Origin of the sequence: Actinacidiphila paucisporea (assembly GCF_900142575.1) — a bacterium.
GTDB classification, from domain to species: domain Bacteria; phylum Actinomycetota; class Actinomycetes; order Streptomycetales; family Streptomycetaceae; genus Actinacidiphila; species Actinacidiphila paucisporea.
Genome location: NZ_FRBI01000027.1, coordinates 1 through 109,065, shown reverse-complemented (window position 1 = coordinate 109,065; position 109,065 = coordinate 1). Strand labels below are relative to the sequence as shown.

Below are 109,065 nucleotides of genomic sequence, written 5' to 3'. Positions count from 1 at the left end.
GCCTCCGGCTGCCCGCCCCGGCCCCGCATCCAGCCCGGCACCGGCAGCAGCGGCCGGACCACGACCCACTCCGCCTCCGTCATGTCCGACGGGTACCGGGCCCGGCGCGTGCCGTTGTCGGCGGCGTTTCCGAACTGGTGCGCCAGGCAGTCACACCCCGGGGTGACGGAACTGGACTGCCCTGCCATCGACACGGAACACTCCAACACCGGGGCCTCCTGACGTTGTTCGTTGATTCGACACCACCGAACTGTTCAGAAGGCCCCACCTTTATGCGCCAACCCCGCAACCACTACCTGAACGGGAACCCCGGTTCGAACCGCATCCCGCACGGTCGGAACGACAACAGCGACTCAGGCCGAGGGCGGCTGAGAGCCAGACGTGACCCGCGCACGTTCTGCGGGTTCCGACCCCTGGCGGTGTGGCCGGGGAAGCCACGCCAGACGACGGGGCTCGGTGCTCTCCAGCTCCCTCAGCCGACGGCGGTGCCGACGGCGGTCCAGGACACCCGGCGGCTTGGCCAGGGTACGCACCAAGTCGTAGTCGGGGCCGCTGCGCGGTCGCTCCGGGAGAAAACGCAAGGGCGCCATACCCTGCACCATCACGCTGTTCACGACCGCGTGCGCACGGAAGTGGGCCAGCTCCCGCTGCCGCTCCGCGGGTAGTTGCTCGATGAGGTCACCCCGCAGGAAGGCGAGCCGTCCGGGCCGAGGCTGTCCATCGCGCCTGCCTCGCCAGCCGAGTACCCGGCCCCCGAGACCCCGCATGACCACGTCTGGTAGTTGCCGGCGTTTCCGAAGTAGTAACTCTCGTAGTAGTCGTGCCGACGTGCGCCCTTCCACGATGCGACCTCGTGAATGGAGGTGTGGTTCAGCGCTCTTGACAGGTCAGTCAGCCGCGTGCGGCCCAGTCTGACGTTCGTGAACTCGCCGTTGGAAAACCAGGTCGAGCCAACGCGAATTCTCGGCTTGAAGCTGTGGCTCGTCGTCGTAAGCGAGTAAGCGTGTACCTCTGAAACGCTGCTCCAGGTGACGAGGTACCCGTCCTCCGCCAGCGGCCACACCCGCTCGGTGACCGTGAAGTCACTCCACTCCAGCTCGCTCGAAACGCCGTCGCCAGTGAGGCGCTGCGCGTCCACCAGCAGCTCGAAGGCCGGCGCGCCGAACAGCGCCTCCACGTACTCAGGCCGCACGTGGGGCGCCAGCTTGGCGAAGTCCTTGCCCCAGACGCGCCGCCTGCCCGGCCCCGTACGCCACCAACCGGTGACGGTCCTCATGACGGTCATCGCCGCCACCACCCCACCCGCGATCTTGCTGACGTCAGCAAGCGTGTCCAGCGAACTCACGGAGAGAAGTGTGTACCCGCCGCGGCTGCCAGGTGGCCAGAAGGGTCAACATTCCTATTCAAGGGAGGACGTTGAGCGCTTGAGAGACTGGGGACCCGCTGTTTCGGGGGACATCGTGTCCACACGGCAAGGCCGCCCCTGCCGGTGGGCACGGGGCGGCCTTCTGCGGTCGCGGTCGGGGAGTCAGGCGTCGGCCAACTGGTTGGACAGGTTCAGGGCGGTGGTGGCGTAGGCGAGGGCGTGGCAGAGGCCGGCGACCTCGTACAGCGTGGGGCGGATCAGGTCGGGCCAGTCGTCGGGGGCGGCGGGCCAGCGGGCGAGCAACACCTCGGTGGTGGCCAGGCCGAGGTGGGCATGGACGATCCAGCCTGCGTGGGAGGCGGGTTCCCAGTGTAGGCGGATGCGACCGAACGGAAGTCTGGTGCCGCTGGTGGGGAGCCAGACCACGTCGAGGGGTCCGTCGGGGAGGCCGGAGATACGGCGGACGAGCGCGCCGCCGGTATCGGTCGGCATCGGCTGAAGGGCGAGCGTGCGCAGCGGCAGCGTGCCGGAAGCGAGAGGTCGCGTGGGGATAGGTGTCTCCTGGGCGGTGGGTCGGGCGGGTTCAGGTCCAGGCGAGGGCGTTACGGATCCCGGGCGGGAGGTAGCCTTCCTGGCCGTCCTCTGCGAGGAACGCGACACCGTCGCTGATGACGATGCTTGTGCCGAGGAAGTGGGCGAAGGGCCAGTCCGGATTGATGGCGAGGCGGATCCGCGGGTTGGGGTCGAGGTCCTGGAGCTGCTGGATCAGGTAGCCGACGGTCAGGTCTTGGGGCACGGAAACCTCCGAGAAGCGGGATGCAGGCCGGGGCAAAGCGGTGGGGTGGAGCGTCAGCGCATGTTGAAGGGGAGGACATCGCGCAACAACGGGCCCGCAGGTATCCGGTGGGTGGCGAGGTGGCGGCGGCGGGATTCGTTGACGTAGCCCTTGCCGGGTTGCTGCATCTGCCACTGCCCGCAGGAGCAGACGGCCTGGGTGTAGGCGCGATCGGGGCAGCCGGGGTGGAGTGGCTTGCCTGAGCTGGTGTGCTTGTGCTCAGGTGGGCACAGGGTGCCGTCGGTGTGGTGGTTGGTCAGCGGGGCGCGGAAGGCCACGGAGGTCCTCTCGGGCAGGGGCTGGTCGGCCCGGTGCGGGGCCGACCAATGGCGAACGGGTTTCAGCAAGCCAGCAGGAACAGGCGTTCCGCGATCGGCGCGCTCTCGTCGGCCACCGTGACCAGGCCCGTGCGCAGCAGGCGGAGTAGTGACCGGGCGGTGTCGACGTGGCGGGTGCCCATGGCATGGCTGATCTCGGGGAGACAGGCTCCGTCGGGCAGGGCGGCGAGGAGGGCGACGATGTCGCTGTCGCGGGTGAGGGACTGCTCGTAGGCGTAGTCCCAGGTGTGCACCAGGCCGTTGACGGTGACGACGAGGCTGAGCACGAACCCGGTGCTGTGCACCGGGCTGGTGGCCGCCAGGGTGAGGCCGAAGACGGTGACGGCGGGACCGCAGAGCCGGTGGGTGGCGTGTGAGAGCAAGGGCGATTCTTTCGCGCGGGCGGCAGTGGGCAGGGGCGGCCGGGCCGGTGGCCGGACCGCCGGTGGGTCAGCGGTCGGCGTGGCCGGTCAGCGCTTCGAGGAATCCGGCTACGGCCCGGCTCGGCACGTCCGGGCCGAACTCCTGCACCCAGGGCTCGCCCTCGGTGGGGGCGGCCCGGACGGTCCAGACGATGCCGCGCCGCCAGGCGGTCCGGTCCTCCGGCAGCCAGCCGACGTAGACCCGACCGTCCGGGCTGGTGCAGTGGACGTTGGCCTCCGGGGTGTCCACGAGTGCCCAGCCGCGTTCGCCGAGCAGGCTGAGTACGGGCTCCGCGTAACCGTCGCCGGCAAGGGAGGGGCGCTGCGCGACGACGGGGCGGAAGAGGGCGGGCAGGTTGCTGCCGGTGGTGTTCAAAACGGGACGGTCCCTTCGCTGACCTGCGGCTTTCCCGACACCTGTACGTTGACATGGGGTCTGCCGAAGTGCGTAGTCCTTTCCGGAGGGATCGCGTCTGCCGTGGGCGAACTGGACCCGATCACAGGAGAACCGGCTCGGCGGGGAATGGATCGGGGCGGCCGGTTGTCGTAACGGGGTTGCGGCGCACGGCCGTACGAGGCCGGAGGGGAAGCGCATGGCGGAGCAGGGCGGCAGACACTGGGACGGCGCCGGGCTGGAGCGCAAGATCCGAGCCGCCGGGCGGCCGTGGACGGTCGGCGACATCGTGATGGTGGCCGATGGCCAGTGGGCCGTGGATCTCACCGCCCCGGCGGAGGACGCGGCGGACGCGGTGGTGGAGCGCCGGGCTGCGGACGGGCGGCGGGTGGAGATGACGGTGGAGGAGCTGGCCCGCGCGGTGGGTGCCCGGTTCGGGGACGGCCACCGCGACGACACGATCGGCTGACTGAGCCTCAGCTCTCCTTCGTGGACGTGGCGGTGGTGCGGGCCGCCGCGTTCTGGTCGGCGATGTCCGCAGCGAGTCGGAGCACTGTGCCTACGGCTGGGTGTCCGAGCGGAGCCGCGGTGATGATCTGGCGGACGAGACGGAAGGCGGCGTGCGGGCTCCATACGAGCTGGCTGTCGGGGTAGGGCAGGTGGCCGTTGTCCATTTGAACGAGGTCGCGGCGGACTCGGCGGAGCGCGGTGACGTCCGCGGTGGGGCGCGGGCTGGTGCGAGCTGCCTCGATGGCGGCGTCGAGGAGCTGGCACAGCGCGGGGTAGGCGGGGGTCCATGAGACGGGGCGTTCGGTGGGCATGGGGAAGTCCTCTCGATGGTCGTGCGTCGTCGGACAGCGCAGAGAGACACCGTGGTGTGGTGGTCAAGCGGACCGCCGGGTGTGTGATCGTCCGGCTGCGGGGTGCTCATGAGGACCTGCTCCGGAGTGAGGAGGGGCCCGCGCGCCGTCGTGAGCGGCGTGCGGGGCCGCGATCGGCGGGACGCTGGTTCTGGTTCTGGTTTTGGGTATGGCGGTCACCTGCAGCGGGCGGGGGAGGACTGGGCGGTGATAGTGGCCGGCACCCGCGGTTGCGGGGCGGGCGCGTGGCTGAACAGGCCGCTCGGCGCGGCGGAGCTGCGGCGCAGGGCCGCCGCGGTGCGTATGCCGTCCGGGCGGGCCGCGATGGCGTTCTGGGTACGGATCACGGCCGGTGTGGGAGTGGCGGCGGGCAGGACAGCGGCGGTCGGGTCGCTCCAGTGCTCGACGGCGGCGTAGACCGGACCCAGGGCGCGGCCGGCGGCGGTGAGGGTGTAAGGGTCGCCGTGCCGGAGGCCGGCGCGGGCGACCAGGCCGTCGGCCTGGAGACGGACCAGGCGCTGCCGGGTGTAGGGGTCGTCCAGCCCAACCGCCTCGCCGATGTGGACGAACCGCATGGGTCCGGCGTCCAGGCCCTGGATCACGGCGGTGGTGTGGCGCAGGTGCAGTCGGCGAACCGCATCCTCGACGCGCTCGGCACCGGCCACACCGCCCGGCGGGAAGTGAATGTGCTGGTGGGACCAGTCGGTCAGGGCCTGGTGGACCGGGGCCAGCGACGTGCCGAACCCGCTGAGCTGGTACGGCGCTCGGAAGTCTTCGCTGCGGGTCACGAGGCCGTCGGCGTGCATCTGGGCCAACCGCCTGCCGACGAGCTGCTCGCTGACGAAGGGCAGTTGGCGGGCGATCTCCCGTACCCGCATCGGCTGGCGTGCCTGGGCGAGCGTCTGCACGACCCAGTTGGTCCACTTCGGTGCGATCAGGGACAGCGCGTCCTCGACGCGCTGGGCGTGGGCGGCGCCGGTCCGCGAGGTACTGGGCTGGGCGAGGGTGGACACGGTGTACTCCAAAGGGTCGGGAGGCGTGAAGATGAGCGGAAGATTCAGCGGGTGCGCTCGGCGCGGAGCTGCTGGAGGACGGCCCCGAGGCGGCGGTTGCTGATGTGGATGCCGCGGTCGCGCAGGGCTTGGCGCAGCCCGTCGCGGGTCAGGCGCGGTAGGCAGGCGGCGGCCCGGCGGGCGGCGTCCGTCACGTCCTGGTCGTTGAGAGCACGACCGGGCTGCTGGGACAACGGGAGGCGGGCGGCAGCGGGCTGGTCGAGCAGCAGCCGGACGTCCAGCAGGTCCCACAGTGCTTCGGCCTGGGACCGCTCCTGCTGCTCCACGCGCATGAGTTCGGCGATGTAGGGGCGCAGGCGGTCGTCCCCGGCGCTGCCGTCGGCGACGGCGTCCTGCAGGGCGCTGCGCAAGGTAGCGCGGGTTGCGCGGCCTTGCTCGCTGGTCTGCTCCAGATCGGTCAGGCGGCGCAGCACGATCGGCAGGACGGGATCGGTGGAGCGGCGGCGGGCGACCTCGCCCTGCAGGTGCTCCAGCGGGCGGCCGTAGCGGTGTTCGACCAGGCGGCGGGTGTGGAAGGCGGTGGTGGGCATGGGCGTTTCCTTCGTTCAGGTCAGCGGGAGCGGGTCGGGTTCGTGGGACCGGCAGGAGGTGGCTGTGCAGGGGGCGAGGGGAGGACATTTGGGGTGCTGCGGCTGAGGGCGGCGGTGGTACGCGGGTCCTGGGCGCATCCGGCGCGGAAGGCCGCCTCCCCGGAGCTGGTAAGGGACAGCTGCTGGCCGAAGTTCAGCGACGTGCTCTCGTCCCGCTCGGTCCAGCCCCGCTCCTGCATCGCCTCCACTGTCGTGGGGGCAATCCGTGCACCCGAGCCGGTCTCCACGCGCAGCCCTGACCGGAAGGCGCGCTCTTTCAGCAGCACTGCGCCGTGCTTGATCTCCTCCAGCGCCAGCAGCTCCTCGCGCGTGGGCAGCGGATCGACAGTCAGGTCCGAACCGGCCGCCGCCTGAGCCGGGTTGGCGTCACCGCGGGCGTCGGCCTCGGGGCCGGTACCGGTTGCGGCCGCTGCGTCATCGGCAGCCCGCAGGGCTTCCCGGCCCAGCGCGGTCAATGACAGGAGTTGTCCATGGGCGGGCGTCGCGGTTGTGTCGAGGTCGAGCAGGCCGTCGGTGATCATCCGCTCGACGGTCTGCGCCCAGATCGGGATGAGGATGCCGGTGCCGTCGGAGAGGTACCGGTCCTGCTCGGACAGCGCGCTCAGCTTCAAACGCAGCCCGCCGCGCTCGACCGCCCGCAGGGCCTGAAGCTGCCGATCACCGGCGACGGCCCAGTCGTCGTCCCGGCCCGGCGCCTCTTCCGCCGTTCGCTCCAGTTCAAGGCCGAGCCTCTCGGCGGCTGCGTCGCCGGCTTCGGGAAGCAGTCGTCGGTAGGCGGACACGGCGCCGAGTAGATGCTGGTAGGCCGAGACTCGGCGGCCGGCCAGGACTTCGAGCAGCGGGCCGGTGGCGCCCAGAAGCCCGTAGGAACCGCGCCCCAGTGGGGGCTTGCCCTCGACGACGGGCTGAAGCGAGGTGATCGCGGTCTGCGCGGCGCGGGTGAGGTCGCCGTGCAGGTCGTCGACCTCGTGCGCGGAGGTGGCGACGAGCCGGCCCACCATGTCCAGGGGCGATTGCGGTTCGTGGCGTTCGCCGAGTTCCCGAGGGTCCTCGATGCCGAGTTCGGCGGCGACCAGGTGCGCGCCGGGCCGGACGGCGGGGTCGTGGGGGTTCACCGGGCCGCCTCCATCCGGGTCAGCAGGGTGCGCACCAGCGTCGGCAGGCTGTCCGGGCCTTCGCCGATCCGCAGGTGGCCGCCTGCTTCACCCAGCACGTACGCCGCGTCTTCGGCCAGGCCGCTGGCGATCTCCATGCAGGCGTCGGTGATCCGGGCCGCGGCCAGCAGCGACCGCGCCAGCACATCCACGTATTCGCTGGACGTCAGCCCGGCGGACTCGGCGGCGGCACGGATAGCCGCCAGCTCCAGCACGCTGAACCCGAATCCCGTTTCCGCCGTTTCCGCCGTGCCGTCCTCCCGGGGCAGCAGCGGGACGAGTCCGGGCGGCGCGTCGGGGATGCCGACCAGGGTGCAGATCCGGTCGACGGCGTCGGTCAGCTCGGCCAGGGATTCGGCCAGCCAGCCCAGAGCGGCAGCGTAGGAGGCGAGCGTGAACAGCCCGGCCGGGGTGGCGGGCAGCGGCTCATCCAGGAACCCTTCGAGCCGGTCGGTCAGCTCGCCGACAACGACGGGGCCGGCGGCCAGTGCACCGAGTACGGGGTGCAGATAGGAGCGGGCAGCCGGGGTGGGGTACTCGGCGGTCAGGACCCCGGAGATGCTGTGGGCGGCGCCGGTGAGCAGATCGGCCAGCTCGGCGCGGGACAGCGGGGTGCGGTCGGTGGTCATCGGACGGCCTTTCGTGCGGCGGTCGGTGTGCTGGTGCTGTACGCGACCGACGCCGTGGATGTGTCGGAGGTGATGCTCGCGGCGTGGGGGGAGCGGGCTCGTGCGGCGCGGATGCGGGCCGCGGTTGCCGGGTCCGGGGGCGGGGTCTGGGTGCGGCCGGTGCGGTGCTGGGCGGTGCGGTAGACCGCGTAGTCCGCGCGGGGGCCGGCGGCGACCAGGTACACCTCGCGCTCGTGCTTCGAGGTGGCCGGCGCGGGCCGGAAGTGCACGACCAACCGATGAGAAGCCCAGTCGGAACCCACGCCGAGGATGACCTTGTGGAACCCTTCGAGCCGGCCCTCCAGACGCTTGGCGACGAGTTCGCCGTTGACGAGGTCCTGCAGGTGCAGCAGCGCCTGGTCGCGGATGGGTTCGGGCAGAGCGCGCAGGTCGGCCAGAGCGTCGGGATGCGCTGCGAAGGCGCGGCGGGGCAAACTCACCGTGACCTCCCCGGACCCGGCTGCTGCACCGTGCTGGTGGACGGCGCGGGAAGGGTGTCCAGACCGCACGCCTCGACACGCGGAGCACCGCTCGACCTGGCGAGCGCGACGCGCTCACGCCGGGCATCGGCGGCAGGGTGGTCTTCGGGCGCCGGTGGCAGCGGGGTGCTGCGATCCTCCAGCCAGTTCCGGGCCGTGTCCTCGTCGGGGAACGCGCCCTCGCGCACGGTGTAGGTCCGGTTCGCGCCGTGGAGTTCGAGGAAGACACGGATGGGGTTGCGCTGTGCGAGCGTGTCGCGGGCGAGCGTTCCGCGTTCCCGGGCCAGCCCGCTGTCCTCGTCGTAGAAGGTCCAGATGTCCAGGACGCTGTACCGGCTGGCGGAGGCACGGATCCGGTCCCCAATGAGGGCAGTCGCCTCGTCAGCGGGCCCGATCGTGCCGTCGCTGTCGTGCTCGAACACGTCCTGGGGACAGCCACGTTCCACCAGCCACGCCTGCGCGAAGGGCAGGCTGGCGTGGTACTCGGCCCGCATCGTGTAGATGGTGCGCGCCAGGTCGCGGGTCACCAGCAGAGTCGCGATCTGCGGTGCTTCGTCTCCCGCGAGGGAAAGCGCATTGTGGTCATAGGCGGCGTAGTAGCTGACGGAATCGGTGCCCGTGGTGTGGTGGTACTCGGACAGGACGGTGATGTCGCAGTCCCAGGCGCCGCTGTGGGTCTGGCTGGACTCGGCGTCGGCTGCTGCGAAGCCTTCAAGCCGGAAGTCGAAGATCATGCGATGCTCCCGGAAGCCGAGGGAGGAAGCTCGGGCAGACGTGCACGACGGGCGAAGGTCACAGCGACCTCCCCGACCCGGGCTGCTGGACCGGTAGAGGCGAAGCGGCGGGCAGAGTGTCGAGGCCACAGGCCACCCGCGGGCCGGCGTAGCCGGCGGAGCGGGACAGGGCGGCGCGGGCACGCACAGCGGTTGCGTCGGGCTGTTCATCGGGCGCCGGCGGCAGCGGGGTGCTGCGGTTCTCCAGCCAGTGCCGGGCGGTGTCCTCGTCGGGGAACGCGCCCTCGCGCACGGTGTAGGTGAGCGCCTTCTCATCGACCACTTCGAGGAAGACCCGGACCGGGTCCACGGCCGCGCCGCTGTCCCGCACCAGGGTCCAGTTCTCGCACGGGGCGGAGTCCCTGGTCCAGGTGTCGATGACGTCCCAGCGCCGCCCGCCCTCGCGGATCATCTGCTGCACCCGCAGGGTCTGCTCGTCGGCCGCTTCCACGAAGTCGCCCTCGGCCAAGGTGATCTTCTCGGGCGGGCAGCCGCGCTCGATCAGCCAGGCTTGAGCGAACTGAACGCTGGCGTGGTACTCGGACTCCAGGGTGAAGGTGCCCAAGCTGAAGTCGCGGGCGACCTTGATCGCAACGATCTGCGGCGCCCCCGGTACACCCCAGGTGGCGGAGGTGTCGTGGGCGACGACGTAACTGTGCGAAGCGTGCGGAGCGGTGTGGTGCTCGGCCAGGACCGTCAGGTCACCCAACCACAGCACGCGCTCGGCCTGCTCGGAGGCGAGGTCGGCGGGGCCGAGGTCGTCCAGGGCGAAGTCGATTTCGGCGGTCACTGAGCACCGCCCGCGGTCACGGGTGCCGGAGTGGCCAGCACGCGGTGCGTCGGGCGGGCCGGACTGGTGGTGCATGCGGCGAACGGCCCGTCAGGAGCGCGCAACTGCAGCAGCGTGTGGTCGAGGTGGTCGCGGTGCCACGTGGAGGGACCGGACAGCCCTGCCTCGGCGTCGGTGAGCTGCTGCCAGGCCAGCCACAGGGCGTGCAGCCGGGCGACGGCCTCGGGGTGCTCGTACCACTTGGCGCACCACGGGCGGGTGGTGCTGATCTCCCGGCCGTAGATCGGCAGGAACAGGTAGTGCACCCAGCCGGCGAGCGCGGCCAGCTCGGTGGCGTACGCCTCGCCGCCCAGCGCCAGGATGAACACACTGGCCGGGCCGCTGTCCGGCGTGGGGTCGGCAGCCACGTCATCGGGTCCGGCGTTGTCGGCCGGCTCGTCAGGGGTAGGGGGCTCGGGTTCGGAGCCGAGGCGGTCGAGGATGACGCCGTGCTGGCGGACCTCGGCCATGGTCGCGGCCAGCGTGCTGGCGAGGTCGTCGAGGTTCTCGTCGGCGACGCGGAACGGCTCGGGTTCGGGTGTGGCCGTGGTGGGATCGGACATGGCGCTTCCAGGGGGATGGGGGAGCAGGTCGGAGGCGGTGCGCGCGGGGGCGGGGTTCTTCTGGAGGCCATGGCGGTGCTCCTTGGTGAGGAAGTGGGCATGGGGAAGAGGATGCGGAGAATCGGGGATTTGGCCGGTCCGGGAAAAGGCGGTAATGCGGCTACGACCGGGTGCAGCGGGGGCAGCGTGGGAACGGCGGGCGAAGCAACTTCACTGCGTGGGCCGCCTGTTGGGGGATGACGCCGTTGCCGAGCGCGGTGAGCTGGGCAGGCCGGCCGAGACCGGGCGTCGCCGTCACCCAGCCTGCGGGCAGCCCCTGCATCCACTCCACGAACTCCGCACGCAGCCGCCCGCCGTCGTCGGTGGGTGCTGGTGCGGGGCGGGTGAGGCTCTCCCATCGGGTGATGGCGGCGCCGTACGGCCCCCACCGCCCGCCCCTCCCTGCGTATCCGGACCTGTCTCCGCCCACAGCGGCAGGACCATTGCCGACAGCGGTGGCCGCCAGCCCCTGTCCGGCCACCGCCCCGGGATGCCGGTGCCGCTCTCCCTCGGGGTGGGCAGCAGAGAGGCCGCCGCCGAGGGAAGGGTGAGGTCGCCGTTGCCGTGCCGCTGGTTCGGCGAGCCCTTGATCCCGTCCGACGCCTTCGGGGTCGGCAGCAGCCACTCCACCTCGTCGGCCAGGTTGGGCCCGTGACCACCGCTCTTCCTCTTCGCCGGATGCTGGCTCCCGCCGTTCGAGGCGATGTTCGACGTCGGTGTTTTGAGCAGGGGTTCCGGCGGGCCAGGCCGCGAGGAAGGCCCGCTCGCGCCTATGTGGGGCTCCGATGTCGGAGGCGCGAAGCACGAGCCACCGTGCGTCGTACCCGAGGTCGGCCAGGGAGCCGAGTACGGCACCAAGTGCCCGCAGAGCAGGCTGGGCTGGGTCGTCTCCCAGACACCACGGACAGAATTCCACGTCGCCAGCGGGATGGGCGGCGGGTGAGGTGAGGAGTCCTCGGACATTCTCGATCACCACCAGGCAGGGGCGGAGGGCTTCGACCGCACGGGCCACGTGCAGCCACAGCCCCGAGCGGGTGTGCGCGTTGAGACCGGCGCGGCGGCCGGCGACCGAGACGTCTTTGACAGGGGAAGCCAGCGGTCAGCACGCACACCCGGGGCACGCTGGCCCAGTCGACGACGCTGATGTCGCCCAGGTTGGGCACGCCGGGCCAGTGGCGGGCCAGGACGCGGGAGGCGTCGGCGTTGATCTCGGCGTGCCAGGCCACGGTGCCGCCGAGGGCGGCCTGCACCCCCAGGTCCAGGCCGCCGTACCCGGAGCACAGGCTGCCGATCGCAGGCCCGGCCGCTGACTGGGCGGGCATGTCAGCGGCCCTTCGCGGTGCCGGGTGCCACGGCTGAGGGCGCTGGGGACGGCGGGGTTGCAGGTCCCGGGGCGCTCTGTCCGGCCCGGGAGGCGTGGGGCGAGCGGGCGGTGGCCTGTGCGTGTGCGTGTGCGTTTGCGTGCGCGGGGGACGCTGCCAGGCGGCCTGCTGAGGTGCGGAGATCGTCGGCCACGGACTTGAGAATCTCGTCGGCCGCCTCGAAACAGCCGGTAATGATCTCGCCTGCCTGCAGGCGGGAGTGTTTAAGGACCGACGAATTGTTCAAGTGGGCTGGGCGGGTGGTGAAGTTGAAGTGCGCGATCTCGGCTTGCGCGCGTCCGAGTTCGGTCACGGCCTCGCCCAGCGGAGGGAGGGCGGCGCTGTACGCCTCGACGGCCTTCTTCCCGTCTGCGGCGAACCTCCCATCGGTCAGACGGTGTTTGACGTGGTCACTGACCGAAAGGGTGATCGTGGCCAGGGTATGGACGTACAAGGACACCTCGCTCAGGGACGGGACAACAGGGCCACGGTCCAGGGCGCGCAGGTGGAAGTTGAGCCGGTCGATCTGATTGGCCGTGTCGTACAGGGCCAGGGCCTCGGTGGTGCTGGACATGGCATGTTCCTCTGGGAGTTGATGGCGGGTGGGGCCACTTGGGCTGGGGTGACAGGTGTCCGGCCGGGGCTGTCTCGCGGATGGCCGGTGCGTCAACGCCTGCGCGCCGGGTTCGGCGGTATGGGCGTGCTGGACTCGGCGGGGGATACGGCGGCGCTGCCCATGGCGGCGCCGTCAGCCTGGCGGCTGCGGGCGCGGGCGGCGCGCAGGAGTTGTCCGGCGGTATCGGTACCCGTCAGGTGCCGCAGGTAGCCGCTGGTCTCGGTCAGGTTGTCGCGGGCGGTGGTGAGCGCGGCGGCGATCCGGGCGCGGGCGATGGCGGTGTCCGCGTCGGGGTGGCCGTACCGGTCCGCGAAGTGGCCGATGAACAGGTGGGCGTTCTGGGCTGCGGCCAGTGCGCTGACCGCCCGCCCGGCGGCGCCGACGGCGTGGCACAGCTCCGTTGCGGTGGCCGCGAGGGAGGAGCGGTCAGCGGGTGCGCATCCGGCCAGCTCAGCGTGGGCGTCGTGGAGCGTGGAACCGAGGCGGGCGGTGAGGTCGACGACGGCGGTGAGGGGCCCGGACAGGCGGTGCGCGGCGGGGTCCTGGGCCCTGAGGGAGTGCAGCACGGCATCGAACTCAGCGGCGAGGAAGTCGAGTTCGGTGTCCGGCTGGTGCGGCTGATTCATGTGTGGCTCCGGGAAGGCGGACGCACCGGCGGCACGGCAGGGGGTGTGGCGGGTGCCCCGGGTGCTGGGGCGGGCGGGGTGCTGCGGGCGCGGGCGGCACGGACCTGGGCCGGGGTCGGCCCGGCGGCGGGTTCGTTACGGACCGCGGGCGGTGCCGGCGGGCGGGTGCCGGTGGTCCAGCGCTGCCGGACCTCGGCCAGGACGCCGAGGGCGGCAAGGGCTTGGTTGATGAGCTGGCCGGGGGCCAGGGCGTCGGTGGCGGACAGGTCGCGGATGGTGCGGGCGGTGGCGGCGGCGGTCCGAAGCAGCGCCGAGCGGGCCACCTCCTCGCCGAGCCACTGGGCGCTGCCGGGCCCGACACCCTGGCAGATCGCGGTGATCTGCTCGCCGGTCACGGTGCCGTCGGCGAGCAGGCCGCGCCGCTGTGCCTCCCACAGCAGCGTGACCTGGTCGATGGGTTCGCCGCGGTGGTGCAGCGCGCCGAGGCAGCGGTAGAGCTGGCCGTGCGCGGGGTCGGCGAAGTCCTGGGGCCGCAGCCAGCCGACGACCTCGCCCATGCCGGACGGCCGCTCGGTCAGGGCCGCCAGGAGCAACTGCTCGTCGTCCGAGACCGCCTGGGCCCGGGTCGGCAGCGGGTCGGCGGAAAGGATCGGAGGCGCGGGAGTGACGGGGCGCGGTTCGGTGCCCCAGCGCCGGGCGAGGTCATCCAGCACGGCGGCCAGTACGTCCGCGTGGTGGAGGGTGTTGTCGACTTCGCCGCGGACCATGTCGGCACGGGCGATCTGATGGAGGCGCACTGCGTGCTCGGTGACCGTGCGGTGGATGGCGCCCTCCAACACCATCCGCCCGTAGACCGGGGCGTGTTCGGGGCGGGGACAGGCCGAGACCAGGGTGTGCGCGTACCCCGCGGTCATGCCGCGCGTGTGCCGCTCGGCTTCGGCGACGGCGTCGCTCACCCAGGCCAGCGGCACCGTGCCGTCGGCGGCCAGGTCCGGCTGCCCCTTCGACCGCAGGTGCCGCAGTGCGGCGAACAACGCCTGGTGGGCGGGCCGGTAGAAGTGCTCCGGCTCCAGCCAGTCGAGGTGGTCGAGTTGGCCGGGATCGAGCAGGACCGCGCCGAGTACCGCCTGCTCGGCCTGCAGCAGCGGCCTCATCACCGGCCCCCGGAACGCGGGGGCAGGGCGGCGACGGCCCGGTCGGCGGCGGCCATCGCCACCGCGAAGCGGTCCAGCTCGACGGCGAACGCCCGGTCGGCGGGAACGCTGCCGGCACTTGCAGTCAGCAGCCACCGGCCGCCGCGCCGCATGACCGGCAGATCACCGAAGGGCCAGGCGGGGGAGGAAACGGGGGAGGACATGGGCGCTCCAACAGGCAGGAAGGGGGAAGGGGTGGTCATGCGGTGGTGTCGAAGTCGTCCTGAACGGGGACGCCGGAGCGGCACGACCACGGCGAGCAGCCGTCCGGCTCACCCAGCTCCAACTCCGCCTCGGCCTCCGCCGGGGCATCGGAGAGGTTGTCCTGTGCGGCGGCCCGCTCGTGCGCGGTGACGTGGTCGATCGGGGCCTGGTCCAGCGGCACACGGCTGCGGTGCAGGAACGCGGTGCCCAGCAGCGGCTTGCCGTCGGCGTTGGCCCGTGCGTTGCCCGCGCGGATCGCGGCGTCGAACTCCACGACGTCCGCCCACTCCTCCGGGCTGGTGTCGCGCAGGGTCCTCCACTGCCGATTGCCGTGGTACGGACAACCAAGGCACGCACTTTTGGGCGTTGAGCCGAAGCCCCGCTCGCGCAGCAGGCGCTGGCAGTCGGCCCGGGACAGGCCCAGGTCGATCAGCGGGAAGCGGTTGCGCATGTACGCGACGTCGGTGTCCTTGGCCCGGTGGAACTCATCGGTGCTGATGCCGATCCACTGCTCGACGAAGGTCCCCTTGGGGATGCGCTTCGGGTAGGGGTGGCCGAGCAACTCGCGCACCTGGATCTTGATCGGCCGGATCTTGTACTGCCCTGTGCGACGTGACATGCCCATGCCGTTATCGGCATTGAGGATGTGCAAGGGCATGGAAGCGAACCGCTTGCCCGGGTCGAGCGCGTCGTCGCGGATGTTGCCGGAGGAGACCCGCAGGATGGGGATGCCCGCGGGCCGGGCGACTTCGCGCTCGATCCGGTCGAGGTGCTCGTAGACCGCGCGGGGCTCCCAGCCGGTGTCGGCGAAGATCGCCGCATCCAGCTTGGGCAGGCGGCCTTCGGCGGCCAGCAGCAGGAGGCTGGTCGACTGCCCCGCGCCCAGCGACAGGACTCGCAGCGCGGGAGTTGTGGATGCGGTGGTCACGGCGCCTCCCACAGGGTGCGGGCGATGTGGTCGGTGCCGTGTGAGGTCCTCGGGCGGGAGGGGGTGTGCCAGCCTGGCCTGGGGCGGCGGTGGGCGATCACCTTCCAGTCGGCGCCGCGCAGGCTTGCGCCGCTCTCACCGTCCTGGGTGTAGGTGATCAGCCGCCGGTATCCCAGGGACTTGGCCGCCCGCCAGCATGCCCCGTACATCAGGGAGTTGGCGTTGGGGGCGCCGTCGCTGGCGGTGCGGGTGACTTCGAGGGTTGCGCCGTCGTCGAAGTGGCGGGCCACGGGGCGGCCGGCCACAGCGACCGCCCGGAGTACACCCTCGTTGTCGGCGGCGCCGACGGCGAAGAACTGCCCGATCGTGGGGGCGTGGTGGCGGTGCCAGGCGGCGATGAAGTCGCGTGCGTCGCGGGCACGCACTGGTACGAGGTGCAGTGCGCTCATGACGCCGCCTCGAAGTCGTCGCGGCCCAGGCTGGCCTTGGCGAGTGCGCGTTCGGTGATGGCCTGGGTGGCGGCGGCCGAGGCCGGGCTGATGGCCTTGGCGGAGGGTTCGGTGTACCAGGGGCGCAGGTCGAGCATCGCGGCGCGGATGCCGGTGGCGAACAGCAGAGCCTTGCCCTTGGGCAGGGCGCGGATCGCGTCAGGGGGCAGGATCCGCTCGGTGCGCATGCTGACAGAGGTGGACTTGCCCGACTCCGAGGTGCTGACCGAGGTCGTCTGCACGTCGTGGTCGCCGATCATCCGGGACAGACGGTCGGCGAAGTCGGCGTCGTCGATGCCCGATCCGATGACCTTGATGGTCGCGGCGGACCACAGGGCGTCCATGCCGGCCTCGCCCCAGCACTTCTGGCCCTGCCGGTAGGACTGCAGGATCGTCATCGGGATGACACCCCGGCTGCCCAAGTGCGAGTACAGGTCCGGGAGATCCGAGATCCTGCACACGTTGGCCGCTTCGTCCAGGACGCACAGTGCGGGCGGGTCGAGCCTGCCGCCGGAGCGTTCGGCGACGACGACGGCCGAGCGCATCACGGCGTCGGCGGCAGCGGCGATGATCGCTGAGGCGGAGCCGCCCCCGTCCTTACTGAGCAGGTACAGCGTGTCGCGGGAGGTGGCGAACGCCGCCGGGCGGAACTGCGGCAAACCCTTGGCCGGGGTGACCCAGGCGGCGACGTCCGGATCGAGCAGGCAGCTCGCGTACTGCCTCGACGTCTCGTAGATGCCGTCACGGGTTTCGGTGGCGCCGGAGACGGTGCCCTGGAGCTGGGCGGCGACCGCGTCGTGTCCCGCGTCGGTGAGCAGATCCACCGGGGTGCGGTCGGCCGGTGAGGCGAGCCAGGCCAGGACATCGGTGATCGGCCGCCGGTGCGAGGCTGCCGCCAGGAAGAGGGCGCCCAACGTGTTGGATGCGGCGGTGGACCAGAAGTCGGAGCCGGCGGACTCGTCGACCGAGGCGGCGACGAAGTGCCCGGCGAGGCGCTTGGCTCCGGCCAGGTCGCGGGCGTCGGCGAGGATGTCCCACCACATCCGCCTCGGGTGGTGGGCGATCTGCTGCGGGTCCAGCGTCCAGATCGTGCCCACGGCCGTGCGGGCGTCCACCGTGGCGGTGAAGGCGTCGTTCGCGGCTTTGTTGGAAGTGAGCAGGACCGGGCCGGGGGCGGCGAGGATCGCGGGGATGGCCAGGCCGGAGGTCTTCCCGGAGCGGGGGGCCATGATGGCGACCAGGACGTCCTCCCAGCTCGCGCGGACCTCCGCCCGGCCGGGGGAAAGCGTGCCGAGGAGGATGCCGCGGTCAGCGGGCGCGACCTCTTTTACCCTCCAGGTCGGCGAGGCTCGGCCGCAGGCCCTGCGCCTTGGCGGTGATCTCCTTGGTCAGCAGGGGGGCGAGATCCGCTTTGCGCGCCAGGCCGTTGGTGGCGCCACCGTGTATGCGCAGCCACAGGACGCAGGCGCTGATGACGAGGGCGACGGTGAGCAATCCGGGGACGATCCGGGCGCCGATCAGCACGGCGGTACCGCTGAGGTGTGGCCAGAGCGCATCGGGGTGGACCAGGGCGTCGGCGGCGTGGAACGGTGCCCAAGGGCCGCCAACAGCGGTATTGGTGAGGTTGCCGGTAAGCCAGGCCAGGGAGCCGAAGGCGAGGGCGGCACCGAGGATGCCGAACAGCAGGTAGAGGAGTGCGTCGGTGCCGGTGGTGGTCGAGGGGGCGCGTGTGCGCGGAGTGGGCATGGCGGAGTCCAGGTGGAGGTGGTGGGCAGGACGGACCGGTGGCGGCGGGAGGGTCTTCTGGTGCGGATCACAGGGGGCCTGCTCCTCAGCGGGTGCGGTGGATGGGGGACGTGGCGGTCGGGGGGACTGGTGTCGCGGACTGCTCTGTGTGGGCTGTGTCGCGGCCTGCTGCGGCAGGTGAGGTGAGGGCGGCGGCGTCCGGGAGCGAGGGCCGGTAGCGGGCGATGACGTCGGGAACCTGCAGGTCGGTATCGAGGTCCGGGTCGAGGATCACCGTGAAGCCGGCGGAGGCCAGCGCGCCTGCAGCTGCCGTGCAGTGGGCCTGGTGCACGGGCCAGGGTCCGTCTGCGGTGAGTTCGTGGCTGGTCAGGCCGGGGGCGCTGACTTCGACGAAGCCCAGCTCTTCGAAGACCTCACAGGCGGCTTCGTTGATGCCGGTGCGGGTATCGGCCCGGATGCTCTGCCGTTCCCAGTGGAAGATCACGACGTCGACGCCGTAGTGATCAGCCCGGTTGATGTCGGAATCCAGCGTCGGGAGGCGCCCTTCATGGAGCGCTCCGCGGTCCGGGCCAGAGCTGGTGGCATGAGCTGGCGCATCGACGCTCGCTGTGGGCAGGCTGCGGTGGGCGAGGCGGATGTTGTGGGCCATCGCAGTACCGATCGCTTCGCCGATGCTGCTGTAGTACTCGGTCACGATGTCCTCCGGCTCACGTGGTGTGGGGCTGGACGACGGTCAACGTGAGACGCCCGGTGAGGTCGGCGACACGGCTGTGGGCACGGGCCGGGCTGTCCGCGGTGACGATGAAGAACCCGACGCGGGCGGTGCTCGCGTCCCCGATCGGGGGGAGCGCGACGTGGTCGCCGGCGTCGTGCAGCCAGGACACCTGCCGCAGCCACGGCGGCTGGACGCCGGCCTTGACCGGCAGATGCCGGGTGGTCAGCGTGCCCGTCGCGGGCGCGTAGAGGATCTTGACTGCGGCTGTACGGGTCTTCGTGGGAGTAAGAGAGGGAACGTTCCCGCAGGCGATGTCCGCGGCGATACGGGGCAGGTCAAGGCCGGTCGCGAGACGAACCAGCTTGCCGATGAGGTCGCCGCCGATACGGGAGTTGACCTCGATGATCCGCGGACCGGTCGAGGTCAGGCGCATCTCAACGTGCTGCACCCCGTCGGAGATGCCGAGCGCACGCACCGCCTGGACCGCCACGGGTCCGACCTCGGCCAGCAGCGGGTCGTCGGCGGTGACGGTGTGCCCGGTCTCCTCGAAGTACGGCGCGAAGCCGACCTCTTTGCGGGTCACGGCCAACGGCGTGGTGATCCCGCCGACGGTGGCGCACTCCACGGATATCTCCGGCCCCGAAAGGTACTCCTCGACCAGCACGCCGTAGCCCTCGGCGCCCTGGCCGCCGGCCCCGGCGGAGGCGAACACCCACGCGGCCGGCAGCTCGTCGGGGCGGTTCACGCGGACCACTCCGATGCTGGCCGCGTGGGAGGCGGGCTTGAGGACGACGGGGAAACCGGTGCGGTGCGCCACCGCTGTCGCATGCGCGAGGGTGTCCACGCAGGTCGACATGGCGGAGGGCACGTCGTGCTCGGCGAACCGGGCGCGGCTGGCGGCCTTGTTCCGCGCTGCGTTCATCGACGCGACGGTGTTGCCGGGAAGGCCGAGGCGGGCCGCGAGCGCAGCGGTGGGTGCCAGGGAGTATTCGTCCCAGGTGACGACCCCGGCGATGGCGTGCCGTTCGGCCAGCGCGAGGCCCGCGGCGACGACGGCCTCAGAGTCGCGGGTGTCGGCGACCTCGTGGTCGACGACCAGGTGCTGCTGCCAGGTCGGCGGCTTGCTGTCGATCAGCGCGACGTCGTAACCGGCGACGACGCTCTCCAGGCAGTAGCCGCGATAGACCGGGTCGGTACCGGCAACGGTGATCAGCAGCGGGCGGGTCGATCGGGACATGGGAAATCCTCCAGAAGGCGGGAGTTGGACAAAGACAAGGCACAGGGCAACGGGGCTTGGATTCGGGACGGTGGTGGTCACGAGGCGTCCGCCGGCTGGACCGCGTCAGTGCGGTGCGCTGCGAGTACCTGTGGGGGCGGTGCTTCGCAGGCGGTGCGGTGGCGCCGCAGGCCGGCGAAGCACGCGGCGAGTACCAGGCCTTGGAGCAGGGCGCAGGCCAGCAGCAGGTGCGGAAGACCCGTGGCTGGCACTGCCGCGACCAGGGCGCCGGCGACTGGCAGTGGCAGCAGCACCAAGATGATCGTCACCGCAAGGGTGGAGCCGAACGCGGTGGGTGGGATGAGGCGGGCGCGCAGGGTGCGCAGGACGACGGTGAGTGCGCCTTCGGCGGCCATCAGCACCGCGACAGCGGCGGTGTAGGCGGGGAAGCCGGGTGCGAGGGCGACGCCGAGGCAGGCTGCGGTGGATACGGCGGCGGACACGGCGCCGATCGGCCACACTGACCAGCGGTCGATGGCCCTCCGGGCAGCGATCACGGTGAGCAGGGAGGCGACGGCTGCGGCGCTCCACACCGCGCCGACGTCGGCGGTGGAGTAATGGAAGCGGTGGATGACGGTGATCGGGGCTGCTGCCTGGAGCACTCCGCTGGCCAGATTGGAGGCGGCGAGTCCGCCGATCAGCCAGGCCAGTGCCGGAGTCCGGCGCAGGGTCCGCCATCCGGTGACCAGGCTGCTCGGCGCACGGTGTCCCTCCTCCGGGACGCTGTCGTCCTGCGTGGCGGCGGCTGCGGTCATCGCCAACAGCGCGACCACGGCCAGCAGGACGCTCGGGCCGGCCAGCAGCAGGAGACCGCCCAGCAGCGGGCCGACGAGTACGGCGCCTTGGTCGATGCCGGTTTGCGCGGCCTGCAGACGATGTACCTCGACGTCCAGACGGCGGCCGGCTTCGGCGGCGAGGGTCTCCACCGCGACGAAGGAGACTTCCGCCAGCAGCCCGGACACGGCTCCGAACACCAGGACAACCGTTGTTGTCGCGGCTCCGGCACTGGGCAGGGCGGTCAGCAGTGCGGCAGCCAGGGCGACCAGGATGGCACGGGCGAAGTTCGTGATGCGGAAGGCGCGGGCGGCGCCGAAGCGGTCGGCCAGGGCACCGGCGAAGGTGAAGGCTGCCAGGCGCGGTGTCCATTCCAGCAGGAAGGCGATGCCGGTCAGGGCGGTGGAGCCGGTGGTGATCAGCACCAGCAGCGGGATGGCATAGGTGGCGGTGGTGCTGGCCAGGGCGTCGGCGGCCCGCATGAGGTACAGCAGCGTCAGGCTGCCGGAGCGGCGGAGGTCGGGCATGGAGCGCATCCCCGGTCACCGGGTCCGGGGAGCGGAGTCGCGCACCGGGCCGGCGGGCGGCGCCACGGCCGACACCGAGGGGATAGAGTTCCCCGCCGACGCCTGGGCTGCTGCGGGCGAGGTCGCCAGCGCGGCGCTGCGAGCGTCGTACACCGCAGCCGACCGCGCCGCTGCGTGCTCGTGCGCGGGGACAGCGATCCGGCGCAGTTCCTCATCCGCGCCGAGGAGTTCGCCCTGCGCTGCGGTGATGAACTCGGAGGCGAACCCGAACCGGTCGGCGAGCTGGTGCGCCTCGTCGTCCAGGTTGATCTGCTCCCCGGCCGCCTCCAGCGCCTCCCGCACCCGCTCCACCACGCCGTACTCGCCGTGAAGGAGCGGGTCGAGCGCGCCTGCCAGCTCGGCACCGCTCTGGGCGCCCCGGATCCGGTCGATGATGGCCAGGATCTGGCCGCCGAGGGACTGCGGGTCGGCAGGAGCGGTGTCGAGAGCGGGGTCGAGGTCGACGGCGTACCGGGCGGCGCGGAGCATCTGCGCGGCGTGGGAGGCGACGGCCGCCTGCTGCTCCCGTCCCATGGAGGTCGGCAGGCGGTGGCGGGGGCCGTGCCAGTCGTTGGCGTAGGCGAATCCGGCGTGGTTGAGGAGAGATTTGGCGAGGCTGTCGCCACCACGGGCGACGACGCTGCCGCTCGGCTCGGCGGCGATGGTGACGGTGATGGGCATCGACTTCTCCGGTACGGGGGTCGTGGGCTGGGGAGTGGTCGGCAGGTGGCCGAGTTCGGCGGCGATGCGCCGGCACTCGGTCTGCAGGCGGAAGGCGTCGCGGTAGGCGTTGTGGAGACGGCCGTCCTCGCGGGCGAGGGTCGCCACCACGTGCACCTGGCGGGGCTGGTTGCGCAGGGCGATCCAGCGGCAGGCGTCTGGATCGCCGCCGGGCGCGACGGTGACCGCTGCGACCCGGCGGGCGACCTTGGCCCACTGGGCGTCGGACAGATCGCGTTGGCGAGGATCGGAGCGGACCGAGCAGACCCACACCGGCCGCTCCGGTGCGCGGGTGCCGAGGCGCTCGACGGGCGCGTCCAGGGCGTGGGACAGGTAGGGCAGGGTGTCGGCGTGGGTGAGCAGGCCGATCGGAGCGCCGTGGCAGTCACCGCCCACCACGCGGGGGTTGCTCTGGTCGCCGCGCTCGCCCGGCCCGTAGAGGTAGGCGAGCAGACCGGCGGTGTTGCTGGCGCGCTGAAGGTGGGCGATCACGGCGTTGACCTCTCCGGGCGAAGCGAAAGAACGAGCCCGTGGATGGGCTACCGGGAGAGAGAATCCGCGCGATCCGCGATTTGGCCCGTCCGGAAACCGGTGATAGAAGCCAGCGCCCTGTCCTCCGCTGTCAGTGGTGCCCGCTACGGTTTCTGGGAGCAGGGGGAGGGCTGTTGAGCCGCAAGAAGCAGGAAATGTGGATCAGGCTGATGGTGTTGATCGCCAATATGGGGCGCTGTGTCTACTGCGATCACGCCGAGTCGCAAGTGGTTGACCATGTTGTGCCGTTCAAGGGCCGCGGGTCGGAGCACTGGCTCAATCTCGTGCCGGCCTGTGAGCCCTGTAACGTCAATAAGAGCGCCAAAGGGGTACTTGCGTGGGTGGCGGAGCTTGCATATCTGCGCCATGCTGCGGAGGCGAGTCCGTACCCCCATGGAGACAAGGGCATCTGGTGGATGCGTGAAAGACTCGACAACGACTTCGACGAAGTGATAGCGCGCATCGAAGGGGTCAAGGCTGAGCTTGAGGATGAAGCGCGTCGCGACTGGTTCTTCGAGCACTTCTGGAGGCTCAAGAAGAACGATCCGGCGTACCTATGGCGTGGCTGGGCGCAGAGGTGGGCGGACAAGGCCCGAGAGGAGGGCTGGCCCAAACCGCCTCCCAAGCGCATGAGGATCACGCGCAAGTATTTCGGACGGCTCTTCGAAGAGATTCCTGCCGACGAGACCGTGTGAAAGCGCCGACCGGGGCTCGCGGCCGGACACCGAATGTCCTCGCTGGCGTTGCTGGAGAGGCCGGAAGGCCCCACCGGATACAGCCGTGATCACGAGCGTCGGCGGCGCCTGGCGCCCCGCCCCGAGGCGGGGCACCAGAGCGGGTCAGAAATACGGGTTCTCGGTCGGGCGGTCGGCGTCGGTTGCCGCGTCGAGCAGCTCGGCGAGATCACCCGGCTCGGAGGAGCGCTGGTCGATCCACCAACCTGCGCGGGTGACGGTACGCGCCTTGTCCTCCGTGGCCTCCCATTCCGCCTCGATGATGTCGCCCTCGATGACGAGGGCGGCGTAGGCGGCGGCCAGGATCTGATGCCGGCAGCGGACACCCCAGGCGACCGCGCGCTCGGTGCCCTCCAGCGGTGGCATCCGGTACCGCGCTGACCAGGCTTCGGACTCGGCCTGTTCCTCGGCGCGCTTGGTCTCCAGCCACTCCCGCGTGCTTGCGGCGTCGCTCTGGTGGGCGTCCTTCCAGCATTCGGTGCACGGGCGCTCGGTCAGCCAGCGTGCGAACCCTGCGCGCTCGTCGGCCCGCCGGCCGCCGAGGTCCCGCTCGGCCATATGTCCGCAGGAATGCGTGATCTGGTAAATCGTTTTGACCCCCGGGGAATTCCGTTTGATGGGGTTTACATTCGAGGTCGGGCTGCTGGTCTGGGGCTTCATATCGAGTGCCTTTCGTTGGCGGTTGGGGTGGTGGCCTGCGTCGTTGCGGAGGGTCGTGCATCAGATGCACGATTCATGCGGCGGACGGAGGTGGTCTGGAGTGCTTTGCGGTGGTCTCGGGGACGCTTCCGCCCTCTGCGCCGTCTCAGCGGGTCCTGCGAATAGCGTCTGTGGCCGCCGTGGCGATGGCGGCGGGAGCGCTGGAGGGCTGGGTCAGGTGCAGCAGGGTGGTCCCCGGCAGGTGACGGGACTCCGCGGTGAGGGTGAGCTGGAGTACGGCGCAGCCGGCGGTCGTGAGCTGCTTGACGCGGGTGACGGCTTGAGCGGTTTCGTCGCTGCCGTACCGGGCGTCAGTGACGATCACGAGGAGGCGGCCGGCGCCGGGGCGGCTGAGTTCGAGGCCGTGGTCGAGTGCGTCGATGGCGTCGCCGAGGTTGTGGTGGCCGCCGTTGGCATCGAACGTCGTCACGCGCTCCGGTGCCCGGTGGGTGGGCCGAGTCAATGCGGTCAGGTGCTGGTCGTAGGCGATGGTGGCGGTGAGGGAGTCGGGGTCGGTCAGGGCTGCTGCGCGTGCCACGATCCAGGCAGCGGACGCGACGGGCGCGCAGGCGGCACGCATGGAGCCGGAGACGTCGACGGCGATCCCCACACGCAGGGGTGGGGTGGGGGTATTCCGGCGGCGGGTGTGGGTGAAGGGTTCCGCGGTGGGGACCGACCCGGCCGCGCGCTGAGCGTCGCGGGCGAGGGCCGCGCGCATGTTGAGGCGGCCGGGCGGGGTGGGGCTGGTGGTCCGCTCCTCGGTCCGCTCGCGGTAGGCGGCGGCACGCAGGGCGCGGCTCAGGCGCGCGGCGGCGCTCTGCTCGGCGGCGGTGGGCCTGCGGGTGCCGGTGACCGGGTTGCCGTAGGGCGCCGGTGTGCCGTCGGGGTTGACGGTGGTGCCACGGGTGTTGAAGACGCTCTTGGCGGTGGCTGCGGCTTTGCGTCGCTGGCCGGCCCGCTGGGCGCGGTCCTGAGCCTGCGCCTTGGACTGCGCGGCCGTGGCGTTGGCCGCTGCGGCCTGTGCCGCGAGGTCGGCGGCGTCGGTGGCGGCCGCACTGTCCATGACGACCCCCACGGCGCCGGACAGCAGATCGGTGAGGTTCTCCGGCACGGGCAGGGCGGGGGCCGCGGCGTCCAGAGCGTCGCACCATTGTTGAGCGTGCGCGAGCATGGTCGTGGCGTCGTGGTCGGCGCACTGGTGGGCTGCGCTCCAGATGCGGGTGAGGGTGGCCAGCAGGTCTGAGCCCAGCACCTTTTCGCACAGATCGGCGACGGCCCGGGTCTCGCCGGCCTCCAGGATGCCGACGCCACGGCGGCCGAGGATCAGGGCCGCCACGCCGGCGGCGTGCTCGATGCCCTGGAGGGTGGGGTGGGCGATGTCGGGCATGACCAGGGTCCGGGCACTGGTGCGCAGGTACGTGCGGTCCGTGGGCCGCGTGATCAGGTGTGCGCCTTCGACACGGCTCTCCTCCAGCAGGAGCGCGGCCTCGACGACACGGGGGTCCGCTCCGGCAGGCGGTGTCCACACGGAGTGGGCCGCATGCGCGGCCTCGTGGACGAACACCCCCCAGGCGGCCGGATAGTGCTCCTCGTCCCCCACGATCCGCGGATGGATCTCGTGGGGTTGGAGCGGGGCGAACAGGCCGGCGTCGAGCTCGACCTCGCCGAGGGTGGGGAAGAACGCGGCCGGTGCGCCGCTGCGCGTGCCGGGACGGCAGGTGACGAGGAGGTCCTGGCGGCCGGAGAGCGCGACCAGCCGATCGCCGAGTTCGGCTCCCACACGCAGCCACGCGGCCGGGGAGGAACGGGGCTGCGCGGGCGGGGCGCCGTCGTCCTCCCAGCGCGCGAGATCGACGTCGTCGTCCCGGGCGGTGGCGGGGGACTGGACGTGGTGGTGGGCGCTCATCGCGAGCGGCCCTGGTGCGCGGAGACGGTGCTGCCCGGGGGCTGCCGGACGGCCGAGGCGGGGAGCTGCTTGCCGAGGGTGAGAGGCGCGATCTTCTTGACGCCGGCAGTCTTCGTGACGGCGTCGGCGACGGCGTCGCGATCCTCCGCAGGAGCGATGCCGACCAGGTTCGCGAGCGCGGCCTGGGTGCCCAGGACGGCCTCGGTCTTCTGATAGCTGAGCAGCTCTCGCAGCTGGGGGGCCCAGCCTAGCTCGCCGAGTTCGACCTGGTGGGCGAGGTGTCGGGCGACCCTGACCACCCGGGCATCGATCTTCAGCGCCAGGGCGAGGTCATAGTCGGTGCCGATCTGGATCTGCACGCTGAACCGGCTCGCGAGCGCCTCCGTCAACACCGCGCCGTGGACGCCGGGATTGTGGCCCGCCACCACGTAGAAGCCCGGCTCGGCCTTGATGGTCTCGCCCTTGTGGGCCTTGACCTGGATCTGCCTGCGCCCGTCCATCGCGGGATACAGCGCCGCCAACACCTTCGGTGAGATCAAGGTGGCATCGTCGATCAGCAGGGCGCGGCCCTCGGTCATCGCGGTGACCAGCGGACCGTACTGGAAGACGTAGCCGCCGCTGTCTCCTTGCGTGTACTCGCCGATCAGGTCGCCGACCGTGGTGTCGCCGTCCCCGGCGACGGTGAGCAGGTCCGGGAACGCGGCCTCGACCAGACTCGTCTTGCCGGTGCCCGGAGGGCCGTAGAGCAACACCGGCACGTCGGCATCGCGCAGGCGGTTCAACGCCTCGACGTCGGGCAGATCGGCCAGCTCCCGGGGGTGGTAGAGCTGACCCCCCGCGCGACGGATCGGGCCGGTCTGCTTCGGCGTGGCTGCTGCGGGAATGGTCGTGCGGGCCGTGGCCGCCTGAGCGCGGGAAGAGTGGGTGCCCGGCGGGCTGATCACAGCGGTCTGCGCGGCTGCGGCTGTCTTCGCATTCGCACGGAACTCCGGCTGTCCGCTTCCGCCCTGGTCGGCCTCGCCGCGTCGCACCAGGGTGAGGGCGGCGTTGCGGACGGCGCCGTGGGAGTGGCCCAGCTGCCGGGCCATGCCCCCGATGGTGAGCGCATCTGCCGGCCGGTCGGCCAGCAGTCGGGCCACCTTGGCCCGTAGTTCGCCGCCCTTGGTGCGCGCTGGACTGGTAGGCGGTCCGGGTGTGGTCACAACGAGGCTCCTTCAACAGGCACGGGGACGGGCGGGGTTGGCGTGGGCTGGAGAGGCTGGCCGGTCGCGGAGCGGATCACGGACTGTGCCGACATCGGCGACCGGGCCAACCGGGGCGTACCGTCGGCGCTCACCGGCCGACCCTCGGCTCGGTCCAGGGGCAGGGGATGGCCGGCGACGAGCAGCTCGCTGGCTGTCGAGCAGGCCCGTGCGTCCGCTCCGTACCGGGTTCCGTCGCTCGGCAGGCGCAGCCTGGAGCCTCTTCGAAGCCGTCCTGGAGCAGGATCCGCCGGGCGGCGGCGTTGTAGCCGGTGGTGGTGATCTCCCCGGTGATGGCGTGCCGGATCGTCATGAACGGCTCTGCTGGTGCGTCGGGCACGGCGGATCTCCTATCGGTGGTGGCGGGAAGTGGTGGGGTGTTGGGCGAAGGCGAGGAGGGCCCGGAGTTTTTAGCGCATCAACGGTGCGTGGCTGGACCACGAACGATGGGCAATGACTGCCGACGTGCTCCGGGGCGGGCCTCACCGCCCCGCAGCTACCTGACTCGCCTTTCCGCACGTTCTGATAGCCGGGAGTACCGACAACGGCCATGAGAGCTGTTCCTTCGCGGTAGTCGTCAGCGGGTGCGGGAGAACGCCACGCGCGTGTCCACCGGCCGGGGGCCCGGGGCGGGGGCGGCGGGTTCGGGGACCGGGGGTGTGCCGGGCAGGTCGGCGCGGACGGGACTGGCGGCCAGCGCGGCAGCACTCAGGGAGGGCAACCGGCGCTCGGCGGCGTCCGGGCTGCGTTCCCGGGGCGCCGGCCTGGTCGGCGCGGGCGGACGCCGCGCGGTGACATCCCGGGCGAGGGCCGGCTGCACGGCCACGTGGAGGTCGGCACGGTGCATCGCGACGGTGGCCTGGGCGACCTGGTCGAGCGCCTGGTAGCGCCCGGTGGCGGGTGGCAGCACGTAGATGTCCAGGCTGGGGTGGCGCCGCCAGCCGTGCTCTTCGAGGAGCTGCCCGCCGGCGACTGCGCCGTCGGTGGTGGCGGCGATGACGCCGAGCCGGGGATGGTCGGCGAACGCGACGTCGGGCTCGACACGCTGGGACACGGTGGCGGCGGGAACCGGTCCCGGGGCTGCGGGGAAGGTGTCGAACTCGGCGTCGACCTCGACGCGGTAGTTGGCCCGGCGCAGGAGGGCGAGGGCGCGGATGGCACGGCCCGGTCCGTCGCGCTCCTGATCGGCCAGCGCGTACAGGTGGGGGTGGCCGGGGACGGGGTGGAAGTCGAGGCCGCGGAGCATCCAGGCGCTCGCGGCGAGGCGTTTGGGGTTGGTGGCAACGATGCCGAAGTCGGGGTGGCGGCCGACCGCGATATCGGGGAGCGGGTTTTCGGAAGGAGGCATGGCGGATCCGTTCAGGGCGGGCAGCGACGGCGGGGCGAGCGAGGGCGGATGGTCTGCGGGTGCGGATCATGAGGGGGTGTCTCTCCAGGTCAGGGGCGGTGGTGGCGACAGGTGGGTGAGGCGGTTCAGCGAGTGCGCTCGGGCCGGGCAGCAGGCGGGGCGGCCGTGGCGGCAGGAATGGCGGGGGTTGGAGCTGGACGGCTTCGCCGCGCGAACGGCGAGAACGCCAGCGCGGCAGCGACGCGGGGCTCCTGCGCGGGTACCGGGTCGGGCTGGGCGTGCCCGGGGTGCGCGGTGTGGCGGTCGGCCAGGGTGTTGCGCAGATTCTGGATTTCCAGCACGGAGACGCTGATGTGCTGGTTGATGCGGCGAAGGCGCGCGGCGTAGAGGGGATCGGTTTCCTCGCCGAGTCCTTCCCACCAGTCGGCTGTGGCGTCGAGGGCTTCGGTGAGGCGGTCCAGGACGCCGTCGCCGGGGGCGGTCAGCTCGCTGAGCACCGCGACGGCTTGGCTGGTGTGGCCGGCTCGGGAGATGGCCTGGGTGAGGTGGCCGAGCTGGTCGCCGAGGCTCATCTCGTGATGAGTGCCGACCGGCTGGCTGTTGTCGAGCAGGTCGGCCTCGACGGCGTAGGCGAAGCCCTCGGCGCCCAGCATGTCCACGGCCCTGGTCACCGCGCGGCGCTGCTCGACCGGGTCGGTCATGCCGGCGGGCAGGTGGTGGAAGCGCCCGTGGTGGGTCACTTCGGAGACGAAGCCCGCGCGGTGGAGGACGGCGTCGGCGGCGTTGAGGGGTTCAAGGGCGGAAGACGGCGCTGCTGAGGGTAGGCCGAGCTGGTCCAGGAGGACATCGATGGCGGCCAGGAGCGGGGCGGCGCTGCCGCCGTTCTCGGCGTGCGGCCCGCCAGGCTCGGAGTTGTAGAGCACTTCGTGCACCGCGGTGTTGTATGGGCTGCTCCGGGTGACCAGCCAGCTTCCCGGGTGGCCCGGCGGGTGGTCGGCGGGCGGTTCCTGAGGCGGGGAGATGGTCAGGGCGCTGCCGTCGGGGAGTTCGGCGTGGACGATGTAGTCGCTGAGGCCGTACTCGACGGTGCACACCAGGCCGCGCTGCCGCAGCGGGGCGGTGAGGTGGGCGTAGCCGTGCTCCGGGCCGAAGGCGCCTGCGGCGTCTTCCTGGGCGGGCGGGCCGCTGGTGCGGGCGGTGACCCGGGTGCCCTGCCGGGTGATGGTGACCGCGATCTGATCGGGCTGCATATCGGGGCCTCCTTTCTGGTCGGTCGCCCCAGGCGCCACGGTGCGATGCCGCGCCGAGTGGAAAGCCTGGGAGACGGTGCGGAGTCGAGGATCCGGCGTATCGACGGTTTGGCCCGTCCGGGACTCGGTGATAAGGCCGTCAGCGAGTGCGGCGTCCAGGGCGAGATCGAGGACCCGCATGTCCCGTCCCGGCAGCCGCGCCGCCATCGCTGCGGCGAAGTCCTGGAGACCAACGTCCGTCGGCCTGCGCGCATCGGGCTGCTGACGGGCTGGTTCAGGGTTTTGGTACATGGCGGTTCGGCCCTCGTGGCGAAGGGAGCCGACGCAGGGGGAAGTCAGCGGCCAGGGGTGTGCGGCCGTGCCGGAGGCCCGGGGGGCGACGAGGGTGTCTCGGGCGTCGGCGGTCGGCGACCGGGCCTGGACGCGGGCATTGCGGCGGTGGACCGTGCCCGCGCGGCGGCGACCCGGACAGCGGCGAACTCGGCGCGCTCCCGTTCGGCGTTGTCGATGGCGTGCAGTACGGGGCCGTGGTCGATGAAGACGGTCATCGCGTGCCAGCCCTCGGCGTTGCGCTCGTCGAGGCCGTCGTTGAAGGCGACCCAGCGGTCCGGGCCGACCTGCTGGTTGAGCACGGCGGCCAGGCGGGACTCCCAGTCGTCGCGGATGCGGATGCCCTCGGTCAGGGCGCCGGTCAGTGCCCGCAACTGGTAGCTCCACCGGTCGGCGGTGGAGGCAGGCAGCGCAAGCGCGGTCAGAGCGGCTTTCGCGTGGCCGATCGCGGCAGGGCCGTGGAAGAGGAACGTCTCGAAGGGCTGCCAGGCTTCGGCGTCGCGCTGTGCTTGCCGGATGCCGTAGGCGTCTTCGTCCAGAGGCATGCCCGCGGCGTCGCAGCGGGAGTCCGAGATCGCGTCCCAGTCGGCGAGGGCCTCCTGTGCGAGACGGTTCGCTTCGCGCAGCGCGGGGACGCGCACCGCTTCGACGGCTTGCTGATAGCGGGGCAGCAGGCGGCGTTCGATGTCAGCCGCCGCCCGGACCGGGTCGCCGGGTACGGCGATGCCGTTGGGCGTGTGGTCGGTGCGCAGCGAGCCGTCGATTCCGGGCGGCGCGAGGGCGGCCACCACGAACTGCCCGCGGTGCTGCGGGTGTGCGAGGACGACGAAGAGTTCACCGCTGGGGCCGTCCAGCAGAGCGGCCTCCTCGTGGAGGACGTCCTGCAGTGCCCACTCGGCATGGCCGTGGTCCCACAGCCTGTCCATCACGTGGACGTGGGTCGGGCTGTAGGCGAAGTAGTCGTCGGTTGCCGCGGACCATGAGCCGGAGAGCCGGCGGGCGAGGGCGTCGCTGAAGTCCCGCAGCCGGCCACGGGCCTGGTCCTGGCGGGGCGGCGCCGGGTGGAGGAGGGGCGCGTTCGGATCGGGTGCGGGCATGGCGGGTCCAATGGGGATTCGAGGGGGCGGATGAGCGGGCGCGGGCGGCCCGGTGTCTGCGGGTGTAGGGCATGGCGGATCCATCCTGATCTGCGGTTCAGCGGCGGTGGGGGTGATCCGGGCGGGGCAGCGGCAGGGGCGCCGCGGGCTCGTAGTTCGAGGGCGGAGCAGCGGTGGTGGCTCGAGCGCCGACGGCGGGAGAGGCGCTGGTGGCGGTGGTGGCGCGGCTTTGCGCGGTGTTGATGTCCTCCCAGGCGTCCACCGCCGTGTCGTAGAGGTCCTGGTCGAGTTCGCCCAGGCGGGTGACGATGCCGGTCAACTGAGTAGCAGCTTCGCTGGCGCCCGCCTGCTGGAGCTTGTCGGCGGCGGCTTCGAGGAACTCGTGGAGCCGGGGGAGCACGCCGTTCGGGTCAGTCGTGGCGAGGAGGAGCAGTTGGGCGACCTCGCTGTGCTCGGCGGCGTGCAGGCGATCGGTCCAGGCGGTGATGGCGGGCCCGACCGGGTCGGGTACGGAGCCCTCCTTAACCGACCAGTGGCGCAGGTCGTCGCATGTGGGAGCGTCGGTGTTGGCGGCGTTGATCTGCTCGGTGGTGCGTCCGGTGTTGTCGTAGAGGTCGAAGTCGGGATGGGGGAACACGGGTCGGCTCCTTCTGCTGCGGTGCCGGGTTGTCTGTAGGCCGCCGAGTTCGTTCAGGGCCGGGGCAGTGGGAGTGGGCTGCGGGCCAGGTGGCGCGGGATGCCTGTTCTGGGTGGCGGAGTTTGATGGTTCGTCGGAAATCCTGAAGGTCTGCCGGAAATCTCGACTCAGTCGTTGTCTCGCTGAACTGATGGCACTGGCAGTCATCCGGAACATCTCGCCGGCTCGTACGCTGCCGACGCAGCGCGACGTCAAGGATTTCGAGCAACGGATCGTTAATCTGGTCGCCCTGTTCGTGGCTGCGGCGAACCTGACCGACAGCCACATCGGTAATGCGCGGGCGGCCATCTTTGAGTTCACGCGGATTTCGAGCGGCCCACTGTGGACTGCGTCGTGCGACGACGCTGATCTCAGCCGTCGCTGATCCCATCAGCCCGGTCCCTGATTGCAGGTTGGCGGACGTCATCTGCGACGCGAGCCCCGACATGATCACGATTACTCCTAGTAACTGATTCAATGCTTCTCGTGGTCAGTCGTGATGTGCACGACGCCCGTGAACGAGGAGAGAACCCACATGCGACGCGTGTTCACCAAGGCGGCCGGCCTGGCCGCTGTCGGCCTGCTGGCTTTCGCTACGGCGCAGCCCTCTCAGGCCGACAGCCCCGACAACCAGTCCGTGCGCGCCGCCGCCGAGGGCCCCGCGTACTTCGTGATGACGGACATCACGCGCGAGCAGTTCGTCGTCAAGCTGACCAAGCCCGGGGACATCGAGCATGCCCGGGAACTCGTCAGCGGGGAGACCGCCGACCGCCCCCACCTGTTCACGCGGATCGTCAAGCGGACAGCCACCTACAACCCGCGCTGGAGCTTCCACGCCAACCCCGACACCACGGAGTTCTTCGACCAGGCATTCGAAGTCTGCGATGCGACCATCCCGTACGTCGAAGACCACCTCGACGAAGCTGGCGGCGCCTTCCTGCCCGGTGCGGCCTGGTGCGACTGGACCTCGCGCCTCATCAGGGAGGTTCCCGCCCCGTAGCTGACCGACCGGACCGGCCGACGCCGAACCCACCTCGGAGGCCCAACCCACCCGGGATTCCTCGGGCCGGCTGCCGCCAGCCCGCCCGAGGAGACCGCACCATTGCCGGAGCCGGCCGGCAAAGGCATTCCGCAGGTTCCGATAACCGGGTCCGCCGACGAACCCTCGGGAATTGCATCAGACGGGCGAGAAGTCGCAGGTCGCCTGGTCGCGACGGGAATCGGAAGGAGTTCGTGGAGCCTACAAACTGGCCTTCTGAGCAGGGGTGTTGCCGAATAGATCCCTTCTGATGCATGATTTGCCCTCCAGAAGGGATGGTCTGGAGTGGTGCATCAGCGCAAGGTGGCCCTGGCCGGGGCGGCCCATATGGAGCTCGTCTCCGGGCTGGTCCAGCTGCGTCCCGAGGACGCGATGTTCGACGCGATGCTGCGGGGCTGGCGTGCTCAGCAGAAGTTGCGGGGGCTGAAGGACGAGACGATCGACCCGAGGGAACGGCTGATCCGCCGGTTCCTGGACTTCACGAACGAGTACCCGTGGCGATGGACGCCGGCCCACCTGGACGAATGGTCGGCGTCGCTGACGAGCGAGAAGCACTTGGCGCCGTCCACGGTTCGCAGTTACCAGGGCACTGTCCGGCTGTTCACCGAGCTCCTCATTGACGCCCGCTACGGCTGGGGTCCGGCATGCGAGGAAGCCTTCGAAACCTTCCCGGTGGCGATCTGTCACGAGTGGAATACCCTGCCTCACCTGCAGGATTACGAGGGCGACCCGGAGGCGAGGCCCTTCACGCGGGAAGAGCTGCAGCTCTTCCTCGACTACGCCGACGACCAGGTCGATCGCGCGGTTCGGGCGAAACGCAAGGGCGCCCTGGCGGCCTACCGTGACGCCACCCTCTTCAAGGTGATCTACGGGTGGGGGCTGCGCCGGACCGAGACGTCCAAGCTCGATGTGGTCGACTTCGGCCGCAATCCGCAGGCTGGGCAGTTCGGCCGGTACGGCACGCTCAACGTCCGCTACGGCAAGGCGAAGAAGGGGCAGCCGCCGCGGCGGCGGAACATGTTGTCGGTGATGGACTGGGCCGTCGAGGCGGTCGCCGACTACGTCGAGAACGTCCGCCCGCGCTTCGGATTCCCGGATCATCCGGCTCTGTGGATCACCGAGCGCGGGGGCCGCCTGCAGCCCGGCTCGATCAACGACCGGTTCGAGGCATACCGGGACGCCCTGCAGCTGCCCAAAGCGTTGACCCCGCACGGACTTCGCCACTCATACGCCACGCATCTGACCGAGGACGGGGTGGACCGGCGCTTCATCCAGCAGCAGGTCGGCCACGAGTGCGACAGCTCCCTGGCCATCTACACGCACGTCAGCGACGACTTCATGAACACTTCCCTGCACAAGGCACTGGCCCCGGCGTTCGCCGGGGCCTGACAGGAGGGATCCGGCGATGGCCGCCAAGCTCGACTACCACTGGCACCTGCGCAAAGTCATGGCCGACCGCGGGATGTTCTCCACCACCGACCTCCTCGCTCCGCTCGCCGAACGCGGCATCGCCCTGTCCTCCAGTCAGGTCTACCGGCTCGTCGTCGAGCGACCCGAGCGACTGAGCCTGAAGATCCTCATGGCCCTGCTCGACATCCTCGACTGCACCATGGACGACCTCATCGAGCCCATCGCGGCGGCCGGGACCGTGAAGAAGCCGAAGAAGGCAGCTGCCGGCGGCTTGGCACCCGATGCGGAGGGACTCGGCGGACTGCGGCCAAAGCGGGCTCGGATCAGAGGTGTTGACCGGTCATGACCATGGCTGGCCAGCCCGATCGCGCCGTCACCGACCCGGTCGGCTTGATCACGGACCTCGTCTCCGACGTCGAGAAGCAACTCAGCGCCGAGACGATTCGGGCCGTGGTCACCGCGGTCGCGGGCGGCCGCGCGAAGTCACGGCAGCTGGCCAAGGCCCTGGAGACACGGCCCGCAGTCCTGAGCGACGGCCGGTCCCCGGCGCCCCGGGCCATCGGCGATCTGCTCATCGAGCTCCGCAAGGCCGGCGCCTCGGCGACCGTGTCGCCGGTCTGCGCGGAGTGCGGCAAGAAGCTGCGGACTCTCCAACGCAAAGGCAGGGACTGGTACTGCGGGGTCTGCGGGCAGGAGACCGCCGAGTGCACCGCCTGCGGAAACGTCCGACGCGTCGGCTTCCGAGACCGCAAGGGCCTGCCACGCTGCAAGATGTGTCCCGACACCGACGACCGGGATCCCGTCACGGTCGTCCACGAGCTGATCGCCACGATTGCTCCGGGCGCCAACCGTGACGTGGTCGCCGAGGCCCTCCGCCGGACGGCACCGCACCGTCCCCACTATCGTCAGCGAGTGGTCTGGGCCCTGGAGGAGAACCCTCGCCTGCTGACCCGAGAGGGCTATCGAGCGCCGCATCGCGCCATCTTGAAGTTCGTCGACCTGCTGCACGAGGCCGGTGTCGCGGGGATCGTCCGGCCCGCCTGCCCTCGCTGCCAGCGCGTGGTCCGCATCGACAAGCCGCTCGACGGACAGCGAGTCTGCCGCAACTGCATCGCCAAGTCCCGCATCGAACAATGCGTACGCTGCGGAGCCCGGCGCGAGCCGGCCACCCGCGACGACCAGGGGCGACCGCTGTGTCCGAACTGCCTGATCACCGACCCCGCGAATGCCGAAGTCTGCATCAGCTGCCGCGAGCGACGGCGAGTGCAAACCCGCACCCCCGAGGGTCCTCAGCGCCCCAACTGCTGCCCCCTGCCTATCGTGGTCTGCTCCATCTGCGGCCGCACCGCACCCGGCATGCTCTCGAAGCTCACCGGCCTGCCCCGTTGTCGCGGCTGCTTCCAACGCCAAGCCCGCTGCACCGCCTGCGGACGTGTCCGCGGCGTCCACTCCGGCACCGCCGATGCCCCCGTCTGCGGGCCCTGCACCGAACCGGATACCGAGCTCTGGCACCCCTGCCCCACCTGCGGGCAGGCCGAACGACTCCGTGCTCCGGGGCCCTGTCGTCGCTGCACGCTCAGACAGCGGCTGCACGAACTCCTCGCCGATGGCACCGGCGCCATACCGCCGAAGCTGCAGCCTCTTCACGACGCTCTGGCCAGCACTGAACGCACGGCCACCGCCATGCGCTGGCTGGCAGGCGGCATCGTCGCCACCGTCCTGTCCGATCTCGGCTCCGGCCGCCGCCCCCTGACCCACAGGGCCCTGGACGAACTCCCCGAGGGCAAGGTCGTCGAGCACATCCGCAGCGTCCTCGTCGCTACCGACGTCCTGCCCGCCCGGGACGAGCAGATGGTCCGCCTCGAACGGCACGTGAAGGACCTCGTCGCCTCGCATGTGACCATCGAGGGCCGGAAAATTCTGCACCGGTACGCAACCTGGCACCTCCTGCGCCGGCTCCGCCGACGCAGCCGCGGCAAAGAGATCACCCACTACCAGCTCACCGTCGCGCGACAGCACCTGCGGGCGGCCGTCTATCTCCTGGACTGGCTGGAAGGGCAGAACCTGACCCTGGTCACTTGCCGACAGTCCCACCTTGAACGCTGGATGACCAGCGACGACATCCGCCTGCGCCGGGAGGCAGGCCACTTCGTGCGCTGGACCCTCGCCCAGAAGATCACTCGCGACCTCAGCTTCCCCGCCGAACGATGGAACGGCCCCACCCAGCCGATGGACGACGAAGCCCGCTGGGCCACCGCCCGACGCTTGTTGCACGACCACACCCTCAAGCCCGAAGACCGCCTCGCCGGCCTGCTGTTGCTCCTTTATGCCCAGTGGCCCGCCGCGATCTCCCGGCTCACCGTCAAGGACGTCGAGGAGAGGGACGGAACCGTCCGCATCCGCCTCGGCGCCGTCCCGGTCGAGCTACCAGAGCCCGTCGCCCAACTGGCCCTGCAGCAAGTCGAAGTCCGACGCAGCCATGCCGTCCTCGGCCGCACAGACTCTCCCTGGCTCTTTCCCGGCGGCCAGCCCGGCCGCCCGATCAGTGCCTGGGCCATGGGCGAACGGCTCCGCAACCTCGGCATTCGGCTCGCCGAAGCCCGCTCGACCGCCCTGTTCCAGCTCGCCACCGAGCTGCCCGCAGCAGTCCTCGCCCGCACCCTCGGCCTCGACATCACTGTCGCCGTCAAATGGCAGCGAGCCGCCGCCGGCGACTGGGCCGCCTACGCCGCCGAGGTCAGCGACCGAACCAGCACCCAGGAGTGACATGCCTCTTCTGCCCTACGACGCCGTGCTCTGCGACATCGACGGCGTGATTCGCCATTGGCCGGCCGCGGACGAGCTGGAGCAAGAACACGGACTTCCCATCGGCGCACTCGCAGCCGCAGCGTTTGCACCAGCCCGCCTGCACCCGGCCATCACCGGGCAGATCACCGACGAGCAGTGGCGAACGCTGGTCGCCGCCGACCTCGCCGCCCACCACGGATCAAAGGAACGAGCGGATGCGTCGGTGGGGGCCTGGTCCGCCCTCCAGCCCATCGTCGATCAAGAAGTCGTCGCGCTGCTCGAGAAAGTACGCGAGGTCGCGTCCGTCGCCCTGGTCTCCAACGCAACCACCCGGTTGGAGTGGGACCTGGAACGCCAAGGACTCGCCGACCTCGCCGATGCCGTCGTGAACACCGCGCGCATCGGCGTCGCGAAACCCGATCTTCGTGTCTACCGCACCGCTGCCGAGCGTCTCGACGCGGCGATCGACCGCTGCTTGTTCATCGACGACACCGAAGCCAATGTCACAGCGGCCCGCGAAGCCGGGATGACCGCCCTCCACTACCGCCAGCTCGAAGATCTACACGAGGCTCTATCGCCGCTTCTCAACGGATCGAATTGAAGGGCATTCCGGGAGTTTCAATACCCGACGTCACCATTACACGTCCGCAGCGATCACATCGAGCGTGCCTGGACGCATGCCAACCGGCGGCTGGAAGCCCGCTTCGAGGAGGAATGACGACATGCAGTGGAACCTGCGGATGAAGGCGGCCGAGCGCGGCATCTGGAAGTCGACCGAGATGCGGCGACTGCTCGCCGAAGCAGGCGTGGAGATCAGCGCGGGCAAGATGTCCCAGCTGTGGACCGGCACCCCCAACGTCGTCCGCCTCGACGAACTGGACGTGATCTGCGCCATCTTGGACTGTGACCCCTCCGCGCTGCTGATCCGCGAACCGGACAAGGTGGCGGCGAAACGACCGACTGAGCAGCAGGCCGCGACGGCGCACTCGATCGCACCCGTCGCTCCCCGCTTCGGGCCCAACCGTTCAGCGCCCCCGCTATGAGCACCCCTCCTCCGTCCAAGTGCGCTGCGTGCCAGGTCAACCGCGTGGCCTGGACCAAACCGCGCGTCGACCTGTGCTATGCGTGCCTGCCCGGGGGGCCGTTCGACGCCCCGCCGTGCCGGGCCTGCGGATCGCCGGCCTACTTCAGCCAGGGCCTGTGCGAGCGGTGTCATCCCGGGGCGCCGTTGTATCCGGGCTCGTGCGTCGGATGCCTGGCCTTCGGCGTCTACCGGGGCAACAGCTGGCTGTGCTGGACCTGCCGCTGGTGGCGTCAGCACTACCCCGTGGGCGGATGCCTCTACTGCGACCGCACCAGCGCGATCAACGGCGAGGGGGCGTGCCGCCTGTGCTGGGAAAACGCTCGCCGCGTCCAGGAGATCGGCCGCGCTGTCGACCTCGGCCAGGCCAACCGCCACGGGCAGCAGCTCTACCTGGCCAACAACCAGTACGACGTGACAGGCGCCAAACGCCGGCGCATAGCCAAGGAGCGACAGCAACGCCGGCTCCAGACGCCCGCGCCTGCGCTGACCATCGTCGGCTGGCGCCAGCTCTTGCTGTTCCGCATGCCGCCCCACCAGGGAGCGGTGAAGAAACGGGCGCTGACCCAGGACTCGCCACTGCTGCGCTACTGCAACCAGGCCCTGCGCGAGCATTCCGCCCGGCACAGCTGGAGCAAGCGCCTGATCAACGGCGTCGCCCACACCATCAAGCTCCTGGAGGTGCTCCAGGAGACCCCCGGTGCGAAGATCCGTGCCAGTGATGTCCTGGCCAGCGCCCGCTACGGCGCCACCGTGGTGTCGACCCTGGAGATCCTCGACGCCGCCGGAGTCCTGGAAGACGACCGCATCCTGGCGGTCGAGCGGTACTTCGCCCGGCACACGGCCGGCCTGCCCACCGGTATGGCCGATCAGCTGCAGCTCTGGTTCGACACCATGCTCCAAGGCAGTGACCAGGTCCCCAGGCGACGGCCCCGACACGTGCAGACCATCCACATGCACATCCTCGGCATGGCCCCCATCTGGCAAGCATGGGCTGCCCAGGGGCACGAGTCCTTCGCCGAGATCACCACGCACGACGTGCGCAAGGCCCTGCCTGTCAGGGGCGCGACGCGGCTCTTCGCCGAGCAGGGCCTGCGCTCGCTGTTCACCGTGCTCAAGGCCAACAAGCGCATCTTCACCAACCCGACCCGCGCGATGAGTCCCACCCCGACCAACACGACTATCCCGCTGCCCCTGGACACCCAGAAGATCCGCGACGGCCTCAACTCGCCCGACGCCGCGTCCGCACTGGCCGTCGCCCTGGTGGCCTTCCACGCTCTGACCGGCCCACAGATCCAGGCCCTCACCCTCACCGACATCACCGACGGCAAGCTCACCCTCGCGCACCGAACCATCCCGCTCGCCGGTCCCGTCAAGAGCCGCCTGACCGCCTATCTCGACCACCGCGCACGGACCTGGCCGAACACGCTCAACCCGCACCTGTTCATCAGCCGGAAAACCGCGCCGCGCACCAGACCCGTCGGCACACAGTTCCCCTGGACGACCCTGGACGTCACACCCCGGGCCCTCCGCGACGACCGGATCCTCCAGGAGATCCACGCCACCGGCGGAGACGTCCGCCGGCTCTGCGACTTCTTCGGCCTCGGCATCGACGCCGCCCTGCGCTACACCACAGCCCCCGAACGCCCCCTCCCCACCCGGTAGATTGACGCCGGCGGACAGCAGGAACGGATACCTCGTGAGGGCGGGCACATGACAGGCAGCACAAGACTCGAACGGCGCATCCGACGCGACTTTCCCGAACCCGGCTCCGCGCCGGAGATCCTGCGCATCCTCAACGCACTCCCGGACGCTGCTGGCTACGCCAACGAGGAATTGCGCAGCGAGCGCATCCGCGCCGCGATCGTCCTGTTCGCCCGGGGCGACATCACAAAATTCCGCCAGGCCGTCGAGCTCGCGAAGCTGGACTGGCGCGACGTCCTTGTCGCGGGAGAACTCGCAGATGCCGATTGGGCCATCCGCCTTGACGCCGAGCTCGGCCCTGAGGGCCAAGGTCCCCGAACCCACGACTCCACATAGACTCATCGACGCACCTCAAAAGGACGAAGCGGCAGTGACAATGCTTCAGTTGGAGTGAACTCACGTGGGATTCAGCGCATCCGGGCGTCGGTGTCGAACAACTGCCGCTCTGCTGGGTGGAGCAGGTGCTGGGTAATGAAGCTCCGGCCTGCGACTTTCCACAGGCCCCGGCCCTTGGTCAGGGCGGAGACGGCCTGGGTTTCGACGCCGGTCAGGCCGAGCAGGCTGGCTGCGGCGGTGAGCTGGTCGGGTTCCTGGCGGTAGATGATGCGGGTGGAGCAGTCGGCGAGCAGGCCCTCGGCGAGCACCCGGCCGCGTGAGCCGGCGTCGCCCGCGGACAGCAGGTCGCTGAGGCGGTGGATGACCATCAGGTTGGCGATGCCCAGACCGCGGGAGAGTTTCCACTGCGACTGCATGCGCTCCAGCAGGCCGACGTGCCGCATCACGCGCCAGGCTTCGTCGTAGATGACCCAGCGCCTGCCGCCGTCGGGGTCGGCGAGGGCGGCTTCCATCCACGCCGACGCGCAGGTCATGGCGAGGACCAGGGCGGTGTCGTCGCCGGAGCCGCCGAGGCGGGACAGGTCGATGGACAGCATCGGCGCCGCAGGGTCGAAGGCCACGGTCGACGGCGCGTCGAACATGCCGCTGAGGTCTCCGTGGACGAGGCGGCGCAGGGCGTGGGCGAGGTCCTGAGCTGCGGTGCCCATGTGTCCGGCGTGGTCGCCGAGCGCGTGGTCGAGGCGTGCGGGTGAGCCGAGGACGTGGGCGATCTCGCCGAGCAGCGGCACGGTGCCGGACGCCTCGGCCTGGGCCACGACCACGTCGAGGGCGAGGTCGAGCGCGGTGTGCTCCATTGGCAGCAGGTCGCGTGCCAGGACGGTGCGGGCCAGGCCCGCCAGCAGGAGCAGTCGGCGTTTGCGGGTCTCGGTGGCCCAGTCGGTCTCGCTGACCGCCTCGGGTTTGGCGGGTGCGTCCAGGGGGTTCAGCCGGCCGGGCAGGCCGGGGCCGAGGGCGATGGTGTAGCCGCCCAACGCCTCGGCGACGCCGGTCCATTCGCCCTTCGGGTCACAGGGGACGTACACCTTGTATCCGTGGGCCACAGCCCGGGTGGCAATGGACTTGGCCAGCGCGGACTTGCCCATGCCGATAATCCCGGCCAACACGACGTTCGGGTTGGTGAAGCCCTCGATCCTACCGCTGGAGTACAGCGAGAAAGGGTCGTAGCAGAACGCCGCCTCGGCATGGACGTCCCGGCCGATGAAGATCCCCTCGGCACCGAGGCCGCCTTCGGCGAGGAAGGGGTAGGCCCCGGAGACGGTGGCGGTCGTCATGCGGTGGGCGGGCAAGCGGAGCTTCCCGCCGCGGGCGGAGGCCGGACCGGGGCGCCCCGGGGGCTGGTAGGTCGGCCGCAGCTCCGGGTCGAGGCCCTCCTCTCCCTCCCGCTTGGGCGGGGTTTGGGCGCGGCGGGCCTGGCGGCGGGCTTCGGCGAATCCGGCGCGGGCAGCGCGCTGCTGGGCGCGGGTTGCTTTGCGGGGAACGAACAGGGTCGTGGCGCTGGCGCGGGTGCGGGGCATGAGCGTTTCTCCAGACGAACCGATGGGGTCAGTGGCGGACGAGGCCGGTGAACGGCCCGTGCAGGTCAGCCGGGGTGCTGCGGCGGCGTACCAGCCGGGCAGCGACCTGGTGGCGGCGGCAGATGGTCAGCTCGGGTGCGCCCTCAGGGAGCCCGGCACGGCACGCCTCGCGGTCGGGAACTTCCCCGGAGTCCGGCCGGGGCGCGGAGTGGTAGGCGGCGTGAAGGTGGTCGGCGGCCTGCCAGATTCGAGTGCGCGCGGCACTCAGGCAGTCGCCCTCGATCGGCACGAGTGAGCCGGTGCGCACAGCGTGTGCGTCGAGCAGCTCGAACACGGCGACCAGGTGCTCGTGCAGCGAATCCAGTTCCGCCCGGGAGGTGACGAGAGGGCCGGCGGGGATGTTCAGGGCGCGGTGGAAGTCGAGGGCGGCGGTGGCGAAGGGCACGAAGTCCTGCGCGGTCGGCGTGCTGGCGGTGCGGGACATGGGTGCTCTTTCAGCGGGAAGGGGTGGGGCCGGCATCAGGCGGCAAGCGCGAGCGGCAGGGCGGCGGCGGTGAACGCCTCGGCCTGCTGCCAGCGCAAGGCCCGCAGATCGAGCTGCGCACCGACCGCCGCGGTCTCCACGACCGCGCACGCCGCCCGAAGTTCGTCCTCGGTGTCCGCGCTGACGGTCAGCAGTCCGGTCAGGGCGACATCGGCGTGCCCGGCGATAAGCTGGCGCTCACGGGACTTGATGTCGGCGTATTCGATCGAGTCGGCTTCGGAGTCGACCTGACCGCGACGGGACCGTTCGGCAGCGTCCGCGATCACGGAGGCTTTCTTGCGCTGGACGTCGCGCAGCGCGGCGTCCAGGCCCTTCGGCTCGTACGACAGCGACAGGGTGCGGCGCACCCCGGCGGTGAACAGGAGCTGGTGTAGAAAGCCCGCGCTGGTCTCGATGCGGGGCCAGTTCTCGATCCAGTAGGTGGTGTGGAAGGCCGTGTCGGTGGCGATGTGGTCGGCGGACTCCACCACCACGACCGGGCCGGCAGCAGCCGGGTCGGCTGCCGGGCGGCCGGAGTCCGACCAGCGGTCCAGCGCAGCCAGGGCCTTCGGGTCGTAGGCGGTCCGCACCACTGCCGCGATCTCCATGGCCGTGAGCCAGCCGGAGGGATTCAGCCCGGCGGTACGGGCGGCCTGGTCGAAGGTGGAGGTGAGTTGGGCGAGCACGGAGAAGGCGCCGGTCAGGCCGCCGCCGGCCTGATTGATCAGCCGCCGCGCTGCCTTGACGTCCAGCGACACCGCGACGTACGCCTCGTGCGGCGCGGCAGCTGGACCCGCCGAGGCGATGAGTTCGCTGTAGACCTGCCCTGCGAGCGGGGCGTTGGGGTTGCCGTGCTCCTCCCAGTACCGGCGCAGCGCGTCACCGGAGTCGGGGACGGTGCGCTCGACCACCTGGATCCGGGCCACCTGACCCGTGCGGGCAAGCGCCGCCAGCGCCCTCCCCCACCCGGCCACGTTGGCGTTCTGGGTTCCGGGGTCGAGCAGGGCGTAGGCGCGGCTGCTCACCTTGACCACCGCGGTCAGGGTGCCGGTGCCCGGGTGGTGGACGGCGCCGTACCGGCCGTCGGGCGCGGTGACCACCCGCAGCGAGGCGGCGGTGCCGGGCAGGTGCAGCAGCCCCTCGCGGACCGGGCGGCGCGACGGGCGGGCCAGCCAGAGGAGCTGGCCCTGGGTGCGGCGCAGGGCGTAGCGGACAACGATCGGTGTCCAATCGGCCAGGCTCCGCCCCTGGGAGCGGACGAAGACCAGCAGCAGGACAGCGGCCCACAGCGGGATGAGTTCCAGTGCGCCGACCACGCCCCGGGTGAGGATGACGGCCAGAAGCAGCAGCCCGGTGAGGGTGACCACGATCAGTTGCGGAGCGGTCAGGCCCAGCAGAATGCCCCGGCGGCTGCGGTGCGGGAACTTCACGGTGGCCAGGGCGCCTTCGGCGGCGCGGTTGTCAGTCATAGCGGTTCCAGAGAGTAGAAGCGGCAGGGAGGGACGCGGGGTGGGATCGTGGCCGGACTCATGAGCGGGGTGCGGGAGGGAGGGGGCGGACAGCGCACCGGGGATTGCTGCCCGCCCCCGAACGGATGGCCGGTCAGGATTCGGCGGACGGCCCCATCGCTCCTGGGCCGGAGCCGTTGGCAGGCGGAACTGCTGCGCCGGAGGTGTCAGCCTCGGAGCCGCCTGTGTCACCGGAGGCAGGACGGTTGATCAGCGGTGGGATGCCGGGGCGTCGGATGAGGGCGCGGCCCTTGTCACCGGGGGCGTTGTCGTCCTCGCCGTAGCGGAAGGTGGTCCTCGGCGCCGGGGTGCCGTCGATGCCTTCCTTGCTCAGGTGCGCCCCGGCGGGGTTGATGCCCGAGGCGACGCCGTCGGCGCCGGCACCGGGCACCTGGCTCGGCCCCTGCGGTGCGGGTGCTCCGGTGCCGGCCTGCATGGCGAGGGTGCCCGCGGTCTTGGCCGCACCGGCGGCGACCGCCATGCCGGCGATGCCCGAGCGGTGCAGGTCGTCGTGGCCGCCGCCGTCGGACGCCCAGTGCACGAACTTGTACGTCGCATAAGGGCAGAGCAAAACCAGGATCATGACGACGAGGCCGGCCATCGCATCCGACAGTGCGCCGAGACCGTCGGCAGGGTCTGACTTGCCCATCGCGGATACCCCGATCAGGAACACAACGGTCATCAGGAGTTTGGAGACCACGAGGGTGGCGGTGGCTTCGATCCAGCCCCTGCGCCAGCGCTTGGCGACTTCCCAGCCGCCGCCGGATCCGGCGAAGATCGCGAGGGCGACCAGGATGAGCACGCCGACTTTGCGGGCGACCATGACGCCCCAGTACATGAACGCCCCGATCGCCATGCCGAGCGCGACCAGTGCGGGAACGCCCCAGCCCAGGCCGAACATCGCCCCCAGCTCGTTGACTTCGACCACACGACGTATTGCATCGTCGATGGAGGTGTTTGCGGCCTGGAAGAGGCCGTCGGACAGGGCGTCCACCACCGTGATGGCGACCGAGGTGAAGGCGACGGCGCAGAAGGAGAACAGGACGCCGACCATGGTGCCGATGGCGGCTTGGGCCAGGGCGCGTTCGTCGCGTCGCCAAGCGGCGAACATCAGCTGCAGGCAGAACGTGCCGACTGTGAGGGCCAGGCCGATCGGAAGGAGCAGCTCGTAGTTGTCGCGGAACCAGGGGGCGTTCAGGTCGATGGCGGTGGTCTCGTTGACCGCGCGGGCGGCGAGGTCCGCGGCACTTGCCGCCAGGTCGCCAGCTGACTTGGCCAGCCATGACCCGATGCTGTCGGTGATGGCGCTGCCGGCACCGGAGGCGATACCGCCGACGGTGTCGCACACCGTGGATACCAGGGGAATGTCGCAGGCTCCCATGACGGAACCTCCTTTCAGGAGCGGGTGGTCAGGGGGCGATGTTGGGCAGGACGCCGGCGAGCGAGCAGGGGGCGGAGGGGCGGCACTGGACGGCGAGGGTGATCGCGCGGGCCTCGGCGCCGCCGAGGGGTGAGCCGGTCCAGGCGATGGACTGCTGGCCGGTGACCGTGACGGCGTAGACGTAAGCGGCGGTGATCGCGCCGGGGTCTGCCTGCAGGGCCTGGGTGAAGGAGGCAGGGAAGTGCGCCTCGGCAGCGGTAGCGGTGGCGAACTGGGCGTTGTCGGCCATCCGCTCCCACAGCACCGGCGAGGGCACGAGGGCGTCGACCGAGGGGCGGTCGGCGTACTTCGTCTCCGTGGTCAGCCACCGGTGCAGAGCGGACAGCAGCTCGGGCTGGGAGTACGCGCGGGCGTCGTAGGACCACAGGGCAACGGCTGCCGCCTTCCCGAAGACGATCGGGTCGTGCGTGTCCGGCGGCACGGGCAGCGCGCTCTTCACACCGTGCGGTGGTGGCGTGGTCGCTGCCGTGGAGGAGCCGGGTGTGGGGGAGGCCGAAGCCGTCTGCCGGATCGTCGGCCTAGTGGGGGAGCGGCTGTCGCGGGTGAGGTAGGCGGCAAGTCCGGCGAGCGCGACGAGCACCACCAGGACCGCGGTGCCCAGCAGCATCCGTCGGCGCATGCCGGACATGCCGTCGGTGGGTGAGGGGGTGGCAGGCATCAGTGGACCTGCGTTCCGAGCGTGGAGAAGAACGCCACGATCCCGTTGGCGGCACCCAGCAGGAGGGCCGCGCCCGCTGAGACCAGGACGCCCTTCTTGCCGTTGGCCTCGGCCTGGTGACCGCCGGAGTGGTGGCCCCAGGCCCACACCCCGGCGCTGACCGCCATCGCTCCGACCACGGCGATGATCCCGAACAGGTTGATCGAGCCCATCACCTGCTTGAGCACAGCCAGGCCCGGCAGCCCGCCCTCGTTCGGCTTGATCCCGGGGTCGTAGGCGAGCCGTATCACCTTGTCGGCGAGAAACATGGGGAACTCCAGTTCGATTTATGGGCCACAGCTCGACGGGGCGCAGCCGCGGCGCGGAGAAGAAGAGGGGGAGGGGGAAGCGCCGGTCAGACGACTCGGCGGGCCGCGACGATGAGCGGCTTCCAGTCGGCGAGGGTGTTGATGTCCACCACGGCGCCGGTGTGTGGGGCGTTGACGATCAGCCCGGAGCCGATGACCATCCCGACGTGTTCGGGGTCGGTGGCCGTGCCGCCGGTGAAGACCAGGTCGCCAGGCGCCAAAGCGTCCACGGAGACCGCGGTGCCCTCCTTGACCTGTGTGTACGTCGTCCGTGAGAGGGTGACCCCGGCGGCCCTGTACGACTGCTGCATCAGCGAGGAGCAGTCGCACTTGCCCATCGGATCCTGGCCGTGGGAGTCGGTGCAGGACCCGCCCCACTGGTAGTCGGTACCGAGCTGACCGAGCGCCCAGCGGATCGCGGTCTGCACCGCCGCGGGAGCATCAGCCGGGATCGTGTACCCGGCCGGCACCGAACCCGGCGGGATGACCCCGAAGTCGGTACCGTCCGTACCCGGCGCACAGCTGCCTCCGACACCCGAATGCACGGGGCTGGCGGTAACGGAGCCCGACGGGGTGGGAGTCGGCGTGGCACTGCCGGTCGGTGCCAGCAGCGGTTCCAGTGCTTTCCGCAGGGCGGTCGCCAGCGGATCCCACTTCGCGTAGGCGTCGGGGAGGGCCGACTTCTGCACCGCCTGGGCGGCCTGGGCGACCGACAGCGACTGCCAGCCGGAGACCTGCTCCAGCGCCTCGTAGAACTTCGTGGAGGCGTGGACCGGGTCGAGGATCTCGATCGCGGTACCCCAGCCCTCCGACGGCCGCTGCTGGAACAGTCCCAGCGAATCACGGTCACCGTAGGTGGGGTTGCGCAGGCCGCTTTCCTGGAGCGAGGTGGCCAGCGCCACGATCTGCCCGCGGGCGGGGATGCCCATGGCCATACCGGTGGCAACGATGGTCTTGGCGTTGGGCACCTGCTCGGCCGGGTTGCCCAGGCCCGAAACGGTGACGGTGCCGGTGCTGCTGCCGTCCAGAATGGCCTTCACCTGTGCGGCGACCGCTGCGTTGTCCACAGCCTGTGCACCGCCGGTGGAACACGAGGCCGCCGTGCTCCCGGCGGTGATGCCGAGCAGGGGAACGGCCAGCAGGAGCGGACCGGCAGCGGCCAGGCCGACGACGGCTCCAGCGGTCTTCTTCATCGCCGCCACCGCCCGCCAGGGCAAACGGCGCCATCAGGCAGTGGGGTTGGGGCGGGGCGTGGGCGTATCAGGGCGTGCTGCATCGCAACTGCTCCTCGGTGTAGGAGGCGCGGTGCCGGCTTCTCGTGCAAAGCCGCCGGCACCGCGCCGGTGTGAATCTGCCCCTGGGGCGGGGCCCGTGTCACGGGAGTTGGTAGCTCCAGGACGCCGGTCTCAGGTCATGCGCGGCAGCTAGCCGCGCTCGTAATCTCAGGCGATACACAACAGGCCCCCGGTAGATGTGGAAAGCGGCAAGCGAACGTGCTTTTCCGGCCGCCTACTTGGACTCGGCAACACGGATCGGCACAGGTCAACGAAGGTGAGGCGGTGCCCCGGCTCGGTGACTTGGCGAGACAGTAGACCGGAAATCCGGACGCACCAAATGACCTCCGCCTGGGCCGAGGAGAGGGCCTGGTCTCGTTAGGACGGTCCGTAATTCGCGGCTACCCTCCGGCGCAACCCCCGCTTCGAATGGCCGCCTTGGCATTCCCCGGAGCGGGCAGCTCTCGCGCCCAGAAAGGCCCCGCGCATGACCTACACGCTGCACCGAGGCGATGCCCTCACGGTGCTCAAGACGATCCCCGACGAGTCCGTCCACGCCGTCATCACCGACCCGCCGTACAACAGCGGCGGGCGCACCAGCTCCGACCGTACCGGCCGCACCGCCCGCGCCAAGTACGTCACCAGCACCAGCGCGCACGACCTGCAGACGTTCCCCGGCGAGAACCGCGACCAGCGCAGCTACCGGTCATGGCTGACCGACCTGCTCACCGAGGCGTACCGGGCCGCGGTCGAGCACGCGGTGGCCGTGGTGTTCTCCGACTGGCGCCAGGAACCCACCACCAGCGACGCCCTCCAGATGGCGGGCTGGACCTGGTCGGGCACGATCCCCTGGATCAAGCCCGCCAGCCGCCCGAGGAAGGGCGGCTTCAAGCAGGCGTCGGAGTTCATCACCTGGGGTGTCAAGGGCAGCCTCGACCGCAGCCGGGACCTGTACCTGCCCGGCTACTTCATCGCCTCCCAGCCCCGCAAGGACCGCGTCCACATCACCCAGAAGCCGATCGAGGTCATGCAGCAACTCGTACGCATCTGCCCCGAAGACGGCACGGTCCTCGACCCGTTCACCGGCAGCGGCTCCACCGGAGTCGCAGCCCTACGCGAAGGCCGCCACTTCATCGGCGTCGAACTGTCCGACCACTACGCCGCCGTCGCCGAACGCAGGCTCCAGGCAGAGATGACCCAGGACGACTTCGTCCTGGCCGGACCGGAGGAGTGAGCGTGAGAGGCACCAGACCGGGCCGACGGACCTGCAGAAATGAGAAAAGGGCGGATGGTGCATCGAAAACCCGATGCACCGTCCGCCCTTCCCCATGCCGTCAAGCCGCCTCGAACGCCCGCCGGATCAGCGGCCCCGCCTTCTCCAGGTCGGCCGCCGACGCGATCCGGACCTCCAGGTCACCCGTCCCCAGGTGCCCGATACCGCGCATATCGCGCGAGAAGCCTTCCTCCAGCACAACCGTGTCCGGGTCGAGAGAGAGGTAGGTGAGGATCACACCGTGCGACGGACGGAAGATGACCGAAGCGCGGTTTACCATCAGCCGGTAGGCGACGTAGTGCCGCAGCATCCGCACCTCGACCTCGCCCCATGCGGTGAGCGCCTCGTCCAGCTCGCCGTACAAGTCCCGCAGACAGGCCGGCGCCGGACCGGTGGTTGCCTGCGGCAGCGCCAGCTCACCCTCGTTGCCGGAGCCGAGAGGTGTTCTTCTACGCCGCGGCTGTGGCGGCACCGAGGTGGCGGATCCGGCTCCGGACTCGACCAGCAGCAGGCTCAGCAGGCCGCCGTCGAAGACGCGGTAGCGAACCAGGTCGATGGGCCTGGGGCTGTCGAGCACTGCCACCCGGTCGTGGTGGGAGAAGCCGGCAGCGATACAGATAGCCCGCGGGTTTCGCCAGTCGATCGACTCGACCGCCTCGGAGCCCAGCCTCTCCTTGACCAGGGCCTCGAACTCGAACCGCGCGGAGTGCAGCCAGGTCAGGTACGAGACGGCCTGCGGGAGGACCCCGCTGTCGGAGCCCTTCTTGAATTCGATTACCACCGGGGTGTTGTTCTCATCGAGACCCAGCGTGTCGATCCGGCCCCGGTGCCACCGGCCCGTCGGATACTCCGACGCGAGGAAACGGACGCCGAGCATCACCTCCATGCTCGTCTCAACCCGCCGCTGAAGCTCTACCTCCAACGCGACCGTGGAGCCGCCCAGCTCAACATCGTGTCCATCGGCGGTCTGCCGAAACAGTTTCAGGTCGGTCACCGTGAGTCCCCCATAGTCGGCCCTACAGGGAAGCCAATCGAAACCGGCAAGGCTGTATTCCGCACACAGCAATGATCCTGGATAGTAACTGTCCAGCGGGCGTTCCCTGCTGACCCGGGGCCCTACTTGGTTTCCTCGGAACCGTCCTCGCTCGCTCCAGCGATCTTGCCGCCGACGAACACCACGCCCAGCCCGAGGGCGGCTGCACCGGCAGCCGCCACCACCTTCATCCCCGCCCCCAGGAACTGCTTGCTCTCGCTGTCCTTCTCGTATACCCGCTGCACATTTCGTTCTAGGCGGTCGTGGAGGTTCTCCCGCTGTGCCCAGTTGAGGTCGTCCCGACCGAGGTCGGCCTGCAGGGCGTCCCGCTGGTCCTGTGAAGCCTGGTAGAAGTGGTTCTGACTGTTCTCGTTGGCTGCGAGAGTAGACCTGTGGGCCTCTGTGACTGCATCGATGTCGGCCTTGCCCAGGTCCTTGAAGGCGGGGAATTGCTCTATGAGCTTGAGGCGCACCTCGGTGGCCATCTCGGGCATCGCCGCCGCGAACTTGAGCACCTTGTCCTTCGACAAGTTCCGCCAGCTCGGGATACCCAACCTCCGCTTGACTGCTGCTTCGTTCGCGTCGCCCATTCCCTGACTCCGTTCGTCGTCCCGTGAGGCATCCCGGATAGTAGTGGTGCCCACCGACAAGCCTCACTTTTTCGTCCTCGGCCTAGCCGTATCCGGGGGCCAGGTGCACCCACTGCGCGTCAGTCAACGGCGCGCCCCGACCAACGATCGCATGCTGACCGAGATGCCGATGACGTTCGAGGCCGCCGTGGGCATGTGGATGCTCAGGCTGGAGGTCACGCGGAGTCCGACAGCCGAGAGCGTGTCCCGGAAGGTGCTGCGAGACGCCCGCGCCGAATTTCGCGTCGGGTGGACCAGAGATACCAGGACGACCGAGGCCAGCTCCAAGGCCGGGCAGGCGCCAGCGCCGGCAGGTTTGCGCTGCCAGAGGGAACCGCGGCGCAAGCCCGGGAACAGGCCGATGCCTTCACTGCAACCCTCGGCTGCACGTCAGGACTGGCAGATCCAGTCTTCGCCGAGGTCCGAGCAGCGCTGCGCCGTCGCTGAGCCACCCAACTTCTGGGCGCGGACAGCACCGCGAAGACCACGCTGTAGGAGCGCGACAACGACGCTCTGACTGCAGGAGCTCTCGTCTGGGTGACCATGTGCGGTCAGACTGCGGCCGGACGCCTTTGGACGAGGCAGCACAGGGTCTCATGGCCCAGCTGCTCATACCGGCTCTGATCAGGAAGGACACGTGTTCTCACCCTGGGCGAGCTGGACGGCGATCCGCGCAACGAGCATCGAGCCGATGAGCCTGGGCTCGCCAAGATCGTCGCGCATACGGTTCTTGCCTGGCGCGGGAACATCCCTCACGTGCCACAGCAGCCCTTTTGGGATCTCGCGGAACCACTTTTCTCGCTGGGCCGTGAGCTCTCCGGACGTGCTGTGCGACATGCTTCCCGCTGGCGGATGAGGCGAAATGCGGTGCTTCGGTTTCTTCCTGTGGCTGAGGTCGACTATTGTCCTCCGCCGGCCGTCTTGGTTGCCCCACCGTGCTTGGTCACGCGCGGGCGGCATCGGATCCGTACGGCCCCGTGAGTGAACGCCGGGTCGGTGGCCTTGCTGGCCCACACGTATGCCTCGCCCGGCTGCAACCGCGACATCTGGTCGGAACTGAGGGTCGAGAGCGCGGCATTGGCCTTCTGTAGGTGTTTGAGCCACGCAGGGGAGGTGAACTTGTGCAGGATGACGTGGTCGGAGAGTTCGATTAGGGAGATCGGCACCGAGGGCGGGTCCTGGCTGGCCACCAGGATGCTCATGCCCTTGTGTCGCATCTCTCGGACCGACTCGACCAGCCCTGCCACCAGGTCCGGGCTGTCGATGTACTTGTGCGCCTCGTCGAATACCACCAGCTTGTTGAAGTGTCCGTGGCCGCTCCGTGCTTCGGCGAAGAGCTGCATCAGGACGACGAACAGACCGAGAGCCTCGTCCTTCTCGATGTACTCGTCACGGAGATCGACGATGATCAGACGGCCGGGGCGGATGAGATCGGTGAGGCGAACGTTGTCGTCGATGTAGTCCTCGGCGAGATTGAGGCGCTCCTGTGCCAGCTGCTTGACGTGGTCGGGCATGCCGGAGTCGGCCACCCCCTGCCGGATGACTTCCAGGGTCAGGTTGGTCCGGTTCGTGCGCATGATGCGGGTCAGCTGACGGATGTAGGTCGACTGATTGCCCACCGCCCCCATGAGGAAGCGCCACTGGGCTGCCTGGAGTTCGCCGGACGAAAAGGCCAGCGGCTGGACGTCGATGCCCGGGAATTCACGTTGCCGGTCGGCTACCTGACCGGTCGGAGCGAGGAGCAGGACATCCGTAAGGGGGTGCGGTTCGGCCCCGTAACGCTCCTTGAGGACCTCCAGTTGCGCCTGGTCCTCGTTGGGCCGCGCCATTGAGGTGAACTCCGGGGCGTAGCCCATAGTCCCGCTGTAGTGGAAGACCACGGTCGCCAGCGGGTGGGGTAGCTCGTTGATGGGCGGGGCCGGAAGCGAGGCCGCCTCGATAATGCCGCCCAGGGTGTAGCTCTTGCCGCTGCCCTGCACACCGAACAGGCTGATTGTGTGCGTCTCATAGAGGTCGAGCGCAATCTTCCGGCCCGCTACTTCACCGAGTACGCCGTGCTGCGGCGAGGGACGGGTAACACCGAGGAAGACCTCCGGGGGGCATCCGGCAGTGTGGGCGGGGGCCGCCTGTGCGGGTCGCGTATCGCTGGTCGGGGCGTCTTGGACGCCACGCGGGTCGAACATCGTGACGGTCCGGGGCTTTTCTTCACGGCCATCGGGTCCGGGGTCGACCGGCGGACCTTGAGGCGGCTCTGGGGAAGCCTGAGCGGGCGGTAGAGGACCCTGTGGTACCGAATCCGGCTGTTCTGATGCCTCCTGCACGGGCGCATCCGGGTAGGGCGAGCCCGCCTGCTCGGGTGACGGGGGTGAGGTGCCGGCGTCGTCCAGGTGCGCCGCTTGCTGGCCTTCGGCTGTCACCGGAGTGACCGCTGCCTGTCCCTGGGGTGGCGGGATGTCACTTGCCTCCTGGGCGTGCTTGGCGTGGGGAGCGCGGAATTTGGCGTCGGTGATCTTCGGTACCGCCAGCTGTACCAGTGCCAGGGTGGGTGCTGTGGCCTCGCCGTCGGCCTCTGGGCCGTCCTGGGGCGGTACGCCGGCGGACTCGTCGTCAGACACGAGCAGGCCCGGCCGTACGGTCGGAATCGCGTTGATCAGCTCGGTGATCAGGTCGCTGCCGATACGGTGGAACTCGAATCCGTCTTCGGTTTCCCGGTCGGTTCCGCCACGGGCGAGGTCGAAGATCAGGCCGCTGCGGGTGAAGCGGAGGCGGTAGCCGTCGTCGAGGCTGTCGAGCAGTGCGTGCGCCGCGGCCCTTGGGGCGCGACCCATGGTGCCGTGGCGGGCTGCCCGCTCCAGGTAGAAGCGGAGCATGGAGCCGAAGGTGAGGTTCTTGATCGGCCGGTCGACACGGTCCGGAGCAGTGTGCTGTGGGTCGAAGGACTCGGTGAGGACAGCTTCGCTGCGGGCCAGCTGCTGGGTGACCTTGGTCTTGAGCCGCTGATAGGCGCTGACGTCGTCTAGTGCGGTGGAGCACTTCACCTCGACGAGACGGCAGGTGACGGTTCGCCGTTCGGCGTCGAGGTGGAAGAGCGCCAGGTCGCTGCGCTGGAAGGACAGGGAGTCGCCGAGTTCTCTGGCCTGGCGCCGTACCTCTGCGTAGAGCTCGGGATGTGCGTCTAGGGGGACGACGATCTGGTTGTGGAGGGCGTCCTGGTAGTCGAGGTAGAGGCGGGCCAGGGAGAGGCCGAGGACCTCGGTGCGCTGGTTCGGCGCGGTGGAGGCCAGTTTGAAGGCGAGGTTGCCGGAAAGTAGGCGCAGTTGGTCGAAGAAGGTGTTGAGGTGCCGTTCTTCGACGTTTAGGCCGTGCTGCTGTGCGGTGGGTCCGAGCAGGGTGCGCAGTTCCTCCACCGAGTTGGAGCTCACCAGGATCTGGTGGCCGAGGCCGTTGTCGAGGGGGGGCGCGTAGTCGATGACGTACTCGGGCCTGCCGTGCTCTCCGGCGTGGTCGAAGTACTCCAGTCCGAGGGTCCGGTCGATAGTGATGACCCAGTCGCCCAGTTGGTGTGCCTGGTAGAGGAGCGCACGGGCGTCGTTGTCGAGGGACAGGGTGGTGCACGGAACGTTCCGCGGGGCCTGTCCTGCGGTGGCGACATTGGCTGCCGCTCCGGCGAGCAGGCTGGGCAGACGGCTCAGGAGCGTCGCGAGATCGTCGGCGTCCTCGGTGGGCAGAGCGGTGCCGAAGCGTGGGAGAGTGCGCCACACGATCTGCTGTTCGCTGTCCTCGTAGAGCGAAGATGTCGTTTGGACGAGGCCGTGGACCGGCGCGTGTGCGGTGTCGCGACGTGCGACGGAGCTGTGCTGTTCGCCGCCGAAGGCGTCGATGAGGACCGTGAGGTGCGCGTCGATTCCGCCGGCTGGCCCGTTGAACTCCTCGATGGAGCGGACGGAGTAGACGAGCTTGGCCTGGCGGGCTGCGCCCACGGTGTGCAGGAACGCCTCGGCTTCGGCTGGGGCGATCTGGTTCTGGGCACTGAGGAGTTCCCCCAGTGCAGCTCCGGTCTCAGGGGCTTCCGGGTTGGTTGCGCAGAGGCGGATGTCGTAGGTGAGGTCGCGGGTGGAGGCGCGGCGCTGCAGTTCGAGGAGGGCGTCGGCGACGATCTCCCCGCGGCCGGCGTTGACGACGTTCATGACGAGGGTGTGGACGTACGGGTGGAGCCGCACGTACCGCTCGATGCGGTCGGCGAGTGGTTTTCCGGAGAGCCCGCCGACCTCGCCGGCCGCGCGCGGGCCGGCGGCGGGCAGATGCAGTGCCTCGGAGAGCTGGCCGAGCAGGCCGCGGGGATCGGCGGTCTCGCTCGGAAGGTAGGCACCCCAGTACGGGGTGAGGTTGTCGGCGGCCACCATTAGCCGTCCGTCCTGCCGCGGAACGGCAAACGGGAAGCCGAGAGGTGACAGCGCCTCCCAGAACGAGTCACGGACGGCGATGACTCGCCGCTTCTCCTCGCCAGCGAGTCGCCCCGTCCACTCCTGGCCGAGCGCGGACCAGGTCGCGAGCCAGAGGGCACGCAGCGGATGCGTGGGCGAGACGAGCAGGACGGTGTCGCGTCGTCCCAGCCCGTCGGCGAGAGTCACAGCTGCGCAATCGACCTGCTGGATCCGTGCCAGCGCGGTGAGCGCGGTGCCGCGGGAGCCGTCGTCGGCGCGCTCGGCCTGAAGTGACTGCGCGGCCACCAGCTCCGCGTATGCCTCGGCGTAACCGGCGAGGTCCTCACGTACCCGCTCGAAGTCGGTGGCCTCGCTGACCAGCAGCTGAGACGGCTCCGTCCCTTCGTCGGCATGCCCGCCGAGCACCGTGAAATAGGCGCGCCGCGCGTCGAGGAAGACGTCATACGCCTCGGCGGCCCGTCCGGACAGGGCGTTGCGCAGGTCGTCGTCGGCCCCGGCGGGCATTTCGGCCGTGCCGTCCGGGTGGAGGACGAGGCGGCGCAACGAGGTGTCCTCGGAGCGTGCCAGCAGGTCCTGCTGGATCTGCACGAGCAGCGGGGCGAGACGGATCTCGGCGCTGCCGGCGGTGTGGACCCTGGCGTTCAGGATCCGCAGCGGACTGCGCGGAGTGGCAGGCTTCCAGCGGATGTCGGTGAGAGCGACCCGACCCGGGTCTTCACCGGCCGCCAGGGCATCGAATTGCAGGGCTCGCAACGTCTGGATGACGCCGTCGTAGCGTCCGGCACTGCGCTCCGGCGGTTCCTCGCTCTCGGCGTTGGGGATGACGTAGAAGCGTTCGCTCTCGCCACCGGGCAGTCCGTGTGCGGCCGGCGCTATGTCGAGCGCTTCCTCCGATGCGTCGAGCGGCGTGACCCGGACGTAGTGCCATCCCTCTTCCCAGTCGATCTTGTTGAGGCGGCGCAGCGGAGCCTTGTACTCGGGCTTGGCCCGTGTCCCCTTGGAGACGTGGGCGATCCGCCCGACTGGATCACCGCTCTCGGAGACGATCTCCACCCGGAACCGTTCCAGCCCCTCCACCTTCAAAGGGGAGGGCTGGACGGTGAACCGGGCTGTCAGCTCGCGTACACCTTTCTCTCCCGCCAGCAGGTAGGGCTGTCCCACCATTGCCTGGAGCGCGGGGTTGGCGGCTAGTTCCTCGGGGCTGTCTCCTGCGGCGGGCAGGCCGAGTTCCGCCACGTCGACGGAGATGGTGGCACGTTGCCGTTCGTCGATGCGCCAGTTGCCAAAGGAGAGGCCCCAGTTCTCCCGGTCGACGACGATGCGACGAGTCCATGCCACTGGGTCCTCAAGGCCGCAGCGGGTGGCGAACCCGGCGAGCCGGAAGGCGAAGTCGGTGTCGCTCAGTCCGAGGTCCAGGACTCGTTGTCGCTCCGACCGGTTGGAAGCGGTCAGCTTGTCGACCAGAGCCGCGTTCCGAGCAACACGCTCCTTCACGAGAGTGGGGTCGGTGAACAGGTCGAAGTCCGGAACCAGGCCGAAGTGGAAGGCGGCAGCCCCCGCGACCTGCTCGCGGTAGGCGTTCACCTGCAGCGTCAGAAGGTACGTGGCCACGGTTCGGTCGCTCATGGGGTGGCCTGAGTGATCACGCAGGGTGGTGAGCAGTTCGTCCACCCCGGGCCGCAGACGGTCCGGCACCTGGTCCAGAAGGTGCTCGGCCAGTCGGCTGTAGGCATCGCCCAGCGGGACTTCTTCGAACGTGGCGATGCCGAAGGAGTCCTCGGCGCTGACCCGCGTCCCCGGGGGAACGAAGACGAGGAGCGGGCCGGGGAGGATACCCTCGCCTTCCGTGCGGTTGCGGAGTTCGACCAGTTTGGTACTGGTGACCGCGACGTCGTGGAAAGGGCGGTCCGTGGCCAGGTCGTCGGCCGTGCCCAGGAGGCAGACGGTGGCGTCGGGGCCGAGCGCTCCGCGCAGGCGCCGCACCAGCGGTGCCGCCAACTCCGCCTCCACTTCGGTGACCCGCATGCAGTGTCCGGCACTCCGTTCGCCGACCAACTTGGCCAGCCGGGGTACCAGCACGTCTTCCAGTGCTTCCCGGAGGTCCTTGGGCGAGATCTCCGCCAGGCCGGTCACGCTCATCGGATTACGGCTCCCGTCGTCGCCCCGCTGCCGATGGTGTACCGGGGAGTGATGGTCTGGGTCAGGTAGGCGTCGGACATGTCCTGGTAGTAGCCGATCTCGCGGAGCCGGTTGAGAAACGCCGCAGAGTTGGCACGAAGCGCGGCCTGATCGTCCAGGTGGGCACCAAAGAAGCCGTCGGAGTGCGGCAGTTGGTCGATGTGGAGCCCGTACCGCTCACGCAGCAGGGCGAGAAACTCGTCCACCCGCATGGGCGCAGTGCCCAGGTTTCCGGACCCGTCGCCGCTCTCCCGGAGCAGGGACACCTGGAGAAGGACTTCGAGCAGCCGTGCGTCCAGGACGAACCGCCGGGCGGCGTTGTCGGAGCCGGCTCCGCTCCGCCCGCCGCGCGGCTGGGCGAGCAGGGCACCGGGGCGGTGCTTGAGCAGCAGCGAGTCGAGGCAGTCGACGAAGTAGCGGCGGTAGTAACGCCCCTTGTAGTGCATCAACATCTCGATGTACTCGTCAAAGGGGGAGAGGCCGAGCTGGGTGATCTGCTTCAGCTCGGCGGGGAGGTCCTCCTCCTCGTCCCGAACGCGGTTGACCCGCTGCAGGAAGAAAGCGTCGCGTTCCTTGGCGTAGGGCTTGCCGAGCAGCCGCAGGGATTCTTCCGGGGTGAAGTAGCTCCTTCCGCCGGGGCGGCTGAGCTTGTTGGTCTTGGCCGCGAGGTGCTCGGCGAAGTCGTCGAGCTTCTTCACCTGGTACGTCGCCTGGACGAACCGCGGGATCCGCCGATACCAGATGACGGCGCTCTGTTCGGCCAACGCGGCCACCGCAGTGCCCGGAGTGCCTTCGACGTCGAGGAAGAGCCGCACCTGGTACGGGCAGCGGTCCCCCGCGTCCGGTCCCTGGTGGCCCTTGCGGCAGGACGCGTCGACGGCCCCGGCCTCGACCACCGCTGGCAGCAGCTTCATCATCCGCAGGTGGTAGAGCGAGAGGTGGAAGGCGAAGAGGATCTTCAGGTAGTCCACGAGGACGGTGCGCGGCATGTGGTCCTGGTGATACAGCAGCCGCATGACGTCCTGGCACAGCTGCCGGGCCGGCTCGGCGCACAACGGCGGGTACGGGTTGCGGGGTTTCCCGGTGTCTGGCCGGTCCTGCATTTGCTTCCCTGCCAGCTCCACCAGATGCAGCAGCGCTTGCGTCTCGACATCGGTGCCCGGCCCCGGCGTGATCGCCCCGGTGGAGCCGTCCACGTCACTGAAGAAGAACTCCCTGAGCTGGGCCAGTGCGCCCTGGTCGGTGGCGAGCATCTCGTACAGCTGCTCGTCGGCCCCGTAGGGGCGGGACTTCCGGCTGTTGCGGAACCGGTAGGTGAATCCGTGCAGCGGCCGGGGGCTGGCCACCGCCTCGGTCGCCTTGCCCCGGTTGACCAGGTCCATCAGGTGAGTGGTGGTCCAGCGGGTGGTGGCCTCCCGGTCGAACCCGTCGAAGGCCTCGGGATGCTGCAGGAACAGCTTGACGAACATCTCGACGTCGAGGGTGTTGGCACGGCTGATCTTGCTGGGCATTCCCTGGTGCCACAGCCTGGCGAGCAGCGCGGTCAGGACGCGGTCCATGTCCAGCGTCTTGTAGTCGATCCGGCTGACACCGGGGTGGTGGAAGGTACCCAAGGATCCGGTCAGCGCCATGTCGTCTCCTCCACCCTGGCGGCGTACGCGTCGGCTGCCCCGTCGTCGCTGTCGCCGTCCCCGTCCGGTGACCCCGTCAGTTCTTCCATGTGCAAGACCGAGTCCTCGGTGCGGTGGATACGGCGCAGGTCGTACCCGTGCGTGGTGAGGAGGACTTCCTGGTAGGGGACGGCGGCCAGCCGGTTCTTGAACACGGCGAGAGCCAGCTGCTGTCCCTGCAGGTCGGCGACGGACGGACGGTAGCCCTGGGCGAACCGTTGGAGCAGCTCGAACAGGTCGAGCCGGATGTCCAGTTCGGCGCTCCCGCCGTTGCTTCGTGACGGGTCACGGTAGCTGAGGCGCAGGGAGGTGCGCCCGGACTCGATGTACGGCGAGACGGGCGCGTCACCGGGTTCGAGACGGAAGCCTTCGGCGGGGAACCGCCGGTAGCTGCGGATGGTGCCACCGGGCACGTCACGCACCTTCAGCGCAAGAGCGTTGCCGATGCGCCGGGGAGCAACCAGCCCCTCACCCCGGTTGAGAGCCTGCAGGATGCTGTCCCTTTCCGCGGTGCCGATGGATGACGACCTGGAGAGCAGGTCGATGAAATGCAACACCGAGGGATAGGGGAGCATCCGTTCGGCGCGCTGCTCATCGTGGAGTTCGAAGTAGAGCAGTCGGCGGGCCGCGTCCACATAGGCCCGGTGGGCCTCGGCCTGGGTTGCCCGGGTGGTGGCCGCTCTGCCTAGTTGCTGGAACTGCTGGTCGAGCAGGACCCGGTCGCGGTCGCCGCGGCCATCGACGGTGACGAGGGCACCGTCTTCGAGGAGTCCCGCGTAGTCGAGCCGCCTGTCGAGGCGCGGCTGGGGGGCAGTCGCCACATCGGCCTCGCGCAGCAGCGTGAGTAGCCGGTCACGTTCCTGCGGAGTGCCGTCGGGGGCTGGCGGGGCGCCGAGGTGGGCGGAGAAGTAGAAGCCGTCCAGGATCTGCCTGGTTCCGCCGGTCGCGTACAGCTGGTGGATCTCGGCGCAGTCCCGGCCGGAGGCGAGGGTGTAGGCGAGCGCGGAGCGCAGGTCGCGGAGGGTGATGTGAAGCTTTCCGCGGAGCTGGGTCAGTTCGTAGACGCGCCGCAGCCGACGCTTGGCCTGTGGGCCGGCGGCTGGGTGCTGGAAGGTCTGGGCGTTGTGCCGGGCGTAGCAGACGGCTGCGAGGTCGCAGTGCTCGCAGTCCTCCCAGAACCGCTCGTGGGTCATCCGGCCGACCATGCGCTCAAGCAGCGACTCCCCGTCGAGCGGCTGCTCGTCGGGCCCGGCCGGCCGGGCGGTGACGTCGCGCCCGTTGAGGTTGACGATGGCGACGGCCTGCCCGGTGGGCCGGCCCGCGAGGCCCAGGTTCGCCAGCTTGGCCAGGTGCGGATAGCGGTCGTGGTGGTGGCTGAGGAAGTCGACCAGGCGGCCCTCGTTGACGGCGATCAGCCGGGTCTCGACCGCCACCTGCCAGCCCGCCTCGTCGGCGCCCGCGAACGGCGCGAAGAACTCCTCCAGCACATCGTCGCCAGTGGTCTCGCCTTCGTCCTGGCTGCCGTCGTGGTTGCTGCTGAACCGGTGGCCGTCCAGAGTGAAGTCGCTGCCGTTGGCCCGCTGCGGTCCGAATGTGGCACCGAGCTCGCGGGCTTGGCGCTCGAAGCGCTCAAGGAAGGCGGTCTTGCCGTCGCCCGCGTTCCCGGTAACCACGACCAGCGCGTGCCGCCCTTCCCGCAGCGCGGGCACGAGTTCCCGGTCCAGGGCCGTGTCGACGTACACCGACATGGTTTGTGGGTCCAGGCCTCGGGTGCCGCGGTTGCTGCGTCGGCTCTGGCTGTACAGCGTTTGGAGGTGCGCGACGAACGGGTTGCTGTTCGGCTCGGGCTCGGAGGCCTGCCCGCCACCGTCCGCGGCAGGTGGAACCGGTAGCTGTTGGAGGCGAGCGGGCGCGGGCGTCGCGGGGGCGACGCGCGCGGAATCCAGCGCCTCCAGCGTGCGCAGAAGCTCCTCGGCCGTGGTGAACCGCTCGCCGCGGTACGGGGAGAGGGTCCGCAGCAGAATCTCGGCGAAGCCGGGCGACAGGTCCCCGAAGCCGCTGTACGCGGTGCGCGGGTCGGTAGGTCGAACGCCGGGCGACGGCTGCCCGACGCCTTCCCACGGGTACTGGCCGCCGGTCAGCGCCTCGTAGAGCGTGACGCCGAGCCCGAACAGGTCCCGGTCGGTGTACCCGGTGCCGTCGGCGGGGACCTGGTCCAGGTCGGGCGGGGTGTAGCGCGGGCTGGTGTAGGTGTGCCCCTCGGAGGAGTCCGAGGTCTTGGAGATCCCGAAGTCGATCAGCTTGACGCCGTCATCGGTCCACAGAAGGTTGCTCGGCTTGATGTCGCAATGCCACACCCCGCGCTCGTGGATGTGGCGCAGCCCCCGGGCCGTGTCGATCCCGAGCCGCAGCACGTCCGCCGCGCCCATCCGCCCGCCCCGGATCACCTCGCCTACGTCCTTGCCGTCGATGAACTCGAAGACAAGGTACGGGTATTCGTCCGGCGGCAGCAGCCGATCCGCGTCCACCATCGCCACCACGTTGGGGTGTGGCGCGTGCTGGAGGCGCTGCAGAACGTCCGCCTCACGGCGCAGCCGCTCCAGGACGGAGTCGCGATCCCGCAGGACCAGCTTCACCGCCCGGTCGAGGCTCCGTATCGTGTCGTAGACCCGGTAGGCCACACCGAACGAACCGGGGCGGCCGAGCCGGTTACGCACCAGGTACTTCGTGCCGAGCTGGAAGTCGGGCGACAGGTCCTTGTAGAACTCCGGGCCGCGCGGCCCGTCCGCCGCCTGCTGCTGAGCGCGAGCACCAGACGCGGCTCTCGCGGAGGATCCGATACGTCTCGCGGGGGCGTTTTGGGCACCCATCACCAGATCAAGTCGGCGCAGCGCCTCGACGGCGGTCGGCCTCTGCGCCGCGTCCGCTGCGCACAGCTTCTGCAACCAGTGGGCGAGTTCGACCCCGACCCCGGCGGCCTCCAGGCCACTTGCCGGAAGCCGTCCGGCGTCGGCCTGCTCGGTCGCCGAGGTGAAGGGAACCTCGCCCGTGAGGAGCTGGTAGCCGATGACGCCGACCGCGTAGACGTCCGCCTGCATGCCCATCGCCGCGGGGTCGGCGTGGCACTCGGGCGCCAGGTAGGCCCGGTCGGCGATCTGATGCGCCTCCAGCATCACCGTGTGAGTGCGGCGCTGCGCGGTCTTCGCGTACTCGAAGCCGGTCAGCATCGCTCGCCCGTCCTGCGCAATCAGGGTCGTGGACGGGCTCACCTCGCGGTGCGCGATGTGCCGGCTGTGCGCGTGGGCCAGTCCCATCAACACCTGCCTGATCGTGCGCAGCTTCGCGTCCGCGGTGAGCGGGTCTGCGGCCCCTGTCAGGTGCAGCTTGAGGGCGTGTCCGGGCGCGTCGTCGTAGACGGTGACTAAAGCATCCTGGTCCTCCTCGGCGAAGAAGTCCCGGACCCCGACGACGTTCGGGTGCGAGGGCAGCTTGCCGAGCGCCTCGTATGCGATGCCGATCCGCTTCTGCTGCAGCAGCCGCTCCGCCTCCGGGGCGTACGGGTCGGCCTTGCGGACCGCGAGCCGGACGGTGCCCGAGCCCTGTACGGCAAGGGCGTTCTTCGCTCGGTACTCGCGGACGATGCCGTCGCCGCCCTCCTCGGGGTCCGTCTCACCGAGCCGCTCGATCACCTCCCAACTGCCGAAGCGCAACGGGCCGGAGGGTGGCCTGGAGGATCCCTGGACCGTCTGCACGATCAGTTCGTGGTGCGCGGAGATGTCTGTGTCGAACCGGTTGGCGGAAGTGGGCACCCGGCTCGCGTCGGCGAGCCGACCGATCAGGTCGGGCAGGGTGACGGTGTCAAGCGCGTCCAACTGCTGGGATGTCAGGTCGACGAACAGCGCGTCGAGCGCAGGCAGGACTACCAGAGCGTGGGTGTAGAGCCGCGACAGCGGGCGGTGCGCTGTCTCCAGGATCGTCTTCAACTGCTTGGCGTGCCCGCGCAGCTTCGGCAGTGGGGAGCGGAACGGGGCCCGCCGGGACGGGTACCACCGCTTGCTGTCGGCCTCGACGCGGCCTCGGGTGCCCTTGACGTCGATGACATACACGGCATGCCCGGTGACCACGACGAGGTCAACCTCGAACAACTCGATGCGGTGGTGCGGAATTTCGACAGTGTGCAGGACCGTCCAGTCGTCGGGGGCATGATCACGCAGGTGCGCGATCACCCTCCGCTCGGCATCGTTGACGGCCTCCCCAACAGCAACGATCCTTGCACCCATCAGCCGATAGCCTCCTCGATGGCAGCGGTGAGCATCGCGAGCGCCTTGTCTTCGAGGACGTCGGCGCGGTCGCGCTTCTGGTAGGCCGCCCTGACGGTAGCGGCGATGCGGTCGCGGTCTGCGAGGGGCGCGAGAGGGATCGGGATCTCCGCGCGCAGACCCTCGTGGATATCCTGCTGCTTGCCGCCCGAGCTCAGGGAGCGGAGAAGACGAAAGGCCGCCTCGGAGCGGAAGAAGGCGAAGAGGTAGGCGCCGGGGATCTCGGGGTCGCCGCTTACCACGCGCAAGAAATGTTGTGTGTAGGCGTACTTGAGCCAGCTCCCGGTGATAAATAGTGGGCGGCAGAAGACTTCGTTCTCCCCGAGGGTTCCCTGCGCAGCAATCATGATCGACTCATCGCGCGCGAAGATCCCTGAAGGTGCTTGAGCAGCACTGATCCATCGCCCTTCAGGACGTAGCCAGAAACCTTGCCGCTGACCGACAAGTTGCACCCCGTGCTCGGGGTCACTGTCGACCCGTTTGAACCGCACCCCAGAACCTAGCTGTCCTCCAGTACAAATCTGGCCGAGCAACTTTCCTGGAGCAGAACTCAACTTCTCCATCAGCATTTGTGCTCGGGGTGAAAAATTCAATGCCCGCAGGGAAACGTGCGCCACGCTCGGAACCTCGAACCCGAGGTCCCGCTCCTGCTGATGCCACTGAATGTCGTTCAGCTCCGGCAACCCCACACTGTCGAAGAAGTCCCTGGTCGCGGACACCAGATCCGTCTGGTATTGCGCACGAAGTCTCGCACTGCTTTCCACCAGTCGGTGGATCCGCCCCTCAACCGCCTTGTCCAACCGCGGCACAGGAAGTCCGGCGATGTGATGTGGCTCGATGTGCTTGACAGCCGACCCGTATACCGACCCACGTACCAGCGACTCGCCGAACTGGCTGAGCAGAAAGGCGTACAAATAGCCGGACTTGATCTTGTTCGGGTCTGGTTCCACCTTGACAATGTCCTCTGAAGCCCAGCAATTGCCCATGTCAGGGCGTGCATAGGCCCTCCTGCCTGCGTTGAACCCCGAACGCGAGATCAGGGTCATGCCGGGCTTGACCTTGAGGTACGACAAGGCTGCCGATTCTGCATCAGACTTCCTCAGCCGCGGCAGCCCGGTGAGGTCGGCTGCCATCATGTCCTTGGTGCCGAGGAATGGGACGCTGTGCCGGGGATCGGTGAGGAAGACCCGACGGAACATAGGGCCGCTAAAGATGCCCCCGCTGTGCCCGGAAGTCAGGTTCGCCAGCGGCTCCGTGCGCTCCAGCCGCTCCAGAATCTTCTTCGCTTCCAGTGAGCCCGAGACATACGGGGAGGCATCGAGCCGGAGCCCCTGCTCCCTAAGCCAGTCGGACGTCACCGGGTTGGAGAGACTCGCGATCTTCACTTGCCCGCTCCCGCAGCTTCGCGCAGGTTTACCCCCGGTACCGGGTACTTCGCCCGGAACTCCCTGTACTTCTCCGCGATCACCGGCAGGTCGTTGTCGATGACCGGCTTGACGCGCTTCAGCGGCCGGGTGACTTCCTTGCCCCGGATGCGGAGCCGCTCCATCTTGACTGTCGTCTCCACCACGATGTCACCGTTGGGCTCGCGCTTATACAGCTCGTTCCCACGCCGGTCGAATCCGACCTTCTCCGCGACCGCCATGAAGACTGGGTATGGCTTCTCCGTCCGCAGGTCGAAGTTCTGGACTTCCTGCCGGGTCTTCCGCTTGAGAAAGAGCAGGGACGTAAGGATGTTGACGTTGGCGTCCACGATGAACGTTTCGACCGGAAGCTCCACGCTCGCCAGTACCCAGCAGTGCCTCAGGATGTACTGCCGGATTGCCTCATCCGTCGGACCCGGATTTGAGAGGATGCCGTTGGGTAGGACGATGCCGATCCGGCCGCCGGGCTTGACCCACTCGATGGCGCGCTGGATGAACAGTTGCTCGGGGGCCATGCTCGCAGGCGTGCTGGTCAAACTCGCTTCGATCTCGCCGGTCTCCTTGTTCCGTCCCCACGACTTGGCGAGGCCGTTGCGGAACTCGCTGAGGACTGACTCGTCGCTGACGGGGATGTCCGCGCCGAACGGCGGGTTGGTAAGGAGCACGTCCACTGTCTCGCCGAGGGGGATCTTCTTATTCGCCAGCTCCACCCCGGCGAGGTGGCCGTGGGGGAAGGCAAGGGAGTCCATGTGAAACACGTTTCCCGTGGTCTGCGCGAGGGTCATGATCGCCATGGTTGTCGCACGCACCAGGAACGGGTCGAAGTCTGCGCCGATCAGGTATTCGTCCGCGTACGCCTTGAGGCGGTCACCGTAGCGGTCCTTTTCCTCCTTGGTGTCGGGGAAGCCGAAGGTGCCGGCCTCCTTCTTCCAGGTGTGGCGCAGATGCTTGAGCGTGGCCTGGAGGAAGCCGCCGGTGCCGCAGGTGGGGTCGAGGACGGTCTCGTCTTCCTGCGGGTCGAGGATCTCCACCATCAGGTTGACCGCGCCGCGGGGGGTGAAATACTGGCCGCGGTCGCCGCGCAGGTTGATTCCGACGAGTTCCTGGTACGCAATGCCTTTGGCGTCGACGTCAGTACCGGTCAGGTCGTACGGGGCGAGCTCGCTGACAATGAAGGCGAGCGCCCGGTCGGAGAGGGTGATCTCGTCGGTGGGCTTGAAGACATCCTTGTACTCGCGCTTGACGTCCTCGAAAAGCTCCCTGACCCGGGCGCTGATGGCGGCCCGCCCGTCTTCGGCGAACATGTCCTTCAAACCGGTGCGGAACCGGCCGCGACCGGTGCCGCCGGTGACCCGCTCGTCGTACATTTTGGCGAACAGTAGGTAGAGGAACTGCCAGAAGGCGGCATCCTTCGGCATGCCCTCGTTGCCGTGGATGTAGTTGTGGCAGCGACGGAAGGCGATCTTGAGCATGTCGGGGTCGGCCTGGCGCAGTCGCTGGTGTGAGGCGACGGTCCGGCTGCCGAGGGTTCCCTCGGCGATCTCCCAGTCGCTGCGGTCCTCGAAGATTGCTCCGAAGTCGCGGACCACCTTCTTGAGGAAGAAGAAGTCGACCCCGTCCGTCCACATGCCGTCCACGCACTGGGGGCGGTCCTCGTTGCCCATCAGCTCCTCGAGTTCAGCGAGGTCATTTCGGGCCTGCTTCGGCTCACGCAGTTTGACCACGTTCTTGCCACGCTTGGGCTCGGGCTTGCAGACCACGACCCGGCGGAGGTTCGCCGTGGTGTGCGGGAGGCCCGATTCGAAAATCGCGATATCGGCCTTCTTGGAGCGCTTGCGGGTCGCCCCCTCTTCGCTTACCGTGACGGCAAAGTCGCGCGCCATGTCGTGCGGGTCGATCCCGTGCTCGTGGACCAGGGCTCGAGCGACCCGCTGGCGGACCTTCTCCTTCGGGGTCTCCTTGATCGCCTTGTCGGTGATGTAGTCGACGACCTGGCCCTCTTCCAGAGCCGTGACCTGGGGCTGGGTTTCCTCCGCCGCAGGCTGCGCGGCCTCCTCGGGCTGCTGCGGGATGTCCAGGTCCAAGGTCAGTTCCTTCATCGGCGTGCTGCTGCTTTCCCTGTGCTCGGTGGCTGCGGACGGTGCGCACTGCCTCGGGCTGGCCCCAAGTGCGGTGCCTCACGCCGACATAGTCGCCGCCTGCGATCCTACGGCTACGGGAGATCGCGGCGGCGCGTTCCAGCAGGCCCCGCCCTGCTTTCTCCGGCGATGCCGCGCGAGCCTACGACGTGGTACTGACAATGCCCGTTTGGCGATCGTCAGCCCAGCAGTTGTCCGGCCGCCCCGCTGCTACGACTGGACACCCCCCCGTGGCACCGGGCTTTTCACTTTTCCGCCGGCTCGTTGCCTTCCTCCAGCCGGACCGCCAGCGCGAGCTCGTCGAGCGAGCCCTCACCCGGTACGAACCATCTGATGGTGCCCTGCGTTGAACTGTCCACCCCGGCGGCCTCATGCCGCATCTTCCGCGCCAGGCCACTCGGCGAGTACCACTGCTCGTCCGCGTGCCACTGCAGCGGGTTGCGCCCGCCCTCGTTGCTCCAGGTGGCCTGCGCCCGCCGGGGGTCCTCCGCGAGCCATTCCGTCATCTCACGGCGCTCGGGCTTGCTGTACGGGCGGTACTCCAGGACCGTGCCGTCCGGGATCCGGTCGGCCGCGACCAGGGTGGCGACTGCGTTGATCTTCCGGCCGCGGGTTTCCGCGTGAGTGACCTGGTAGTCGGTGTTGAGCGGCGGCGCCTGCTTCTCCGAGTCCAGGCCGCGCAGGGCCGCCCGCACTACCCGCTCGATCCGCTCGGTGTTCCGGACGGCCGCGATGATGTGGCTGGTGGTGCCGTACTCCTCGTCGATGGCGTTCAGTACCCAGGACAGGGTGTCACGGACCAGGTCCGGCACCTTTGCGAGCTCCGCCGGCCAGTCGGACTCCGGGTCCTCGATGGAGCGGGTGCTCAGACGGCGGTAGACGATGTGGGTGACAAGGAGGTCGCCGTAGAAGGCGGCGGCGTCCGCACGCCAGACCAAGCCCTCGCGCAGGGCATGGAGCTGAGCCTGGACCGCGCGGAGTAGCTCGACGCACCGCCAGACCCGGAAGACGTTCGGTTCGGTGCCGAAGATCTCCTGGTAGTTGCTGTCCTCCCAGAGCCCCGCCAGATTCTGGTCCCTCTTGGCGACGGCGGCGAGCTGGGCGTTCGGGCTGGCGGCGGCGAGCGCCTCGGCCGCCTCGGTGATGGAGCAGCCGTGTGCCGGGTCTGGGACTGCCTCACCGCGTTTGATGACGTAGATGCGGTTCAGCTTCAAGGCGAAGGCGTCCCGGAGGTTCAACTGGCCCTGGTCGAGGGACTTGAAGTCGCGCTCCTCGATCGGGTTCTGGGTGTTCGTCGTGGTAGTGACCTGGTCGCCGAACCCGGGTGGGCAGTTCTCCAGGGAAATGAGACGGACCAGGACCCGGCCGTCCTGGGCCGCGACGGGGTCCTCCCTGTAGGCCCGGTGGATGGCGCTCACCGTCTGTGCGCCGTTGACCACGCTGACACCGGTGAGCTGGAAGTGCCCCACTTTGCCGGGGAGTGCCCGGCCGAGCGGCTGGACGGTCTCGCACAGCATGGTGATGCCGTTGCTGAAGTACCAGAAGTGCTCAGGCTCCTCCCGCAGCGTTCTTCTGATCTTGAGGTTGACGTCGCTCTCGTCGAGAGAGTCCCGGATGTTCCGCGCGAAGAGGCCGCGTGGGTGCTCCTCGTACAGGTCTGCAAGATCGGGTACCGTCATCGTGCCGTACATGGCCTTGTACGGCGTTGACTCCTGCCCGAAACACTCCAGTTGGACCTTGGCGTCGATCTTCGGAGTGGAGGCATCGCCCAGGATGGCTCGGTGGAAGTCGCGCAAGTCCAGGACCTTGACTTCGACCATCTGTTCGACCTGGTTCTGCTCGGCCAGCTTCATCCTGATCAGCTCGCGTACACCGTCGCTGAGTGGCGCCTCGCGCATCAGGGCGAGAACGAGCGTGATCTTTGGAGTGCCTGTCTCGTAGGCTCGCTCAATGTCCGGGACGAAGGGCTGGAAGCGGCGGTTGAACCTGCCGAAGTTGCGGTCGAGCATCAGCTCAAGGCCGTGGAACATCTTGTGGACCTCGGCTTCACCGAAGGCCCCTTTGTTCTGGTCGCTCCACTTGGCCTGCACCAGGCAGATCCGCGAGCGGACGGTGCTGACCTCCACTGCGATCGAATCCAGGCCCTGGTCGTCCTGGCCGTCGAAGACCCTCGACGCGGCGATGCGGTCGCTGCACGGGTGCTCGATCTGCGCCGCAAGCGCGGCCAGGCCCCGGCTGAGGAGCGCCTGGTGCCGACTCGCCTCCGACAGTCTCGCCTGGTCCGACATGTCGATCAGGCCGCCGAACCGCTCCTCGATCGCTTCGCGAACGTACCCCACGTGCAGTTTGCTCATGTTCCCCGAGCCCCAGTTGAGTCAACGTCAGAAGTGTCAAATACCCTACCGATGCGGATCCTTGAAGGATGGCGCTCGTGAATCGTTCGGCCCCACGAAGGGGTCACGAGGGGCCGTAATCTTGCTCTTCAGGGCTGCGGCAAGGAACCCGTAAGTCTTGTTACAGGGGGAGGCGCATCATGAGCGAGCTGACCAAGATCGTCGCCGAGCTTGAAGAGCGAGTGAACCAGGCCGATGAGGCGCGCGCTGTGTCCGACCGTCTCTCGGAGGCATTTGAGGGGATGCTCGACGAGATCCGGGGCATGAGCGAATTGCTCTACAACCTCGGCGGGGAGATCGACGGCTTCGTCGCGGAGCACGACTTCATGGCCGTCGAGCGCGCCGCCGACGAGATCCGGGGCATCACCGAGGCGGACCGCCTCCTCCCTGTCCTGCGCCAGATTCTGCTGCTCGGGGCGATTCGGGACGACACTGCGGTGCCGGATGCGGCGTCGATCGAGGAGCTTCCCGAGCTGGCAGCCGTGGAGATCGCACATCCGGTCCTGAGCCGTGAAGAGCTATTGCGCGATTCCGAGCGTGAGCTGGCGAAGCGCGAGACGTATCTACGTGGTCTCTGGAACGGGGAAGATGAGGCCGACGACCTTGAAGAGGGCCTCCGGGAAGCTCGCCTGGAGGCGATCGAAGAGAGGGCGCTCCGGGCAGGACGACAGCTGATGGAGCTCTCCGAGTACATCGCGGAAGAACTCTGGCCCGAGCTTAAGCGCCAGGCGGAGTACGGTCACATCGAGGAAGCTCTTCGTGCGCTCGCCGCAGTGGACGCCGCCGGCCGGGAGGCTCCGAAGGCGTACAAGATCTATGAGACGGCCCTCTCCGAACGGTACGGACAGAGCCCCTCGTCCATGGGTGCGATGGGCGACCACCTGATGCTCTTCGAATCCTGGATCCACTCCCAGTAGCGAAGTATTGGTCCGCGGCGTCCAATTGAGTTACCGTCCGCTCTGCCGCAGTTCGACGACAGCTTCTCTCACTACGGCGTGAGGGTTACTCCTGACCGCCTTGGCCAAGGTGCCCCGCCGCGATCTGGCTGAGCCGTTGCCGAACTGGCGCAGCATGGGCGCCGCCGTCGCCTGACTCCTGGCCCACGGGCACGACGCCTCCGGTTTCCTGGCCGGCGCCGGGTTCGTTTACAGCGTGCCCGCCTGGAACGCCTTCGGCGTGGTTGACCAGGCGCCCGGCAACTGCTGAAGCGGATGACGGTCTGGGCAGAGTTCCTGCGCAAGGACCACGGCGGGGTCGTGCCCCCCGCTGTCGATCTGGGTCTCCCGCGATTGCCCCCGGGTGCCGCTCGCTGCGCACCGCCGCGCCCTTGAGCGGCGCGAGGCTGGAAGAGACATCCCCAGGCCCGTGCCGATTGCGTGCCGCGCGCTACATTGCCTAGCTCCGTTGCTTCGTAGAGATCGCCCATCGGATGACCGCCCGGCTGTAGCTATTGTCGTCGCGAGCTGTGGCGAGGAGGGTGCTGTCGGGTGAGAAGGCCACCGCTTCCACGGTCCCGGGGTGCAGGAGGGGGTTGCCGATCTGCTGTTGGGTGGCGGAGTTCCACAGTCGCACCGTCCCCTTACCCCTGGGAGTTTCTGCGCTGGCTAGCAGGGTGCTGTCGGGTGAGAACGCCAGGGCGAACACGGTTCCGGTGTCCTGGAGGGGGTTGCCGATCTGTTGTTGGGTGGCGGGGTTCCACAGTCGCACCACCCCGTTCCCGCTGTCGCCGGCGGTTGCGAGCAGGGTGCCGTCGGGTGAGAACGCCACGGCAATCGCGGGCCCGTCCAGCCAGAGGGGATTGCCAACTGATTGGCGGGTGGCGGGGTTCCACAGTCGCACCACCCCGCTCCCGCTGCCGCCGGCGGTGGCGAGCAGGGAGCTGTCGGGGGAGAACGCGACCGCGTACACGGTTCCGGAGTCCTGGAGGGGAGTGCCAACCGGTTGGCGGGTGCCGAGGTCCCACAGTTGTACCCTCCCATTCCCCCGCCCGGTGTCTGCGGTGGCGAGGACGGTGCTGTCGGGTGAGAACGCCAGGGCGAACACGGTTCCGGTGTGTTGGAGGGGTTCGCCGATCTGCTGTCGGGTGGCTGTGTCCCACAGTCGCACCACTCCGTTGGGGCTGCCGCTGACGGTGGCGAGGACGGTGCTGTCGGGTGAGAACGTCAGGGCGAAGACCTTTCTGGTGTGTTGGAGGGGTTCTCCGATCTGCTGTTGGGTGGCTGTGTCCCATAACCGCAAAACCTCGTCGTCTCCGGTGGCGAGAAGAGTCGTGTCCCTCGAGAACGCCACCGGGTCCCTCGTCTGTGCTGGGAAATCACGCAGCGGCAAAGTCGAAAGGACGCCAAAGCTGTCGAGGTCCACCTGTAGGGTGCGCTCGGTCGGGGGAGGGGTGCGCGATACCGCGATGGAGGATGGGATGTCGTCGGCTGTGCCCCACAGCCGCGCTCCGTCGCGGCTGGTGGCGAAGGGAGTGCCGTTGGGGGAAAACGGCACGTCGTTCTCTGTGCCGGGGCGGTCAGCGGATTTGGTTGTTTGGCCCAACGCCACGGGATGGTCAGGTACTGGCGGGCCGCTGACCGATAGCGTTTCCTGCGCGGCCGGGGTATCAGGCGGGGGGTTGTCTGCGAGGTCGCTGCCCCGTGGGCCGGGCGCTACTGGCTCCGGTGCCGAAAGGCCGGATGCCAAGGGTTCGGTCGACGTCTGACGCTGTAGGCGGACCAGCGTCCGCCACCGTTCCCGCCACGGCTGCAAAGCGGGGTCGTCGGTTGGCACGGTTGTGGTGAGTCGGGCGTCGTGGTCCATGGACAGCAGCACGCGGACCACAGAGAGCAGGTGTTCCTGCCGGGGCAGGCCCTTCCCTCCGAGGATCTTGCCGATCGTCGTGATACCTACTGGTTGGCCCTTGGGCGTGCTGTCGCGGATTGCCCGCAGCGAGGGGTTCCCGCGTTCGATCCGCAATGTGGTCAGATTATCGCTCAGTGCGGTCAACTGAGCGGCGAAGTCGGCTTGAGGTCCGGTCGGCTCGACCGCGCCGGTTCGGTCGTGTGTTGCCATGTGCTTCCCCCAAGGCGTGGTGACGGACAGCCAGGCTAGAGTCTCGCCGCGGTACAGACGCGGACTTCCGCGAACACCGGCGGACACGGCGGAATAACCGCGTGTGTTTGTCCACAGCCCACTGCTGTCCACACTCGTTCGTGACACATGGTGCCTGCCAACGGCGCTGATTTAACTTGTAGTTATGAAGAGCCTGCCGCCGGATCCCCCAGAACCCTGCACCACTACAACCGCCAAGTCCCCCATTCCCGGGCTGACAGTGCCGGGCCGGCCATCCCTCGCCGAGCGCGTGCTGGATCTGATCGCGTTTCTCGCGCTGCTCATCATCACCGGGCTGCTATATGGGTTGATCGGCCCGAGCGCCGGCATGGTCACCGGCACCGCGGTCGTCCTTTACTCCACCTACCGTGGCGGCAACCCCACGCCGCCATCCGGCCCACCGGGCGGTACCGGCGGCGAGACAACTCGATGAATGTAGCCGCCGATGGCGTGCCGTCAGGTGCGCCTAGCACTGCGCGGATACAACGGATGAGCGGCCGGCCGGTAGCTGCCTCGCGGACTGCCTCCCGACGCTAGGGCGTCCTCGCGGCGAGCCGGCGTACGGCGCGCTTGATCGAGTCAAGATCCTTCAACACCTGGTCCATCGCGGAGTCCATCAGCATGACCGGGTCGTCGGCCGACCAGAAGCGCACGGTCTGCGCCACCTGATGCTCCCAAAACCCAGCATCCTCGGCGGCTTCGAAGCCGAGCTGTGACGCCAGCTCGGCAAAGCCGTTCCCAGGTCGGCCGGTTGCCTTGCGAATGACAAGCGCCGACAGCAGCGGCCGACCGTGCTGATGCTCGTAGACGCTGATGTGGCCGAGCTTCGGGTACAGCCCGCGCATCTGACCCTGCGACGTGTAGGGGTCCAAGCCGTGCGGGTCAACGCGCTGAACGAATTCCTTGTAGCCGATGCAGGCGGAAAACGGGTCGACCGGGTCGCCAGCCTTCGCAAGGGAGCGCAGAAGGCGGTGCATGTCGCGTTCGATGGGCGTGAGCGTAAGCACGCGAACTCCTCGTAGGGAGAGGACCCGTAGGTCTGAATGTCCGTGGACGTGGCGCCCGTGGGCGTGTATTTGACGGTAGCTCATCTGAGCCAGCCCCGCTACGCCCCTACTCCCTGTCGCTGGGCGTGCTGGTGTGAGCCGCGCTCGTGACGCAGCCCTCAGTGTTTCCAAGGCCGTTCTCATTCCCGACCCGCAGTGATCCTGCTCGCCCTCGGAGCCAAGGCCGCCTGCCACGGCTCGCCTCAATCCCCTGACCCATGCGCTTGACTTAGTGCAGAGAAGGTGGTCCAGGCCGACCGGCGGGGTGACCGGCGGCAGCGGCAGCATCGACAGGTAGTCGGTCTCCAGCAGGTCCGCCCGTCGGCCCTGGATCGAGCGGACGGTGCGGGTGTTGGCCCGCAGCAGCCACTGGTCCAGCTGGCCGTTGAAGTCCGCCGGGGAGGCGAACTGGCGGACCGGCAGGAAGGAGGTCTCCAGGTACTGGCTGTTGCGCTCGACCAGTCCCTTGTATTCGGGGTCGCGGGGGAGAGGCCAGTTTGATCTTAGTGGCCAGCGTCCCGCGAAAGCGGCGGCCGGTACTGTCACCCGTCCGGTTCCGGCGATGGCCGCCTCGCGGTCCCAGACCAGGGTTCGGGTGACGCGGCCGATGCCGTGGATCAGCGACCACATGCCCGACAGGATGTCGCCACCCTGCCGGGTCGGGATCATCGTGGCGGCCATGAACCGGGAGAACCCGAGCGTTATCACCAGCACCGGCAGCACCCGCTCCTGCCCCGCCGCGACCTGCACCCTCGTCTCGGGGAACCACAGGTGGCACTGCGTGATCTGGCCGGGCTCGCCGCCCTATGACGGAGTACCCGCGTGCCGGGTGATTGTCGAATCTCGACAATCACGGTAGTCCGAGTGGCCGGACGGCCTTCTGTGGTGCCAGTGAGGCAGCAGGTGGTCACTACGTGGCGACCGACGAGATGTGCCGGTGGACAGCCGGTGGACAGACGCCTATGGACGGCGCAGCACGGGGCGGCACGGCTCAACCCGGTGCGCCTGTTCTGATCAGCAGAAACGTCACGAGGCGGTACCACGCAACACCGGGCAACACGATCCCTCACGGTCTCGTAATGCGTAGGTCTCGGGTTCGAATCCCGAAGGCGGCTCCACGATGAACCCCAGATCAGGCCCTGACCCTGGGGTTTCTTGTTTTGGCGGCTCGCGGGAAACGGGCAGATCGGGCGCCGGGGATCTGCGCACGTAGTGCGTTGGCCAAGGGTTTGTGCTTGATGCTGCGCTCGGTCCGTCATCCTCCTGACCTGCGGATTTATGGTGGCTCGCCCGATCGGGGGCGGTGGAGTGTCGGATCGGGTGCGCGGGGGGAGCGCATCGGGACAGCGGGAGCGCGGCGGGTCCTTCCCGTCGGCACGGGATGGTGGCTGCGGACAGCCGCCTGTCGATGACAGCCGTTCGGTCGAGCGGGCGGATCAGCGGTGGGTTCGGAAGCCCGGTGTTTACCACGCAAGGCGGAGCGGCGGCCGCGGGAGTTGTCCATATCAGACAAGGCGCATCTCCGCCGCGGAGCGTGCCGGGTGGGTGCTGATATGGGTCCGTCCAGGGCGGTTGGGCTGTGTCCTGCTGGCGCTTGTCCGGCGGAGTTGGCGGGTTTATCGAAGCGGCTTCCCGCCGGATGCCGGCACGGTCCTTGCGGCGGTGCGAGGCTGCGCCGATGGCATGTGCCAGACATAGGAGCAGGTCACTTCGTGACTCGGCACGGACGGTCGCGGCGGGCACGCTGTCTTCCGGGCTGTCAGGGCGCGTGTGCCGATGGCCCGGACGGCCGTTGCTCCCTGTTGGGGCACCCTTGACGTGTGCATTGCCTGTGCCTCAGGATCCGGCTGGGGTCCGCGTGAACGGCGGGGGCAGGGGTGGGGGTTGTGCACGTGCGTGTACTGGGGCATGCCTGGGGTCGCCTTGTGGTGGCCGGGGTTGTAGGAGCACTGCTGTGGGGGGCGTCGCCGCTGGCGGCTTCGGCTGATGATGCGGCGCCGGCGCCGGCGTTGTCGGAGGCGGAGCTGGCGCTTGAGCAGGCTCAGGGCTCTGGTCGGCAGGTCGAGGTGGTGGGGCAGCGTACGGAGAGTACGACGACGTACGCGAATCCGGACGGGTTCAGCTTCACTCTCGATCAGTCGACGACCCCGGTGCGTGTGAAGCGCTCTGACGGTGCGTGGGTGGCGCCTGACGCGACGCTGCATCAGCAGGCGGACGGCAGCGTAGCGCCGGGGGCGTCGGTGGTGGATCTGCGGTTCTCCGGTGGTGGGGCTACGCAACCGCTGGTGTCCATCGGCCGGAACGGGAGGTCGCTGGCGCTCGCATGGCCGGGAGCTTTGCCGGTGCCGACGCTGGACGGTGACAGTGCGGTGTACGCCGATGTGCTGCCGGGTGTCGATCTGCGGATGACGGCCTCGGTGGAGGGTTATCGCGAGGTGCTGGTCGTCAAGACCCCTGCTGCGGCGGCCGACCCGAAGGTGCGGCGGATCCGGTTCGGGATGAGTGCTGACGGTCTGAGTGTGCGGTCCACGGCCGGTGGCGGGTTGAGCGCGGTGGCTCCCGACGGGCAGGACGTGTTCACCTCACCGCCGGCCCTGGTGTGGGACTCCACCGGTGAGGCTGGGGAGCAAGGACCGTCCGCGACCGGCCAGGCATCACGGGCTGGAGCGGCGCGCGCCGAGACCACTGTCCCGGGTGCGGATCCGGCCGCCGAAGCAGCCGACGGTGCGTCCGGTCCTGCCCCGGGGGCGAATGTCGCGGCGGCGCCGGCTGCGGTGGACAGTGACTCCCTGACCCTCGTGCCCGACGCCGATCTGCTGTCTACCACGGACACGGCGGCCTTCCCGCTGTTCATCGATCCGGATGTTTCGCTCAGCAGTGGCGTAGCCGAGCACACGTTGCTGCGCAGCGACGGCTACGCCTCCTACAACTGGGGCAATGGGTCGGACGGCAGGGGGGAGGGCGACGGCCACTGCGGTACGTGGAACGGCTACTACTGCGGGCCGGGTTATACGCAGCGGCTGTACTTCCAGTTCGCGCCGGGCGCGTTGAAGGGGAAGACGGTTCTCGGCGCCACGTTCCGGGTGACGTCGCCGTGGGCGTTCCAGTGCGATGCGAGGTGGACGGATCTGGAGCGGACGGACAACATCTACTCCTCCACCATCTGGGATTCCCGGCCCAGAGAGATGGACATGATGGTGGACCGGGATTTCTCCGCGGGCCGTGGTTCGTCCTGTGATCCCGACTCGCCGGCGGCTCCGATCGAGTTCTCGGACAACTCGGCGGAGACGAACGAGAATCTCACTCCGACAGTGGCGAGCTTCGCCGCGGGGAAATTCGCCAAGCTGACGCTGGAGTTGCGGGCGCACGACGAGAGCGACACGTCGGCGTGGAAGCGGTTCAAGAACGACGCGGTTCTCTCGGTGACCTTCGTCGGCCAGCCTGCGCTCCCGACGGACGTCGGCATCGTGTCGGGCTCGAGCCCCGTGTGTCATACGAACTACCTCGAGCCGCAGACGGTATCCGACCCGACTCCGCTGATCGCCGGCCGCCCGCAGACCGCGGCCGGCGGCGAGTCCGGTGCCCGGCTGAGGGTGCGGTGGCGGGTGGAGAAATGGAACGGGACGGTCTGGGGTCCGGCGATCGCCGATCTGCTGCGACCGACTTCCGGATTCGTCGGGGACAACGTGCAGCAGACCGTCAGCGCGCCTGCGCTCAGCGAGGGTGTGTCGTATCGACTGCGCGCCCAAACTCTGTCGTACGAGGATAATCAGGCGTCTTTCGTGCAAACCGCTTTTTCCGGGTGGTCGTGTTACTTCACGGTCGATCCGACCGCGCCCAAGGCTCCCACGGTGGCCTTCGTCAGCACGTACACCGAGTGCCTGGCGAATTCCTGCATCCCGGGTGGCGGCCCAGGTGTGCAGGGGACGGTGAAGTTCACGGCGGCGACCGGTGATACGGACAAGGCTTTCGAGTACAAGCTGTCATCGTCGGACACCTGGCATGTGTTGGCAACAGGCGCGACCAGTACGCCGATCACGCCGCAGATTCCCGGGACGTACCACCTTGAGGTGCGAGGCGAGGACAGCCTTGGCCGGTGGGGTGCCGAGACGGTGAAGGACTTCGTTGTGGCCGCGGGTCAGGGCCCGGCCGGCCAGTGGCACTTCGACGAGGCGAGTGGTGCAGCGCTCGACTCGTCCAGCACGGTGGCGGCCGAGCAGGACAATGCCGCCGTGTCGGCGACAGGCGCCGCGCGCGACGGCTTCGGCCGCCGGGGCGATATCCCCACCGCGGGCAGCTCGGGCGGCACCACCGCTGACCGCGGTCTGCATCTGGACGGGGCGGCCGGGTTCGCCGAGACGCCCAAGCCCGTCATCGACGTCCGCGCCTCTTACACCGTCTCGGCCTGGGTCCGGCTGGACACCAGCACGGTACGCACGATGGCCATCGCCAGCCAGGACGACAGCTCGGTCAGCCCCTTCTACCTCGCCTACGCCGCGGACGGGGTCAACGACTGGAGCATGCGGATCTACTCATGCCCCACCAGCACAACGTGTACGTGGAGCAAGGCGCGTTCCACGGTCAAACCGGTGCCCGGGGCATGGACCTACGTCACGGGACGGTACGACGCGCAGGCCAAGACCCTGTCGCTGTACGTCAACGGCATCCTTCAGGCGTCCGTGCCGGCTGTCGCAGCCGCCGCGTACAACAAGCCGCTGCAGTTCGGCCGCGACAGCTGGAGCGGCAGCCAGGTCGACTACTTCGACGGCAGCATCGACGAGGCGAAGGTCTGGCAACGGGCCCTGACCGACCAGGAGATCGCCACCGAGGCCCGCATGCTGGACGACCAGGGCAACAGCCAGGTCGAACTCGTCGCCTCCTGGCAGCCCGACGGCCAGACCGGCACCACGGTGGTGGACACCACCTCCGGATACGGGCGCCCCCTGAGCCTCAGCGGTGGTGCGTCGCTGACTGGCGACGGGCTGCTATTGGACGGCACGAACGCTGCGGCCACCTCGGCGGGCCGGGTCGTGGACGAGGCAGGGTCGTTCACCGTGACGTCCAGCGTCGCGCTCGACGGCGCAGTGCTGGCGTCCAAACCGGACGGCTACAGCGCTCAGATCGTCGGCCAGCGCAGCGCAGACGGGTCTTCGTGGGGACTTTGGTACGAACTGGTGGCCCACGACGGCACCGCCCCGATCGGACTGTGGCACTTCGGTCGCCTGAACACGGACGGGACGTTCACCGGGGCGGTTTCGGAAGACGTGGCCACGCTGGACACACCTGTGCAGGTCACCGGTGTATTCGATGCGCAGAGCGCTGTGGTGCGGCTGTATGTGGGCGCGGTGCAAACCGGCGGCGACCCGGTCTTCGCGCGGGTCGCGGGGACCGGCGACCTGGCTGTCGGCGAGGCACCGTCGGGCACGGGCTGGGGCCACTACCTGCCCGGCACCGTTTCCGACGTGCGGATCTGGGCCGGCGCCATGGCAGGCGAAGAACAGATCAGCGCAACGGTCGGAGGCTGACGTGCTGAGGATGACAACGCAGTATCGGCCGGGGGGGAGGTCCGACCGGCCGCCTGGAGCGGTCGAGGACCTCCTGTTCGGCAGACCTTCCACGTCCCACCGTATGGAGGCACAGTAGTGACCGCCGGTCGCAAGAATCGCTGGATGCGTACCACCTTGCTGCACGGCGCGCTCGTCGGCCGCGCACAACGCTCTCTGACACGCATGCGGGCGCGGCGCATGCCGCTTGTGGTGGCGGTGTCGTTCGCGCTTGTGCTCCCGGCGGGCCTGGTGCAGGTCGCGCAGGCGCACCCCGCTCCCGGCGGACTCGGCCGACCGGACGCGCCGACCTACCGGGCGGGGAAGCTGTCCTCGGAGCCCGGGCGTGGCGGAGGCGTCGCCCGTGCCCATCTGAAGGCGGCACGGGACGCCCAGGTGAGCGCGGGCAAGCGCGCCGCTACCGAGCAGGAAGTCCACTGGCCTGCCGCCGGATCGGCCACCGGCGTCCTGTCGGGCGGATCGGCCGCTCGTCTGACGGCAGGTGGGATGCCGATCAGCGTGTCGCGCGGAGATGGCAAATCCGCAGCGGGCCAAGTCCGCGTGACTTCTCTCGGCCAGACAGCAGCGGACGCGGCCGGCATCAAGGGCGTGCTGTTCCAGGCAACCGCTGCGACTCCCGGCGCGGCCCGGCTGGATGTGGGCTACGGGCGGTTCGCTTCGGCCTTCGGCGGCGGCTGGGGAAGCCGACTGCGACTGGTCCAGCTTCCGGGCTGCGTACTGACCCGCCCGCGGGACGCGGGGTGCCGTACACCGGCGCCGCTCGTCTCGCACAACGACCTGGCCACGCAGACCCTCACCGCCGATGTGTCGCTGACCGCCGCACCTGGTACGACGACGGCACGGACGGCCGCTGCTCCGATGGTCTTTGCGGCCGAGGCGTCGGGTTCCGGAGGCGAGTCACCCTCCGGCTCGGGCAACTATTCGGCGACTCCGATGTCGGCGTCATCCACTTGGGCGGCGGGCGGTTCCTCCGGTTCGTTCACCTGGTCCTACCCCCTGGCGGTGCCGGCTGCCGCGGCTGGCCCCGCGCCGTCGATCGGCCTGTCGTACGACTCGGGAAGCGTGGACGGCAAGACGGCTACGACCAACAACCAGGCCACCCAACTCGGGGAGGGATTCACCCTCACGTCGGACGCATACATCACGCGCACCTACGGCAACTGCGACGACGACGGCCAGGACAGCAAGAACGACGAGTGCTGGAAATATGACAACGCTTCGCTGGTGCTGGAAGGGCACTCCTCCGAACTGGTCAAGGACGACAGCGCCCCCGATACATGGCGCCTGAAGGACGATGACGCGTCCACCGTCACCCACTCCACGGGGGCCGCCAACGGTGACGAGGGTGACAGCGGTAGTGGCATGGACGGTGCCGGTGAGTACTGGACGGTCACCACCGGCGACGGCACCAAGTACGTGTTCGGCCTCAACAAGCTGCCCGGAGCCGGCACTGAGCGCACCAACTCCGTGTGGACGGTGCCGATCTTCGGCGACGATGCGGGCGAACCCGGCTATGGCGACGGCTCCTCCTTCTCCAGCCGCTCGCTGAACCAGGCCTGGCGATGGAACCTCGACTACGTCGTTGACGTACACGGCAACGCGGCGACGTACTGGTATACGCCCGAGACGAACTACTACGGCAAGAACGGCGCCACCACCGGCACCGCCGCGTACGTGCGCGCCGGCCACCTGGACAAGATCCTCTACGGCCAGCGCAGCGACACCCTGTTCACGGCGAAGGCGTCGGACCAGGTCGTGTTCACCTACGCCGAGCGCTGCTTCGCCGACGACTGCTCCTCGCTCACCAAGGACACTGCCGACCATTGGCCGGACGTCCCTTTCGACGCCGTGTGTGCCAAGGACGCCGACTGCCGCGCGACGGCCCCCGCGTTCTTCACCCGCAAGCGGCTGACGTCGATCGAGACCTCGGCGTGGCTGGCCGCGTCGAACACCTATGACGGTGTCGACAAGTGGGACTTCGCCGAGGAGTTCCTCGACCCGGGTGACATCGGGGATACCAGCGACCAGTCCCTGGTGCTGGACTCGATCGTCCACACCGGTGAAGGCGGCAGCGACAGCATCGCGCTGAAGCCGGTGACCTTCACCTACCGGCCGCTGGCCAACCGCGTCGATGCGACCGACGACATCCTGCCGCTCAGCCGCTACCGGATCGACACGATCACCTCCGAGACCGGAGCGATCACCACCGTCACCCTGGCACCGGCCGACTGCGTACGTGGCTCGGTCATGCCGGCCGCCGAAGACAACGACGACAAGGCGTGCTTCCCGCAGTACTGGCACGTCAACGGTAGCGAGGACGCCTCCCTCGACTGGTTCCAGAAGTATCCGGTCAAGGCTGTTGTCACCACGGATTCCACGAAAGGTTTCGGCGAGGGGGTCGAGCACTCCTACAGCTATGCCCAACCGGGTTGGGCCTACAACGACGACCCGTTCACCCCGCAGGACGAACGCACCTGGTCCGACTTCCGCGGCTTCGGCACGGTCACGGAGACGACGGGCGCCGGTGGAACGACGCAGTCCAGAACCGTGAGCCTGTACATGCTCGGTCTGGACGGCGACAAGCGCAAGGACACGTCGGCCACCCGCTCCGCCACAGTCACCGGCATCGAGTTCCCCAGCCTGACCATCCCCGACCTGGTCGACAGCAGGCCGTACGCGGGGGCCAAGCGCGAGCAGATCACCTACAACGGCTCGAGCCCCGTCTCGGTGACCGTCAGCGAGCCCTGGTCGAAGAAGACCGCGACTCAGCACAAGTCGTACGCCGACATCGAGGCGTACTACGTCAGGACGGCGAAGACGTCCACCAACACCTACCTGACTGTGTCCCAGACCTGGCGCACCCGCACGGTCAGCACCACCTACGACTCCTACGGCATGGTCGCCACCACCGACGACAGCGGTGACACGGCCAAGTCCGGCGACGAAGCGTGCACCCGGAACTGGTACGCCCGCAATGCTGCTACAGCCATCACGTCACTGGTCTCCCGCACCCGTACTGTGGCGCGCCCCTGTTCCGTCGCGGATGCCGACCTGAACCTGCCGGCCACCAAGGCCACGCGCGGCGACGTGCTGTCCGACACGGCGACGGTGTTCGACGACACCGCCGCGACGACGTGGTCGCCGGACCAGAGCCCGACCAAGGGCGAAGCCACCTGGTCGGGCCGCCCCAGCGGATACCCGGCTCTCGCCTCAGGCGGGGAGCGTAACCCCAGCGGCTGGCAGACCCTGGTCCGTACTGTTTACGACGACTCCACCGCGGCGGGCCTGGGCAGGCCCGTGACGATGAAGGACGTCCAGGGGCACACGTCCACCACGTCCTACGTCCCGGTCGCGGCCGGCCCGACCACCCAGACCACTGTGACCGGCCCGCCCACGGCGGCCAGCCCCAACGGTCAGACCATCGTCACGGACTTCGACCCCGAGCGCGGCAAGACGGTCAAGACAACCGGGGTCGACGGCAAGGTCAGCGAGGCTACCTACGACGCCCTCGGCAGAATCACGGCGACCTGGCTGACCAACCGCCGACGGATCCTGCACCAGGCCGCGAACTACGTCTACGCCTACCACCCCGACAACACAGCACCCTCGTGGCAGTCCACCGGGACCCTCAAGGCCGACGGCACTACCTACAACACCGTCTATACCTTCTACGACTTCCTTCTGCGCCCGCTCCAGACGCAGTCGCCGACACCCAACGGTGGCCGGCTGGTGACCGACACCCGCTACGACACCCGGGGCCTGGCCTACGAGACGTACGCCGACATCTTCGACCCCGCCAACACACCGAGCGGTATCTACGCGCGGGCGGAATATGGCGGCGCACCCAAGCAGACGGAGACCGTCTACGACGGGGCTGGCCGTGCGACGACCAGCACTCTGCTGATCTTCGGTGTGCAGCAATGGTCGACCACCACCAGCTACACCGGCGACTCCACTGCCGTGACCGGCCTGGACGGCGGATCGGCCGTCCGCACCATCACCGACGCCCTGGGCCGGAACACCGAAGAGCGCCGCTATGCCGGAACCTCACCGGCGGACGTCCAGTACGGCAGCGGAGTCGGTACCGCCTACACCGCGACCAAGTTCACGTACACCCTGGATGGCGGACCTTCCACGGTCACCAGCCCCGACGGCGCCCAATGGTCCTACACGTACGACCTCTACGGGCGGCAGACGAAGGCGGTGGACCCCGACGCAGGCACGACCACGACGGGTTACACCGACCTCGATCAGGTGTCCTGGACGAAAGACGCGGAAGGCCGCGTCGTGATCTCGGCCTATGACGAACTCGGCCGCCTCACCGGCACGTGGACGGCCCCTGCGGGCGCGGACCTGACCTCGACCAGCGAGGAGCAGATACCGGCAAATCAGCTCACCGGCCGCACCTACGATACTCCCGTCGTCGGTCAGCCGTCCTCCTCTACCCGGTACGTCGGCGGCAGCGCCTCGGGCAAGGCTTACACCAGCAAGGTCACCGCCTACGACAGCCTGAACCGAGCAACCGCCACCGAACTGGACCTGCCGGCCGGCGACCCGCTGGTGACCTCCGGCGCGGTCACCTCCGCCCTGGCAGTCTCCACTGCCTACAACACCGACGGCACCCAGCAGTTCGTCAAAACCCCCGCAGCCGGCGGACTCCCCTCCGAGACCGTCGAGACCCGATACAACGGTTTCGGACTGCCGACAACGCTGCAAGGCACCTCCGGTTACGTCAACGGCACTAGTTACTCGCCCCTGGGGCAGGTCTCCCAGCTGGACCTGGCCACATCCGCCGCAGCGGGCATCAAGCACATGTTCGTGACCAACACCTTCCAGGACGGCACCGACCGCCTGAAGCTCTCCAAGGTCACCGACCAGACCCATCCTTACGAGATCCAAGAGCTCAACTACGACTACGACGACGCGGGCAACGTCACCCACATCTTCGACCCCACTACCCTCGGCGGTACCGGCAAAGCCGACAACCAGTGCTTCGGCTACGACGGCTACGACCGCATGACCGAAGCCTGGACCCCGGCCGCCGCCGACTGCTCCACCGCCAACCGCACCGCGACCAGCCTCGGTGGCGCAAGTCCCTACTGGACGTCCTACACCTACACGGACGGCGGCCTGCGCTCCACGCAGACCACGCACACCGCCGCCGGTAGCACCCTGGCGACCTACTGCTACAACAACGCCAGCCACCCCCACGGGCTGACGGCCGTCATCCCCTCGGCGGCCTGCGCCGGCGCCCCCACCCAGTACACCTACGACGCCACCGGCAACACCCAGACCCGTCCCAAGGGCACCTCCACCGAAACGCTCGGCTGGAACGCCGAGAACCGACTGGCCAGCGTCAAGGTCCCCAGTGGAACCACCACCGACACCACGAACTACCTCTACGACGCCGACGGCACCCTCCTCATCCGAAGCGACGACAGCGGCGAGACCGTCCTCTACCTCGACGGCGTCACCGAGGTGCACCTCAAGAAAAGCGGTACCACCACCTACTGGGCTCAACGCACCTACACCCTGTTCGGCGCGACCGTGGCGGTACGTACGAACCAGCCCGGCCAGCCGACCCTGTCCTGGACGGCAGGCGACCCGCACGGCACCGGTTCGCTCGCCGTTACCGCCACCGGCACAGACCAGGTCGTCACCAAGCGCTACACCACCCCCTTCGGTGCACCACGCACCGGCGGCACCGGCACCTGGCCGGACGACAAGGGCTTCCTCGGTAAACCTCAGGACAACACCACCGGCCTCACCTACATCGGGGCCCGCGCCTACGACACCACCACCGGCCGCTTCATCTCCGTCGACCCCCTCCTCGACACCAGCGACGGCCAATCCCTCAACGGATACGCCTACGCCGACAACAACCCCACCACCAACAGCGACCCCACCGGGCTGCTCTGCGTCCGCGGCGACTGCAACGCACCGGGAGCCGGCCTCAACGGCGGCAATGGCCCCGCTCCCGGCGACGACCTCTACGACGAAAACGTCGACTACTGCAACAAGCACGACTGCGACAGAGACGGCGATCCCAACGCCTCGAACGGCCCGACCAAAGACATCGTCGGCGACCCGCTGCCGCCGCTCCCTGCCAACAACCGCGCCACGTTCCTGCGGATGTACAACCTGCAGCTGCAAGTGTCGATCAAATACCACATGCGTCCGCACATGGAATCCCAGAAATGGGCCGCGGCGATGCAGGGGTGCATTGAAACGGACGCCTGCACAGCCGGTGAGAGCAGGGCCTACATGTGGGCCTTCCTCGTAGCTCTCGCCCACGAGGACCCAAGCATCGTCATGGCCTCCGCGCGATCGATGGGTGGAGGATTCGCGGAGTTCTCCGGTTTCTCCGTCCTCGGCTCAGAAAAAGACCTGTCCCTCTTTAAAGGTAGATTCTGCAGCCACAGTTTCGTGGCGGACACCGAGGTCGAACTCGCCGACGGGCAGACCAAGGACATCGAAGACGTTGAGGTCGGCGACAAGGTCGTCACAACCGATCCCGATACAGGGAAAACGGCTGTTCGTCCGGTGATAGCGACCATCATCACCGACCACGACAAGAACTTCACCGACCTGACGGTGAAGGCAGGCAGCACGTCAGCTTCAATCGTCGCCACGGACACCCACCCCTTCTGGGTGGTCAACGAAGGCCGATGGGTCGACGCGGGCGACCTGACCCCCGGCATGCAGCTTCGGGACGACGCGGGGCAGGCAGTCCCCGTCCTGGCTGCGCGGCACTTCGTCCAACAACAACGCACCTACGACCTCACCATCGACGACCTCCACACGTACTATGTGCTGGCGGGGCAGACCCCGGTACTCGTCCACAACGATGGTGGGGCGGGCTTTGATCTCAACAAACTTGACCGCCCTGGGTACAGCAACTATGTGCTGGTTGACCGGAATAATGTGCCCTACTACAGTGGGATGTTCGGCCCCAACGAATCGCCGGCTTCTGTTCAGCGGCGCCACAGTGGAACCTGGAATCGATACGACCCTGCGAACGGCGACAGAATGGACGTATTTCCGGGCACACGGACCTACGGTCAGTCCCGTCTGCTCGAGCAGCGGATGACAGACCATTTCGGCACGTACATCGGAGAGGATGGCACCAACTACAGGGGTAATCGCCAGAACCCTATGGATTCGAAGAAGGAGCCGGGGTATCTAGCCTACGAAAGGTACAAGAACGGAGGATGCCCGTGAGCGGCGACCGAGTGAGAGCCGAGCTGGCGGCGATCGTACAGGAATTCTCCGATAGTGCGGGAGGTCCTCCGTCGTTGAAGGAGTTCTTGCAGCTCCTGGAGTGGTCATCGGATGGCGTTTATCCCACGCCTCTCGTGTTCGAGGTGACCCTTGCGGACGGGACCGTATACTCCGGCCCGGAGGGTTCCAGGGTGTCCGAACTGAGCGACTCGATGTTTACCGACATGGCCGACATCCTTGCCGGTTCGTCCGATGTGCGAAACGGGGGCGTTATGTCCCCATCCGATTTCATGGACGTCCTGTTGTCCTTCGTCAACGACGAAGGGGCGGGGCTTCTGGATGTGTCCGGCGGAGGCGTTTCTCAGCTCTCCATCGCAGCGACGGAGAGTGTTGCCGTGCCCGAGGTCGGCGACCTCCTAGCAATTCCCGCCGACGACGGCTGGTATGGAGTGATCGTCGTGGCGCGTAATAGGTTCGGGGTTGCTCTCGGAATCTTCCGGGAAGTATTTGACTCCCTGACGTCCGTAGATCCTCAGTATTCCACCGCGTACCGATTCCCTATCTACAGTGATGACGCGCAGGTTCTCAACGGCTCGTGGGAACTGGTCGGACATGACGAAAATCTGCTTTCGGCCTTCCCTGGTGAACCCGAAATCTACCACTCGCCGATCCCGGCATGGCCAGGGCGCGATTGTGGAGAGTTTGGCGCAGCAGAGACTCCCGCGGGACACATGAGGCTGATCGACAGCGATGAAGCAAGATCCGTTGGGATTACGAGTGGCAGCTACAGGCAATCGTATACCGGTGTGTTCCTGCAGCAGTCGCTGAATGGTTTGGTGCGTCGTTGATCACTACCTCGCATACCGGTGGACTGAATTTCCGGGAGCGGGTCCGGGCAGACGGTCGCCGTCATTTAGTTAGAGTTACACCTGCCTGGGGTGCTGGGACGGTCGTCGCAACCCTGGGTGTCGCGAGCAGCGGCCTGGCAGCTTTGAGTGGCTGTAGGTCAACATGCCCATCCGGTAACGTCACGTGCTGCCCGTCGAGCCGTACACGGAATCGATCGAAGCGCCCGATTGAGACCTAGGTTCCCGTCGACCTGGTGACCCTCTTGTCCGGGTCTGATTATTCGGGAGTAGCGCGTCTCGCTCCCGGCGAAGGGTGTCCCTCAGGACCCCCGGATTTCCGACACCATGGGACGAGTAGCTGACGGGGCCCGTTCGCGGCTACACCGTCGTGCACCCGGGTCGGGGGTACTGCCGGAGCGACGGAGAAGGAGCCTCTTGTGGGGGTCCTACAATGGTTGCGGTTGCGTCCTTGAAGTACTGTAACGGGTTCGACCTGATCCAGGGGTTTGCTCGGGCGTTCGGGTTGGTGCCCGTGTAGATGAACGGCCACCGGCTGATCTTCGAAGTGTCTAAGCCTCGAAGGAGATCAGCACGATGACCGCACCTGACAGTGTGCCCCTGCAGCACTAACCGAGGAGGACCTGGCCTCGGCGAGTCCCGATCTGCTGCGCGCAATGGTCAAAGCGTCCGCCGACACAGTGATGTCCGCCGACGATCGTTTGCGCTTGTCGGTTCGCCACAACCATCGTCATAAAGGTAAATCGGTCTCCCAGGCGCGCACGCCCTCCTGAAACAAGGCATCGTCATAAAGTCCGCCAGCCTGTCTGAGGTGGAGAATGCCACGGCGTCGCCTGCCTGGCGCCGGCGCCTCGAACTGCCGCGTCCGGGGAGCGCAAGGGGAGCGCGGACGCCTTTGGACATGCCGACATCGAGTGGCACGAACGAGTCGTGCTCGTGCCCGCTGAGCAGGCAAAACGAGATTTGGCGGCACCATCTGGCATGGCGTGTCACGGTCGCTCGCGTACTCGTAATGCGTAGGTCTCGGGTTCGAATCCCGAAGGCGGCTCCACGATGAACCCCAGGTCAAGCTTCTGACCTGGGGTTTCTTCGTTTCGCTGCCCTTGGAATCTGGCTAATCGGACACGTATCTTGCACGCACCGCAATGCGTAGGTCCCCGGTTGGCTGTCAGTGGTCATTTCCTGGTGCAACGCTCTGAACTGCGACTTTGGGCGTCACCTTCCAGTCTTGGCTCTGAGGTACATGATCCGGTGGCCATCCGGTGGCCAGGCGTGCAGCTAGCGTGCAGCGGTGCTGCCGGGGCTCATGCGGCAGAGGGCTGGGATGTTGTCGGGTTCCGACACAGCGCACCTGGCGCGGTCGCGGCTCCTCTGCAAGGCGGCGAAGCTCGCTGGGGAGGCTCGGTAGGCCGTGGCCAGTTCAGCGGCGGAGGGCGTCGAGGGGTTCGGTGCGGGCGGCGCGGAGGGCGGGGTAGAGGCCGGCCAGGAGGCCGACGATGGCGCCGATTGCGGGGGCCGGGATGACGCTCGCGGGCTGGAGTATGGCGGTCCAGTTCTCCCAGAGCGCGGCGATGATGACGGCGAGTACGCCGATGCTGGTGCCGATGAGGCCGCCGAGAAGCCCCAGGGCGGTGGATTCGGTGAGGAACTGGGCGGCGATGTGGCGGGGGCGGGCGCCGAGCGAGCGGCGCAGGCCGATCTCGGGGGTGCGTTCCATGACGGCGACGAGGGTGGTGTTGGCGATTCCGACGGCTCCGACGGCCAGGCACAGTGCTGCGAGGACGAGGAAGAGGTTGGACAGGTCGGTGCCGACCTCGTCGCGCAGGTGGTGCGGGTCGGGGGGAGGGACGGCGGTGAGTAGGCGGGGCTGGTTCGGCCGGAGAGCGAGCGGGGCTTGCTTGGCGACGAGTTGGGCGGCGCCGACGCGGGTGCGGATGAGGGCGTGGGCGGGCGGGTCGGCAGGGGGGCCGTACTCCCGTAGTGCGGTGCTGGACGGGATGAGGATTCCGGTGAGGGCCTGGGTGAGCTGGCGGCTGTCGTCGATGACGCCGACCACGGTGTACGGGGTGTCGTTGATGAAGACCGCTGGCTGGTTGTCGACCCGGGTGATGCCGAGGAGGTGGGCGGCGGCGGCGCCGAGGACGCAGACGTGTTCTGCGTGGGCCTGGTGGAAGTCGTTGTAGAGGGTGCCGGACTGGAGGGTTGGCTGCATGGCCTGCAGGGTTCCTGGCGATGCCGCGTAGACGGTTACGGCTCCGTCGTCGGGGAGGGCGTCGGTGCGGTCGGGCGTGCGGGAGAGTGCGGGGTTGCGCAGCGGGGTGTTCCACCAGATGCCGCCTGCGACCACGCCGTTGAGGTGGTGCAGGCGTGCGTCTGTGTCGGCGGGGAAGTCGAGTTGCCCGGTCCTCGTCGTGGTGCCGGCTGGCGGGGTGTCGTTGATCGTGACGGTGGTGTCCCGCAGGAGATCGAAGGACTTGCTGATCTGGCCGCTTGCCGTGGAGGTCAGTCCGAGGACGGTGACGAAGGAGCCGACACCGAGGATGGTGCCGAGCATGGTCAGGACGGAGCGGGCGGGGCGTTGAGCCAGGCCGGCGAGCGCTTCGGCGAGGAGGTCCTTGAGGCGTAGCCGGGTGGGAGGTGTCTCCGGGGCGCGCTCGCTGCGCGGCACGGGCGTCATGCCGGTGCCTTTGCCGTGGTCGCTGAAGGTGCGGACCTCGGGTCGGCGGAGGTGACGGAGCCGTCGCGTATGTGCACCCGGCTGCGGGCGCGGGCGGCCACGTCAGGGTCGTGGGTGATGACGATGAGTGTGACGCCGTCGGCGTTGAGGTCATTGAGAACGTCGAGTACGGCGTGGGCATTGGCCGAATCGAGGTTTCCGGTGGGTTCGTCGCACAGGACGAGGTCCGGTGCGCCGACCAGGGCGCGGGCGATCGCCACCCGCTGCCGCTCCCCGCCGGACATCGTGCTAGGCAGCGCGTGCAGCCGGTGGCCGAGCCCGACCCGCCTCAGTGCCTGGACCGCCGCTGTGGTGCGCTGCCCGGCCGACGGCGTGGTGTAGAGCAGTGCGAGGGCGACGTTCTCCACGGCCGTGCGGTGCGGCAGGAGGTGGAACTGCTGGAAGACGAAGCCGATACGGCGGCCGCGCAGCGCGGTGCGTTCGCGTTCGCCCAGGGTGGAGACATCGACGCCGGCGAACACGTATCGACCCTGCGTGGGCCGGTCCAGCAGTCCGAGCAGGTTCAGCAGCGTCGATTTTCCCGAGCCCGATGGGCCGACGACCGCCAGCCAGTCCCCGGCCTCGATGGTGAGGTCGACGGGCTGGAGGGCGTGGACGACGGGGGTGGTCTGGTACGACTTCCCGATGCCGCGTAACTCGACGATCGTGGTCACTGGCCGACCACCACCCGGTCGCCCGCCGACAGGCCATGGTTGGAAGGGGTGACCTGGACCATGCCGTCGGCGGAGACACCTGTGGTGACGGGTACGACGCGCTGCTTACCGCCAGCGCCGACGACGGAGACCGAGGTCCGCGCGTCCGCCCCGGAGGAGATCGCGGCCTCAGGGACGGCGAACACCGCGCCCGCTGTCGCGGCCGCGGTGACGGTGATACGTACGTCCTGCCCGTCGAACGCGACCGGCCAGGACTTGTCGGGCTTGATCTGCAACGGTATGTACGCGCCGCCGTCCGCCCCACCCCCACCAGCCTCGGCCCCGTTGTTCTCCGCTCCAGCCTTTGCGGTGGTGAGCTTTCCGACCCCTGCGACGGTGGCGTGGGCGGTGTCGCCGGTGGTCTCGGACAGGACGGTGGCGATCATGCCGGCCTTGACCAGTCCTTCGTCGGCCGGGTCCATCGCGCCGGTGAGCTCCATGCCGCCGCGGGCGAGGGTGACGACCGGTCCCTTGACGTCGTCGCCGACTGCGACGGGTACCGACACCACCCGGGCGGGCAGCGAGGGCACGAAGACGACCTCGGACGACGGGAGCATGACGCCACCGGGTACACGGTCGGAGCGGGGCGCGTCATAGCCCATCGCGGAGTACAGGCGCTTGAGCGCGCGCTGCGTGCCGCCACCGAAGGTGCCGGCCGGGTCGGCTCCGGTGCCGTATCCGAGAGATCTCAGGCCGCGTTGGAGCTGCACCACGTCCTTGCCAGAGTCGTTCGGTCCGAGATCACGGTAGGCCGGTATCGCACCCGGGAGGGCGAACACCGGCCTGCCCGAGTACTCGATCAGCGGCCGCCCCGCCCTCGCCGCCCCGCCCGCGTGGACCAACACCTCGGTGACGACCAGACGGGTACCGCCGGCGTCCTTGGGCACGTTGGCCAGCGAGGTCGGCGTCGCGGAGATCGTCCGTCCGTCGGAGAAGGTCCCGCGAAGCACCACCGTCCTACTCAGCACCTGGTGGACGACCGGCGCCGTGATCACACTTGGTGCGGGCGCCTGCGTATCCGCGGCTATCTGAGCAGGCGATCGGACCAACGTGGCACCGGCGATCCCGCCCACCGACACCAGTCCGGCCACGCAGGCGGCGATCAGCAGCAACCGACGCCGTCGGCGCAAGGGCGACGGTGCACGGGACGGCGGGTGCGCTGGGCTGCCAGCCACATCCTCGCTGCGGCGTTCGCCTGCGGATTTGGGGGGTGCTTCGATGTCCACGGCCGTTTCCTTCGTGGCTGTCGTTGCCGGAGTGGCGGGGCGGCGGCGCGCTCGACGAGTAACGCCGGCTACTGGCCGGACAGCCCCATGTTCACGCCCTCGCGTAGATCAGGCTCCCCTTGGGCGATCTCGGCGGCCGGAGCGAGGCACTGGTGCCGTACCGAGGTCTTGCTCGGTGCCTTGGAGCACGCGAGGGCGTTGTACTGGTCGACCGCTTTCTGCAACCGCGTCGCCGTGGAGCGCAATGTGGCAAAGCCGGTCTTCCCGGAGATCACCTTGAGCGCCTGAGTTGCGTCCTGCCCCACGGCGTCGGCGGCGACCTGGCACGCAGGGGTGAACATTGAAGACCTGGAGGTCGAGCAAGGGGAGTTCGTCCCGGAGCCGAAGTTCTGCTCGTTCGCAGTCAACTGGGGCGAAAGGGTGTGCTGCACGTCCTCCGCCTGAGCGGCGCGCGCCGCCTGCGACGGGGCCGAGCCCTGCGATGCGCCCGATACCTGCGATGTACTCGCGTGCTTCGTGTCGGAAGCTTTCGGGGCGTCGTCCTTTCCCCCGGACGAACATCCGGCCAGCAGCACTCCGCTCGCCGCGAGTGCGACTGCCGCGTGCGAGGCAATCCGCTGTATGCGCGCACGCCGTGAGCATGCCGGCGTTCTCGTTGCCATGACGTTCAATCGCCTTTCCTCGTTGGGATGGACCCGGCAGAGCACGTCCACGGAAGGAGGGTGTCAGGTCTTCTGGAGGACCTGTCCTGCCTTCTTGAGAGTTGACTGCTCCGCGACTTTCAGGTCGGTGAGTGCTTCCTCGTTCCGCGCGATCAGCCCTTGCTGTATCGCGGACTCGACAGTGAACCAGACACCGACAATGTTGGTCCGCGTTTTGCAGGTGACATCCGCCTTGGCCTGCTGGATCTCCGCAGCTGTCGGCGCTTCCGGCAGCGTGAAGCCAGGTGCCTGAGCGGGTGTGGACAGCGAGTAGCCGCTTTGCTTCATGCAGGCGGACCACTTGGTGAAGGAGGCGAGCACGGTCGGGTTGGCGAGGGACTGCTGGTAACTGGCGTCGTTGATGTCCTCGGCCAAACGCTCGTTCAGGCCTGCGCCGAGCTTCCGTTGCGCCTCACCGGAGCAGCCGCCCTTGGGAACGTTCCGACCCTGGTAGACCTGGCTCTTGTGCTCGAACCCGGACCCGGGGCTGTCACCGAGGAACACCAGCCGCGCGCTTTCGCTCATGGGGCGCGAGGCGGCGGGCTTCCTCGTCGTCTTCGTCTGCGGCTTGTGATAGCCGTACGTGCCGACCGAGGAGAGGTCGGCCACGCCGTACCGGCGACTCATGTTCGTCGGGCTCAACGAGGACTCCGGGCCGGAGAAGTCCGGTGGCGTGTACTCGAAGCCGTAGCGCGCCATGCACTGGCGCACCAGCTCGGCGTCCGCTCGCAGCATCTGCGTGTAGTTTTCCGGTGGAACCAGGTAGGCCTCGATCGGCAGCGACAGTCCCGATGTCGTCGTCAGGGTCGGTATGTGTGAGGGTGCGGGCTGGGCCACCGTCAGTACGGGCTTCGAGGACGTCGTCGACGGCGGCCAACTGCCACCGCATCCGGCTGCGGCCGTTGCACAGATGAGGGCCAGAGCACTCCGCAGGACGATGCGGAAAGTGGTGCTCGTCTGGGGCATCAGATCTCTTTCACAAGAATTCGAACGGTTCAACAGCAGCGAGGAGCCGGACTCTCGAGAATAGGAATCTGTCGTAATTCCCGAGAGTCCGACTCCGGCCATGACAGTGCCTTGTCTACTGCTGGGCGGCCGTCACGTCGGGCCGCATTGCGTGCACTGCTGCGAGGCGTTCTCGTTGTAGGTGACATTCAAATTTCCGTACCACGTGCCCAAGCCCTCAGGTGCCCAATAGTCGTCCGGGCCCTGCTGATTGCTGTTGTAGAAGACGTAGTACGTCGATCCGGGGTTCTCGTTGTACACGGAGCCCGCATTGTTTTTGACGGGCTGGCTGTACCCAGCCCCCGAAGTGATGAAGTTGTACGCGCGGCAACCATCGGACGGGCACGTCCACGGGATGAGACTGTAATTCACCGTGCCGAAGATTCCGATATGAGAACCGGCGAGGCCTGAGTTGTAGAACACGCACAGTGTCTCATCGTAGTGGGCGCAACTGGTGTAGGTGCCGTTCGTAGTGGCGTGGGCCGGATTGACACCACCTATGGTCGCCAGCGCCACCACGGCCCCGGAAGCAAGGATTCCCTTTATGTGACTTCGCATGCTACCCCCCCCTTTAAACGGGCAACTGATTCCGACGTGAGAGTGTGGACCAAGGAGCTCCAAGGAGTCAAGAGCGCCTTGAGTGGGGTCAGTTTTTAGACGTCGCTGGAGGCGTGATTTGGCCGAAGAGTGTCTGGCGGTCCGGTTTACGAAAATTTTCGAGCCAATGGGGCGTTTCGAAATTTCAGGAGGACCTGGGTGCCCGTCAACCTCGCCGAGCTCTTGACAGGGTTGTTGCAAAGTCTCGTGATCTTGGATGATTGCTGATCAGGTGAGGTCCAGGATGTCGAGCGGGCGGTGGAAGGATTTGACGGACATCCCGCGGAGACCGACCGCGATGTTCGCGCGGATGGCCAGGTGGGCCACTTGATCGCGAAGCTGTGCAGCGTGGAGCCACGTTCTCCAGCCCATCTGGTACGGATTGCGAGTCGTCCCCGGCGAAACTGGTGCCACGGACGAAGCGGAGCTGGTTCGCGGAGTTGCCGCTGGTGCCACAGCTCAGTTCCGCTCGGTGTCGGTGAGATAGGGGCACCGACACCCCTGGCTCAGGCGCCACTATCAATGAGCCCCAGGATGCGGCCGATCGTGGTCCCAACCAGCTCGGCATGACCGGGCTCGCCGAATTGCGAAGATTTTGACTCGCTCGCTCGACCGATGCATGCACTCCTGATCAGTTTCTGCTACGAGAGTTCCTGCGCGGCTGTCAACGAGTCAGTCCCAGCCAAGGAAGTGCCCTATTTTCGACACGCATACAAGTCGGGCATAAGGCAATTTTTCAGCACCTTTGTGATGCTTGATTAGATCAACTTAGTCAAGCAGAAGTAAAAAACGACAGCCTGCGCGAGACGGTGCTCCTGTGCAGGGTTAGTCGTACAGATGGTGGTGTAAATCTTCTCCCGGGCATGGATAGGGCGGGGTGCGACTAGGGCGGGATGGCATGAGGAGGCGGGGTGAACCGGTTTCCGTGGCCTTACGCAGCCCTGGGCTGGTGGTGTCACTCCGAGTATCCGCAATTGGCCTCCTCATAGCTACCGCTCGTGTGCCTCAGCAGGAGGGGCGCAGCGCCTTTGGTGATGCGGTCGCCTTCCACTGCGGTTGCCTGGCGAGGGACGAGGTGTTGTGCCTCCGCACGTGCTCGGCCTCAGGTGGGAACAGTTTCTACAAGTTCCGCCCACCACCCTCGGTGGGCGGAACGAGAAGTGTGCTGCGCGCGCGGGCACGCAGCCGCCTATTCGAAGCAGAGGAGAAGCAGTTGACGTCTATTCGGAGAAGAGCCGCGGTGGCGGCGCTCGCCGTCACCGCAGCGCTCGTGGGGTTACTGCAGGCGCCACCGGCGGCTGCTCGCCCCCACCCGGGAGGCACCGATACCGCGAAGAGCCGGCCGGCCGCTGGTGCGGTGGCAGACCCTGACAAGACGCTCGGCAAAGGGTGGCGGTCCTCGCCGGACCGTGCGGTGACCGCGGCTGCCGACAGCGACGGCCTGCACGTGTTGGTCGCCGACAGCCGGGACGCCTACGCGTGGCGCACCGCCGCGGTGCTGTCCGAGCCGGGGCTGCCGGCGGACACCTGGATCGGGAACAGTTGCGTGATCGACCCCTCGCACGCTGCCGTCGCCTACGCGCCCCGGACGTTCACCAACCACGAAGACCTCATGCTGGGCGGCGCGTTCACCGCGATCATCGACCTGGACAAGGGCACCGTCACCAAGCTGCCGTTCACCGCGTCGCTGGTGTACTTCGACCCGTCTTGCAACCCGGACACGCACACGGCCGCGTTCACCGCATACCGCGACGACAAGACGCACCTGGTGACGGTGGACACCTCGGGCGCCACGGTCGCCGACACCGCCGCGAGCGGCCAGGTGACCTCGGCGATACCCGTGGCCGACGGCACCGTGGCGGCCCTGGGCCACCACCTGGTGCACATCGGCCGGACCGGCAAGAGCACGACGCTTGCCACAGCGGACAGCGCTCCGTACGACATCCACCCGGCGGGCAAGGACAAGGCAGGGAAGGACACGTACGCCTTCCTGGACCGCAAGGGTGACAGCACCGCGCACGCCAAGGTGTGGCGGTCAGGACGGCTCGCCACCGTGGCCACAGGGAAGCTGACGGACCTGTCATTGCAGCAGGCCGGCACCGACCGGGTCTTCCTAGCCGGGCATCCCAAGGGCGTCGTCAAGACCGCGAGGACCGGAATCACCCAGGTCGACGCGGGCGCCGACACCCAACTGTCCAGCCTGGGACGGCTCGCGGTAGACCCGGTGCTGACGCCGGGCGTGCAGGCCGGCCTCGCCAACATCGCCGACGCAGGCCAGGCCACCGCCAAGGCTGAGCCCGCCCCCGGCCAGGCCCCGCAGCAGACGGGGACCACCGGCGACGGTGCCCTGACACTGACCGCCACCGCCACGACAACGGGCAAGACGACCACGCAGAGCGTCGCCGCAGCTGACGCGGCCCCCGGCTCAGCTGCGTCGCCCGCACTCGCGGGCGCGTCCAAGGCCGCCACCCAGACCAGCGCACAGGCGCGGAAGATCGCGGCGGCCGTCAGCGACGACCACAACCCCGTGGACACCGACCGCTACTGCTCGGTGCCGCGCAACGATGTCAACGCGCAGGCGCTGCAGCCCACGCCCAACCAGGTCGAGTGGGCCGTCGACATGGCCGTCCGCGGCAACCTGACCTCGGGCTGGGTTACCCAGGGCGGCTGGCGCTCCCAGGCGGGACTGGGCACGATCAGCCCGCAGGCTCTGTTCGCCAAGCCTGGCCTGATCGGCGGCGGTCAGATTCCCGCGCAGGTCGAACTGGGCATCCTCGCTCAGGAGTCGAATCTGTGGCAGGCCGAATCTGGCGCGATACCGGGCCAGATGGGCAACCCTCTGGCGTCGGTGGCCGGTTTCTACGGTCACACCGGAACCGCCCCGTCTGACTACTGGAAGATCGACTGGGAGCACTCCGACTGCGGCTACGGCGTCGGCCAGGTCACCGACGGCATGCGCCTGGCGGGGCATGAGAAGACCGGCGAGACCAGTCTGTCGCCTGCCCTGCAGAAAGCCGTCGCGCTGGACTACACCGTCAACGTGGCCGCATCGCTGCGGATCCTCGCCGACAAGTGGAACGAGGTGCACACCGCCGGCCAGGCCGTCACCGTCAACAACGACGATGCCTCCAAGCCGGAGAACTGGTTCACAGCGGTGTGGAACTACAACCTCGGCTACAACCCGCCCGGCTCCGGCCCCGGCGGACCGAACGGCCCGTGGGGGCTGGGCTGGTACAACAACCCGGCCAACCCCATCTACCCGGCCAGCCGCAAGGCGTTCATGGACACCAGCCTGGACTCGAACGCCAACCACGACGCCGCACACCCCCAGGACTGGCCCTACGAGGAGAAGGTGATGGGCTGGGCCGCCTGGTCCATCGACACCGGGCACTCCTACGCAACGTCCGGTCGCCAGGACTGGCCCGGTGAGAGCGGCTTCTCTTCCGCCGGCTTCCAGCCCGCCTGGTGGATCAGTGTCGAGGACCGCAGCCAGATCAAGCCCCCGCTGGAGACCTTCTGCAACGAGTCCAACGACTGCGACGTCTCCGACCCGCCCCCGTGCGAGACCGACCACATCGAAGGCTGCGACGAACTCCACTGGTGGCATGAGGCGAACACCGTCTGGAAGCCCGACTGCGCCGACTACTGCGGCCACGAGTACATCAAGTACCAGACCCTGCGCACCGAACCCGGCCGCGGCTACCGCCTCCAGTACGGCGAAGCCGACTGTGCCGCACCCCCAGCGGGCGCGATCGTCGTCCACTCCGTCCCCAACGGAACACCCACCTGGAGCCAGACCTGCGGCAACGCCGCATCCTCTGGGACATTCCAGTTCACCTTCTACCCCGACTCCTCTGGCCAGTACGAAGCCAAGGGCGACCTCCACCAGATCGGCGGCGGCTACCAGGGCCACTTCTGGTACGCCCACGCCCGTGACAAGATCGCGCTCGGCGGTGACGGCGGCCGTATGACCGTCCTGGGAACCTGGTCGATGAACGGTCCCGTGGCCCAGAAGCAGGCCGAGGTCCTCGTGCACGTCCCCGACACCGGGGCGCAGACCAAGCAGGCCGTTTACCAGATCGAGACCGCCTTCGGCACCGTCAAGCGCACGCTCAACCAGGGCACCCACTCGAACAACCACTGGGTCGTCCTCGGAGCCTACCGCTTCAACGACAAGACACCGCAGGTGAGCCTGTCCAACACGGTCGTCACCGGAAGCGGGGACGACGACGTCGCCTACGATGCCGTCGCCTTCCTGCCCGGCGACTTCGGTGTGCCCGACGGCCCGGCGATCGACCTCACGCTCCCCAACGCCGATGCCAACAGCCCCAATCCCGATCAGAAGGCACAGCAGCCCAACAGCCACGTCGTACCTCCGCTGAACACCTCCGGCACCAACCTCGCACCAGCCGCCGCAAAGGCTGCCGCGAAGCCGTCCTGCGGTCTGGTCAAGAACGGCGCCCAGGCGTGCATGGGCCCGGCACTCGCGACAGCTCCTGACCGCTCCGCCGCGGACCGCGTCGCCCCGCTGGACACCGACGACTGGTGCCACACCGAGGACGCCACCCCGGAAGCCACCCGGCTCAGGGAGTGCGACCACCGCACCGTGCCCGCTTACCTGCGCCTGGACGGAGAGACACAGGGGTTGGTGACCTTCTATTTCCACCGTGAGCTACTGCTGGACGGCACCGACACCTTCCACGAGATCCTCACCATCACCCCGGAGAACTGGACCGGTGAGATTGCCATGGTCAACATGAACATGGACCGGCACTTGTGTGGGCCTTCCTGCACACCGGAAGACTCCTCCGCCTCGTGGGACGGCCAACCGTCCTGGATACCCGGCGACACCCACGTCGCCACCCTCACCACCGAGTACAAGTGGGACAACTCAACAGCGGGTGGGGCGCTCTTCCTCAAGCCGGACTTCCAACTCACCGCGGACATCATCGATGCGCCGGGCTATCCCACCGTCCTGACCGGCTACCAGTGGAGCCTGGACAACCCGACCAGACTCGACGAAGTCCGCTGCGACACCGTCATCACCACCTCCGGCGGGTGCGTCTTCGTCAACTACGCCCCGACCTACACCTTCAACGCGGCCAAGTACCCGCAGGCCGCCGCACACGCTTGGCTCGTCCAGACCGAACTGCCGCCGCACCCGGGAGTCCTAGCCACACCGCTGTACTACCTGCCCGGTGGCCGCGACGACCAGAACAGGGACGTGATCTGCGACGAAGGTGGGTGGGCCGCCGCCAACGGCGACCCCGCGGTTCTGAGTGGCCCGGGCGACGCACTGAACTGTGACGAGTTCTCTTTCAACGCCTCCTACAACAGCGGAGGCATGCCCGCCTCATTGGGCGGGCTGAATCCGGTGTCGTCTGGTAGCGAGTGCCTGCAGACGTATGCAAAAGACGTGAACGGGACCGTTCACCTCTACAACATCGGCGGGTACGCGCCCCAGTGGTCGGAAGTATGCGGCCGGTCGGCGATTGCCGGAAGCCAGAACAGCGGCTCGATGAGCCAGTTCGGTGGCTTCAGATCGAACATGCGGCTACTGAACGGGGACGCCTATCTCCTCGACACCGGGATCACCTCCGGCTGCACTCCGGTCGGCCGATCCCTCACGTGCACAATGACCCTGCACCCGTGACAAACCGCGGTGGGCTGCCGGCCAGACCGGCGGTCCACCGTCGTTTCAGGTGAACGTCCCCGGACACCCTGCCTACTCCGGTTGCAACGGCCGCCAGTTCGACGGAATCCGGTCCGGGACCCGGGTGTCCCGCCACGACAGCCAGCCGTCAGCGACCCCGGGTAGCAGAACCCCCCAGCCCGGCCCCCCGTGGAGTTCGTCAGCGACGCTCTCGATCCACTCGGCGAACGTCTCCCCCGATTCCTCCGGCTCGGTGAATTCGCCGCCGTGGACGTTCCACCCCAGTCGACCGGTGGGTGTGTCGATGAAATTCCACAGATGCGGCTCGCCTGTGTCCGTAGCGCACGTGGGAACCCACGGAGGCGTCCCCATCTCCTCCGCTTCGAGGATGGGCGACAGCGCCCAACGATGACACCGAACCGCATCTCTAGGCGGGAACACGTCGTAGCCCCTGAGGATCCTGAGGCGTTCCGGGCCACTGCCACGACCGCCGCCCCGGGCTGCCCACAACGCCGTCAGTTCCGGCGGCAGTTCCCCCACCGCGGCCTCCGCCGCTTCGACCTCACCCGGATGAGCGGGACCGGGCAGCATCGCGTACGAACGTGGCGCGTACACCCGCAGCCACTCCTCGATGCGCTCCCAAGCAGCTACCGTCCGCTCCACACGAGACGGGTCGTATTCCATGGCCCGATGCTACTGACAGCGAGGGGGGAGCTGAAGGTGCAGACCCACATTCGCGGACACTGGTAGTGGATCACTCAAGTGGGATGCGTGATGGTCGCGGCGGATCAGGCTGGCAATCGCGGCAAGGACATCGACGGCCGATCGGTGGAGGTTGTTTGATACTGCCAACCCAGACAAGGGAAACCTCTGGTGTCACCGGTGGCCGCTCGGTGGCCGGACGCTTTTGGACGACGTAGCACGAGGCAGCGCAGGTCGACCTGTTGCACGTGCTCTGATCAGGCAGAACAGCACCAGGCGGCACCGTCCGGCACCACGCAGCACGATTACTCACGGTCTCGTAATGCGTAGGTCTCGGGTTCGAATCCCGAAGGCGGCTCCGAGAAACCCCAGGACTCACTCGCCGTGACCTGGGGTTTTTCCTTGCCCTCTACCTTGCGTCTGGGTCGGTCTTCGCGCTGCAGCCGGGCTTGACGCCCGCCGGTGGACAACCGGTGGACACGCGTGCAGCGAGCGTGCAGAGCGGTGGACAAGTGCGCGGCTGAAGGCATGCGACGAGACGATGAGGCCGGGGGCTCATTTGCGGTTGAGGGTCATCGGTCCATTGAGAGGCTGTTGGCGAGTTCCCACAAAACCAGGGGGGTGAGGTGCCGGTGGCGATCCGTTACGCAGCAACTGGGGAATCGACCGTGAAGGTGATGCTCGTGCTGGCAGACTCGCTTCGCTGGAACCGTGGTGTGCACGTAGCGATTATCGGGCCGATGGGTTCGGGCAAGACGCTGTTCGGAGCCGCTGGTGGCGGGGCCGGGAGGGTTGGTCGTTGGTACGGGCTCACCGCTCGACGGAGAACAGCACGTCGATCCGATGACGGCTCGAGCCGCTTGGTCTCGTGCTGGGCGCCTGGGGTCAGCGCCTGGAGCGTGCTTCTCGACGAGCTGAGCGTGGCGAAAGCACCGGGTAACTCGGGGGCGATGCTTTGGACGGGCCGCTCGACTTGCGTCCAGTTGGTCACCATCAGTCGCAGGCCCAGCGCTTTGCCTCCACTTCAATGGCCTGTGCCTTAGTTCGTCTGGTTCGATGGCAATGGGGTGACGTCTGGACTGAACAGTGGGGGCCCGGTTCCGGGAAAGCGGAGAACCTTTGACCGATGCTGATGAAGAATCGGCGGATGGCTGCATTACGGAGGGGCCGTTCATGAACGTCATGCGCTTCGACGCCGGAGTCGGGGACTTCGCACTCGCCGTCCCGGAGGAGAGTGTGAATCTCCTCCGGGGGATGGGCACGATCTGCCTGCAGCTCGGGCTGGAGGTCAAGGCGCCGCCTGCCGGGGAGGCCGGACGGTTCCTCGCTCTCCAGGCCGACCTCTACAGTCCCGCCGGCTCGTACCAGCGCATGCTCCTCGGCCGCGTGACGGAGATGCTGCCGTTTACCCCGGAGTTCGGTATTGAGCGCCGCACGCTCAAGTTCCTGCTGACCGCCGCCCAACTCCACGCGATCAACGAAGCGCGTCAGGGGGACCTGCGCCTGGAACTTGAGACCACGGGGGCTCTACCGCAGGCAGTCGGTTACCCGGGCAGTACGACAGAAGTGATCCACTTCAGTGTCGCCAAGAGCCGTTGGATCGAACAGCTCAACGCTCTCGGCCCGTCGGTGGCCTTCGAGATGGCGGTGCCCTTCCCCTTGGAGGACGACCCCCGGGCGGAGCCGGCGCAGCACCTGAGGTCCGCGCAGCGTCGTCTCCTGGAGGAAGACACCGACGGAGCGATCCTGGATGCCCGTAAGGCGCTGGAGTGGATCAGGCTTCACTGCGGCTGGACGTGGCCGCTCAACAAGGACAGTCGCCTGCGCGCCAAGGACGAGCGATGGGCGGCGATCCGCTCGGTCGTCGAAGATCAGGCAAGCGGATCGGTACACGCGGACGCCGTCACCTCGACGTTCACGTACAGCCGTGACGAGGCGAGGGCCCTGATCGGCATCACCGCCGCGCTGCTGGCGGTAGTCGACCGCCCGGTCTGAGGGAACCTCCGCCACGTGTGGGGTGCTGTTCGAGGAGCTGGAGCTGGTCGAGGAGCGGGAGGCGGACCTGGACGTGGCCGCGCTGTGGGCAGCCGTGGAGGAGGTCGCGCCGCGTGCCGCCGTGATGTCCGCGGCGGTCACCGTGGTGACCCTGGTGCCCGAGGACGAGAACTCGGCCGAGGTCGCCATGCGAGCCGCGCTCGCGAACCGGTATGCGACGGTGCGCCCGTTCCTCGCGTTGCTGGGCGAGTCGAAGGCGCTGGATGCGGCGAGTGCCGGGAAGCGGGTCCTGGCCGGGGTCCGTGGTCTTCCGGCGCTGGCGCGGCGGAAGGTGGGCATCAAGCCGCTGCTGCCGCGCGAGGTGGACGACAAGCTGGTGCCGCCGGCGTGGCGCAAGGCGGTGTACGCCAACCCGGATCTGCCGCAGGGCGCGGTGGACCGGGACGCGTACGTGGTGTGCGTGCTGGAGCAGCTGCACCGGGCTCTGAACAGCCGGGACGTGTTCGCCGCTCCGTCGCACCGCTGGTCCAACCCGCGGGCCCCTCTGCTGGACGGGTCCGACTGGGACGCGGTCGAGGAGGACGTCCTGGCGGCCCTGAGCCTGGACATGCCCCTCACCGAGCACCTGGCGGAGCTGGTGCGGGGCCTGGACGCCGGATGGAAGCAGCTCGCGACGCGCCTGGAGGAAGCAGGGTCGGCGGCGAAGGTCTCCGTCGAGGTGGCCGGCGACGGGCGGGTGAAGCTGAACGTCGACAAGCTCGGCGCGCTCGGCGAGCCGAAGTCGCTGACCTGGCTGCGCCAGCGGGTCGAGAAGATGCTCCCGAAGATCGACCTGCCGGACCGGCTGTTCGAGGTGAACGCCTGGACCGGGTTCCTCGGCGCCTTCGTGCACCTCGGCGACGGCACGACCCGGATGAAGGACTTGCCCACCTCGGTGGTCGCGCTGCTGGTGTCCGAGGCGTGCAACATCGGCCTGGCCCCGGTGGTCAACCCCGGCTATGGGGCCCTGACCCGGGCCCGGCTCGTGCACGTCGACCAGTACTACCTGCGCGCCGACACCATCGCCGCGGCGAACGCAGCTCTCATCGCTGCCCAGGCCGGCATCCCGATCGTGCGTTACTGGGGTGACGGGCTGCTCGCCTCCGTGGACGGGCTGCGCTTCCAGGTGCCGGTGTGCACCATCAGCGCAGCCCCGTCGCCGAAGTACTTCGGGTTCAAGCGGGGCATCACCTGGCTCAACGCCGCCAACGACCAGGTCGCGGCCATTGGGCAGATGGTCGTGCCCGGCACCCCGCGCGACTCCCTGCACATCCTGGACGCGTTGCTGAACCTCGACGGCGGGGGTGAAGCCGGAGATGGTGGCGACCGACAACGCCTCATACTCCGACATGGTGTTCGGCCTGTTCAAGATCCTCGGCTACAACTTCAGCCCCAGGTTCCGCGACCTGGACGATCAGCGGTTCTGGCGGGCCACGATGCCTGGCGTCGACAGGGCCACGTATGGCGTGGTGGAGGATCTGGCGCGTAACCGTGTGAACCTGAACAAGGTGATCACGCACTGGCCGGACATGCTGAAGGTCGCCGGTTCCCTGGTCACCAACCAGGTCCGCGCCTACGACCTGCTGCGGATGTTCGGACGCGACGGCCGCCCGACGCCGCTCGGGGCGGCGTTTGCGGAGTACGGGCGGATCGCGAAGACCGAGCACCTGCTGCGGGTGGTCGATCCGGTCGACGACACCTACCGCCGGCAGATGAACCGGCAGCTCACCGTGCAGGAGTCCCGCCACAAGCTGGCGAGGGACGTGTGCCACGGCAAGCGCGGCACCATCCACCAGGCGTACCGCGACGGGATGGAGGACCAGCTCGGCGCGCTCGGCCTGGTCCTCAACGCCATCGTGCTCTGGACGACGAAGTACATCGACGCCGCCGTCGCCCAGCTCCGCGCCGAGGGCCATGAGATCCGCGACGAGGACGTCGCCCGCCTGTCCCCGCTCAAGCACCGCAACCTGAACCTGCTCGGCCGCTACAGCTTCACCGCCAGCGTCCCGGCCGCCGGCGCCCTGCGCCCGCTGCGCGACCCGGACACGCCGGAGCTGGACGAGGACGACGGAGGGGGCGATCCGGACTAGGCCGTTTCGCTTGGGCCGGTGGGCTCGGTGCGTCGTGGCCGATCCATGCCAGCGCGGGCTGGCCCTCGTCTGGCGTCACTTGCCGCTGTAGACGGGGAAGGCGCTGTGGTCGCCGTAATCCACATCGAGCTGGCCCCGCAGAGCATCCATGTCCGCGTCGGAGATCTCGAAGTCGACCTCGGCATTGGAGCGCATGTGCTCGGGGTTCGCCGTCTTGGGCAGCGACACCGTGCCCAGCTGGAGGGTGTAGCGGATGCAGAGCTGGGGGACGGACACGCCGTACTTCTCGGCCATCGCCTGGACTTCGGCATTCTTCAGGATCGCGCCGTGGGCGATCGGCGAGTACGCCTCGACGAGGATCTGCTTGCTCTCGCAGTAGGCCAGCAGCTCGGCGGGGGTGTTCCCGGCGTGGACGAGCAGCTGGTTCACGTGCGGGACGACGCTCGCGCCCTGGAAGATGTTCTCCAGGTCGTGCTGCTGGAAGTTGGAGACGCCGATGGCCCGGATCTTCCCGGCCTTGTGGGCCTCCTCCAACGCGCGCCACGCGGCGCGATTGCCCTGGGCGTAGTCGCCGCCGCGGAAGTCGTCCCACGGCTGCGGGCTGTGGATCAGCATCAGGTCGACGTAGTCCAGGCCCAGCTTCTCCAGGGAGCCGTCGATCGCGGCCACCGCCTGGTCGTAGTCCTTGATCTCCGCGGCGAGCTTGGTCGAGACGAACAGCTCCTCGCGCGGCACGCCGGAGGTGCGTACGCCCTCGCCGACGCCGCGCTCGTTGCCGTAGGCCTGGGCGGTGTCGATGTTGCGGTAGCCGATCTGCACGGCCGCGCGGACCGCGTCGGCCGCCTTGTCGTCGTCGATGAACCAGGTGCCGAGCCCGAGCTTGGGGATCTCGACGCCGTTCGACAGCGTGTAGGTCTCGTCCAGGACGGTCATGCGTGCGCTCCGTTCTTCGGCAGCTTGCCGTACACCTCGTCGGTGACCGGCTCTAGCCATTCGTTGCTGACACCTTCGCCCGGGGTGATGAAGGCGAGGTGGGAGAACCACGCGTCTGCCTTCGCGCCGTGCCAGTGCTTCGTGCCGGCGGGGACGCGGATCACCGTGCCCGGCTCCATGCTGATGGGGTCCTCGCCCTCGGCCTGGTACCAGCCGCTGCCGGCCGTGCACAGCAGGATCTGGTCGCCGCCGCCGTTCGTGCCGTGGTGGATGTGCCAGTTGTTGCGGCAGCTCGGCTCGAAGGAGACGTTGCTGACCGGGACGCTGCCCGAGGTGAGCGGAGCCAGGTAGCTCTGGCCGATGAAATACTGCGCGTAGGCGTCGTTCTTCTCGCCGAGCGGGAAGATCTGGTCGAATCCGTTGCCAGCCATCTTGTTCCTCTTCCGGTTCACTACGCCCCGCGGATCGTGCGGGGCAGGGTCGCTGCTCGCGCCGGGGATCAGGCGGAGCGTTCGTCCGCGATCTTCTTCAGCAGGGTGATCGCCGTCATGGCGTTGGGCCATCCGGCATAGAACGCCAGGTGCGTGATCGCCTCGGACAGCTCCTCGACCGTGAGCCCGTTGTCCAGCGCCACACCCAGGTGGTACGGCAGCTGCTCGCTGCGGTAGAGGGCGGCCAGCACACTGACCGTGACCAGGCTCCGGTCCCGCGGGGAGAGCCCAGGGCGCTCCCACACGTCCTGGAACAGGACTTCGTTGGTGACCTCGACCAGCTTCGGCGCGATACCGGCCAGCTCCTGGGGTGCGGACTGCTTCGCCATGATGTGACTCCTTGTGATGGTTCGGACGCGAGGATGCGGCACTGCCACTGTCGGCCACCCCAGGCCGGCAGGCATCCCGCAAAGGGGAGGTGCCCGCCTTCCGGGCCGGGGCCGCATCTGCTGACACCATCGAGGAAACCGCAGCTCACAGGCGTGCGGAAGGCTCTGCCGTTCCAGGTACTGACAGAACCTCCCAGCCGCCCCCCGCGCCTCCTAACCTGGACAACATGGACACCAGCCGCGAGATCCGAGAATTCCTCGCCACCCGCCGGGCCAAGATCACCCCAGAGCAGGCCGGCCTGCCCGCCTTCGGCAGCGGCAAGCGCAGGGTCCCCGGACTGCGCCGAGAGGAAGTCGCCCTGCTCGCCGGTGTCAGCATCGACTACTACGTCCGCCTGGAACGCGGCCAGCTCGCCGGCGCCTCCGAAGAAGTCCTCGACGCGCTCTGCCGCGCCCTCCAGCTCGACGACGCCGAACGCTCCCACCTGCACGACCTGGCCGCCGCCCAGCGCCAGCGCCCGGCCCGCCGCACCTCACGCCGGGCCAAGGACACCGTCCCCGCCAGCCTCAAGCGAGTCCTGGACTCCATGACCGGCTCACCGGCCTTCATTCGCAACGGCCGCCTCGACATCCTCGCCGTCAACGACCTCGGCCGCGCCCTGTACGCACCCCTGTTCACCGCAGCGGCCCGCCCAGTCAACATCGCCCGCTTCCAGTTCCTCGACCCCACCAGCCGCGGCTTCTTCCCTGACTGGAACGCCTCCGTCAGCACCACCGTCTCCCTGCTGCGCACCGAAGCCGGTCGAGCCCCGGGCGATACCGAACTCACCAGCCTCATCGGCGAACTCGTCACCCGCAGCGACGAGTTCCGCACCGCCTGGGCCAAGCACAACGTGCGCCTGCACCACACCGGCCACAAGCGCTTCCGTCACCCGACCATCGGCGAGATCGCCCTCGATTTCGACGCCATGGAGCTGCCCGGCGACGCCGGACTGACCCTCACCGCCTACAGCGCCGAACCCGGCACCCCCGAACACGACGCCCTCATACTGCTCGCGTCCTGGGCCGCAACCAGCCCGGACGAAGCCCACCAGGACGCATCCCGCCCCTGAGTAGACCCATCAGGCGGCACTCTCCTGTCGTCAAACGATCGTTTGACGACAGGCAGGCAGGGCGTCCAATGAACCCGTGCAATCCGGGGGTTCGAGGCGGCGCGAATCCAATCTGATCCGATGGCGATTGCTGACAGGGTTTGACGACAGATAGGGTCCGATCCTCCGTTTCGCCTCGTACGCGGGACCGGGCACATCCTCGACGTGCTCGACGTCCTGCACCGCGAGCAGGTGGCACTGCGCATCCACGACGGCGCGTTCTCCGCGATGGACCTCACCGCCCGCCACCCGCGCACCGGCGAACTGCTCTCCACCGTGAAGTTCATGGTGCAGACCCTCGCCGCCGCCGGCGAACTCCAACGCGACCTCCAGCGCGAGCTGACCTACGACGGACTGCGCGCCGCCGAGGCCAGGGGCAGCAGGGGTGGACGCCGCCCGGCCGTGGCGACCACGAAGACCGGCGACGTGCGCACCGCGTACCTCGAAGGCCGCTCCATCGCCGCTCTCGCCCGCGACCACCGAGTCAGCCGCGGCGCCATCCGTACGGCCGTCGCCGACCTCCTGCCCGACCACACCGCCAGCGAGGAGGACGCCGCCCCTGAACTGCCGGTCACCCTCGACATGCCGGGCAAAGTCGCCGACTTCCTCCGCACCACCGACCTGGAGCCCGCCGAGCGGGCCGCGCTCGACCAGGGCGTCACCGTACGGCGCGGCCAGGGCTACACCCTGCGCGTCACCGCGGTCCCCGCCGTCCACCGCCAGCTTCTCGCCCACTGCCAGCCGCTCGACGGCGGCCAGGGCCTCCCCGTAGTCCCGACCCAGCGCAGGGCCCGCCGCGAGTACGAGAACCGAGTCAGCACCCTCATGCCCTGACCATGATCAATCTCAGAGCCAACCGCTGTACCGATGTTCCCCAAGGCCGAACTCACGCCCCGAACTCTGGTTCACGATCACTTAGCGCTTAGCGCTTGGCGCTTGGCGGTTGATAGGCAAACGTCCGGGTCGAGTTTTCACACATCGGCACGCAGGTCCGCGTTGCGCGGGCCTCCGTGTTCAGCCTGGGACCAGCGGGCGCAGGGTGGTGCGGCAGTATACGTTTGGGCGCCATGCGGATCACGAAATACACCCACGCATGTGTACGGCTTGAACACGATGGCCGGGCGCTGGTCATCGATCCAGGGACGTGGAGCGAGCCAGATGCCTTGACCGGCGCGGACGCCGTGCTGGTGACCCACGAACACACCGATCACATCGATGTCCTTCGCCTGGCCGGGCTCGGCGTTCCGGTCTACGCCCCGGCCGAAGCGAACATTGAACGGCTGGAGGTTACCGGGGTGTCCTCCGGTGCGGAGTTCACCGCCGCCGGCTTCCGCGTACGAGCTGTCGGCGGGCGTCACGCGTTCATCTACGACGGCCAACCGGACTGCGCGAACCTCGGCTACATCGTCGACGAGGCCATCTACCACCCCGGTGACTCGCTGTACGTCCCCGAGCAGCCGGTCGAGACGCTCCTGGTACCGGCCCAAGGATCGTGGATGAAGATGGCGGAGGCAATCGACTTCGTCAAGGCGGTCAAACCGCAGCGGGCGTTCCCAATACACGACGCTCAAATCAACGATCGCGGCCTCAGCAGCGTCAACGGCTGGCTCGCCGAGGAGACCGGCAGCAGTTACCGGTATCTGACGCCTGGCGAATCGGTCTGAGATGAGTTGTGTCCGCATAGCCGTCGCTCGCCCTCGACCGCCCGCTCGGCGCGCCCCAGCAGCGGGCGTGTGCGTTCGGCACCGCGCTCTGCGCGGCACGCGCTCACCGGCGCCGCCGTCGGATGAGTGCGTATCGGTGCTGTCACGGGGCTCCTATGGTTCGGGGGGTAGGGATGCCGAGGTCGGCGGTGGGGCGGCGGGTGCGGCGGTGGGTGTCATCCCGTTTGGCGCGCAGGAGTTGGAGGGTGAGGTCGAGACCTTCAATCTCACCGGCCCAACCTTCGGCTTGGGCGCGGACTTTGCGGGTGACGAGGTCGGCTTCGAGGTCGTCAAGCCGACTGATCATCTTCGGGCTGACCTGGAGCATGGGACACCGGATACAGGCTTATCCGAACTAGCCCAGACGGCCTGGCGGGGTCGGATCGCCGTCGAGTTGCTCAAAGTAGTGGGCAACAGTCTCGGTGCCAGCGCACATTGGGCGTGTCGTGCTGCCGACTCCTGCTGGCCTGGTGGTCCTTCAACAGGCGTCCGCAGACGGGGGAGAATGCTGCACTGAAGTTTCCCCGTGATCTCGGACGCTCGTTCTTATGCGGCGGTGGTGTGCCGCTGTCGGGTCTCGTGCGGGGTCAGGTAGCCCCAGTTGGGGTGTTTGCGTAGTCGGCGCCGGTTGTAGAAGGTCTCGATGAAGGAGAAGACCTC

The 109,065-nt window shown here is 68.7% G+C and carries 85 protein-coding genes and 4 pseudogenes; 23 read left to right on the top strand and 66 right to left on the bottom strand.

Going from position 1 to position 109,065, the window contains the following annotated elements:
- From BUE44_RS38915 to BUE44_RS38910, 7 genes are all read right to left on the bottom strand, one after another.
- Nucleotides 1-209 (bottom strand): transposase (locus tag BUE44_RS38915; protein ID WP_235002583.1); only part of this gene is annotated, 209 nt, incomplete at its 3' end.
- Between the two features lie 401 nt (nucleotides 210-610).
- The gene (locus tag BUE44_RS29550) at nucleotides 611-1,345 is read right to left on the bottom strand and encodes an ETEC_3214 domain-containing protein (RefSeq protein ID WP_073502076.1); all 735 of its coding nucleotides are present in this window, start codon (nucleotides 1,343-1,345) and stop codon (nucleotides 611-613) included.
- A 183-nt stretch (nucleotides 1,346-1,528) separates the two neighbouring features.
- The gene (locus tag BUE44_RS29545; protein WP_073502075.1) at nucleotides 1,529-1,858 is read right to left on the bottom strand and encodes an esterase; all 330 of its coding nucleotides are present in this window, start codon (nucleotides 1,856-1,858) and stop codon (nucleotides 1,529-1,531) included.
- Between the two features lie 91 nt (nucleotides 1,859-1,949).
- Nucleotides 1,950-2,162 carry a hypothetical protein gene (locus BUE44_RS29540; protein WP_073502074.1) on the bottom strand — a complete coding sequence of 71 codons (213 nt, stop codon included), beginning with the start codon at nucleotides 2,160-2,162 and terminating at the stop codon, nucleotides 1,950-1,952.
- A gap of 53 nt (nucleotides 2,163-2,215) precedes the next feature.
- Nucleotides 2,216-2,479, bottom strand: coding sequence for a hypothetical protein (locus BUE44_RS29535; protein ID WP_073502073.1), 264 nt, complete (start codon nucleotides 2,477-2,479; stop codon nucleotides 2,216-2,218).
- Between the two features lie 62 nt (nucleotides 2,480-2,541).
- The gene (locus tag BUE44_RS29530; RefSeq protein WP_073502072.1) at nucleotides 2,542-2,901 is read right to left on the bottom strand and encodes a hypothetical protein; all 360 of its coding nucleotides are present in this window, start codon (nucleotides 2,899-2,901) and stop codon (nucleotides 2,542-2,544) included.
- Nucleotides 2,902-2,968: 67 nt separating this feature from the next.
- Entirely contained in the window at nucleotides 2,969-3,316 is a 348-nt protein-coding gene (locus BUE44_RS38910) for a DUF317 domain-containing protein (RefSeq protein WP_073502071.1), read from the bottom strand.
- Between the two features lie 217 nt (nucleotides 3,317-3,533).
- Between BUE44_RS38910 and BUE44_RS29520 the strand changes: the two genes are divergently transcribed.
- Nucleotides 3,534-3,803, top strand: a complete 270-nt coding sequence (locus BUE44_RS29520) for a hypothetical protein (RefSeq protein ID WP_073502070.1) — start codon at nucleotides 3,534-3,536, stop codon at nucleotides 3,801-3,803.
- A 7-nt stretch (nucleotides 3,804-3,810) separates the two neighbouring features.
- On the opposite strand, the gene BUE44_RS29515 is transcribed toward BUE44_RS29520, so the two are convergent.
- From BUE44_RS29515 to BUE44_RS36775, 22 genes and pseudogenes are all read right to left on the bottom strand, one after another.
- Nucleotides 3,811-4,155: a hypothetical protein gene (locus BUE44_RS29515; RefSeq protein WP_073502069.1), complete on the bottom strand. Its 345-nt coding sequence runs from the start codon at nucleotides 4,153-4,155 to the stop codon at nucleotides 3,811-3,813.
- A 215-nt stretch (nucleotides 4,156-4,370) separates the two neighbouring features.
- The gene (locus BUE44_RS29510; protein ID WP_073502090.1) at nucleotides 4,371-5,207 is read right to left on the bottom strand and encodes a winged helix-turn-helix transcriptional regulator; all 837 of its coding nucleotides are present in this window, start codon (nucleotides 5,205-5,207) and stop codon (nucleotides 4,371-4,373) included.
- A gap of 44 nt (nucleotides 5,208-5,251) precedes the next feature.
- On the bottom strand, nucleotides 5,252-5,797 hold the full coding sequence (locus BUE44_RS29505) for a hypothetical protein (RefSeq protein ID WP_073502068.1): 546 nt from the start codon (nucleotides 5,795-5,797) through the stop codon (nucleotides 5,252-5,254).
- A gap of 20 nt (nucleotides 5,798-5,817) precedes the next feature.
- The gene (locus BUE44_RS29500; RefSeq protein ID WP_073502067.1) at nucleotides 5,818-6,972 is read right to left on the bottom strand and encodes a hypothetical protein; all 1,155 of its coding nucleotides are present in this window, start codon (nucleotides 6,970-6,972) and stop codon (nucleotides 5,818-5,820) included.
- Complete coding sequence (locus BUE44_RS29495) at nucleotides 6,969-7,640, bottom strand: hypothetical protein (RefSeq protein WP_073502066.1); 672 nt, start codon at nucleotides 7,638-7,640, stop codon at nucleotides 6,969-6,971. Before BUE44_RS29495 ends, BUE44_RS29500 begins: the two co-directional genes overlap by 4 nt.
- A complete protein-coding gene (locus tag BUE44_RS29490; RefSeq protein ID WP_073502065.1) occupies nucleotides 7,637-8,119 on the bottom strand; it encodes a hypothetical protein in 483 nt (160 codons plus the stop codon). The genes BUE44_RS29495 and BUE44_RS29490 overlap by 4 nt, the downstream gene beginning before the upstream one ends.
- Nucleotides 8,116-8,892, bottom strand: coding sequence for a hypothetical protein (locus BUE44_RS29485; protein WP_073502064.1), 777 nt, complete (start codon nucleotides 8,890-8,892; stop codon nucleotides 8,116-8,118). The genes BUE44_RS29490 and BUE44_RS29485 overlap by 4 nt, the downstream gene beginning before the upstream one ends.
- 58 nt (nucleotides 8,893-8,950) lie before the next feature.
- Complete coding sequence (locus tag BUE44_RS29480) at nucleotides 8,951-9,721, bottom strand: glycosyl hydrolase (protein ID WP_073502063.1); 771 nt, start codon at nucleotides 9,719-9,721, stop codon at nucleotides 8,951-8,953.
- Nucleotides 9,718-10,323, bottom strand: a complete 606-nt coding sequence (locus BUE44_RS29475) for a DUF4913 domain-containing protein (RefSeq protein WP_073502062.1) — start codon at nucleotides 10,321-10,323, stop codon at nucleotides 9,718-9,720. Before BUE44_RS29475 ends, BUE44_RS29480 begins: the two co-directional genes overlap by 4 nt.
- Nucleotides 10,324-10,483: 160 nt before the next feature.
- Nucleotides 10,484-11,458: a DNA cytosine methyltransferase gene (locus tag BUE44_RS29470; RefSeq protein ID WP_107415877.1), complete on the bottom strand. Its 975-nt coding sequence runs from the start codon at nucleotides 11,456-11,458 to the stop codon at nucleotides 10,484-10,486.
- Between the two features lie 52 nt (nucleotides 11,459-11,510).
- Nucleotides 11,511-11,684 (bottom strand): annotated as a pseudogene (locus BUE44_RS39410) (hypothetical protein); the annotation flags it as partial.
- A 1-nt stretch (nucleotide 11,685) separates the two neighbouring features.
- Nucleotides 11,686-12,297 (bottom strand): hypothetical protein, encoded by a 612-nt coding sequence (locus BUE44_RS29465; RefSeq protein ID WP_073502061.1) that lies wholly within the window; start codon nucleotides 12,295-12,297, stop codon nucleotides 11,686-11,688.
- A gap of 92 nt (nucleotides 12,298-12,389) precedes the next feature.
- Complete coding sequence (locus tag BUE44_RS29460) at nucleotides 12,390-12,965, bottom strand: hypothetical protein (protein WP_073502060.1); 576 nt, start codon at nucleotides 12,963-12,965, stop codon at nucleotides 12,390-12,392.
- Nucleotides 12,962-14,119, bottom strand: coding sequence for a DnaB-like helicase N-terminal domain-containing protein (locus BUE44_RS29455; protein WP_073502059.1), 1,158 nt, complete (start codon nucleotides 14,117-14,119; stop codon nucleotides 12,962-12,964). The genes BUE44_RS29460 and BUE44_RS29455 overlap by 4 nt, the downstream gene beginning before the upstream one ends.
- Nucleotides 14,119-14,322 carry a hypothetical protein gene (locus BUE44_RS29450; RefSeq protein WP_073502058.1) on the bottom strand — a complete coding sequence of 68 codons (204 nt, stop codon included), beginning with the start codon at nucleotides 14,320-14,322 and terminating at the stop codon, nucleotides 14,119-14,121. Before BUE44_RS29450 ends, BUE44_RS29455 begins: the two co-directional genes overlap by 1 nt.
- Nucleotides 14,323-14,357: 35 nt before the next feature.
- Nucleotides 14,358-15,248 carry an adenine nucleotide alpha hydrolase family protein gene (locus BUE44_RS29445; RefSeq protein WP_073502089.1) on the bottom strand — a complete coding sequence of 297 codons (891 nt, stop codon included), beginning with the start codon at nucleotides 15,246-15,248 and terminating at the stop codon, nucleotides 14,358-14,360.
- Nucleotides 15,249-15,286: 38 nt separating this feature from the next.
- The gene (locus BUE44_RS29440) at nucleotides 15,287-15,739 is read right to left on the bottom strand and encodes an XF1762 family protein (RefSeq protein WP_073502057.1); all 453 of its coding nucleotides are present in this window, start codon (nucleotides 15,737-15,739) and stop codon (nucleotides 15,287-15,289) included.
- Nucleotides 15,736-17,524 (bottom strand): annotated as a pseudogene (locus BUE44_RS29435) (type IV secretory system conjugative DNA transfer family protein). The gene BUE44_RS29440 and the pseudogene BUE44_RS29435 overlap by 4 nt, the downstream one beginning before the upstream one ends.
- A gap of 85 nt (nucleotides 17,525-17,609) precedes the next feature.
- On the bottom strand, nucleotides 17,610-18,218 hold the full coding sequence (locus BUE44_RS29425; RefSeq protein ID WP_073502054.1) for a hypothetical protein: 609 nt from the start codon (nucleotides 18,216-18,218) through the stop codon (nucleotides 17,610-17,612).
- Between the two features lie 13 nt (nucleotides 18,219-18,231).
- The gene (locus BUE44_RS29420) at nucleotides 18,232-19,476 is read right to left on the bottom strand and encodes an ATP-grasp domain-containing protein (protein WP_073502053.1); all 1,245 of its coding nucleotides are present in this window, start codon (nucleotides 19,474-19,476) and stop codon (nucleotides 18,232-18,234) included.
- Between the two features lie 77 nt (nucleotides 19,477-19,553).
- Nucleotides 19,554-20,816, bottom strand: a complete 1,263-nt coding sequence (locus BUE44_RS29415) for an MFS transporter (RefSeq protein ID WP_235002581.1) — start codon at nucleotides 20,814-20,816, stop codon at nucleotides 19,554-19,556.
- 15 nt (nucleotides 20,817-20,831) lie between these two features.
- Nucleotides 20,832-22,067: a hypothetical protein gene (locus BUE44_RS36775; protein ID WP_107415876.1), complete on the bottom strand. Its 1,236-nt coding sequence runs from the start codon at nucleotides 22,065-22,067 to the stop codon at nucleotides 20,832-20,834.
- A 173-nt stretch (nucleotides 22,068-22,240) separates the two neighbouring features.
- On the opposite strand from BUE44_RS36775, the gene BUE44_RS29405 reads away from it, so the two are divergent.
- Complete coding sequence (locus BUE44_RS29405; RefSeq protein WP_143172613.1) at nucleotides 22,241-22,801, top strand: HNH endonuclease; 561 nt, start codon at nucleotides 22,241-22,243, stop codon at nucleotides 22,799-22,801.
- A 144-nt stretch (nucleotides 22,802-22,945) separates the two neighbouring features.
- Here the strand turns inward: BUE44_RS29405 and BUE44_RS29400 are convergent, their stop codons facing one another.
- The 8 genes from BUE44_RS29400 to BUE44_RS29365 form a co-directional block, all read right to left on the bottom strand.
- Nucleotides 22,946-23,500, bottom strand: a complete 555-nt coding sequence (locus BUE44_RS29400) for a hypothetical protein (RefSeq protein ID WP_235002579.1) — start codon at nucleotides 23,498-23,500, stop codon at nucleotides 22,946-22,948.
- A 145-nt stretch (nucleotides 23,501-23,645) separates the two neighbouring features.
- A complete protein-coding gene (locus BUE44_RS29395) occupies nucleotides 23,646-25,445 on the bottom strand; it encodes a vWA domain-containing protein (protein ID WP_073502049.1) in 1,800 nt (599 codons plus the stop codon).
- Nucleotides 25,442-26,584: an AAA family ATPase gene (locus tag BUE44_RS29390; protein WP_073502048.1), complete on the bottom strand. Its 1,143-nt coding sequence runs from the start codon at nucleotides 26,582-26,584 to the stop codon at nucleotides 25,442-25,444. The genes BUE44_RS29395 and BUE44_RS29390 overlap by 4 nt, the downstream gene beginning before the upstream one ends.
- 193 nt (nucleotides 26,585-26,777) lie before the next feature.
- Nucleotides 26,778-26,999, bottom strand: a complete 222-nt coding sequence (locus tag BUE44_RS29385; RefSeq protein WP_073502047.1) for a hypothetical protein — start codon at nucleotides 26,997-26,999, stop codon at nucleotides 26,778-26,780.
- Nucleotides 27,000-27,263: 264 nt separating this feature from the next.
- The gene (locus BUE44_RS29380) at nucleotides 27,264-28,034 is read right to left on the bottom strand and encodes a hypothetical protein (RefSeq protein WP_073502046.1); all 771 of its coding nucleotides are present in this window, start codon (nucleotides 28,032-28,034) and stop codon (nucleotides 27,264-27,266) included.
- Between the two features lie 125 nt (nucleotides 28,035-28,159).
- On the bottom strand, nucleotides 28,160-29,284 hold the full coding sequence (locus BUE44_RS36770) for a hypothetical protein (RefSeq protein ID WP_073502045.1): 1,125 nt from the start codon (nucleotides 29,282-29,284) through the stop codon (nucleotides 28,160-28,162).
- A 335-nt stretch (nucleotides 29,285-29,619) separates the two neighbouring features.
- Nucleotides 29,620-30,711, bottom strand: a complete 1,092-nt coding sequence (locus BUE44_RS36115; protein ID WP_079190187.1) for a hypothetical protein — start codon at nucleotides 30,709-30,711, stop codon at nucleotides 29,620-29,622.
- A gap of 97 nt (nucleotides 30,712-30,808) precedes the next feature.
- Nucleotides 30,809-31,348, bottom strand: coding sequence for a hypothetical protein (locus BUE44_RS29365; RefSeq protein WP_073502044.1), 540 nt, complete (start codon nucleotides 31,346-31,348; stop codon nucleotides 30,809-30,811).
- Between the two features lie 112 nt (nucleotides 31,349-31,460).
- Between BUE44_RS29365 and BUE44_RS29360 the strand changes: the two genes are divergently transcribed.
- From BUE44_RS29360 to BUE44_RS29320, 9 genes are all read left to right on the top strand, one after another.
- On the top strand, nucleotides 31,461-31,772 hold the full coding sequence (locus tag BUE44_RS29360; RefSeq protein ID WP_143172612.1) for an integrase: 312 nt from the start codon (nucleotides 31,461-31,463) through the stop codon (nucleotides 31,770-31,772).
- A 150-nt stretch (nucleotides 31,773-31,922) separates the two neighbouring features.
- On the top strand, nucleotides 31,923-32,387 hold the full coding sequence (locus tag BUE44_RS29355) for a BP74-related protein (RefSeq protein ID WP_073502042.1): 465 nt from the start codon (nucleotides 31,923-31,925) through the stop codon (nucleotides 32,385-32,387).
- Nucleotides 32,388-32,711: 324 nt separating this feature from the next.
- Nucleotides 32,712-33,815, top strand: a complete 1,104-nt coding sequence (locus BUE44_RS29350; protein ID WP_079190186.1) for a tyrosine-type recombinase/integrase — start codon at nucleotides 32,712-32,714, stop codon at nucleotides 33,813-33,815.
- Between the two features lie 16 nt (nucleotides 33,816-33,831).
- Nucleotides 33,832-34,182 (top strand): helix-turn-helix domain-containing protein, encoded by a 351-nt coding sequence (locus tag BUE44_RS29345; protein ID WP_073502041.1) that lies wholly within the window; start codon nucleotides 33,832-33,834, stop codon nucleotides 34,180-34,182.
- A complete protein-coding gene (locus BUE44_RS29340) occupies nucleotides 34,179-36,602 on the top strand; it encodes a hypothetical protein (protein ID WP_079190185.1) in 2,424 nt (807 codons plus the stop codon). The genes BUE44_RS29345 and BUE44_RS29340 overlap by 4 nt, the downstream gene beginning before the upstream one ends.
- 1 nt (nucleotide 36,603) lies before the next feature.
- Entirely contained in the window at nucleotides 36,604-37,224 is a 621-nt protein-coding gene (locus BUE44_RS29335; RefSeq protein ID WP_073502040.1) for an HAD-IA family hydrolase, read from the top strand.
- Between the two features lie 121 nt (nucleotides 37,225-37,345).
- Nucleotides 37,346-37,666: a helix-turn-helix domain-containing protein gene (locus BUE44_RS29330; RefSeq protein WP_073502039.1), complete on the top strand. Its 321-nt coding sequence runs from the start codon at nucleotides 37,346-37,348 to the stop codon at nucleotides 37,664-37,666.
- 44 nt (nucleotides 37,667-37,710) lie between these two features.
- Entirely contained in the window at nucleotides 37,711-39,369 is a 1,659-nt protein-coding gene (locus BUE44_RS29325) for a hypothetical protein (protein ID WP_200804561.1), read from the top strand.
- 48 nt (nucleotides 39,370-39,417) lie between these two features.
- Complete coding sequence (locus tag BUE44_RS29320; protein WP_073502037.1) at nucleotides 39,418-39,744, top strand: hypothetical protein; 327 nt, start codon at nucleotides 39,418-39,420, stop codon at nucleotides 39,742-39,744.
- A gap of 71 nt (nucleotides 39,745-39,815) precedes the next feature.
- Here BUE44_RS29320 and BUE44_RS29315 read toward each other — a convergent pair whose 3' ends face one another.
- The 7 genes from BUE44_RS29315 to BUE44_RS29285 all read right to left on the bottom strand — a co-directional run bounded on the left by BUE44_RS29315 (nucleotide 39,816) and on the right by BUE44_RS29285 (nucleotide 46,988).
- Nucleotides 39,816-41,318 (bottom strand): P-loop NTPase family protein, encoded by a 1,503-nt coding sequence (locus BUE44_RS29315; RefSeq protein ID WP_073502036.1) that lies wholly within the window; start codon nucleotides 41,316-41,318, stop codon nucleotides 39,816-39,818.
- 28 nt (nucleotides 41,319-41,346) lie between these two features.
- Entirely contained in the window at nucleotides 41,347-41,802 is a 456-nt protein-coding gene (locus BUE44_RS29310; protein WP_073502035.1) for a DUF6238 family protein, read from the bottom strand.
- A gap of 35 nt (nucleotides 41,803-41,837) precedes the next feature.
- A complete protein-coding gene (locus BUE44_RS29305) occupies nucleotides 41,838-43,310 on the bottom strand; it encodes an SCO6880 family protein (protein ID WP_073502034.1) in 1,473 nt (490 codons plus the stop codon).
- A gap of 133 nt (nucleotides 43,311-43,443) precedes the next feature.
- The gene (locus BUE44_RS29300) at nucleotides 43,444-44,730 is read right to left on the bottom strand and encodes an SCO6881 family protein (protein WP_073502033.1); all 1,287 of its coding nucleotides are present in this window, start codon (nucleotides 44,728-44,730) and stop codon (nucleotides 43,444-43,446) included.
- Between the two features lie 28 nt (nucleotides 44,731-44,758).
- On the bottom strand, nucleotides 44,759-45,448 hold the full coding sequence (locus BUE44_RS29295) for a hypothetical protein (protein ID WP_407640070.1): 690 nt from the start codon (nucleotides 45,446-45,448) through the stop codon (nucleotides 44,759-44,761).
- The gene (locus tag BUE44_RS29290) at nucleotides 45,448-45,756 is read right to left on the bottom strand and encodes a DUF6112 family protein (protein ID WP_073502032.1); all 309 of its coding nucleotides are present in this window, start codon (nucleotides 45,754-45,756) and stop codon (nucleotides 45,448-45,450) included. Before BUE44_RS29290 ends, BUE44_RS29295 begins: the two co-directional genes overlap by 1 nt.
- Nucleotides 45,757-45,842: 86 nt before the next feature.
- A complete protein-coding gene (locus BUE44_RS29285; protein ID WP_073502031.1) occupies nucleotides 45,843-46,988 on the bottom strand; it encodes a C40 family peptidase in 1,146 nt (381 codons plus the stop codon).
- Between the two features lie 568 nt (nucleotides 46,989-47,556).
- Here BUE44_RS29285 and BUE44_RS29280 point away from each other — a divergent pair.
- Nucleotides 47,557-48,303, top strand: a complete 747-nt coding sequence (locus BUE44_RS29280; protein WP_073502030.1) for a DNA-methyltransferase — start codon at nucleotides 47,557-47,559, stop codon at nucleotides 48,301-48,303.
- 100 nt (nucleotides 48,304-48,403) lie between these two features.
- Here the strand turns inward: BUE44_RS29280 and BUE44_RS29275 are convergent, their stop codons facing one another.
- The 9 genes from BUE44_RS29275 to BUE44_RS29240 form a co-directional block, all read right to left on the bottom strand.
- Entirely contained in the window at nucleotides 48,404-49,336 is a 933-nt protein-coding gene (locus tag BUE44_RS29275; protein WP_073502029.1) for a DUF5655 domain-containing protein, read from the bottom strand.
- 122 nt (nucleotides 49,337-49,458) lie between these two features.
- Nucleotides 49,459-49,965 carry a hypothetical protein gene (locus BUE44_RS29270; RefSeq protein ID WP_073502028.1) on the bottom strand — a complete coding sequence of 169 codons (507 nt, stop codon included), beginning with the start codon at nucleotides 49,963-49,965 and terminating at the stop codon, nucleotides 49,459-49,461.
- A gap of 663 nt (nucleotides 49,966-50,628) precedes the next feature.
- Nucleotides 50,629-50,841, bottom strand: a complete 213-nt coding sequence (locus BUE44_RS37220; protein ID WP_143172611.1) for a hypothetical protein — start codon at nucleotides 50,839-50,841, stop codon at nucleotides 50,629-50,631.
- A 62-nt stretch (nucleotides 50,842-50,903) separates the two neighbouring features.
- Complete coding sequence (mads8, locus tag BUE44_RS38905; protein WP_073502027.1) at nucleotides 50,904-56,588, bottom strand: methylation-associated defense system ATP-binding protein MAD8; 5,685 nt, start codon at nucleotides 56,586-56,588, stop codon at nucleotides 50,904-50,906.
- Nucleotides 56,585-58,258: a methylation-associated defense system protein MAD7 gene (gene mads7 / locus BUE44_RS29260; RefSeq protein ID WP_073502026.1), complete on the bottom strand. Its 1,674-nt coding sequence runs from the start codon at nucleotides 58,256-58,258 to the stop codon at nucleotides 56,585-56,587. The genes mads8 and mads7 overlap by 4 nt, the downstream gene beginning before the upstream one ends.
- Complete coding sequence (gene mads6 / locus BUE44_RS29255; protein ID WP_079190184.1) at nucleotides 58,249-62,577, bottom strand: methylation-associated defense system protein kinase MAD6; 4,329 nt, start codon at nucleotides 62,575-62,577, stop codon at nucleotides 58,249-58,251. The genes mads7 and mads6 overlap by 10 nt, the downstream gene beginning before the upstream one ends.
- Entirely contained in the window at nucleotides 62,577-64,001 is a 1,425-nt protein-coding gene (gene mads5 / locus BUE44_RS29250) for a methylation-associated defense system restriction endonuclease subunit S MAD5 (RefSeq protein WP_073502025.1), read from the bottom strand. Before mads5 ends, mads6 begins: the two co-directional genes overlap by 1 nt.
- On the bottom strand, nucleotides 63,998-66,139 hold the full coding sequence (gene mads2, locus BUE44_RS29245) for a methylation-associated defense system DNA methyltransferase MAD2 (protein ID WP_079190183.1): 2,142 nt from the start codon (nucleotides 66,137-66,139) through the stop codon (nucleotides 63,998-64,000). Before mads2 ends, mads5 begins: the two co-directional genes overlap by 4 nt.
- A gap of 284 nt (nucleotides 66,140-66,423) precedes the next feature.
- The gene (locus BUE44_RS29240; protein WP_235002578.1) at nucleotides 66,424-68,532 is read right to left on the bottom strand and encodes an AIPR family protein; all 2,109 of its coding nucleotides are present in this window, start codon (nucleotides 68,530-68,532) and stop codon (nucleotides 66,424-66,426) included.
- 179 nt (nucleotides 68,533-68,711) lie between these two features.
- Between BUE44_RS29240 and BUE44_RS29235 the strand changes: the two genes are divergently transcribed.
- The gene (locus BUE44_RS29235) at nucleotides 68,712-69,488 is read left to right on the top strand and encodes a coiled-coil domain-containing protein (protein WP_073502024.1); all 777 of its coding nucleotides are present in this window, start codon (nucleotides 68,712-68,714) and stop codon (nucleotides 69,486-69,488) included.
- A gap of 478 nt (nucleotides 69,489-69,966) precedes the next feature.
- On the opposite strand, the gene BUE44_RS36110 is transcribed toward BUE44_RS29235, so the two are convergent.
- Complete coding sequence (locus BUE44_RS36110) at nucleotides 69,967-71,625, bottom strand: WD40 repeat domain-containing protein (protein WP_079190182.1); 1,659 nt, start codon at nucleotides 71,623-71,625, stop codon at nucleotides 69,967-69,969.
- A 184-nt stretch (nucleotides 71,626-71,809) separates the two neighbouring features.
- On the opposite strand from BUE44_RS36110, the gene BUE44_RS37215 reads away from it, so the two are divergent.
- Complete coding sequence (locus tag BUE44_RS37215; protein ID WP_143172610.1) at nucleotides 71,810-72,097, top strand: hypothetical protein; 288 nt, start codon at nucleotides 71,810-71,812, stop codon at nucleotides 72,095-72,097.
- Nucleotides 72,098-72,959: 862 nt separating this feature from the next.
- Here BUE44_RS37215 and BUE44_RS38900 read toward each other — a convergent pair.
- A pseudogene (locus BUE44_RS38900) lies at nucleotides 72,960-73,508 on the bottom strand (IS21 family transposase); the annotation flags it as partial.
- Nucleotides 73,509-74,596: 1,088 nt separating this feature from the next.
- Between BUE44_RS38900 and BUE44_RS29215 the strand changes: the two are divergent.
- The 3 genes from BUE44_RS29215 to BUE44_RS29205 all read left to right on the top strand — a co-directional run bounded on the left by BUE44_RS29215 (nucleotide 74,597) and on the right by BUE44_RS29205 (nucleotide 86,343).
- Nucleotides 74,597-78,235 (top strand): LamG domain-containing protein, encoded by a 3,639-nt coding sequence (locus tag BUE44_RS29215; protein ID WP_235002576.1) that lies wholly within the window; start codon nucleotides 74,597-74,599, stop codon nucleotides 78,233-78,235.
- Between the two features lie 579 nt (nucleotides 78,236-78,814).
- Nucleotides 78,815-85,495, top strand: coding sequence for an RHS repeat-associated core domain-containing protein (locus BUE44_RS29210; protein ID WP_235002585.1), 6,681 nt, complete (start codon nucleotides 78,815-78,817; stop codon nucleotides 85,493-85,495).
- 191 nt (nucleotides 85,496-85,686) lie between these two features.
- Nucleotides 85,687-86,343 carry a hypothetical protein gene (locus BUE44_RS29205; RefSeq protein WP_143172608.1) on the top strand — a complete coding sequence of 219 codons (657 nt, stop codon included), beginning with the start codon at nucleotides 85,687-85,689 and terminating at the stop codon, nucleotides 86,341-86,343.
- Between the two features lie 1,438 nt (nucleotides 86,344-87,781).
- Here the strand turns inward: BUE44_RS29205 and BUE44_RS29200 are convergent.
- The 6 genes from BUE44_RS29200 to BUE44_RS37205 all read right to left on the bottom strand — a co-directional run bounded on the left by BUE44_RS29200 (nucleotide 87,782) and on the right by BUE44_RS37205 (nucleotide 93,280).
- The gene (locus tag BUE44_RS29200; protein WP_073502019.1) at nucleotides 87,782-89,038 is read right to left on the bottom strand and encodes an ABC transporter permease; all 1,257 of its coding nucleotides are present in this window, start codon (nucleotides 89,036-89,038) and stop codon (nucleotides 87,782-87,784) included.
- Nucleotides 89,035-89,751 (bottom strand): ABC transporter ATP-binding protein, encoded by a 717-nt coding sequence (locus tag BUE44_RS29195; protein ID WP_322940798.1) that lies wholly within the window; start codon nucleotides 89,749-89,751, stop codon nucleotides 89,035-89,037. The genes BUE44_RS29200 and BUE44_RS29195 overlap by 4 nt, the downstream gene beginning before the upstream one ends.
- On the bottom strand, nucleotides 89,748-90,920 hold the full coding sequence (locus BUE44_RS29190; protein WP_235002574.1) for a peptidoglycan-binding domain-containing protein: 1,173 nt from the start codon (nucleotides 90,918-90,920) through the stop codon (nucleotides 89,748-89,750). The genes BUE44_RS29195 and BUE44_RS29190 overlap by 4 nt, the downstream gene beginning before the upstream one ends.
- A gap of 164 nt (nucleotides 90,921-91,084) precedes the next feature.
- Nucleotides 91,085-91,729: a hypothetical protein gene (locus tag BUE44_RS37210; protein WP_143172607.1), complete on the bottom strand. Its 645-nt coding sequence runs from the start codon at nucleotides 91,727-91,729 to the stop codon at nucleotides 91,085-91,087.
- Between the two features lie 12 nt (nucleotides 91,730-91,741).
- Complete coding sequence (locus tag BUE44_RS29180; protein ID WP_143172606.1) at nucleotides 91,742-92,683, bottom strand: hypothetical protein; 942 nt, start codon at nucleotides 92,681-92,683, stop codon at nucleotides 91,742-91,744.
- Between the two features lie 132 nt (nucleotides 92,684-92,815).
- A complete protein-coding gene (locus BUE44_RS37205; protein WP_143172605.1) occupies nucleotides 92,816-93,280 on the bottom strand; it encodes a hypothetical protein in 465 nt (154 codons plus the stop codon).
- Between the two features lie 1,396 nt (nucleotides 93,281-94,676).
- On the opposite strand from BUE44_RS37205, the gene BUE44_RS29175 reads away from it, so the two are divergent.
- Nucleotides 94,677-98,972, top strand: a complete 4,296-nt coding sequence (locus tag BUE44_RS29175) for a carbohydrate-binding protein (RefSeq protein WP_200804559.1) — start codon at nucleotides 94,677-94,679, stop codon at nucleotides 98,970-98,972.
- A 72-nt stretch (nucleotides 98,973-99,044) separates the two neighbouring features.
- Here BUE44_RS29175 and BUE44_RS29170 read toward each other — a convergent pair whose 3' ends face one another.
- Nucleotides 99,045-99,656 (bottom strand): SMI1/KNR4 family protein, encoded by a 612-nt coding sequence (locus BUE44_RS29170; protein WP_143172604.1) that lies wholly within the window; start codon nucleotides 99,654-99,656, stop codon nucleotides 99,045-99,047.
- Nucleotides 99,657-100,793: 1,137 nt separating this feature from the next.
- Here BUE44_RS29170 and BUE44_RS29165 point away from each other — a divergent pair.
- Both BUE44_RS29165 and BUE44_RS39870 read left to right on the top strand, forming a co-directional pair.
- Nucleotides 100,794-101,669 carry a hypothetical protein gene (locus BUE44_RS29165; RefSeq protein ID WP_143172603.1) on the top strand — a complete coding sequence of 292 codons (876 nt, stop codon included), beginning with the start codon at nucleotides 100,794-100,796 and terminating at the stop codon, nucleotides 101,667-101,669.
- A 22-nt stretch (nucleotides 101,670-101,691) separates the two neighbouring features.
- A pseudogene (locus BUE44_RS39870) lies at nucleotides 101,692-103,798 on the top strand (Tn3 family transposase); the annotation flags it as partial.
- Nucleotides 103,799-103,873: 75 nt separating this feature from the next.
- Here BUE44_RS39870 and BUE44_RS29155 read toward each other — a convergent pair.
- The 3 genes from BUE44_RS29155 to BUE44_RS29145 all read right to left on the bottom strand — a co-directional run bounded on the left by BUE44_RS29155 (nucleotide 103,874) and on the right by BUE44_RS29145 (nucleotide 105,551).
- Complete coding sequence (locus tag BUE44_RS29155) at nucleotides 103,874-104,731, bottom strand: aldo/keto reductase (RefSeq protein ID WP_073502014.1); 858 nt, start codon at nucleotides 104,729-104,731, stop codon at nucleotides 103,874-103,876.
- Entirely contained in the window at nucleotides 104,728-105,162 is a 435-nt protein-coding gene (locus BUE44_RS29150) for a cupin domain-containing protein (protein WP_073502013.1), read from the bottom strand. Before BUE44_RS29150 ends, BUE44_RS29155 begins: the two co-directional genes overlap by 4 nt.
- 68 nt (nucleotides 105,163-105,230) lie before the next feature.
- A complete protein-coding gene (locus BUE44_RS29145) occupies nucleotides 105,231-105,551 on the bottom strand; it encodes a carboxymuconolactone decarboxylase family protein (protein WP_073502012.1) in 321 nt (106 codons plus the stop codon).
- Nucleotides 105,552-105,778: 227 nt separating this feature from the next.
- Here BUE44_RS29145 and BUE44_RS29140 point away from each other — a divergent pair, with 227 nt between their 5' ends.
- From BUE44_RS29140 to BUE44_RS29130, 3 genes are all read left to right on the top strand, one after another.
- A complete protein-coding gene (locus BUE44_RS29140) occupies nucleotides 105,779-106,663 on the top strand; it encodes a helix-turn-helix transcriptional regulator (RefSeq protein ID WP_073502011.1) in 885 nt (294 codons plus the stop codon).
- Between the two features lie 204 nt (nucleotides 106,664-106,867).
- Nucleotides 106,868-107,536 carry a hypothetical protein gene (locus BUE44_RS29135; protein WP_235002572.1) on the top strand — a complete coding sequence of 223 codons (669 nt, stop codon included), beginning with the start codon at nucleotides 106,868-106,870 and terminating at the stop codon, nucleotides 107,534-107,536.
- 233 nt (nucleotides 107,537-107,769) lie between these two features.
- Nucleotides 107,770-108,366: an MBL fold metallo-hydrolase gene (locus BUE44_RS29130; protein ID WP_073502009.1), complete on the top strand. Its 597-nt coding sequence runs from the start codon at nucleotides 107,770-107,772 to the stop codon at nucleotides 108,364-108,366.
- A 142-nt stretch (nucleotides 108,367-108,508) separates the two neighbouring features.
- Here BUE44_RS29130 and BUE44_RS29125 read toward each other — a convergent pair whose 3' ends face one another.
- Nucleotides 108,509-108,733, bottom strand: a complete 225-nt coding sequence (locus BUE44_RS29125) for a recombinase (RefSeq protein ID WP_235002570.1) — start codon at nucleotides 108,731-108,733, stop codon at nucleotides 108,509-108,511.
- Between the last annotated feature and the right edge of the window lie 332 nt (nucleotides 108,734-109,065).

Coding starts and splice junctions, on each gene's coding strand:
- BUE44_RS29545 (WP_073502075.1), bottom strand. CDS start 1,858: ATGCCGACCGATACCGGCGGCGCGCTCGTCCGCCGTATCTCCGGCCTC.
- BUE44_RS29520 (WP_073502070.1), top strand. CDS start 3,534: ATGGCGGAGCAGGGCGGCAGACACTGGGACGGCGCCGGGCTGGAGCGC.
- BUE44_RS29515 (WP_073502069.1), bottom strand. CDS start 4,155: ATGCCCACCGAACGCCCCGTCTCATGGACCCCCGCCTACCCCGCGCTG.
- BUE44_RS29505 (WP_073502068.1), bottom strand. CDS start 5,797: ATGCCCACCACCGCCTTCCACACCCGCCGCCTGGTCGAACACCGCTAC.
- BUE44_RS29495 (WP_073502066.1), bottom strand. CDS start 7,640: ATGACCACCGACCGCACCCCGCTGTCCCGCGCCGAGCTGGCCGATCTG.
- BUE44_RS29485 (WP_073502064.1), bottom strand. CDS start 8,892: ATGATCTTCGACTTCCGGCTTGAAGGCTTCGCAGCAGCCGACGCCGAG.
- BUE44_RS29475 (WP_073502062.1), bottom strand. CDS start 10,323: ATGTCCGATCCCACCACGGCCACACCCGAACCCGAGCCGTTCCGCGTC.
- BUE44_RS29465 (WP_073502061.1), bottom strand. CDS start 12,297: ATGTCCAGCACCACCGAGGCCCTGGCCCTGTACGACACGGCCAATCAG.
- BUE44_RS29460 (WP_073502060.1), bottom strand. CDS start 12,965: ATGAATCAGCCGCACCAGCCGGACACCGAACTCGACTTCCTCGCCGCT.
- BUE44_RS29455 (WP_073502059.1), bottom strand. CDS start 14,119: ATGAGGCCGCTGCTGCAGGCCGAGCAGGCGGTACTCGGCGCGGTCCTG.
- BUE44_RS29450 (WP_073502058.1), bottom strand. CDS start 14,322: ATGTCCTCCCCCGTTTCCTCCCCCGCCTGGCCCTTCGGTGATCTGCCG.
- BUE44_RS29440 (WP_073502057.1), bottom strand. CDS start 15,739: ATGAGCGCACTGCACCTCGTACCAGTGCGTGCCCGCGACGCACGCGAC.
- BUE44_RS29420 (WP_073502053.1), bottom strand. CDS start 19,476: ATGTCCCGATCGACCCGCCCGCTGCTGATCACCGTTGCCGGTACCGAC.
- BUE44_RS29415 (WP_235002581.1), bottom strand. CDS start 20,816: ATGCCCGACCTCCGCCGCTCCGGCAGCCTGACGCTGCTGTACCTCATG.
- BUE44_RS29400 (WP_235002579.1), bottom strand. CDS start 23,500: ATGAAGCCCCAGACCAGCAGCCCGACCTCGAATGTAAACCCCATCAAA.
- BUE44_RS29395 (WP_073502049.1), bottom strand. CDS start 25,445: ATGAGCGCCCACCACCACGTCCAGTCCCCCGCCACCGCCCGGGACGAC.
- BUE44_RS29385 (WP_073502047.1), bottom strand. CDS start 26,999: ATGACGATCCGGCACGCCATCACCGGGGAGATCACCACCACCGGCTAC.
- BUE44_RS29380 (WP_073502046.1), bottom strand. CDS start 28,034: ATGCCTCCTTCCGAAAACCCGCTCCCCGATATCGCGGTCGGCCGCCAC.
- BUE44_RS36770 (WP_073502045.1), bottom strand. CDS start 29,284: ATGCAGCCCGATCAGATCGCGGTCACCATCACCCGGCAGGGCACCCGG.
- BUE44_RS36115 (WP_079190187.1), bottom strand. CDS start 30,711: ATGCCCGCACCCGATCCGAACGCGCCCCTCCTCCACCCGGCGCCGCCC.
- BUE44_RS29355 (WP_073502042.1), top strand. CDS start 31,923: ATGCGACGCGTGTTCACCAAGGCGGCCGGCCTGGCCGCTGTCGGCCTG.
- BUE44_RS29345 (WP_073502041.1), top strand. CDS start 33,832: ATGGCCGCCAAGCTCGACTACCACTGGCACCTGCGCAAAGTCATGGCC.
- BUE44_RS29340 (WP_079190185.1), top strand. CDS start 34,179: ATGACCATGGCTGGCCAGCCCGATCGCGCCGTCACCGACCCGGTCGGC.
- BUE44_RS29335 (WP_073502040.1), top strand. CDS start 36,604: ATGCCTCTTCTGCCCTACGACGCCGTGCTCTGCGACATCGACGGCGTG.
- BUE44_RS29330 (WP_073502039.1), top strand. CDS start 37,346: ATGCAGTGGAACCTGCGGATGAAGGCGGCCGAGCGCGGCATCTGGAAG.
- BUE44_RS29320 (WP_073502037.1), top strand. CDS start 39,418: ATGACAGGCAGCACAAGACTCGAACGGCGCATCCGACGCGACTTTCCC.
- BUE44_RS29315 (WP_073502036.1), bottom strand. CDS start 41,318: ATGCCCCGCACCCGCGCCAGCGCCACGACCCTGTTCGTTCCCCGCAAA.
- BUE44_RS29310 (WP_073502035.1), bottom strand. CDS start 41,802: ATGTCCCGCACCGCCAGCACGCCGACCGCGCAGGACTTCGTGCCCTTC.
- BUE44_RS29305 (WP_073502034.1), bottom strand. CDS start 43,310: ATGACTGACAACCGCGCCGCCGAAGGCGCCCTGGCCACCGTGAAGTTC.
- BUE44_RS29300 (WP_073502033.1), bottom strand. CDS start 44,730: ATGGGAGCCTGCGACATTCCCCTGGTATCCACGGTGTGCGACACCGTC.
- BUE44_RS29295 (WP_407640070.1), bottom strand. CDS start 45,448: ATGCCTGCCACCCCCTCACCCACCGACGGCATGTCCGGCATGCGCCGA.
- BUE44_RS29290 (WP_073502032.1), bottom strand. CDS start 45,756: ATGTTTCTCGCCGACAAGGTGATACGGCTCGCCTACGACCCCGGGATC.
- BUE44_RS29285 (WP_073502031.1), bottom strand. CDS start 46,988: ATGAAGAAGACCGCTGGAGCCGTCGTCGGCCTGGCCGCTGCCGGTCCG.
- BUE44_RS29280 (WP_073502030.1), top strand. CDS start 47,557: ATGACCTACACGCTGCACCGAGGCGATGCCCTCACGGTGCTCAAGACG.
- BUE44_RS29270 (WP_073502028.1), bottom strand. CDS start 49,965: ATGGGCGACGCGAACGAAGCAGCAGTCAAGCGGAGGTTGGGTATCCCG.
- BUE44_RS37220 (WP_143172611.1), bottom strand. CDS start 50,841: ATGTCGCACAGCACGTCCGGAGAGCTCACGGCCCAGCGAGAAAAGTGG.
- mads8 (WP_073502027.1), bottom strand. CDS start 56,588: ATGAGCGTGACCGGCCTGGCGGAGATCTCGCCCAAGGACCTCCGGGAA.
- mads7 (WP_073502026.1), bottom strand. CDS start 58,258: ATGGCGCTGACCGGATCCTTGGGTACCTTCCACCACCCCGGTGTCAGC.
- mads6 (WP_079190184.1), bottom strand. CDS start 62,577: ATGGGTGCAAGGATCGTTGCTGTTGGGGAGGCCGTCAACGATGCCGAG.
- mads2 (WP_079190183.1), bottom strand. CDS start 66,139: ATGAAGGAACTGACCTTGGACCTGGACATCCCGCAGCAGCCCGAGGAG.
- BUE44_RS29240 (WP_235002578.1), bottom strand. CDS start 68,532: ATGAGCAAACTGCACGTGGGGTACGTTCGCGAAGCGATCGAGGAGCGG.
- BUE44_RS29235 (WP_073502024.1), top strand. CDS start 68,712: ATGAGCGAGCTGACCAAGATCGTCGCCGAGCTTGAAGAGCGAGTGAAC.
- BUE44_RS36110 (WP_079190182.1), bottom strand. CDS start 71,625: ATGGCAACACACGACCGAACCGGCGCGGTCGAGCCGACCGGACCTCAA.
- BUE44_RS37215 (WP_143172610.1), top strand. CDS start 71,810: ATGAAGAGCCTGCCGCCGGATCCCCCAGAACCCTGCACCACTACAACC.
- BUE44_RS29200 (WP_073502019.1), bottom strand. CDS start 89,038: ATGACGCCCGTGCCGCGCAGCGAGCGCGCCCCGGAGACACCTCCCACC.
- BUE44_RS29180 (WP_143172606.1), bottom strand. CDS start 92,683: ATGCCCCAGACGAGCACCACTTTCCGCATCGTCCTGCGGAGTGCTCTG.
- BUE44_RS37205 (WP_143172605.1), bottom strand. CDS start 93,280: ATGCGAAGTCACATAAAGGGAATCCTTGCTTCCGGGGCCGTGGTGGCG.
- BUE44_RS29170 (WP_143172604.1), bottom strand. CDS start 99,656: ATGGAATACGACCCGTCTCGTGTGGAGCGGACGGTAGCTGCTTGGGAG.
- BUE44_RS29155 (WP_073502014.1), bottom strand. CDS start 104,731: ATGACCGTCCTGGACGAGACCTACACGCTGTCGAACGGCGTCGAGATC.
- BUE44_RS29150 (WP_073502013.1), bottom strand. CDS start 105,162: ATGGCTGGCAACGGATTCGACCAGATCTTCCCGCTCGGCGAGAAGAAC.
- BUE44_RS29145 (WP_073502012.1), bottom strand. CDS start 105,551: ATGGCGAAGCAGTCCGCACCCCAGGAGCTGGCCGGTATCGCGCCGAAG.
- BUE44_RS29140 (WP_073502011.1), top strand. CDS start 105,779: ATGGACACCAGCCGCGAGATCCGAGAATTCCTCGCCACCCGCCGGGCC.
- BUE44_RS29130 (WP_073502009.1), top strand. CDS start 107,770: ATGCGGATCACGAAATACACCCACGCATGTGTACGGCTTGAACACGAT.
- BUE44_RS29125 (WP_235002570.1), bottom strand. CDS start 108,733: ATGCTCCAGGTCAGCCCGAAGATGATCAGTCGGCTTGACGACCTCGAA.